General features: G+C 70.0%; 98 protein-coding genes, 1 tRNA gene and 1 pseudogene (2 of these 100 cut by a window edge). 54 read left to right on the top strand and 46 right to left on the bottom strand.

Annotated elements, in window-relative coordinates:
• The 5 genes from ACYQ1L_RS14320 to ACYQ1L_RS14300 form a co-directional block, all read right to left on the bottom strand.
• On the bottom strand, positions 1-710 hold the 5' portion of the coding sequence (locus ACYQ1L_RS14320; protein WP_460004746.1) for an S-methyl thiohydantoin desulfurase domain-containing protein. It extends 325 nt beyond the left edge of the window; only the first 710 of its 1,035 coding nucleotides appear in the window; its start codon is at positions 708-710; its stop codon lies off the left edge, out of view.
• A 98-nt stretch (positions 711-808) separates the two neighbouring features.
• Positions 809-1,903 carry an S-methyl thiohydantoin desulfurase family protein gene (locus tag ACYQ1L_RS14315; protein ID WP_460004745.1) on the bottom strand — a complete coding sequence of 365 codons (1,095 nt, stop codon included), beginning with the start codon at positions 1,901-1,903 and terminating at the stop codon, positions 809-811.
• Positions 1,900-3,000 (bottom strand): S-methyl thiohydantoin desulfurase family protein, encoded by a 1,101-nt coding sequence (locus ACYQ1L_RS14310; protein ID WP_460004744.1) that lies wholly within the window; start codon positions 2,998-3,000, stop codon positions 1,900-1,902. Before ACYQ1L_RS14310 ends, ACYQ1L_RS14315 begins: the two co-directional genes overlap by 4 nt.
• Before the next feature lies 1 nt (position 3,001).
• Entirely contained in the window at positions 3,002-4,549 is a 1,548-nt protein-coding gene (locus ACYQ1L_RS14305; protein ID WP_460004743.1) for a hydantoinase/oxoprolinase N-terminal domain-containing protein, read from the bottom strand.
• A gap of 108 nt (positions 4,550-4,657) precedes the next feature.
• Positions 4,658-5,995 carry a purine-cytosine permease family protein gene (locus ACYQ1L_RS14300; protein ID WP_460004742.1) on the bottom strand — a complete coding sequence of 446 codons (1,338 nt, stop codon included), beginning with the start codon at positions 5,993-5,995 and terminating at the stop codon, positions 4,658-4,660.
• Positions 5,996-6,306: 311 nt separating this feature from the next.
• Between ACYQ1L_RS14300 and hutH the strand changes: the two genes are divergently transcribed.
• The 3 genes from hutH (at position 6,307) to hutI (ending at position 10,887) form a co-directional block, all read left to right on the top strand.
• Complete coding sequence (gene hutH / locus ACYQ1L_RS14295; protein WP_460004741.1) at positions 6,307-7,848, top strand: histidine ammonia-lyase; 1,542 nt, start codon at positions 6,307-6,309, stop codon at positions 7,846-7,848.
• Positions 7,841-9,547, top strand: a complete 1,707-nt coding sequence (gene hutU / locus ACYQ1L_RS14290) for a urocanate hydratase (protein WP_460004740.1) — start codon at positions 7,841-7,843, stop codon at positions 9,545-9,547. Before hutH ends, hutU begins: the two co-directional genes overlap by 8 nt.
• 143 nt (positions 9,548-9,690) lie before the next feature.
• Entirely contained in the window at positions 9,691-10,887 is a 1,197-nt protein-coding gene (gene hutI / locus ACYQ1L_RS14285; RefSeq protein WP_460004739.1) for an imidazolonepropionase, read from the top strand.
• 21 nt (positions 10,888-10,908) lie between these two features.
• Here hutI and ACYQ1L_RS14280 read toward each other — a convergent pair whose 3' ends face one another.
• The 4 genes and pseudogenes from ACYQ1L_RS14280 to ACYQ1L_RS14265 all read right to left on the bottom strand — a co-directional run bounded on the left by ACYQ1L_RS14280 (position 10,909) and on the right by ACYQ1L_RS14265 (position 16,143).
• Positions 10,909-12,771 (bottom strand): glycogen debranching N-terminal domain-containing protein, encoded by a 1,863-nt coding sequence (locus tag ACYQ1L_RS14280; RefSeq protein WP_460004738.1) that lies wholly within the window; start codon positions 12,769-12,771, stop codon positions 10,909-10,911.
• 81 nt (positions 12,772-12,852) lie between these two features.
• Positions 12,853-13,730 (bottom strand): annotated as a pseudogene (locus ACYQ1L_RS14275) (carbohydrate ABC transporter permease).
• On the bottom strand, positions 13,727-14,878 hold the full coding sequence (locus ACYQ1L_RS14270) for a carbohydrate ABC transporter permease (RefSeq protein ID WP_460004737.1): 1,152 nt from the start codon (positions 14,876-14,878) through the stop codon (positions 13,727-13,729). Before ACYQ1L_RS14270 ends, ACYQ1L_RS14275 begins: the two are co-directional and overlap by 4 nt.
• Before the next feature lie 2 nt (positions 14,879-14,880).
• Positions 14,881-16,143 (bottom strand): sugar ABC transporter substrate-binding protein, encoded by a 1,263-nt coding sequence (locus ACYQ1L_RS14265; RefSeq protein ID WP_460004736.1) that lies wholly within the window; start codon positions 16,141-16,143, stop codon positions 14,881-14,883.
• 174 nt (positions 16,144-16,317) lie between these two features.
• Between ACYQ1L_RS14265 and ACYQ1L_RS14260 the strand changes: the two genes are divergently transcribed.
• Positions 16,318-17,313: a LacI family DNA-binding transcriptional regulator gene (locus tag ACYQ1L_RS14260; RefSeq protein ID WP_460004735.1), complete on the top strand. Its 996-nt coding sequence runs from the start codon at positions 16,318-16,320 to the stop codon at positions 17,311-17,313.
• 90 nt (positions 17,314-17,403) lie between these two features.
• On the top strand, positions 17,404-18,051 hold the full coding sequence (locus tag ACYQ1L_RS14255; protein WP_460004734.1) for an NAD(P)H-binding protein: 648 nt from the start codon (positions 17,404-17,406) through the stop codon (positions 18,049-18,051).
• A gap of 36 nt (positions 18,052-18,087) precedes the next feature.
• On the opposite strand, the gene ACYQ1L_RS14250 is transcribed toward ACYQ1L_RS14255, so the two are convergent.
• The 3 genes from ACYQ1L_RS14250 to ACYQ1L_RS14240 form a co-directional block, all read right to left on the bottom strand.
• The gene (locus tag ACYQ1L_RS14250; protein ID WP_460004733.1) at positions 18,088-18,282 is read right to left on the bottom strand and encodes a hypothetical protein; all 195 of its coding nucleotides are present in this window, start codon (positions 18,280-18,282) and stop codon (positions 18,088-18,090) included.
• Between the two features lie 126 nt (positions 18,283-18,408).
• Positions 18,409-19,311 (bottom strand): agmatinase family protein, encoded by a 903-nt coding sequence (locus ACYQ1L_RS14245; protein WP_460004732.1) that lies wholly within the window; start codon positions 19,309-19,311, stop codon positions 18,409-18,411.
• 147 nt (positions 19,312-19,458) lie between these two features.
• Positions 19,459-20,733 (bottom strand): DUF445 domain-containing protein, encoded by a 1,275-nt coding sequence (locus ACYQ1L_RS14240; RefSeq protein ID WP_460004731.1) that lies wholly within the window; start codon positions 20,731-20,733, stop codon positions 19,459-19,461.
• A 94-nt stretch (positions 20,734-20,827) separates the two neighbouring features.
• On the opposite strand from ACYQ1L_RS14240, the gene ACYQ1L_RS14235 reads away from it, so the two are divergent.
• The 5 genes from ACYQ1L_RS14235 to ACYQ1L_RS14215 all read left to right on the top strand — a co-directional run bounded on the left by ACYQ1L_RS14235 (position 20,828) and on the right by ACYQ1L_RS14215 (position 25,427).
• A complete protein-coding gene (locus ACYQ1L_RS14235; protein ID WP_460004730.1) occupies positions 20,828-21,100 on the top strand; it encodes a metal-sensitive transcriptional regulator in 273 nt (90 codons plus the stop codon).
• A gap of 158 nt (positions 21,101-21,258) precedes the next feature.
• Positions 21,259-22,431: an ABC transporter ATP-binding protein gene (locus tag ACYQ1L_RS14230; protein WP_460004729.1), complete on the top strand. Its 1,173-nt coding sequence runs from the start codon at positions 21,259-21,261 to the stop codon at positions 22,429-22,431.
• Positions 22,428-23,624 carry an extracellular solute-binding protein gene (locus ACYQ1L_RS14225; protein ID WP_460004728.1) on the top strand — a complete coding sequence of 399 codons (1,197 nt, stop codon included), beginning with the start codon at positions 22,428-22,430 and terminating at the stop codon, positions 23,622-23,624. Before ACYQ1L_RS14230 ends, ACYQ1L_RS14225 begins: the two co-directional genes overlap by 4 nt.
• On the top strand, positions 23,617-24,507 hold the full coding sequence (locus ACYQ1L_RS14220) for an ABC transporter permease (protein WP_460004727.1): 891 nt from the start codon (positions 23,617-23,619) through the stop codon (positions 24,505-24,507). The genes ACYQ1L_RS14225 and ACYQ1L_RS14220 overlap by 8 nt, the downstream gene beginning before the upstream one ends.
• Positions 24,504-25,427 carry an ABC transporter permease gene (locus ACYQ1L_RS14215; RefSeq protein ID WP_460004726.1) on the top strand — a complete coding sequence of 308 codons (924 nt, stop codon included), beginning with the start codon at positions 24,504-24,506 and terminating at the stop codon, positions 25,425-25,427. The genes ACYQ1L_RS14220 and ACYQ1L_RS14215 overlap by 4 nt, the downstream gene beginning before the upstream one ends.
• 75 nt (positions 25,428-25,502) lie before the next feature.
• Here ACYQ1L_RS14215 and ACYQ1L_RS14210 read toward each other — a convergent pair whose 3' ends face one another.
• Entirely contained in the window at positions 25,503-26,870 is a 1,368-nt protein-coding gene (locus ACYQ1L_RS14210; protein ID WP_460004725.1) for an aspartate aminotransferase family protein, read from the bottom strand.
• Positions 26,871-27,039: 169 nt separating this feature from the next.
• Here ACYQ1L_RS14210 and ACYQ1L_RS14205 point away from each other — a divergent pair, with 169 nt between their 5' ends.
• Together ACYQ1L_RS14205 and ACYQ1L_RS14200 are read left to right on the top strand one after the other, a co-directional pair.
• Positions 27,040-27,309 (top strand): type II toxin-antitoxin system prevent-host-death family antitoxin, encoded by a 270-nt coding sequence (locus ACYQ1L_RS14205; RefSeq protein WP_460004724.1) that lies wholly within the window; start codon positions 27,040-27,042, stop codon positions 27,307-27,309.
• Complete coding sequence (locus ACYQ1L_RS14200; RefSeq protein WP_460004723.1) at positions 27,309-27,722, top strand: type II toxin-antitoxin system VapC family toxin; 414 nt, start codon at positions 27,309-27,311, stop codon at positions 27,720-27,722. Before ACYQ1L_RS14205 ends, ACYQ1L_RS14200 begins: the two co-directional genes overlap by 1 nt.
• 4 nt (positions 27,723-27,726) lie before the next feature.
• Here the strand turns inward: ACYQ1L_RS14200 and ACYQ1L_RS14195 are convergent, their stop codons facing one another.
• Genes ACYQ1L_RS14195 through ACYQ1L_RS14180 form a run of 4 tightly spaced genes read right to left on the bottom strand, consistent with a single transcriptional unit; the run spans position 27,727 to position 34,471 of the window.
• Positions 27,727-28,122 (bottom strand): type II toxin-antitoxin system VapC family toxin, encoded by a 396-nt coding sequence (locus ACYQ1L_RS14195; protein ID WP_460004722.1) that lies wholly within the window; start codon positions 28,120-28,122, stop codon positions 27,727-27,729.
• On the bottom strand, positions 28,119-28,361 hold the full coding sequence (locus ACYQ1L_RS14190) for a hypothetical protein (protein WP_460004721.1): 243 nt from the start codon (positions 28,359-28,361) through the stop codon (positions 28,119-28,121). The genes ACYQ1L_RS14195 and ACYQ1L_RS14190 overlap by 4 nt, the downstream gene beginning before the upstream one ends.
• A 54-nt stretch (positions 28,362-28,415) precedes the next feature.
• Positions 28,416-29,525 carry an EcsC family protein gene (locus tag ACYQ1L_RS14185; RefSeq protein ID WP_460004720.1) on the bottom strand — a complete coding sequence of 370 codons (1,110 nt, stop codon included), beginning with the start codon at positions 29,523-29,525 and terminating at the stop codon, positions 28,416-28,418.
• On the bottom strand, positions 29,522-34,471 hold the full coding sequence (locus ACYQ1L_RS14180) for a type ISP restriction/modification enzyme (RefSeq protein WP_460004719.1): 4,950 nt from the start codon (positions 34,469-34,471) through the stop codon (positions 29,522-29,524). Before ACYQ1L_RS14180 ends, ACYQ1L_RS14185 begins: the two co-directional genes overlap by 4 nt.
• A gap of 126 nt (positions 34,472-34,597) precedes the next feature.
• Between ACYQ1L_RS14180 and ACYQ1L_RS14175 the strand changes: the two genes are divergently transcribed.
• On the top strand, positions 34,598-34,909 hold the full coding sequence (locus ACYQ1L_RS14175; RefSeq protein ID WP_460004718.1) for a helix-turn-helix domain-containing protein: 312 nt from the start codon (positions 34,598-34,600) through the stop codon (positions 34,907-34,909).
• A 29-nt stretch (positions 34,910-34,938) separates the two neighbouring features.
• Complete coding sequence (locus ACYQ1L_RS14170; protein ID WP_460004717.1) at positions 34,939-35,103, top strand: hypothetical protein; 165 nt, start codon at positions 34,939-34,941, stop codon at positions 35,101-35,103.
• Positions 35,104-35,110: 7 nt separating this feature from the next.
• Here ACYQ1L_RS14170 and ACYQ1L_RS14165 read toward each other — a convergent pair whose 3' ends face one another.
• Entirely contained in the window at positions 35,111-36,274 is a 1,164-nt protein-coding gene (locus ACYQ1L_RS14165) for an MFS transporter (protein WP_460005832.1), read from the bottom strand.
• Between the two features lie 470 nt (positions 36,275-36,744).
• On the opposite strand from ACYQ1L_RS14165, the gene nrdH reads away from it, so the two are divergent.
• From nrdH to nrdF, 5 genes are read left to right on the top strand one after another with little or no spacing between them, the layout of a single operon-like run.
• Positions 36,745-36,978 carry a glutaredoxin-like protein NrdH gene (nrdH, locus tag ACYQ1L_RS14160; protein WP_045251249.1) on the top strand — a complete coding sequence of 78 codons (234 nt, stop codon included), beginning with the start codon at positions 36,745-36,747 and terminating at the stop codon, positions 36,976-36,978.
• 37 nt (positions 36,979-37,015) lie between these two features.
• Positions 37,016-37,477, top strand: coding sequence for a class Ib ribonucleoside-diphosphate reductase assembly flavoprotein NrdI (gene nrdI / locus ACYQ1L_RS14155; protein ID WP_460004716.1), 462 nt, complete (start codon positions 37,016-37,018; stop codon positions 37,475-37,477).
• Complete coding sequence (nrdE, locus tag ACYQ1L_RS14150) at positions 37,474-39,618, top strand: class 1b ribonucleoside-diphosphate reductase subunit alpha (protein ID WP_460004715.1); 2,145 nt, start codon at positions 37,474-37,476, stop codon at positions 39,616-39,618. Before nrdI ends, nrdE begins: the two co-directional genes overlap by 4 nt.
• A 14-nt stretch (positions 39,619-39,632) precedes the next feature.
• Entirely contained in the window at positions 39,633-40,442 is an 810-nt protein-coding gene (locus ACYQ1L_RS14145; protein WP_460004714.1) for an NUMOD3 domain-containing DNA-binding protein, read from the top strand.
• Positions 40,439-41,416 carry a class 1b ribonucleoside-diphosphate reductase subunit beta gene (gene nrdF, locus ACYQ1L_RS14140; protein ID WP_460004713.1) on the top strand — a complete coding sequence of 326 codons (978 nt, stop codon included), beginning with the start codon at positions 40,439-40,441 and terminating at the stop codon, positions 41,414-41,416. The genes ACYQ1L_RS14145 and nrdF overlap by 4 nt, the downstream gene beginning before the upstream one ends.
• Before the next feature lie 79 nt (positions 41,417-41,495).
• On the opposite strand, the gene ACYQ1L_RS14135 is transcribed toward nrdF, so the two are convergent.
• Entirely contained in the window at positions 41,496-42,104 is a 609-nt protein-coding gene (locus ACYQ1L_RS14135) for a flavodoxin family protein (protein ID WP_460004712.1), read from the bottom strand.
• A 185-nt stretch (positions 42,105-42,289) separates the two neighbouring features.
• Between ACYQ1L_RS14135 and ACYQ1L_RS14130 the strand changes: the two genes are divergently transcribed.
• Positions 42,290-42,496 carry a DUF6458 family protein gene (locus tag ACYQ1L_RS14130; RefSeq protein WP_460004711.1) on the top strand — a complete coding sequence of 69 codons (207 nt, stop codon included), beginning with the start codon at positions 42,290-42,292 and terminating at the stop codon, positions 42,494-42,496.
• 67 nt (positions 42,497-42,563) lie between these two features.
• Here ACYQ1L_RS14130 and pgi read toward each other — a convergent pair whose 3' ends face one another.
• From pgi to ACYQ1L_RS14115, 3 genes are all read right to left on the bottom strand, one after another.
• The gene (gene pgi, locus ACYQ1L_RS14125; RefSeq protein ID WP_460004710.1) at positions 42,564-44,243 is read right to left on the bottom strand and encodes a glucose-6-phosphate isomerase; all 1,680 of its coding nucleotides are present in this window, start codon (positions 44,241-44,243) and stop codon (positions 42,564-42,566) included.
• A gap of 112 nt (positions 44,244-44,355) precedes the next feature.
• On the bottom strand, positions 44,356-44,736 hold the full coding sequence (locus ACYQ1L_RS14120) for a VOC family protein (protein ID WP_460004709.1): 381 nt from the start codon (positions 44,734-44,736) through the stop codon (positions 44,356-44,358).
• A 126-nt stretch (positions 44,737-44,862) separates the two neighbouring features.
• Positions 44,863-46,353 (bottom strand): amino acid permease, encoded by a 1,491-nt coding sequence (locus tag ACYQ1L_RS14115; protein WP_460005831.1) that lies wholly within the window; start codon positions 46,351-46,353, stop codon positions 44,863-44,865.
• A 226-nt stretch (positions 46,354-46,579) separates the two neighbouring features.
• On the opposite strand from ACYQ1L_RS14115, the gene ACYQ1L_RS14110 reads away from it, so the two are divergent.
• From ACYQ1L_RS14110 to ACYQ1L_RS14095, 4 genes are read left to right on the top strand one after another with little or no spacing between them, the layout of a single operon-like run.
• Positions 46,580-47,998, top strand: a complete 1,419-nt coding sequence (locus tag ACYQ1L_RS14110) for a DUF2252 domain-containing protein (RefSeq protein ID WP_460004708.1) — start codon at positions 46,580-46,582, stop codon at positions 47,996-47,998.
• Entirely contained in the window at positions 47,995-48,924 is a 930-nt protein-coding gene (locus ACYQ1L_RS14105) for an aldo/keto reductase (RefSeq protein WP_460004707.1), read from the top strand. The genes ACYQ1L_RS14110 and ACYQ1L_RS14105 overlap by 4 nt, the downstream gene beginning before the upstream one ends.
• A 43-nt stretch (positions 48,925-48,967) precedes the next feature.
• Positions 48,968-49,339, top strand: coding sequence for a PLD nuclease N-terminal domain-containing protein (locus ACYQ1L_RS14100; protein WP_460004706.1), 372 nt, complete (start codon positions 48,968-48,970; stop codon positions 49,337-49,339).
• On the top strand, positions 49,336-50,328 hold the full coding sequence (locus ACYQ1L_RS14095) for an epimerase (RefSeq protein ID WP_460004705.1): 993 nt from the start codon (positions 49,336-49,338) through the stop codon (positions 50,326-50,328). Before ACYQ1L_RS14100 ends, ACYQ1L_RS14095 begins: the two co-directional genes overlap by 4 nt.
• 27 nt (positions 50,329-50,355) lie before the next feature.
• On the opposite strand, the gene ACYQ1L_RS14090 is transcribed toward ACYQ1L_RS14095, so the two are convergent.
• The 7 genes from ACYQ1L_RS14090 to ACYQ1L_RS14060 form a co-directional block, all read right to left on the bottom strand.
• Complete coding sequence (locus tag ACYQ1L_RS14090) at positions 50,356-51,453, bottom strand: glycoside hydrolase family 172 protein (protein ID WP_460004704.1); 1,098 nt, start codon at positions 51,451-51,453, stop codon at positions 50,356-50,358.
• 25 nt (positions 51,454-51,478) lie between these two features.
• Positions 51,479-52,345, bottom strand: a complete 867-nt coding sequence (locus ACYQ1L_RS14085) for a carbohydrate ABC transporter permease (protein WP_460004703.1) — start codon at positions 52,343-52,345, stop codon at positions 51,479-51,481.
• On the bottom strand, positions 52,345-53,271 hold the full coding sequence (locus ACYQ1L_RS14080; protein ID WP_460004702.1) for a carbohydrate ABC transporter permease: 927 nt from the start codon (positions 53,269-53,271) through the stop codon (positions 52,345-52,347). Before ACYQ1L_RS14080 ends, ACYQ1L_RS14085 begins: the two co-directional genes overlap by 1 nt.
• Before the next feature lie 69 nt (positions 53,272-53,340).
• Positions 53,341-54,663 carry an ABC transporter substrate-binding protein gene (locus ACYQ1L_RS14075; protein ID WP_460004701.1) on the bottom strand — a complete coding sequence of 441 codons (1,323 nt, stop codon included), beginning with the start codon at positions 54,661-54,663 and terminating at the stop codon, positions 53,341-53,343.
• Positions 54,664-54,772: 109 nt separating this feature from the next.
• Positions 54,773-55,798, bottom strand: a complete 1,026-nt coding sequence (locus ACYQ1L_RS14070) for a LacI family DNA-binding transcriptional regulator (RefSeq protein ID WP_460004700.1) — start codon at positions 55,796-55,798, stop codon at positions 54,773-54,775.
• 327 nt (positions 55,799-56,125) lie between these two features.
• Positions 56,126-57,043, bottom strand: a complete 918-nt coding sequence (locus ACYQ1L_RS14065) for an NYN domain-containing protein (protein ID WP_460004699.1) — start codon at positions 57,041-57,043, stop codon at positions 56,126-56,128.
• A 19-nt stretch (positions 57,044-57,062) separates the two neighbouring features.
• Positions 57,063-58,082, bottom strand: coding sequence for a Gfo/Idh/MocA family protein (locus ACYQ1L_RS14060; RefSeq protein WP_460004698.1), 1,020 nt, complete (start codon positions 58,080-58,082; stop codon positions 57,063-57,065).
• Between the two features lie 82 nt (positions 58,083-58,164).
• On the opposite strand from ACYQ1L_RS14060, the gene ACYQ1L_RS14055 reads away from it, so the two are divergent.
• Positions 58,165-59,022 carry a sulfurtransferase gene (locus ACYQ1L_RS14055; RefSeq protein WP_460004697.1) on the top strand — a complete coding sequence of 286 codons (858 nt, stop codon included), beginning with the start codon at positions 58,165-58,167 and terminating at the stop codon, positions 59,020-59,022.
• Between the two features lie 256 nt (positions 59,023-59,278).
• Here ACYQ1L_RS14055 and ACYQ1L_RS14050 read toward each other — a convergent pair whose 3' ends face one another.
• The 9 genes from ACYQ1L_RS14050 to hrpA all read right to left on the bottom strand — a co-directional run bounded on the left by ACYQ1L_RS14050 (position 59,279) and on the right by hrpA (position 73,641).
• Entirely contained in the window at positions 59,279-61,747 is a 2,469-nt protein-coding gene (locus ACYQ1L_RS14050; RefSeq protein WP_460004696.1) for a CHAT domain-containing protein, read from the bottom strand.
• A gap of 54 nt (positions 61,748-61,801) precedes the next feature.
• Positions 61,802-63,469, bottom strand: a complete 1,668-nt coding sequence (locus ACYQ1L_RS14045; protein ID WP_460004695.1) for a S8 family peptidase — start codon at positions 63,467-63,469, stop codon at positions 61,802-61,804.
• A 45-nt stretch (positions 63,470-63,514) separates the two neighbouring features.
• The gene (locus ACYQ1L_RS14040; RefSeq protein WP_460004694.1) at positions 63,515-63,985 is read right to left on the bottom strand and encodes a hypothetical protein; all 471 of its coding nucleotides are present in this window, start codon (positions 63,983-63,985) and stop codon (positions 63,515-63,517) included.
• Complete coding sequence (locus ACYQ1L_RS14035) at positions 63,975-64,613, bottom strand: RNA polymerase sigma factor (protein ID WP_460004693.1); 639 nt, start codon at positions 64,611-64,613, stop codon at positions 63,975-63,977. Before ACYQ1L_RS14035 ends, ACYQ1L_RS14040 begins: the two co-directional genes overlap by 11 nt.
• A gap of 113 nt (positions 64,614-64,726) precedes the next feature.
• Positions 64,727-66,250, bottom strand: a complete 1,524-nt coding sequence (locus tag ACYQ1L_RS14030) for a Mur ligase family protein (protein WP_460004692.1) — start codon at positions 66,248-66,250, stop codon at positions 64,727-64,729.
• 66 nt (positions 66,251-66,316) lie between these two features.
• Positions 66,317-67,135 (bottom strand): shikimate 5-dehydrogenase, encoded by an 819-nt coding sequence (locus ACYQ1L_RS14025; RefSeq protein ID WP_460004691.1) that lies wholly within the window; start codon positions 67,133-67,135, stop codon positions 66,317-66,319.
• Positions 67,136-67,210: 75 nt separating this feature from the next.
• Positions 67,211-68,560 (bottom strand): O-acetylhomoserine aminocarboxypropyltransferase/cysteine synthase family protein, encoded by a 1,350-nt coding sequence (locus ACYQ1L_RS14020; protein WP_460004690.1) that lies wholly within the window; start codon positions 68,558-68,560, stop codon positions 67,211-67,213.
• Between the two features lie 69 nt (positions 68,561-68,629).
• Complete coding sequence (locus ACYQ1L_RS14015; protein WP_460004689.1) at positions 68,630-69,577, bottom strand: quinone oxidoreductase family protein; 948 nt, start codon at positions 69,575-69,577, stop codon at positions 68,630-68,632.
• Between the two features lie 44 nt (positions 69,578-69,621).
• A complete protein-coding gene (hrpA, locus tag ACYQ1L_RS14010; protein ID WP_460004688.1) occupies positions 69,622-73,641 on the bottom strand; it encodes an ATP-dependent RNA helicase HrpA in 4,020 nt (1,339 codons plus the stop codon).
• A gap of 75 nt (positions 73,642-73,716) precedes the next feature.
• Between hrpA and ACYQ1L_RS14005 the strand changes: the two genes are divergently transcribed.
• The 6 genes from ACYQ1L_RS14005 to ACYQ1L_RS13980 all read left to right on the top strand — a co-directional run bounded on the left by ACYQ1L_RS14005 (position 73,717) and on the right by ACYQ1L_RS13980 (position 80,625).
• On the top strand, positions 73,717-74,649 hold the full coding sequence (locus ACYQ1L_RS14005) for a nucleoside hydrolase (protein ID WP_460004687.1): 933 nt from the start codon (positions 73,717-73,719) through the stop codon (positions 74,647-74,649).
• Positions 74,650-74,732: 83 nt separating this feature from the next.
• Positions 74,733-75,572, top strand: coding sequence for an aldo/keto reductase (locus tag ACYQ1L_RS14000; protein ID WP_159575386.1), 840 nt, complete (start codon positions 74,733-74,735; stop codon positions 75,570-75,572).
• Positions 75,573-75,613: 41 nt separating this feature from the next.
• The gene (locus ACYQ1L_RS13995; RefSeq protein WP_460004686.1) at positions 75,614-77,383 is read left to right on the top strand and encodes a thioredoxin domain-containing protein; all 1,770 of its coding nucleotides are present in this window, start codon (positions 75,614-75,616) and stop codon (positions 77,381-77,383) included.
• A 208-nt stretch (positions 77,384-77,591) separates the two neighbouring features.
• Positions 77,592-78,737, top strand: coding sequence for a histidinol-phosphate transaminase (gene hisC, locus ACYQ1L_RS13990; RefSeq protein WP_460004685.1), 1,146 nt, complete (start codon positions 77,592-77,594; stop codon positions 78,735-78,737).
• Positions 78,734-80,149 (top strand): amino acid permease, encoded by a 1,416-nt coding sequence (locus ACYQ1L_RS13985; protein ID WP_460004684.1) that lies wholly within the window; start codon positions 78,734-78,736, stop codon positions 80,147-80,149. The genes hisC and ACYQ1L_RS13985 overlap by 4 nt, the downstream gene beginning before the upstream one ends.
• Before the next feature lie 2 nt (positions 80,150-80,151).
• On the top strand, positions 80,152-80,625 hold the full coding sequence (locus ACYQ1L_RS13980; RefSeq protein WP_460004683.1) for an Lrp/AsnC family transcriptional regulator: 474 nt from the start codon (positions 80,152-80,154) through the stop codon (positions 80,623-80,625).
• Between the two features lie 28 nt (positions 80,626-80,653).
• Here the strand turns inward: ACYQ1L_RS13980 and ACYQ1L_RS13975 are convergent, their stop codons facing one another.
• Together ACYQ1L_RS13975 and ACYQ1L_RS13970 are read right to left on the bottom strand one after the other, a co-directional pair.
• Positions 80,654-81,616 (bottom strand): magnesium transporter CorA family protein, encoded by a 963-nt coding sequence (locus ACYQ1L_RS13975; RefSeq protein WP_460004682.1) that lies wholly within the window; start codon positions 81,614-81,616, stop codon positions 80,654-80,656.
• A gap of 2 nt (positions 81,617-81,618) precedes the next feature.
• On the bottom strand, positions 81,619-83,190 hold the full coding sequence (locus tag ACYQ1L_RS13970; protein WP_460004681.1) for a dolichyl-phosphate-mannose--protein mannosyltransferase: 1,572 nt from the start codon (positions 83,188-83,190) through the stop codon (positions 81,619-81,621).
• A 23-nt stretch (positions 83,191-83,213) separates the two neighbouring features.
• Here ACYQ1L_RS13970 and rsmI point away from each other — a divergent pair, with 23 nt between their 5' ends.
• The 3 genes from rsmI (at position 83,214) to ACYQ1L_RS13955 (ending at position 86,323) form a co-directional block, all read left to right on the top strand.
• Positions 83,214-84,029, top strand: coding sequence for a 16S rRNA (cytidine(1402)-2'-O)-methyltransferase (rsmI, locus tag ACYQ1L_RS13965; RefSeq protein WP_460004680.1), 816 nt, complete (start codon positions 83,214-83,216; stop codon positions 84,027-84,029).
• A gap of 278 nt (positions 84,030-84,307) precedes the next feature.
• Positions 84,308-85,660: an HNH endonuclease signature motif containing protein gene (locus ACYQ1L_RS13960; RefSeq protein WP_460004679.1), complete on the top strand. Its 1,353-nt coding sequence runs from the start codon at positions 84,308-84,310 to the stop codon at positions 85,658-85,660.
• Positions 85,661-85,684: 24 nt separating this feature from the next.
• A complete protein-coding gene (locus tag ACYQ1L_RS13955; RefSeq protein WP_460004678.1) occupies positions 85,685-86,323 on the top strand; it encodes a class I SAM-dependent methyltransferase in 639 nt (212 codons plus the stop codon).
• A gap of 95 nt (positions 86,324-86,418) precedes the next feature.
• Here the strand turns inward: ACYQ1L_RS13955 and ACYQ1L_RS13950 are convergent, their stop codons facing one another.
• The gene (locus tag ACYQ1L_RS13950; RefSeq protein WP_460004677.1) at positions 86,419-87,057 is read right to left on the bottom strand and encodes a hypothetical protein; all 639 of its coding nucleotides are present in this window, start codon (positions 87,055-87,057) and stop codon (positions 86,419-86,421) included.
• A gap of 140 nt (positions 87,058-87,197) precedes the next feature.
• On the opposite strand from ACYQ1L_RS13950, the gene metG reads away from it, so the two are divergent.
• Entirely contained in the window at positions 87,198-88,775 is a 1,578-nt protein-coding gene (gene metG / locus ACYQ1L_RS13945; RefSeq protein ID WP_460004676.1) for a methionine--tRNA ligase, read from the top strand.
• 10 nt (positions 88,776-88,785) lie between these two features.
• Positions 88,786-89,673 (top strand): TatD family hydrolase, encoded by an 888-nt coding sequence (locus tag ACYQ1L_RS13940; protein ID WP_460004675.1) that lies wholly within the window; start codon positions 88,786-88,788, stop codon positions 89,671-89,673.
• Here ACYQ1L_RS13940 and ACYQ1L_RS13935 read toward each other — a convergent pair.
• Positions 89,655-90,956, bottom strand: a complete 1,302-nt coding sequence (locus ACYQ1L_RS13935; RefSeq protein ID WP_460004674.1) for an MFS transporter — start codon at positions 90,954-90,956, stop codon at positions 89,655-89,657. The genes ACYQ1L_RS13940 and ACYQ1L_RS13935 overlap by 19 nt on opposite strands.
• An 82-nt stretch (positions 90,957-91,038) precedes the next feature.
• Between ACYQ1L_RS13935 and rsmA the strand changes: the two genes are divergently transcribed.
• Positions 91,039-91,887 (top strand): 16S rRNA (adenine(1518)-N(6)/adenine(1519)-N(6))-dimethyltransferase RsmA, encoded by an 849-nt coding sequence (gene rsmA / locus ACYQ1L_RS13930; protein ID WP_460004673.1) that lies wholly within the window; start codon positions 91,039-91,041, stop codon positions 91,885-91,887.
• Between the two features lie 105 nt (positions 91,888-91,992).
• Here rsmA and ACYQ1L_RS13925 read toward each other — a convergent pair whose 3' ends face one another.
• Positions 91,993-92,502 carry a hypothetical protein gene (locus tag ACYQ1L_RS13925; RefSeq protein WP_460004672.1) on the bottom strand — a complete coding sequence of 170 codons (510 nt, stop codon included), beginning with the start codon at positions 92,500-92,502 and terminating at the stop codon, positions 91,993-91,995.
• Positions 92,503-92,945: 443 nt separating this feature from the next.
• Between ACYQ1L_RS13925 and mgrA the strand changes: the two genes are divergently transcribed.
• The 6 genes from mgrA (at position 92,946) to ACYQ1L_RS13895 (ending at position 100,355) form a co-directional block, all read left to right on the top strand.
• Positions 92,946-94,016: an L-glyceraldehyde 3-phosphate reductase gene (gene mgrA, locus ACYQ1L_RS13920; RefSeq protein WP_460005830.1), complete on the top strand. Its 1,071-nt coding sequence runs from the start codon at positions 92,946-92,948 to the stop codon at positions 94,014-94,016.
• A gap of 4 nt (positions 94,017-94,020) precedes the next feature.
• A complete protein-coding gene (locus ACYQ1L_RS13915; protein WP_460004671.1) occupies positions 94,021-94,998 on the top strand; it encodes a 4-(cytidine 5'-diphospho)-2-C-methyl-D-erythritol kinase in 978 nt (325 codons plus the stop codon).
• A 77-nt stretch (positions 94,999-95,075) separates the two neighbouring features.
• A complete protein-coding gene (locus tag ACYQ1L_RS13910; protein WP_159575401.1) occupies positions 95,076-96,089 on the top strand; it encodes a LacI family DNA-binding transcriptional regulator in 1,014 nt (337 codons plus the stop codon).
• A 166-nt stretch (positions 96,090-96,255) separates the two neighbouring features.
• A complete protein-coding gene (gene mmsA, locus ACYQ1L_RS13905) occupies positions 96,256-97,776 on the top strand; it encodes a multiple monosaccharide ABC transporter ATP-binding protein (RefSeq protein WP_460005829.1) in 1,521 nt (506 codons plus the stop codon).
• Positions 97,777-97,834: 58 nt separating this feature from the next.
• Positions 97,835-99,160: a multiple monosaccharide ABC transporter permease gene (gene mmsB / locus ACYQ1L_RS13900; protein ID WP_460004670.1), complete on the top strand. Its 1,326-nt coding sequence runs from the start codon at positions 97,835-97,837 to the stop codon at positions 99,158-99,160.
• Positions 99,161-99,236: 76 nt separating this feature from the next.
• Positions 99,237-100,355: a substrate-binding domain-containing protein gene (locus ACYQ1L_RS13895; RefSeq protein WP_460004669.1), complete on the top strand. Its 1,119-nt coding sequence runs from the start codon at positions 99,237-99,239 to the stop codon at positions 100,353-100,355.
• A 78-nt stretch (positions 100,356-100,433) separates the two neighbouring features.
• Here the strand turns inward: ACYQ1L_RS13895 and ACYQ1L_RS13890 are convergent, their stop codons facing one another.
• Positions 100,434-101,639, bottom strand: coding sequence for a hypothetical protein (locus ACYQ1L_RS13890; RefSeq protein ID WP_460004668.1), 1,206 nt, complete (start codon positions 101,637-101,639; stop codon positions 100,434-100,436).
• A gap of 159 nt (positions 101,640-101,798) precedes the next feature.
• Here ACYQ1L_RS13890 and eno point away from each other — a divergent pair, with 159 nt between their 5' ends.
• From eno to ACYQ1L_RS13855, 7 genes are all read left to right on the top strand, one after another.
• Positions 101,799-103,079, top strand: a complete 1,281-nt coding sequence (gene eno, locus ACYQ1L_RS13885; RefSeq protein WP_460004667.1) for a phosphopyruvate hydratase — start codon at positions 101,799-101,801, stop codon at positions 103,077-103,079.
• 53 nt (positions 103,080-103,132) lie between these two features.
• Positions 103,133-103,663, top strand: coding sequence for an FtsB family cell division protein (locus ACYQ1L_RS13880; protein WP_460004666.1), 531 nt, complete (start codon positions 103,133-103,135; stop codon positions 103,661-103,663).
• 34 nt (positions 103,664-103,697) lie between these two features.
• Positions 103,698-104,219 (top strand): DUF501 domain-containing protein, encoded by a 522-nt coding sequence (locus ACYQ1L_RS13875; protein ID WP_460004665.1) that lies wholly within the window; start codon positions 103,698-103,700, stop codon positions 104,217-104,219.
• Positions 104,220-104,229: 10 nt separating this feature from the next.
• Positions 104,230-105,534 (top strand): S8 family serine peptidase, encoded by a 1,305-nt coding sequence (locus ACYQ1L_RS13870; protein ID WP_460004664.1) that lies wholly within the window; start codon positions 104,230-104,232, stop codon positions 105,532-105,534.
• Positions 105,535-105,551: 17 nt separating this feature from the next.
• Positions 105,552-107,015: an NAD(P)/FAD-dependent oxidoreductase gene (locus ACYQ1L_RS13865; RefSeq protein WP_460004663.1), complete on the top strand. Its 1,464-nt coding sequence runs from the start codon at positions 105,552-105,554 to the stop codon at positions 107,013-107,015.
• Between the two features lie 131 nt (positions 107,016-107,146).
• The gene (gene gad, locus ACYQ1L_RS13860; RefSeq protein ID WP_460004662.1) at positions 107,147-108,517 is read left to right on the top strand and encodes a glutamate decarboxylase; all 1,371 of its coding nucleotides are present in this window, start codon (positions 107,147-107,149) and stop codon (positions 108,515-108,517) included.
• 61 nt (positions 108,518-108,578) lie between these two features.
• On the top strand, positions 108,579-108,872 hold the full coding sequence (locus ACYQ1L_RS13855) for a YciI family protein (protein ID WP_460004661.1): 294 nt from the start codon (positions 108,579-108,581) through the stop codon (positions 108,870-108,872).
• 151 nt (positions 108,873-109,023) lie between these two features.
• On the opposite strand, the gene ACYQ1L_RS13850 is transcribed toward ACYQ1L_RS13855, so the two are convergent.
• Positions 109,024-109,096 (bottom strand) — tRNA-Leu (locus ACYQ1L_RS13850).
• Between the two features lie 65 nt (positions 109,097-109,161).
• Here ACYQ1L_RS13850 and ACYQ1L_RS13845 point away from each other — a divergent pair.
• The 3 genes from ACYQ1L_RS13845 to ACYQ1L_RS13835 all read left to right on the top strand — a co-directional run bounded on the left by ACYQ1L_RS13845 (position 109,162) and on the right by ACYQ1L_RS13835 (position 112,382).
• Positions 109,162-110,412 carry an alanine racemase gene (locus ACYQ1L_RS13845; protein WP_460004660.1) on the top strand — a complete coding sequence of 417 codons (1,251 nt, stop codon included), beginning with the start codon at positions 109,162-109,164 and terminating at the stop codon, positions 110,410-110,412.
• On the top strand, positions 110,409-111,722 hold the full coding sequence (locus ACYQ1L_RS13840; protein ID WP_460004659.1) for a D-arabinono-1,4-lactone oxidase: 1,314 nt from the start codon (positions 110,409-110,411) through the stop codon (positions 111,720-111,722). The genes ACYQ1L_RS13845 and ACYQ1L_RS13840 overlap by 4 nt, the downstream gene beginning before the upstream one ends.
• 81 nt (positions 111,723-111,803) lie before the next feature.
• Entirely contained in the window at positions 111,804-112,382 is a 579-nt protein-coding gene (locus tag ACYQ1L_RS13835; RefSeq protein ID WP_460004658.1) for a LemA family protein, read from the top strand.
• A gap of 28 nt (positions 112,383-112,410) precedes the next feature.
• Here the strand turns inward: ACYQ1L_RS13835 and ACYQ1L_RS13830 are convergent, their stop codons facing one another.
• On the bottom strand, positions 112,411-113,727 hold the full coding sequence (locus tag ACYQ1L_RS13830; protein WP_460004657.1) for a winged helix-turn-helix domain-containing protein: 1,317 nt from the start codon (positions 113,725-113,727) through the stop codon (positions 112,411-112,413).
• A gap of 110 nt (positions 113,728-113,837) precedes the next feature.
• Between ACYQ1L_RS13830 and ACYQ1L_RS13825 the strand changes: the two genes are divergently transcribed.
• On the top strand, positions 113,838-114,050 hold the 5' end (the start) of the coding sequence (locus tag ACYQ1L_RS13825; RefSeq protein ID WP_460004656.1) for an AI-2E family transporter. The gene runs 984 nt beyond the window's last position; only the first 213 of its 1,197 coding nucleotides appear in the window; the start codon lies at positions 113,838-113,840; its stop codon lies beyond the right edge, outside the window.

Below are 114,050 nucleotides of genomic sequence, written 5' to 3'. Positions count from 1 at the left end.
CGCCCCTCGGTGAGCAGGCGGGCGCCGAGCGCGTCGGCCAGGGCCGGGATCGGCGCGCCGAGCGCGTCCAGGAAGGCGCGGCCGAGTCCGAGTGCGCGGCGCTGGTGCCCCGGCAGCGCGTGTTCGCGCAGATCGCCGACGGTGAAGCCGGCGAGCACGGCGGCCCCTGTGCCGCCCGCCTGGATGATGGCGGAGCGGATGATCCGTTCCGCGTCGACAGCCCGGTCGGTCTCCACGAGCGCGACGCCGCCGGCGCCGCTGTCGCAGGTGAAGACCAGGCCGGGAACGCCGTCCACGAACAGCGACATCTGGTCGAGCTCTGGCACGGCGCGGCCCGTGCAGTCCGCATCGACGATCGTGCGCTCGCCCGCGAACAGCAGCGGGACGAGGCTGTTCATGCCGCCGCCTTCGATCGAGCACACCGCGGGGATCCTCAGGCCCAGCCACCGCTCCGCGGCGGCCACGAGATGGGCGAACGGGGCGAGATCCGGCATGCGCTCGCCGAGCAGGATCGTCGAGCCGACGAACGCGGCCCCGAAACACGGTGTAGCCGGGTCCAGGTCCTCGACGGACTCCAGCAGACGCTCACCGCGTCCGTCGTCGGCGAGCATGAGCTCCACCATCGTTGTCGCGCCCCCGCCGCCGGAGCCGAGCAGCGCGCACCCCCGCGCGAGCGCCGTCACGTCCTCGGGTCGCAGTCGCCACGCCATCGTCCCAGACTAGTTCGAAGGTGTTCGGACCCTGAGCCTGTCGAAGGGACATCGGTGACCGAGCGCCCTTCGACAGGCTCAGGAGCCGTGGTCGGCAATCAGGATCCGAGCCGTTCGACGGGAACGAACTGCTCCTCGAGGCCGAACGCGGCCGGCCCGAACGCATCCAGCGCGGCGGGCGTGCGCATCATGTCCGGAGTGGAGATGCCGAGCACCCGCACGCGCTGGCCGTAGCGCAGGCCCTCCGTCGTGATCGGCTCGGCGGTCTCGTGGTCCACGACGCAGATCAGATCCGGCACGATCGCGACGAGCTCTCCGTCCCGATGAGCCGTGAGGTTCTCGTTCTGGAACCGGATCTCCAACATCCCGTCGCCGTCCAGCGGAGCGATGACCGCGCGACCCTTCGCGAAGCCCTCGGTCGTGCGCCGCTCCACATCGACGACCTTGCCGACGCACAGCTCGCGCAGGTGCGGGTACAGCGTCGTGGACAAGGTGTCGGCGATCGCCGCGAAGGGCGAGCGGTGCTGTTCGCGCGCCACGCGGATGGCGCGACCGAGTGCGAGGGCCATCGAGATCGTGCGGGGGACGGCGGTGCGCCGCACGTCCGCGCCGGTCATGGCGTACTCGGCGATGTGCCCGACGCCGCCGAGACGGATCGTCACGGCTCGCGCCAGCCACTCCATCTGACGGTCGTCGTCGCCGGTGTCGATGATCACGGTCTCGCCGCGCTCTCCGGCGAGGGCCAGCGGCGAACCGTGCACGCCGTAGACCGCGAAGGTCTCCATGGACAGCTCGGGGAACGCACGGCCCATGCCGTCCGCGTCCACGACGGGAAGGCCGGTCTCGGCGGCGACGACGAGCGGGATCATCGAGTTGATGCCGCCGCACTCGATCGGCATGGTCGCGTCGGCCGCGCGGCCCAGGTGCGTCTCCAGAGCGCGCAGCGCCTGGGTGGGCTCGGTGCCGGCCGGGATCTTCTCCACCATCACGGTCGGCGCGCCCATCTGCGCGGTCGGGATCACGAACAGGTCGTCGGCGAGCTCATCCGGATCCAGGATCGTGATGGCTCGGTCGCCGAGCACGCGCTCGACGAGCTTGCTGCCGATGTACGGGTCGCCGCCGCCGCCCGTGCCCAGCAGCGTGGCACCGCGGGCGAGGTCGGGGAGATCGGCCGCGGTGAGGAGCCAGCTCACTTCGCCCCCTCCCCGGCAGCGGTTCCGGACGATACCGTGCCGTCGAAGCGGTGCGCGGGCAGGTCGTACCCGAAGTAGCCGGGACCGACCATCGCGAGGGCCTCGGCCGAGTGCCAGCGCTCGTCGGCCGGTGCGGCCAGCACCCGCACGCGCTGCCCGTAGCGCAGGGCCTCCGTGGTGATGGGCTCGCCGGTCTCGCCCTCCACGACCATGATGAGGTCGGGGGTCGTGGCGAGGGTGCGGCCGTCGGCCTCGGCGACGAGGTGCTCGTTCTGGAACTGCAGGGTGAGCGCGGAGCCGCCCTCGCCCTCGATGCGGGCCCGGCCGCGCGCGAAGCCGGTCGTCGTCGTGCGCTGCACGTCGACGACCTTGCCGTCGAAGAGCTCGCGGCCCTGCAGCAGCGACACCGCGGCCGCCACCGGGTCGCTCTTGTCCGCACGTGCGTCGGCGATCGCGCGGCCCACGGTCATGCACCGCGACAGGGAGCCGCCCACCAGGCCCGCGCGCGCCTGCGCACCGGTCATCGAGAACCCCGCGATCATCGTGGAGCAGCCCATCTCGACGGTCGCCACGCGCGCGATCCGCTCGGTCCAGCTGTTGTCGACCGTCTGCAGGACCGCGACGTTGCCCTTCTCGTCGCTGAGTGCGAGCGGCGAGGCGGTCACGCCGATGAGCGTGGGCAGCACCATCTGCAGCTCGGGGAAGGCCCGGCCCATGCCGTCCGCGTCGATGAGGGGGAGGCCCAGGGCTGCGGCCGCGGCCACGGGGATCGTGGAGTTGACGCCGCCGACCTCGGCGCACGCGATGTGCGTCACCGGGCGACCCAGGTGCGACCCGAGCGCGCGCACGGGCTCGACGACCTCGTCCAGGCTGGGCAGCTTCTCGACCATGACGGTCGGCGCCCCCATCATCGCGACGAACAGCACGTGAGCGTCGTCGGGGACCTCGACGAGGTCGAGGACGTCGACCGGGCCGTCCGCGAGCGCCTGACGGGCGAGGAGCGACCCGATGTAGGGGTCGCCGCCGCCGCCCGTGCCGAACAGCGCGGCGCCGCGGGCGAGGTCCTCGACCTGCGGGATGTCGATCCGCCAGCCCATCTCAGGCCCCCATGTCCAGGTCGCCGACCGCCTTGGCGCGGATGCGCGTGGCGTTGCCGGGCAGGTACGGGATCGGCACCTCGTCGAAGTCGATGATCGACACCGTGGACGGTCTGGCGCCCGCGGCGATGGCCTTGTCGACGGCCTCGGCGCGGATCGCGGCGATGGTCTGCTCGCGCTCGCCGGGGGCGATCGCGTAGACCTTGTCGATCTCGCCGCCGACCTGGGCGATCGAGGCGCCGATCGCGTTCGCGACGGCGTAGTTCTCCGGCCGGTGCACCGTGCCGAACATGGGCAGCTCGTCCGGCAGCAGGATGGATCCGCCGCCCACGGCCACGACGGCGATGGGGTCCGGGGAGGTGCGCATCCGGTCCACAGCCTCGGACACGCGCTCCGCGATGCGGTCGAGCACGCGGGAGACGAAGGCGGGATCCAGGTGCGCGACCTTCGACGGGTCGCCGACCTCGGCGCGTCCCGCCGCGACGGCGATGTCGGTCGCGGTCAGCGTGGATCCGCCGAACACGAGCGCCTCCGTGGTGAGGCGGTAGCCGACCGACGCGGGCCCGACCTCGGCGGTCTCGGGGTCGACGATGCTGCCGCCGCCGATGCCGAGCGAGAGCACGTCGGGCATCCGGAAGTTCGTGCGGATCCCGGCGACCTTCACCTCGTTCGCGGTCTCGCGGGGGAAGCCGTTGACGAGCAGGCCGATGTCGGCGGTGGTGCCGCCGACATCGATCACGGCGCAGTCCTGCAGGCCGCTCGTCGCGGCCGCTCCGCGCATGGAGTTCGTGGGCCCGGAGGCGAACGTGGCGACCGGGTACCGGCGCACGTAATCCTCGTCCATGAGCGTGCCGTCGTTCTGGCTGAGGAAGATCGACGCCTCGATGCCGTGCGCGCGCACCGCCGCGGTCAGTCCGTCCACGATCTCCGACGCGAGCTCGCGCAGCGCCGCGTTGATGATCGTGGCGTTCTCGCGCTCCAGGATCCCGATCCGGCCGATCTCGTGGGACAGCGAGATCGCGACGTCCGGGCCCAGCACGTCGCCGACGATCTCGGCCGCACACACCTCCAGGTCGTGGTTGACGGGGCTGAACACCGAGGAGATCGCGACCGAGCGGATCCCGTGCGCCTTCATGTCCTCGGCCGCGGCGCGCAGTTCCTCGGGGTCGAGGGGGGAGATGGGGCGGCCGTCGAACTCGTAGCCGCCGTGGGCGAGGTAGCTGCGAGCCTGTGCCGCTTCGATGAGCACCTCGGGCCAGTCCACCAGCGGCGGCAGCGCCCGGGTGGCCGGCAGGCCGAGACGCAGGGCGGCCGTCGGGGCGAGCCGGCTGGCCTGCACGAGCGCGTTGATGAAGTGCGTGGTGCCGATCATCACGGCGTCGATGTCGGATCCGTCGAACGGGTGCCGGGCGCGCAGGTCCTCGATCGCCTGCACGATCCCGCTGGTCACGTCCGGCGTCGTGGAGTGCTTGACTCCGGCCAGGGTGCGCGTGCCGTCCATGAGGACGGCGTCGGTGTTGGTGCCGCCGACGTCGATGCCGATGTGCATGGTTCTCGCCTTCTGTGTGCTTCGTGAGCGGGTGTGCTGCGTCCGGATCCGATCCGGTGGTGGTCTCCCGCGGGGCGCCAGGAGGAGCCGCGCCCCGCGGGAAGCGGGTCAGGTCGCGGTCGTCTCGGCGGGGACGTCGACCTGACGGGTCGGCACGCTGCCGATCCCGCGGACCAGGCCGAGCTTGCCGGCGGCGATGTAGAGGACCATCGAGAGGAACAGGCTGATGAGCGACGGGATGCCCCAGGTGACGAAGTAGCCGACGAGGGAGGAGATCAACCAGATCACGATCGTCGCGGGCACGATCCGCGGTGCGGCGGCCGGGAGCACGCCCTGCTCGCGGCTCTCGTCGAGCTCTCCACGCCAGCGACGGACGACGAAGTACTCGGCGACCATGATGCCGGCGATCGGCGGGAACGCGACGCTCAGCACGATGAGGAACTGGGTGAACTGGCCGAGGATGCCGGCCGCGGCGAGCACGGATCCGACGACGCCGAGGACGATCGTGGTGGTGACGCGGTGCAGGTTCTTCCCGAACGTCGTGGAGATGAAGTTCACCAGCCCCAGCGTCGAGGAGTACAGGTTCCAGTCGTTGATCTTCAGCGTGCCGGTGATGACGATGATGAGACCGATGAGCCCCACCGAGCTGGTCACGATCGCGACGATGTCGCCCGACTTGGCGGCGTGCGCGAGGAGCACGCCCGCCAGGCCGATCACGAACTCGCCGAGCGTGACGCCCACCACGGTCTGCTTCACGACGTCGGCGCGCGAGCGGTTGAAGCGGGTCATGTCGCCCGTGATGATGGCGCCCACGATGAGGCCGCCGGCGACGATCCCCGTGCCCGCCCAGACGCTGATGTGCGGTCCGGGAGCAGGGCTGGACAGCAGCGCACCCAGGTCGTGGCGGCTGAGCTCGGAGACCACCGACCAGCCCACGAGCACGAGGAACAGCGGCACGGTGATGTTCGCGAGCCACTGCATGCCGAGGAAGCCGAAGGCGACGATCGCCGTGACGGCCAGGCCGAACAGCAGGCTCCACGTCCAGGTCGGCAGGACGCCGGGCATGAGCGCGTCAAGCGACTGCGCCGAGATGGCGGACTGGATCCCGAACCAGCCGATGAGGCTGATGCCGATGGCGAGGCCGACCAGCGAGGCGCCGATCTCGCCGAAGCCGGTCCAGCGGGCGAGCAGGGCGGTGTTCAGGCCCTCGCGCTGGCCGATGAAACCGACGATGCACATGATCACCTCGAGGATCAGGGATCCGAGGAGGAAGGCGAGCGCCGCCTCGCCGAAGGTCATGCCGTAGCCCAGCGTCGCGCCGAGCAGGAACTGGGAGAGCGCCGAGACCTGGCCGAAGCGCTGCACGGCGATGCCGAACCAGGGCTTTCGCGCTTCGGGGGTCACGCGGGAGAGGGCGAAGTCGTCATGCGTGGCGATGGGGGCCATGGTCGTTTCCTTCGGGCGGGGAATGGTTGCGCCCACGCTAGTTCCGCGCCTGACGGCGCGCCATGTGCGATCTGCACGGAATCGCGACCTGGTCCGACAGATCGCACATCCGAGTCTTCTCCGTCGTTGCCGTGCGCGTCTCCGATGAGGCGCGGCGCGGCGTGCACTTCACAGCCTGGCGGGGTCTGCGATGAAGCGCACCGAGCCCCGATGGAGCCCCGCCTCCATCGGTATGCCAATTGTCTGGTATCACAGACAGGCGATGCGTGATCGCCCTCGTTCCGGGCCGCGCGAGGGTGTGAAATCGTCTCATGCCCCACACATCTCCCGTCACCATCGGTGCGGCGCCGCTGCGCCCCGAGGACGTCGTCGCCGTCGCCCGCCACCACGCCCGCGTCGTCATCGACGCCGGTGCCCTGGACCGCGTCGCGGGCGCGCGTGCCGTCATCGACAGCATGGCCGCCGACCCCAAGCCGCACTACGGCGTCTCCACCGGCTTCGGTGCGCTGGCCACCACGTTCATCGCCCCCGAGCGCCGCCGCCAGCTGCAGCAGAGCCTGATCCGGTCGCACGCCGCCGGCACCGGCGCCGAGGTCGAGACCGAGGTCATCCGCGCCCTGCAGCTGCTGCGCCTGCAGACCCTCGCCTCCGGCCACACCGGCGTGCGCCCGGTCGTCGTCGAGACCTACGCCGCCATGCTCAACGCCGGCGTCATCCCGATCGTCCGCGAGTACGGCTCGCTCGGCTGCTCGGGCGACCTCGCCCCGCTCGCTCACATCGCGCTCGCCAGCATGGGCGAGGGCGACGTCCGCAACGCCGACGGCGAGAAGGTGCCCGCCGCCGATGCGCTCGCCGCAGCGGGCATCGAGCCGCTGCAGCTCGTGGAGAAGGAGGGCCTCGCCCTCATCAACGGCACCGACGGCATGCTCGGCATGCTGGTGCTCGCGCTGCACGACCTCGAGGAGCTGCTCATCACGGCCGACATCTCGGCGGCCATGTCGATCGAGTCGCAGCTCGGCACCGACGCGGTCTTCGCCGCGGATCTGATGGCGCTGCGTCCGCAGGTCGGCCAGGCCGTCTCCGCTTCGCACCTGCGCGCGTTCCTCGGATCCTCTCCGATGGTCGCCAGCCACAAGGGCCCGGAGGACGGCCGGGTGCAGGACGCCTACTCGCTGCGCTGCTCGCCGCAGGTGCACGGCGCCGCCCGCGACACCGCCGCCTATGCGACCACGATCGCCGAGCGCGAGCTCGCCAGCGTCGTGGACAACCCCGTCGTCACCAGCGACGGCCGCATCGAGTCCAACGGCAACTTCCATGGTGCGCCGGTCGCCGCGGTGCTCGACTTCCTCGCGATCTCCGTCGCGGATGTGGCGTCGGTCGCCGAGCGTCGCACGGACCGCGCTCTGGATCCGGCCCGCAACCACGGCCTGCCGCCGTTCCTCGCGGACGAGGTCGGCGTCGACTCCGGCCTGATGATCGCGCAGTACGCCGCGGCCGGCATCGTCTCCGAGCTCAAGCGGCTCGCGGTGCCCGCCTCGGTCGACTCGATCCCGTCCTCGGCGATGCAGGAGGACCACGTCTCGATGGGCTGGGCCGCGGCCCGCAAGCTCCGTCGCGCGATCGACGGCCTCGGCCGCGTGCTCGCGATCGAGATCCTCACCGGCGCCCGCGCGCTCGACCTGCGCGCGCCGCTCGAGGCCGGCCCCGCCACCGGCGCGGTCCGCGACCTCGTCCGCACCGTGGCCGGCGGCCCCGGCCCCGACCGATTCCTCTCTCCCGACATGGAGGCCGTGACCGCGCTCGTGCAGTCCGGCCAGATCGCTGCGATTGCGAAGGAGCACGCGAATGACTGACACCACCACCCCCACGACCGCGGGCCCGACCCTGTCGGACCCGGCCCGTTCCATCCGCGCCATCCGCGGCAACGAGCGCACCGCGAAGAGCTGGGGCGCCGAGGCGGCCAAGCGCATGCTGATGAACAACCTCGACCCCGAGGTCGCCGAGCACCCCGAGGACCTCGTGGTCTACGGCGGCACCGGCCGCGCCGCGCGCAGCTGGGAGGCGTACGACGCGATCGTCCGCACGCTCGACGAGCTCGAGCCCGACGAGACGCTGCTCGTGCAGTCGGGCAAGCCGGTCGGCGTGTTCCGCACGCACGAGTGGGCGCCGCGGGTGCTCATCGCCAACTCCAACCTCGTCGGCGACTGGGCCACCTGGCCCGAGTTCCGCCGCCTCGAGGCCGAGGGCCTGATGATGTACGGCCAGATGACGGCCGGATCCTGGATCTACATCGGATCCCAGGGCATCCTGCAGGGCACCTACGAGACGTTCGCCGCGGTCGCCCGCTCGCTCGGCAAGGACTCGCTCAAGGGCACGCTCTCGCTCACCGGCGGCGCCGGCGGCATGGGCGGCGCGCAGCCGCTCGCCGTCACCCTGAACGAGGGCGCCTGCCTGATCGTCGACGTCGACGAGTCGCGTCTCGCGCGCCGCGTGGACCACGGCTACCTCGACGTCTACTACACCGACCTCGACGAGGCCGTCGCCCATGCCGTGGCCGCGAAGGAGGCCGGCGAGGCCCTCTCCGTCGGCATCGTCGGGAACGCCGCCGAGGTGTTCCCCGAGCTGTTCCGCCGCCAGCAGGCCGGCGAGATCGTGATCGACGTCGTCACCGACCAGACCAGCGCGCACGACCCGCTCGCGTACCTGCCGATCGGCATCTCCGTCGAGGACTGGAAGACCGAGGTGGAGCGCGACCCGGAGGAGTTCACCCGCCGCTCCCGCGAGGCCATGGCCGCGCACGTGGCCGCCATGGTCGCGTTCCAGGACGCCGGTGCCGCGGTGTTCGACTACGGCAACTCGATCCGCGCCGAGGCCAAGCTCGGCGGCTTCGACCGCGCCTTCGAGTTCCCCGGCTTCGTGCCGGCGTACATCCGCCCGCAGTTCGAAGAGGGCCGCGGCCCGTTCCGCTGGGCGGCGCTCTCGGGCGACCCCGAGGACATCTACAAGACCGACCGCGCGATCGCGGAGCTCTTCCCGGAGGACGCCGCGCTGCACCGCTGGCTGGAGAAGGCCGGCGAGAAGGTGCACTTCGAGGGCCTGCCCGCCCGCATCTGCTGGCTCGGCTACAAGGAGCGCCACCTGGCGGGCCTGAAGTTCAACGAGATGGTCGCTTCGGGCGAGCTGTCCGCGCCGATCGTGATCGGCCGCGACCACCTCGACTCGGGTTCGGTCGCGAGCCCGTACCGGGAGACCGAGGCCATGAAGGACGGCTCCGACGCGATCGCCGACTGGCCGCTGCTCAACGCCCTGCTGAACACGGCCTCGGGCGCGAGCTGGGTGTCGCTGCACCACGGCGGCGGCGTCGGCATCGGCCGCTCCATCCACGCCGGTCAGGTGACCGTGGCGGACGGATCCGCCCTGGCCGCCGAGAAGCTCGAGCGCGTCCTCACCAACGACCCGGGCACCGGCGTCATGCGGCACGTCGACGCGGGCTACGACCACGCGAAGGACATCGCCCGCGAGCGCGGCCTCAAGGTCCCGATGGGCCTCTGAGCCGGGCGCGGACACAGCCGGCGTCCCGCTCTCTGCTTCCCGTCGGGGGATGCGGATGCAGAGAGCGGGACGCGACATTTTGCGCAAGGGCCGGTCGCTGAGTCATCGCAGCGTCCGGCCCGCCACAGCGGGAGGATGAACCCATGCGGACCCTGATCACGAACATCGGCGAGCTGACCACGAACGTCCCGGCTTCGGTCCCTGCGCCCGTCGGCGGGCTCGGAGCCGGTGCCGATCTCTGCGGCACGCGGCACGACGCCGCCGTGCTCATCGACGGCGACCGGATCGCCTGGGTCGGTGCTGCGGCCGACGCGCCCGAGGCCGATGAGATCGTGGACGCCCAGGGGCGCGCCGTGATCCCCGGGTTCGTGGACAGCCACAGCCACCTCGTGTTCGGCGGCGACCGCGCCGCGGAGTTCGAGGCCCGCATGCAGGGGCAGAAGTACGCCGCGGGCGGCATCCGCTCGACCGTGGCGGCCACCCGGGCCGCGACCGACGACGAGCTGCGCGCCCGGCTGCGCGGCTTCCTCGACGAGATGCTCGTCCAGGGCACCACGACCGTCGAGATCAAGAGCGGCTACGGACTCGACGTCGCGACCGAAGAGCGCCTGGTGCGCCTGGCCGCCGAGGTCACGCCCGAGGTCACGTTCCTCGGCGCGCATGTGGTTCCCGCCGAGTACGCCGACTGCGGCGACGACTACGTGGACCTGGTCACGGGGGAAATGCTCGACGCCTGCGCCCCGCACGCGAAGTGGATCGACGTGTTCTGCGAGACGGGCGCCTTCACGGTTCCCCAGTCACGCCGCGTGCTCGAGGCCGGCATCGCCCGCGGTCTCCAGCCCCGCGTGCACGCCAGCCAGCTCGGGCCGGGGGAGGGCGTGCAGCTGGCGGTCGAGCTCGGCGCCGCCTCCATCGACCACGGGACCTACCTCACCGACGACGACGTGACCGCGCTCGCCGGATCCGGCACCGTGCTCACCCTGCTGCCGGGCGTGGAGTTCTCCACGCGCCAGCCGTACCCCGACGCCCGCCGGCTCATCGACGCCGGTGTGACCGTGGCGCTCGCCTGCGACACGAACCCCGGCTCGAGCTTCACCTCGTCGATGCCGTTCTGCATCGCCGTCGCCGTGCGCGACATGCGGATGACCGTCGCCGAGGCGATCCACGCCGCGACCGCCGGAGGCGCGGCCGCCCTGCGGCGCGACGACATCGGCCGTATCGCTCCGGGCATGCGCGCCGACCTCGTGCTGCTGAAGGCGCCGAGCCGGGTGCACCTGGCCTACCGCCCGGGCGTGCCCCTCGTGGACGCCGTCTGGAAGGACGGCGTGCGCGCGGTCTGACGCCCCCGCACGCCGCCGCGCTCAGCCGAGGGCGTCCGCGCAGACCACGGCCGCGGCGGCGGACCACGCCTGCGGGCGGCACGACGCCGGGTAGGGCACGGGGCCGACGCCGAGCGCGCGGGCGTCCCCCGCGTGCAGCTCCGGCATCCGGTAGCCGAACCCCTCCGCGGCATCCACGAGCTGGTGCGCGATGTCGGCGGCCTCGGCGCGCAGTCCGGCGCGCAGCAGACCGTGCACCGCGATCGCGGTGTCGTGGGCCCAGACGCTGCCGCCGTGGTAGCTGAGCGGCCAGAAGCCCGCCGCACCCGCGGACATCGTGCGGATCCCGAATCCGCTCGACATCGAGTCGCCGAGCAGCAGCGCCGCGCAGATCCGCTCCTCGTCGGGATCCAGGATCCCGGTGCCGATGAGGTGGCCGATGTTGCTCGTGAGCGTGTCGACGGCGGCGCCGGACGCGTCCAGCGCGATCGCCGGGTAGCGGCCCTCGGGCGTGGTCACCCAGTACGCCGCGCGGAAGCGCGCGCGGAGGTCCGCCGCCCAGACCCGCAGCGCCTCGCCGCCGCCCTCGCCGAGCGCATCGAGCAGGTCGGCGCCGCGCACGGCTGCCTCATACGCGTAGGCCTGCACTTCGCTGAGTGCGATGGGACCCTCGGCCAGGCGCCCGTCGCGCCACTGGATCGAGTCGCCCGAGTCCTTCCAGCCCTGGTTCGCCAGGCCGTGCCCCGTCTCGTCGACGTAGTCGATGAAGCCGGATCCGCTGGCGTCGCCGTGGTCGATCATCCAGCCGAGCGCCGCGCGCAGGTTCGGCAGCAGCTCCCGCACCTCGGCCTCCGGCATGCCGGCGTGCCGGGCGTCCGCGAGCAGGCACACCCACAGCGGCGTGGCGTCGACCGTGCCGTAGTAGAGCGGGGGGAGGTGCACGCCCTCGTTCGGCAGGGAGAGCGCGCCGCTGCGCAGCTCGTGCGGGATCTTCCCGGGCGCTTCAGCGGTGGCGGGGTCGTTCTTCGTGCCCTGCAGCCGCGCGAGCACGCGCAGGGTTGACGCCGCGATCGCCGGGTCTTGGCGGAGCGCGAGCCGCGCGGCCCAGATGGAGTCCCGCCCGAAGAGGGTGAAGAACCACGGCGCACCGGCGGCGTAGAACGCGTCGTCGGGGTGTGCGGGCAGGGCGAGGCGCAGGGCGGAGAGGTCGCCCGCGGCACGGTGCAGCCAGCGGCGCAGCCGGGGATCCTGCGTCTCCGGGACGGCGGGCTGGGCATCCGTGGCCGGCGATGTCACCACAAGCGTCGGATCCTCGAGCGCCAGCTCGAACGAGAAGCCCGCCGTCGAACGCGGCGGCAGCATCGCGCTCCAGCGCACCACGAGGGCGGCCTCCTCGACGGCGACCGTGGCCTCGGGCGCCGTCAGTGCGAAGGAGGCGCTTCCTGAAGAGGCGCGCTCGCCGTCCCAGCCCCAGGCGCCGGCGTCGGCGAGACCCGCCTTGACCCGCTGCAGCGGCTCGAAGTCCGGCAGGATCCGCACGGTGACGGCGACCGGCAGCGGCGCCTCGCGGTGCGAGGAGATCCGGATCTGCTCCGCGACGCCACCGGCGCGCACCGTGCGGGCGCGCTGGAGGCGCACCTTCGGGTCGGGCTGATCGTCGTCGATCCCGCGCAGCACCCCCGTGAACACCGTTCGCTGAGGCGCGGGGGAGGAGCATGCGATCGACTCGACCGCGCTGCCCTCGACCTCGACCGTCAGCGCCCGCACGTGCCGCACGTCGCCGTGGTACACGCCGTGGATCGGCGCGGATCCCAGGTCTCCCGTCTCGTCCGACCACACCTGGGTCGGCGCCTGGAGCGCGATGACGGCGTCGTTCAGGAGGGGCTGCAGCGGGGTGTCGGTCATGGGGCTCCTTCGTGAGGGGCGGGCGGGTGTGCGGAAGTGGTGCGGATCACGCGAGGGCGGGGGCGGCGCGCACCTCGGCGGTCACTCCTTCACCGCCCCGTCGCTGGAGTTCATGATGCGCTTCTGGAAGAGGAAGAACATCACGGCCACCGGGATCGTCATGATGATCGCGGCCGCGAGCTTGATCGGATACTGCCGGCCTGGCTGAGCTGGCCGTTCGCGAGCTGCGCGACGCCGCGGGTGAGAGTGGTGAGCTCGGGGGACTGGGTCGACACGATGAAATGCGCCAGCTCGTTCCAGGATCCCTGGAACGACAGGATCACGATCGTGATGAGCGCGGGTCGCGCCATGGGCAGCACGACCGACCAGAACACCCGGAACGTGCCGGCCCCGTCGATGCGCGCCTGCTCCTCCACCGAGGCGGGGATCGACTCGAAGAAGTTCTTCATGATGAAGACGCCGGCGGCGTCGACGAGCAGGGGCAGGATCATGCCCGCGTACGAGTCGTACATGCCGAGCGTGTTGATCACGAGGAACTTCGGGATGAGCAGCACGACCGTCGGCACGCTCATGACGGCGACGAGGCATGCGAACACCACCGTGCGCCCGCGGAACCGAAGGCGGGCGAGCGCGTACCCGGCGAGCGAGTTGAAGAAGACGCGGCCCACGGTGACGACGATCGTGACGATCACGGAGTTCTTGAACCAGGTCGGGAAGTCGCTGTTCAGGAACAGCTGCGCGTACGCCTCCGTCGTGAACGTCTGCGGAACGAGCGAGAGCGGGTTCGACGCCGCGTCCGGATCCGTCTTGAAGCTCGTGGCCACCTGGATCAGGAACGGGTAGATGTATACGAGAGCGAGGGCGATAAGCAGCGCGTGCAGCACGGAGGTCGACGCGATGCGCGCCGTGGTCCACCGTCGACGGCGCGGGAGGGATGAGGCCGGGGATGCACCGCTCATCGCGGGGCTCCTTCCGTCGGCGCCGCCGAGGGGCCGGCTCCGGCCAGGCCCGCTGTGGCGCGGGCGGTCGCGCGCTCGGCGGCCTCCAGATACGGACGGTTGCGACGCCGGGAGACCTTCCGCTCGCGCAGCACCCAGCGCTGGAGGAGTGTGAACACGATGATGATGACGAACAGGATGAACGCGATGGCCGCGCCCTGGCCCCATTCCTGGTTGAGGAACGACGCCTGATACGACTGGTACGCCGGGGTGATCGTCGTCTTGGCGGGCTGGCCGCGCGTACCGGTGTAGATCTGATCGAAGACCTGCCAGCAGCCGATGAGGCCGAGCGTCAGCACGGTGAACAGCGTGGGGCGCAGCTGCGGCAGCGTGATCCGCCAGAAGCGCTGCCACCCGTTCGCGCCGTCCATCATCGCGGCCTCCTGCACCTCGCCCGAGATGTTCTGCAGTGCGGCGAGGAACAGCAGCATGAAGGTGCCGCTCGTCGTGAAGATCGCCATGATGATGTAGACGCACATGGCGACACTGGGGCCGCCGATCCAGTCCCAGTACGAGACGCCGAGGAAGCTGTTCTGCGTGAGGGCCGCGGGGCCGGAGCGCGCGCCGAAGTGCAGGATCCCGGAGGGGTCGTTGAGCCAGTTCGGACCGTTGATGCCGAGCCACCCGAGCGCGGCGTTGACGGCGCCCGTCGTGGAGAACAGGAACAGGAACAGCACGGTGATGGCGACCGAGCTGGTCACCGAGGGAAAGTAGAACGCGGTGCGGAAGATTCCGCGACCCTTGAGGATCTGCCGGTTCACCAGTATGGCGAGGAACAGGCTCAGGGCCGTCTGGCAGGGGACCACGAGGAGCACATACCAGGCGTTGTTCTTCAGGCTCATGCCGAAGTCGGCCTCGGCGAGGCCGCCGCCGAGCAGGAGGGCGGCGTAGTTCTTCAGACCGACGAACGAGACGCCGCCGGAGAAGGGGGAGCCGCGACCGCCCCAGTCGCTCACGCTCACCCAGAGGGCCATGAGCACGGGCACGACCAGGAACAGGCCGAGCAGGATCAGCATCGGGGCGGTGAACAGCCACCCCGATGCGGTCTCACCGCGCCGCAGCCCCTGGTGGGACGCGGGACGATGAGACCGCACGGTGGAGGAGGGCATGATTACTTGGTCAGGGCTTCCAGGTTCTTCTGCGCGGCGTCGAGGATCGCCTTCGGGTCTCCTGTCGCGAGAGAACCGAGCTTGCCGTTGAAGTCCGTCACGACGTCGCTGGCGCCCTTGGCGGTCGGAACGCCCTGGGCGTACTCGGCGCCGCTCAGGAACGGCACGAGGGCGGCGTTGTCCTTCTTCCACGCGTCGGCGGCGGACTTGATCGACGGCATCGGGCCGAACGCCTTGGAGAACGCGAGCTGGCTGTCGGCGCTGGTCAGGTGCTCCACGAGATCGAGAGCCGCCTTCTGGTTCTTGCTGTCGGCCGAGATGCCCCAGCAGTTGGTGAACTGCAGGGTGCCCTTCTTGCCGTCGGGGCCGGCAGGCAGCTCGACTGCCTTGTACTTCACCGTCGGGTAGTCGTGCGTCATGGCCCCGGTGATCCAGTTGCCCTCGACGACCATCGCGGCCTTCTGCGTGCCGAACGCCTCGCCGCCCCAGCCGGATCCGAGATCCGCCGCGAACTTCATCGAGCCCGCGTTGAGCAGACCCTTGAGGTAGTCGAGCGCCTTGACGTTGCCCTCGGCGTCGGCGGTCGCCTTGGTGGAATCGGCGTTCATCAGGCCGCCTCCTGCGGCGACCATGAACGCGCCCACGCGCGCGTACTCGCCGCTCATCGCCAGCCCGACGTGGCCGTCGGCGGTGAGCTTCTTGGACACCGCGGCGAGCTCGTCCCAGGTCTTCGGGACGTCGGCATCGGTGAGACCGGCCTTGCTCCACATGTCCGTGTTGATGATGAGCTGCAGCGTGGAGAAGTCCTTCGGCGCGCAGTAGAGCTTGCCGTCGTACGTGAACGACTTCAGCAGGCTCGGGTAGAAGTCGTCCTTGTTCTTGAGCAGGTCACCGTAGGCGAGGAGGGACCCGTTCGACGCATAACCGGCGAGGGCGTCCGTGGACTGGTAGAACACGTCCGCGGGGGAGCCGGACGCGAAGCCCTGGGACAGCTGCTGGTTAAGGTCGCTCGCCGCGGTGACCGTAGCCTTCACGCCGGACGTCTTGGACCAGGCGGCGACGGCGTCGTTCACCGCCTTCGTCTCGGCGTCGCCGGAGGATCCGATGAGGATGTTCAGCGGCTTGTCGGACGAGGTGAGCTTCGAGGATCCGGTGCTGCCGGCGTCGCCGCCGGAGAACCCGGAGCCGCAGCCGGTGAGGGTGATCGCGCCGGCCAGGACGAGGGCCCCGGCCCCGATCGCGGCGCGCGTGCTGTGCCGTGTCATGTCTCTTCTCCCTTGATGAGCATCCGTGATGATCGGTGCTTCGCGTGGACGACAGGAGCTCGTCCCGTAAATTTGAACGATCAAACTCTGTGTCGAATACGCTAGGCGGCACAGGTGCGAGGTGTCAAGGTGGGAAGGTGGTCCCGGGCCACGCGAGCTGCGGAGGGGAGAGACATGGTCAGGACTCCGACCGTCGAGGACGTCGCGCTGCGCGCCGGTGTCTCTCGGCAGACCGTGTCGAACGTGCTGAACACCCCGTCGATCGTGAAGCCGGCGACGCGCGAGCGCGTGCAGCAGGCGATCGTCGAGCTGGGATACCGGCGGCATGCCGCGGCACGTCAGCTGCGCACGCGCCGCAGCTCCACGATCGGGGTCCATCTGGATCCGTATGTGGGCGGTGTGTCCGGCGTGGTGCTGGACCGCTTCGTGCACGCCCTGACCGAACGGGCCAGCGAACGGGGCATGCGCATGCTGGTCTACGCCGCGCGCACCGCCGACGACGAGATCGCACGGCTCGCCGAGCTCTGGGAAGGGTCCGAGATCGACGCCGCGATCATCACCGGCACGTTCCACGGCGACCCCCGCACGCGGTGGCTGGGCGATGCGCACCTCCCGTTCGTCGCGTTCGGTCGGCCCTGGGGCGAGGACGACCTGGCTGCCCCGGAGCACCTCTGGGTCGATGTGGACGGCGCCGCGGGCACCCGGGCCGCCACCGCGCACGCCCTGGGCTTCGGCTCCCGCGTCGCGTTCCTGGGCTGGCCCACGGGGTCCGGCACGGGGGACGATCGTGAGCGCGGCTGGCGCGAGGCCATGGCCGCCGCCGGCGTGTCCGGGCCGCGGTGGAGCGCCGAGGAGGACGTCGCCGCCGCGCGCGCCGCGGTGGAGTCGACGCACGACGAGGTCGACGCCGTGGTGTGCGCGAGCGACTCGCTGGCGATCGGCGCCCTGCTCGCGCAGACGGGGGGATCCCACCGGGTGCCCGTCATCGGCTTCGACAACACCCCGACCGCGGAGGCTCTCGGGTTCTCCAGCGTGGAGCAGCGCCCGGAGGACGTCGCCGTGGCGACCCTGGAGCTGCTGATGGGCCCGACGGGTGAGGCGGTGACGCCGCGGGAGGTGCAGGCCGGTACGGCGCACGCGCTGATCGAGCCGCGCCTCGTGGTGCGCTGAGCCGCGGGCTCGGGCGCTGTGGTCGGCGCCGCTGAGCGCGGATCCGGATCCATGAGCCCTTCGCGCCGCTGTCGGGCATAGCGTGGAGGCATGTCACGGATCCTCATCTTCGGCGGCCACGGCAAGGTCGCGCTGCTCCTCGAACCCCTCCTGACCACGCGTGGCGATCAGGTCACCGCGGTGATCCGCGACGCCGCTCAGGTCGACGACGTGCGCGCCACCGGCGCGGATCCGGTGGTGTTCGACGTGGAGTCCGCCTCCGAGCAGGAGATGAAGACCGTGATCGCCGGACACGATGCGGTCGTCTGGTCGGCGGGCGCCGGCGGCGGGTCCGCGGCGCGCACCCGCGCCGTCGACTACGAGGCGGCCGTGCGCTCGATGGCGGCGGCCGCAGCCGCGGGCGTGCCGCGGTACATCATGGTGTCGTACTTCGGCTCATCCCCCGAGCACGGCATCGATCCCTCCGACCCGTTCTTCGCCTACGCCGAGGCGAAGGCCGCCGCCGACGAGGTGCTGCGGGCCTCGGATCTGGAGTGGACCGTCCTCGCGCCGAGCCGCCTGACCCTCGAGGATCCGACAGGCCGCATCGATGCGGAGGCGAAGTCCTCCGGAAGCGTCTCGCGCGCCGACGTCGCCCGCGTGATCGCGCAGACCCTCGTGGAGCCGGTGACGATCGGGCGCACGATCCGCTTCAACGCGGGCCAGGTGCCGATCGAGGAGGCGCTCAGCACGCGCTGAGCTCCCTGTTGCCCACCGCCGCGCACGGTCGCGCACTCAGGGGCGCGGCTCCTCGGCGGTACTCAAGCCATCGGTCGCGATCGAGCTGGCGACCTCGTGGAGGAACTCGGCCGCCCATTCGGCCGGCATCCGCGGATCCGAGGCGATCTCCACCCCGAACGCTTCGTGCCCGTCCGGAAGGCGTTCGGCGACGACCGTGACCTGCAGAACCTGCTTCGTGTCGGCCATCATGCTCCGTCGTCGTCGGCGTGCGCGGTCGCCCTTCCGGGGCCTTGCGTCGCCACGATAGGCGTTCCGAGGACGATCGCCGAGAGGGTTGCGGAATCGGCCGCGATGTCCCTCGCCTGAGCCGCCGGGTCAGCTCCGTCCGGCGAGCGCGGCGAGCAGCTCGAGCACGCACAGGGCAGCGAGGCGCACGGTCCGCGCATCCTCGTCGTCGGCGGTGGCGTCCACCTCGGCGATGTCGGCGCTCACCACACGGGGGTCGGCGACGATGCCGCGCACGAGAGCACGCAGCTCCCAGGCGGCGAGCCCGCCGGGCACGCTCGCGGGGCACCCCGGCGTGGCCGCACGGTCGCACGCGTCCACGTCGATGTCCAGGTGCACCCGCGACGCATCCCCGGCCCCGGCGACCTCGATCGCCTCCGCCACGACGTCGGCGATGCCGCGGCGGCGCACCTCGTCGAGGGTGATCACGCGGATCCCCCAGTCGGCGGCGCGCTGCGCGTACGCGACGGAGTTCGCGAAGTCGGCGATGCCGATCTGCACGATGCGGCGCGGGTCGATCGCCGTGCCCTCGGGCGCGTCCTCGACGAGGCGGCGCACCGGGGAGCCGTTGGAGACGCCGTCGCGCAGGTCGAAGTGCGCGTCGATCGTGATGAGCCCGGTGGCGCCGGCGCCCAGGGCGACCGGGTAGGTGAGGGAGTTGTCGCCGCCGATCGCCACCACGAGGCGCGAACCCGCCGAGAGCTCCGCCACCCGGGCGATCGCGCGGGCCACGCCCTCCTCGCCGTCGGGCTCGTGCACGTCGCCCGCGTCGGCGATGCGGAGCGCCTGGTTCAGGTCGACCGCCGGCGGCCCCATCAGCGTGGGGCTGTACCGCCGCAGCGCCTCGCGGATCGCGGCCGGGGTCGCGTGCGCGCCGGTCGGGGAGAGGGAAGTGCGCCATGTGGGCACACCCAGGAGCACGGCGTCGGCGGAGTCCTCGAACGCCGGCCAGTCGCCGCCACGGGGCCAGAGGGGATCGTGCGACAGTGCCATGATGTGGTCCTTCCCGGAGGCGCGAGTGACGTCCGCTGACCAGCGTGCCACGTGACCGGATCCGGTCCGCCGCGACCGATCGTGAACCGTCCGGGATCCCAGACTCGGGGTCAAGGTGCCGGTGACGCGCGGGCGGGACGGTCCCGGCTACACCGGGATCACGGCGTGTGCGACCGCGAAGATGGCGAGGCCGGCGAGTGCACCCACGACCGTGCCGTTGAGGCGGATGTACTGCAGGTCGCGGCCGACCATGAGCTCGATCTTCTCCGTGGTCTCGGCCGGATCCCAGCGCTCCACGGTGTCGGTGATGATCGACGCGATGTCGTGGCGGTAGCGGTCCACCAGGAACACGGCGGCGTCGGTGACCCAGCCGTCCACACGGTGCTGCAGCGGCTCCTCGGTCGCGACGCGATCGCCGAGCTCGGCGATCGCAGCGGCGGCGCGTCGGCGCAGGCCGCTGTCCGGATCCGCGAGTGCCGCCAGCAGTCCCGTCTTCGCCGCGTTCCACACCTCGGCGGCAAGCGCTCCCACGCGGGGGCTGTCGAAGACGGCCGCCTTGGCGTTCTCCAGTCGCGCGCGAGTGCTCGGATCGTGCTGCAGATTCTCGGCGAGCCGCGCCAGGTAGCCGTCCAGTGCGAGCCGGGCGGGGTGACGCGGATCCGCCTGGACGGCCCGCACGAAGCGCACGGCCTCGTTGTAGGCGGCCTCGTCCACGAACCGGTGCGCGAGCCGGGGCACCCATCCGGGCAGGCGGCGCGAGAGCAGGCCGTGGAACGCAGCGGCGTTGCCGTCGATCCACGTCGCGATGCTGTCGACGGCGAGGTCCACCGCCCCGCGATGCGCATCGGCTCGCACGATCCGCTCCAGCCAGGCGCCGGCCGGGGTGCCCCACTCGGGCTCCACGAGGTGCTCGCGGGCGAGCTCGGCGATGACGCTCTGCACGTCGTCGTCGCTGAGGGCGCGCAGCACGGCTGCGGCGATGGTGGATCCCTCGCTCGAGATCCGCTCCGCATGCGCGGGCGTGCGCAGCCAGGCCCCGAGCCGCGCGGCGATCGACGTCTCCGAGAGCTTGGTGCGCACCACATCGGCGGAGAGGAAGTTGGTCTCCACGAACTCGCCCAGGGTGCGTCCGATCTCATCCTTGCGGTTGGGGATGATCGCCGTGTGGGGGATGGGCAGTCCGAGCGGACGTCGGAACAGCGCCGTCACCGCGAACCAGTCGGCGAGGGCGCCGACCATGCCGCCCTCGGCGGCGGCGCGCACGTACTCCAGCCAGGGATAGCGGCCCTGCAGCCAGAAGGCGACCACGAAGGCCACCGCCATCACGCCGAGCGCGCCGAGCGCGACGGCCTTCATCTGCCGCAGGGCATGCAGGCGCCCGAGATCCGCGGGGGACAGCAGTGCTTCACGCGCGCGTGCCATGCGCCCATCCTTCCACCCCGCCCGGCGCGTTCAGTGCGCCGCGGCGGGATCCCGCCCGATGACGCACCATCCGGGGACCGGTAGCCTCGACCTCGTGATCGAAGACATCAAGAAGCGCGCGCTGCATCGCACCAGCATCCTCGAGGGCCAGCTCCGCGGCGTCGCGAAGATGATCGAGAACGAGGACTACTGCATGGACATCATCACGCAGTCCCGGGCGATCCAGCGCTCCCTCGAGTCCCTCAACAAGCTGCTGCTCGAGAACCACCTGCGCACGCATGTCGCGCACATGTTCGACGAGGGCGGCACGCAGCGCGAGCAGGCCATCGAGGAGCTCCTGAAGGCGTTCGACTTCCAGGCGAAGTAGCCTCCGCGAAACAGGCGCGAAACACGCATTTTCGTTGAGTGATGACATCTGGGCCACGAATATCGTCGTGAATTTGCGATAGCCCTTCGGTTTCCTCTGTACGGTCCTCGGTTCCTGTGCCAGACTCTCTGCATTCGACGACTCGATGTGGAGGTTCCATGAGCAGTCCTGTGTCCGTACCTGCTCAGAGCACGACCGGCGCGGCCCTCGGCGGCGTCGAGATCTCTGACGTCACCAAGTACTACGGCGACGCCACCGCCGTCGATCGGCTGTCGCTGTCGATCCGCCCCGGGGAGTTCCTGTCCCTGCTGGGCCCCTCGGGCTGCGGCAAGACCACGACCCTGCGCATGATCGCAGGCTTCGAGCATCCGGACGCCGGGGACATCCGGCTGAGCGGACGCAGCGTGCTCGGCCTGCCGCCGCACAAGCGCGAGGTGAACACGGTCTTCCAGGCGTATGCGCTCTTCCCGCACATGACCGTCGCCGAGAACGTCGCCTACGGGCTGCAGCAGCGCCGGGTGCCGAAGGCCGAGCAGCGCGAGCGCGTCGCCGAGGCGCTCGACATGGTGCAGCTGCGCCGTTTCGCCGACCGCAAGCCCACCCAGCTCAGCGGCGGCCAGCAGCAGCGCATCGCGCTGTCCCGCGCCCTCATCAACCGCCCGTCCGTCCTGCTGCTGGACGAGCCTCTCGCCGCGCTCGACCGCCAGCTGCGCGAGGAGATGCAGCTGGAGCTGAAGCTGCTGCAGTCCCGGCTGGGCACCACGTTCGTGTTCGTCACGCACGACCAGGCGGAGGCGCTGTCGATGAGCGACCGGATCGCGGTGATGCGTGCCGGACGCGTCGAGCAGCTGGCCGCTCCCGCCGAGGTCTACGCCGAACCGGCCTCGGCGTACGTCGCGTCGTTCATCGGACAGCAGAACTTCCTGCACGGCACCGCGCTCGGCGACGACGCCGTGGACACGTTCGCCGGCACCGTGCACGGCCGCTGGGGTGGGGAGCCGCGCCTGCCCGGAGCGACCGCCGTGGCGGCGATCCGCCCGGAGTTCGTCCGTCTCGCGCCCGCGTCGACCGGGTCGGGAGCCGTCGACGGCCCGGGCATCGACGGCACGGTCCTCGGCGTCTCGCACCTCGGGGAGACCCTGCAGGTCGCGGTCGACGTGGGCCGGGAGCAGGCGTTCCTCGTGCGGATCCCCGCGCCGAGTGCCCCTTCCGTCGCGGTCGGCGACGCCGTTCGCTGCGTCTGGAGCCCCGCGGACGTGCGCATCTTCGCCGGCGACGGGATCCCCGAGACGTCGACGCACGTGATTTCGCTCCCCAAGGAGGCGGCGTGACGGCGCGCGCAGGCGCTCCGGCAGATCCGCCGGTTCGCGTGCTCGCGAACGAGACGTCCGCGCGCAAGATCCGCTCCGAGCTGAGCCGGCGCGGGTTCCTCGCGACGGCGCTCGCGGCTTCCGGCGCGGTGCTGTTCACGGCGTGCGCCCCGCAGAAGGCGTCGGCGGCTTCCGAAGCGCACGGCGGCCCGCTCGAGGACAAGCTCTCGATCTACACCTGGAGCGACTACGACAACCCGGATCTGCTGACCGCCTTCACGAAGAAGAAGGGGCCGAAGGTCGTCGTCGACGCGTTCAACTCGAACGAGGAGCTCGTCGCGAAGCTCGTCGCCGCGCGGGGCACGTCCGGTTACGACATCGTCGTCCCGACGGGCCCGTTCATCCTGCCCATGGCGGAGAACGGCCTGCTGGACAAGCTGAACCTCGACCTGATCCCGAACTTCGCGACGATGAACCCGAACTTCATCCACCGCTCGTTCGACCCGAAGAACGAGTACTCGATCTGCAAGGCGTGGGGCACCACCGGTTTCGCGTACGACAAGACCGTGATCAAGCGCGAGCTGCGCACTTGGAACGACTTCATCGACGCCGCGCAGAACGAGGCCTCGGGCAAGACCTCGGTCGTCGACGACCCGGCACCGCTGTGCGGCATCTACTTCTGGTCGCATGGCATCGACTGGAACACCACGGATTCGAAGCATCTGGATGCGTGCGAAGCCTTCATGACGAAGCAGCTGGCGCCGCACATCACGACCTTCGACTCGGCGCCCGGTGGTCAGATCATCCCGCAGGCGTCGGCGGCGCTCGTGCAGATCTACAATGGCGACGCGCGCACGGGCATCTCGTCCTCGAAGGATCCGGAGCGCTGGCAGTGGGTGCTCGGCGCGCCCGCCACCGAGATCTGGATGGACAACTGGGCGATCGCGAAGGGCGCCCCGCACCCCGAGGCGGCGCACGCCTTCATCAACGAGATGATCTCGCCCGCGGTGCAGGTCGACCAGATCGACTACATCGGGTACGACACCGGCGTGGACGGCGCGCAGAAGATGGCCGAGGAGGCCGGATTGGAGAACCTCGACATGGTGTTCTTCACCGAGGAGCAGATCGCGACGATGCACGAGGGCAAGTTCACCAAGGCCCAGGAGCGCATCGTGGCGATCTGGAACGCGACGAAGGCGGCGGCCGGTGCGTAGGCTGCGGATCCGCGCCGGTCTGGCGCTGCCGGCCTGGGCCTGGCTCGTCGTCTTCTTCGTCGTACCGATCGGGGTCGTGGTCTGGTACAGCTTCGGTTACAAGCCGAGCATCTTCGCGACCAACGCGAACGACAGGCTGTCGTTCGACCGCTACCTCGAGGCGCTCTCGCCCACCTTCTTCGCCACCTTCCAGAACACGCTCTGGGTGGGCGTCGCCGGCACCGTGCTGTGCCTGCTGATCGGCGCACCGGTCGCGTACTGGATCGCCGTGAAATGCGTGCCGAGCCGCCGTGGGATGTTCCTCGCGCTCGTGATGGTGCCGTTCTGGACCAACTTCCTGGTGCGCACCATTGGCTGGCAGATCATCCTGGCCCCGGAGGGATGGCTTTCGCACACGCTGCAGTTCCTCGGGGTGATCCCGGGGCCGCTCGGGATCCTGAACACCCGCGGGGCGGTGCTGCTCGGCGTCGTCTACAACTACCTGCCGCTGATGATCCTGCCGCTGTTCGTCGCGTTCGACCGCGTGAGCGGGCCGCTGCGCGAGGCCAGCAAGGATCTGGGTGCGGGCAGCTGGAAGACGTTCTTCCGGGTCACCGTGCCGCTCGCGCAGCCCGGCATCATCGCCGGCGTGCTGCTCGTGTACATCCCGCTCATGGGCGACTACATCACCGCGACGGTGCTCGGCGGCGCCAAGGGCAACATGGTGGGCCAGATCGTGGCCAGCCAGTTCCAGACCGCGCAGAACTGGGCGCTGGGATCGGCGATGGCGGTGCTGCTCATCCTCACCATCGCGGTGTCGATCGGGGTCGCGGCCGCGCTCGGCTGGCTCGTCACGATCCCGGTGCGCCGCACCTACCGACTGACGCTGGAGGAGGCACGATGACCGTCGTCGCAGCACGCCCCGCCGAGCAGGCGGATCCCACCCCGTCGTCGTCGCGCACTGCATCCGCAGCGGGCGCCCGCGCCCCGCGGAACGTCAGCCGCTGGCTGCTGCCGCTGTGGGCGACGCTCGTGTTCGTCTTCCTCTTCCTGCCCATCGCCGTCGTGATCGTGTACTCGTTCAACGTCGGCCGGCTGCTCATCTCGTGGGATCACTTCGGCTTCGATTCGTTCGCGGCGATCGTGACCAAGCCCGCCGTGCGCGACGCGGTGCTCGTGTCTCTGCGCACGGGCCTGATCGCCGCCGTGCTGGCGACGGCGCTGGGCACGCTCGCCGGCATCGCGATGGCGCGCACCCCGGGCAGGTGGGTGCCGTGGTTCCTCGGGCTGCTGCTTCTCATCTCGGTCACGCCCGAGATCGTGGATGCGGTCGCGCTGCTGCCGTGGGTCGTGTTCCTCGGCCAGGATCTGGGGATGTCGATCTTCAACGACGGCACCGTGCGCCTCGTGATCGGGCAGTCGCTGTTCTCGATCGCGATCGTGTCGTACATCGTGCGCGCGCGACTGGTCGGCCTCGATGCGAAGCTCGAGGAGGCCTCGGCGGATCTCTACGCCAAGCCGCTCACGACTTTCTTCAAGGTCACCCTGCCTCTCGCGATGCCCGCCGTGCTCGCGGGATTCCTGCTCTCCTTCACGCTCGGCCTCGACAACACCGTCGTGTCGGCGTTCGTGCAGGTGTCGGGTACCACGCCGTGGCCGGTGTACGTGCTGAGCGCGCTGCGCAGCGGGCTCCGCCCGGAGATCGCCGCCGTGTCGACGATCATGCTCGTGCTCACGCTCTCCGCTCTGGCGCTCGTGGCGCTCGTGCTGAAGAAGGCCGGCGACTCCGCCGCCGACATCGCCCGCACCATGGCGGGCGGCTGAGTCGCAGGGCCGTCGCTCGGACATGAAGAAGGCCGGACCCCGCAGGGTCCGGCCTTCTTCATCGCTCCCCAGCGGCTACAGGACGTTCTCCGCCTCGGTCAGCACGCCGCGCAGGATCCCGGTGATCTCGCGGAACTCCGCCGGGCCGATCGTGAGCGGCGGAGCGAACTGGATGACGGGGTCGCCGCGGTCGTCGGCGCGGCAGTACAGGCCGGCCTCGAACAGCGCGCCCGAGAGGAAGCCGCGCAGCAGACGCTCCGACTCGTCATCGTCGAAGGTCTCGCGCGTGTCCTTGTCCTTGACCAGCTCGATGCCGAAGAAGTACCCGTCGCCGCGCACATCGCCCACGAGCGACAGATCGAGCAGGCTCTCCAGCTCGGCGCGGAACAGCGGCGAGTTCTCCCGCACGCGCTCGTTGAGCTTCTCCTCCTCGAAGATGTCGAGGTTCTCCAGCGCGACCGCAGCGGAGACCGGGTGGCCGCCGAAGGTGTAGCCGTGCGGGAAGGACAGGTCGCCGTGCGCGAACGGTTCGTAGATCCGATCGCTCACGATCGCCGCGCCGAGGGGGGAGTATCCGCTCGTGATGCCCTTGGCGCAGGTGATGATGTCGGGAACGTAGCCGTAGGCGTCGCACGCGAACATGTGCCCGATCCGGCCGAAGGCGCAGATCACCTCGTCCGAGACGAGCAGCACGTCGTAACGGTCGCAGATCTCGCGGACCCGCCGGAAATACCCGGGAGGCGGCGGGAAGCAGCCGCCCGAGTTCTGCACGGGCTCCAGGAACACGGCGGCGACCGTGTCGGGACCCTCGAACTGGATCATCTCCTCGATCCGGTCGGCGGCCCAGATCCCGAACGCTTCGGGATCCGTCGGTGCGCCCATCTCGGCGGCACGGTAGATGTTCGTGTTCGGCACGCGGAAGCCGCCCGGGGTCACCGGTTCGAACATCGCCTTCATCGCGGGGATGCCGGTGATCGCCAGGGCGCCCTGCGTGGTGCCGTGGTAGGCGATCGAGCGCGACAGGACCTTGTGCTTGGTCGGCATGCCGCGCAGCTTCCAATAGTGCTTGGCGAGCTTGAACGCGGTCTCCACGGCCTCGCCGCCGCCGGACGTGAAGAACACCCGGTTCAGGTCGCCCGGGGCGTACCCGGCGAGGCGGTCGGCGAGTTCGATCGCCGCGGGGTGCGCGTACGACCACAGCGGGAAGAAGGCGAGCTGCTCAGCCTGCTTGGCCGCGGCCTCGGCGAGACGCGCACGGCCGTGGCCGGCGTTGACCACGAACAGCCCGGACAGGCCGTCGATGTACTGCTTGCCGGCGTCGTCCCAGATGTGGTGTCCCTCACCCCGGACGATGATCGGCACCCCGCTGCGGTCCATAGTGGACTGCCGGGTGAAGTGCATCCAGAGGTGATCGTGTGCTTTTCGTTGCAGATCGGCGCTCATGCACCGATCTTGTCACTGAAACCTGAGAATGACAACAGAAATCGAAGGTCTGCATCCCCGGATCCTGCGGATTCCGAGGTCGATTCGCTCGCTGGGGTGAGTACGACCTTCGGCTGATCGATGTGTAGTACCCTCACTACATGGGGAAGCGAGGTGCACGATGTTCACCATGACCGCGCGCGAGTTCAACCAGTCCGTCGCGAAAGCGCAGCGCATCGCGGACGATGAACCCGTGCTCGTCACGCGCCGTGGTGAAGCGGCCTACGTGCTGCTGAGCGTCAGCGAGTACGAGCGGTTGGCGCCGAGCGCACCGAAGAAGTCGCTGCTCGATCTCCTGGCGACGTCCGATGGTGACATCACGCACGACGATGGCGAATTCGACCGGATCCTCGCGGATATCCGCGTGAACACGCCCGACCGGCCGCCCGTCGAGTTCTGATGCGCTACCTCGTCGACACCAACTTCCTATCCGAGCTTCGGCGCGGATCGCGCGCGGACAGGGGCGTGGTGCGCTGGCTGAACACCGTTCCCACGGACGAATGGCACGTGAGTGTCATCACCGATTACGAACTCGAGGTCGGAGTGCTCAGCATGGAGCGCCGCGACCCGAAGCAGGCGTCGGAGCTCCGTTACTGGCTGATGAGCGTCCGTGAAAGTTACGAGACGCGCCTCCTGCCGATCACACCGGAGATCGGCAGGGTCTGCGCGACGATCCAAGTTCCCGATCGACGACAGCTGAGCGACGCGCTGATCGCGGCGACCGCCATCCATCACGGTCTGGCCGTCATCACCCGCAACGAGAAGGACTTCGATGTGCCTGGGCTCTTGGTGATCAACCCGTTCTCCGGGTGAGGAATCAGGCGACCACGAAGACACGCGTCCGCCGCCCGGGAATCGCGGCCATCTTCGCGTCGGTGGTGACGACGGGTGCCCCCAGTGTCTCCGCGAGGGCGACGTAGGCGGCGTCGTAGGCGTTCGCGTTCGCGGAGAGCTCGAGGATCCGGTTCAGGAGCGGCGTCACGGAGCGTTCGTCGAACTCGAACTGCGCGAGAGCTGAGATCCATGCGCGGTGGGTCTCTGTGGACGCGCCCGTTCCGCGGGCGATCCCGCGCAGAGCGTTCGCGGCCTCGGCCACCGTGTCGCCCGGAATCACCCAATCGGTGTCATCGTCGATCGTCCGCCGGACGTCCTGCGCGAGGCCGCGCGCGTCGGTGATGAGTTCGACGATCGCAGAGGCATCGAGGACGATCATGCGATGTTCTTGCGGTCCTGATCGTCGCGCACCGTGGTGATGACATTGAGCACGTCGACTTCCTGCGGCGGTCGGATCGGCTCGTAGACGTCGAGGAATGCACGGTTGCGGGCCATCCGCGCCTCCCGTGCCAGCACGGACTGAAGGTATGTCTGCAGCGACTCGCCGCGCTCGCGGGCGGCGGCGACGAGCGCCTCGCGGACCTCGTTCGGAACATCTCGCACCTGGATCGCGACCATGCCTCCAGGCTAGCATGCAGAAGTGCATGCATAGATGCTCTTCGCGCGGAGAGCTCAGCCTTCCTCTCCCACTCCTGCCTCGTCTCGAAGCGCGTCGACCACGCTGATCGGCTCGTCGTCGGTGGCTGTCGGGGTCTCGTCGACGATGAGCTCGACGGGCCCGTCCGCTGCTAGATGCGGGTACTTGTCCAGCAGGAATCGACGGCGGTAAGCGAGATCGGCGGCGTCCACGATGCTTTCGAGAGTCGCCCAGTTGATGGAGCCGGCGATAAGGATCCCCGCAGCCGGCACGATCTTTCCGAGCCCCTGCTTTGTCAGCCGTGTGCCGAGACGCGGCCAGATCTTCGACGCGACATTCGCGACGACGTGCTTGTTGAGCACTTCCCAGCTCTTCCCGCGGACAAGCGCCTGCGTCAGCCGCGAGATATCCGCCAGCGCGGCGGACTTCGCTGAGGTCGACATCGCGGTGCCGAGGTTGACGGCGGTCAGCATGAATGCCTTCTCCGCGGGATCCTCCGGGTCGTAGCCGTATCGAAGTGCGATGTCACCGATCGCGCGAGAACCGATCGCGAGTACGAGGGCGGTGTCTCCGGCGATCGCGCCGGCAACAGCGAGACCGCTGGGCGCGGCCCCGGCACCCGCGCTCGCCACCACGACGAGTTCGCCCCCGGAGATCACGAGGCCCGCCCCGATTCCCGACAGTGCCGCGGCGGCAGGGTAGTACCAACTCAGCCCGCGCCCGCGGACGGCGTCGACCTCTTGGAGATCGAGCGTGCGCAGATCGGAGAGACGATGCACGTCGTGCCCGCGTTTGCGGTGCCTCTTCACCATCTGCGACGGGGAGAGGCCCGCGCGCGAGAGCTTTGCTGCAGTCTTCTGCGCCGACTGAAGCGCGACTCCGACCCACGCGGTCGCCTCGTCGGGGACGAGTTCGGCGACCGCAGCGGCACCTTTGCGCGCGGCTGCGCCGCCCTTCCGGGCGGTCTCGATGGCGGCTTGAGCACGCGGATGGTTGTCCACGAACCCCTTCGCCTTCTCACCGACGAAGGCGGCGCCGTCGGCGACCTTCTCACCCGCCTCCTGTCCTACACGTGTGAGGGGCCGAGCATGAAAGGCCTGAAGACGCTGCCAGGCTTCGTGTTCGTAGTCGGACAGGGCGGTCATTCGATCACCTCGAAAGCGGGGAGCTCAGCGACCAGGCGCTGGGTCTCCAGGGACAGGGTCACGAGGGATGCGATCAGATTCACGACATACCGCGGATCGTCGTGCTCCCGCAGCCACGCGTTGGGGTCGTTGATGATGCCGGACGCCTTGTCGACCTTGACGCGGTAGCGATCCAAGATCCACTCGAGGGGGCTGCGGCCACCGATCGTGTAGGCGTTGGCCTGCTCGGGAATGCCTGTCAGAGTGAGGTGCGCGTTCACCTTGATCGCGGTGTGCTCGGAGCGCTTCGTCCAGGACATCTTCTCGATGGCGTAGCGCTCGAACTCGTCCTCCGGTGGATCGATCGCCCACACTTCGGTGAGGTCGTACCTAGGGGCGTTCTCGTAGTTGACGTGCAGATCAGCGAGTTCTCGGCCGATCAGGGCGTACTCGCGAAAGCTCGCCACATGCGGGATGCGCGGGAGCATCTTCTTCAGGTCGGCCTCGTAGCGCTCCCGGTACTCGGGGTGATGCAGGAGCCCATAGACGCCGTAGAAGATGTCGTCCTTCGTGATCGTGTCATCCGCGTAGACACGACGGTAGATCTGGAGTGTGAGATCAGTGATGTTGTCAACCTGGCGGTAGCCGTCTACGGTGACTTCTTCCTCTGAGGCGTCGAGACCTGCGAAGTTGAAGCCGCCATCTGTGGCGGTTATGGACTCCCAGGTATGACGCGCGTAGAGCTGATTTCCACCATTAGGAGTCAGAGCTGGCAGGAGATCATGCATCAGTGGGGCGAAATGCGCGGTGGAGAGTCCGGCTGGTAGCACGATCGCATGGTTCGGATGGTTGGTCGTCGGGAACAACTTCGGAAGCCGGTAGATCATGTCGTTCATTGCGCGGTCGAAGTAGACCCACTCGCGCGTGAATGGGCGATATGCGGCGAGACGGATCGCCTTGTCGTCCCAGTCGTGAGTCACTCCGCGCTCGGCGTCTCGCCGGAGCGCTCGATTCCAATTCACCTGCGTCGGATCTTCCGGATCGAACGTGTTTGTCTTCATCGCCACCGCGTTCGAGTTGTCGATGAGCCGACGCATTTGCGACTCGAGCCTCGGCCGGCTGAAGCTGAAGCACCATGCGTCGCGATTCGTCTTGAGCCCGTTGGACATCGTCGCGAAGATGCCACCGTCACCAGAGATTGGCTGAAACCTCCAGAAGCGGTCGTCACGCTGATTGATCCAGTCGCCCGCCTCATTCGGAGCGAGCTCGATGTAGTCGGTCCCGCGCAGCGAGCGTTCCGTGCGAAGACGCTCGAGCTTCTCCTCGCGGGACAGGTAGTCCCCGATGTCGGCGTAGTGCACCCTGGCGGGCCCGTCATGATCTGGAGACTTCACCAGGATCACGATGGCGACGCCGGTCCGGCTGCCGGATCCGAAGACCTTGCCACCTTCCCGGCGGGACACCTCTCCCTGCGTTCGTTGATTGCCACGCAGATTGAACACGAAGATGTCGCTGAACTCGTCGCTCCACGTAAGGCGCACGCCATCGGCTGTGTTGCCGTCGACGAAACCCGAGTTGGAGACGAACGCGATGATGCCCCGTTCCTTGATCCGATCCGTCGCCCAACGCAGCGCTCGGTAGTAGGAGTCGTAGAGCCCGTTCTTGTTCGTCGCGGTGGACTTGGCGGCGTAGGTCTCGCGGATCCGCTCATCGAGCGCGTACTTCGCGTTCTGGTTGTCGTCGTTCGCGCTGCGCTGTCCCACCGAATACGGCGGATTCATCACGATCACGTCGATCGGGCTGTTGCGCTCCCGTTCCAGGCGCTCGGTGTTCTCAGGGAACACCCCGCCGGCGAGTTGATTGTCGCGTTCGTCCATCGCGAAGGTGTCGGTGAGGCTGATGCCGGGGAAGGTCGCTTCAATCGGCGAAACAGACGCCTCGTCCCGCGGCGCTCGCTCAGCGACCGAGGCGGCCGCCGTCACCTCGCGGAACACGCTCTCGATGTTGACCGCCGCGATGTAATAGCTGAGCAGCACGATCTCGTTGGCGAAGAGATCGTTGTGGTACTTGTACTCGAGATTCTCCGGCGGAATGATGCCGAGCTGCAGAAGCCGCGTCAGGAAGGTGCCGGTGCCCGTGAACGGATCCAGGATCTTCACGTCGCGGTCCCCGAGACTGCGACCGAACGCGGCACGCAGCGCGTCGTCCGCAGACCGCAGGATGTAGTCCACCACCTCGACGGGCGTGAAGACGATCCCCATGCGGTCGGCGAGTTTGGGGAACGCCTTCGTGAAGAACCGGTCGTACAGCGTGACCAGAAGCCGCTGCTTGGCGGTGAAGTCGGGCAGCTTGCGGATCCTTTCAGTGATCCGCGAGTAGAACTCCTCAAGCGGCTCGCGTTCACGGGCGAAAGCCGCGTTCTCGGCGAATGAATCGATCACGACCTGCATCGAGCTCGAGACGGGGTTCGCCTGCGAGAAGCTCTCATCGGGGAACATCGCCTCGAAGATCGGCATGGTCACGAGATGCTGGGCCAGCAGCTCGATCGCTTCGGACTCGTCGATCTCCGGGTTCACCGTTGCGCGGAGCGCAGTCAGGAATCCCTCGAATGGTCCACGGTCGTTGCCCGGTGCGCTCAGGTGCGCCCGGATCAGCGTGATGTACTTCTGGGCGATCTCCGAGATGTCATTCGCCCAGTCGTCCCAGTACATGCGGTCACCGACGTTGCGGACGAGCTTCGCGTAGACCGCGTCCTTCCAGTCATCGGCCGCGAAAAGGGGGATCGCCGCAGAGGAGGCTCCGGAGGACGCGCCGGCGGGACTCCGGCCGTCGTCGTCTCCGCCGGTGTCACCGCTTCCGATGCCGTGTCCGGTGTCGGACTTCGATGTCTTCTTCGTCAGATCGATGTGCTCGATGAGCACTGTCTCCGGCGCCTTGCCGGTGATCGCCATCTGGTTGATCTGCGCGTCGAGTCGTTCATCGTGCGAGCGCAGCGCCTGGAGAACTTGCCAGACGACCTTGTAGCGCTCGTTGTCAGTGAGGGCTGCCTCGGCAGATACCCCGTCAGGAATCGCGATGGGGAGGATGATGTAACCCACCCGCTTGTCCTCGGCGCGGCGCATGACACGCCCCACCGCCTGAACCACGTCGACCTGGGATTTGCGAGCGTTCAGGAACAGCACCGCGTCCAAGCTGGGGACGTCGACGCCTTCGCTGAGGCACCGTGCGTTCGTGAGAATGCGTGCCTCGGGAGCACCCTGGTACCCAGTGCCCGGGTCTTCCTTCAACCAGTCGAGCAGCGCTCCGCGCTCGGTGGCGTTCATCGTTCCGTCGACGTGGCGGCACTCGACGCCGAGGTCGTCGGTCGGATCGTCATTGGCGAGGTTCTGCAGATGCGACTGCACGAGCAGCGGGAAGTCCTGCTGGATCTTCTTCGACGTCTTGATGTCGCGGGCGAACGCCACGGCGCGCCGCATCGGCGCCGTGTCGTCACCGAAGCCTTCGGCGAGGTGTCCGGACTGGCGCTTGGCCATCCCGTTCCAGCAGCCGATGAGCTTGGCCACGTCGCTGAGCGGAAGCTCGTGCCCCTCGCGTGCCATGTCCTGCTGGAACGACGTCGCGACCTGATCTTCGCTGACGCCGAGGACGAGCACCTTGTAGTCGGTCAGGAGCTTCCGCTCGACGGCCTCCCCGACCCCAATCCGGTAGACGACTTCGCCGAAGCGCGAAACGTCGTCCATCGAGACGAGCTCTGCATCCCTCGCACGTGCCTTGTTCTTGACCTCGGCGTTGAAGATGCGCGGCGTCGCCGTCATGTAGAGGCGGTGCTCTGCGTCGATCACCGCGGGGTCGTGGATCTTCACGAACTCGCTCGGCTCGTCGTCCTCGGCGAGCGTCACTCCGGTGGTCCGATGCGCCTCATCGCAGATCACGAGGTCGAACGACGGCAGACCGAGACGCTGGGCGTCCGACACCGCCTGAATCGACTGATAGGTCGAGAACACGACCGTCATGCCGATGTCGAGGTCGTCATCGCCGATGAGTCGGTGCAGGGCCGCACCGTCGGTCGTTGCGGGAGCCCCGAGGTCCTCGAGCGCGACGGTGGTCATGTCTCCGTTGGCGACCCGCCCGAGCTTCGTATCGGATCCGACGGCGAACGCCCGGAACGGAAGATCCGGGTCGTGTTCGCGAGACCATTCCTCCAACGATTGCTGCAGGAGGGCGAGCGACGGCACCGCGAAGAGGATGAGCGATCGCTCGCCGGCACGCTCCCGTGTCCAGCGTTCGGCGACCTTGAGCGCCGTGAAGGTCTTGCCGGTGCCGCACGCCATGACCATGGTTCCGCGCTCAGCGTGGTCTTCGACGAATGCGCGCATCACCGCGCCGACCGCCTCGTGCTGGTGAGGACGGAGCTGCTTGCGCTCGTGCGTGGCCGGGGCCGTGCGCGGATCGAGCAGGTTGTACGTCAACCAGTCGATCTGGCTGTGGCGGAGCTCGTCGAGCGTGATGCGCTGGATCGGCTTGGTGCGGTTCTTCAGCGCCTCCTGGGCGTTCGTCGACCAGTCGCCGTCCGTGGTGTCCACGACGATGCCGCCGGCGAAGGGCTCACGCCCGACCGCTTCGAAGAAGGAGTCGAGGTCTGCCTTCTGCATTCGGTGGGCCGACGCGAAGAACTTCACCTGCACGGCGAGAAGATCGCCTGCTTTGGTCTCCGCGACGAGATCGATCCCCGTGTCGGGTCGAGCCTCTCGCCCGGGCCAGTCCTTCCAGAGCCAGACATTACTGAGCTGATCGGCCCGCAGAGGCTCGAGGCGCAAGTAGTGCCGGACGAGCTCTTCGAGGTAATTGCCTTGCATCCGCTTCGAGTCAGCGAGAGCCCGGAACTGCTCGAGCAGCGCGTCGAAGGAGGTGGTCTCGTCGGGCTCCGGGCTGAATCTGACGTGGAGGGCAAGGTCCTCAGCAGGCATGCAGCATCGCTCCCGGTTCGGCATCGCAACGAATGCGAGGTGGCAACCAAGGGGTTATAACCTCGCGTCGTTAACCTAGCGGGAACAAGCCTTCGGGTTTGCACGCGAGGGCATTAGCAAAGATGAGTGCCCGAAACTCCTGAGGATCCGCGCGTCGAGCTCGGCCGTCGGCTCGCCGAGCTCCGTGTGAACCAGTCGCTGACGATCCAGGGGCTGGCTGCGGCGTGCGAGCTCGACGTGTCGAACCTGCGCAAGATCGAGAAGGGCCTGGGCAATCCGCGCCTCGTCACGGTGCTGAAGCTCGCGGGCGTTCTCGAGGCGGATCTCCGCCAACTCTTCGGTGGGCTGGATCCTTACGGCTTGACCGGCACGGACCGCCCTCAGCCGCTCAGCGAGTTTCCCGATTCGTTCTGGCGCCCGAACGATCGCATCGCCTGAAGCCAACTGTCGGAGCGTGCGACCGAGTCATGGTGCGCAGGAAGGACGATCCGGCCGACGAGCAGGCGAAAATCACGTCTGCTGCGGTCGCGCCTCTGAGTGATGCCATTCGGGACGCGCGACAGAACGCGCGCTCATATCCGTGGTCGAGCGTGCACGAAATCCTGGAAGCGGTTCACGCGGCGCGGCGCTGACCGTGCTTCAGGGCAGCGGGACGGCCTCGGTGTCCGGCATCGGCCCGGCGTCGCGGTCGCGCAGGTCGGGGAGGGAGCGCACGAAAAGCGCGGACACCACGAGGGCGGCTGCGGCGAAGCACGTGGCGGCGAGGTAGGCGCCGGTCGGGCTGTGCATGCTGTCGATGAGGAAGCCCGCGATGGCGGATCCGGCCGCGGCACCGATCAGCTGACCGGTGCCCGCCCAGCCGAACGCCTCCGCCGTCTCGGAGAACTTCACGCTCGCGGAGGTGACCGCGAACAGCACGGCGAGGGCCGGGGCGATGCCGATGCCGGCGGCCAGCAGAGTCCCGCCGAGCCAGAACACGTTCAGCGACACCATGGTCAGGGCGAGGCCGATGGTCACGATGGTGAGGCGGCGCGCCATGGCCCACGGCCCCATCGGCACCCGGCCCGAGGCGAGACCCCCGAGGAGGCTCCCAACGGAGAACACCGCGAGCACCAGCCCGGCCTCGAGGCCCTCGTGATCGAAGGTCTTCACGACGCCGGCCTCCACGGCCGCGCAGGCGCCGATGAGGAGGAAGCCGATGACGGTCGCCAGCATCACGGGCGGCTTGAGCACGACCGCACCGAAGCCTCGGCGGCTGCGGGGGATGCGCACCCGGCCGACCTCGGGGGAGAGGATGAACCAGGCGCCTCCGCCGACGAGCACCGCGGCGACGAGCAGGAGCCCCTGCACGGTGCCGACCTGGGTGGACACGATCGTGATCACCACGGGTGCGACGATCCAGATGATCTCCTGCAGCGAGGCGTCCAGCGAGAACAGCGGCGTCAGCTGCGACGAGTTCACGAGCTTCGGATAGATGGTCCGCGCGGCCGACTGGATCGGCGGCGTCGCGAGACCGGAGATCATGCCCAGCACCACGAGCCCGGCGAGTGGGAGCGCGGATCCGAAGGCGAGGCCCAGGACCGCCAGCACGCAGATCGACAGAGTGAGGGCGAGCACCGGACGCATTCCCCACCGCCCCATCCACCGGCTGGTGACGGGGCCGGCCACGGCCTGGCCGATCGACGACGCGGCGAGCACCACACCGGCGGCGCCGTAGGAGCCCGTGGCGTGCTGCACGTGCAGAAGGATCGCGAGGCTGGCCATGCCGTTGGGGAACCGGGCCGTCAGCTGTGCGGCGATGATGCGTCCGACTCCCGGTACGCGCAGAAGCTCCTTGTATCCCGATCCGGCCACGGATCCACGTTACCGGTCCGGCTGCCGCAGGAGCGGGTGCGCGCGGGGTCTGCGCCACGCGCCGCACGTCCGAGGCGACGTGGTCCGCGCGACACGCCGACGACACGCCGAAGGGCGAATTCCACAGCCTGGGAAATGTCGCAGGCCCCTGGGAGCATCGCATCTGTGGATGGATCCGATCGGGGCGTTCGCGAGCCGCATGAAATCGCGGATCCGGAGGCCGCTCCGGGCGGCGCGGGCTGTGGAAAGAAGCGTGGAGAACCTGTGTCGAAGCGGTGGAATACGGTGGAAAACTACACAGTTGTAACTACTAGCCCTTGTGGTCGACCCGAATGTCCGCACCTATATGTAGTATTGAACTCCCGGCGGGGCCACCTGCCCGACAGCCGGGTTCTGAGGGGAAAGAAGAGGCGCAACACATGTCCATCACCGTCTACACCAAGCCCTCCTGCGTGCAGTGCAACGCGACCTACCGCGCGCTCGACGCGAAGGGCATCGAGTACGAGGTGCACGACGTCTCCGAGGACGCCGCGGCGCTCGAGCACGTGAAGTCGCTCGGCTACCTGCAGGCTCCCGTCGTCGTCACCGACGAGGACCACTGGTCGGGCTTTCGTCCCGACAAGATCGACGAGCTCGCCGCTCGCCTGGCGTAACGCTCCGGTCCCTGAGCCTGTCGAAGGGGGCGATCGCATGAACGCCGCCACCGCGACCGCCGCGCCGCTGCTGGTCTACTTCTCGAGCATCTCGGGCAACACCGCCCGGTTCATCGAGAAGCTCGGCCTTCCGGCGCGGCGGATCCCGCTGCACAGCACCGACGAGCCGCTCGTCATCGACGAGCCGTTCGTGCTGGTCACACCGACCTACGGTGGGGGGCAGGGGCGGGGCGTCGAGAAGGGCGCCGTGCCCAAGCAGGTCATCCGGTTCCTCAACGACGAGCGCAACCGGCGACACATCCGCGGAGTGATCTCCGCAGGCAACACCAACTTCGGCGACGCGTTCTGCGCCGCCGGTGACATCATCAGCCGCAAGTGCCACGTGCCCCACTTGTACCGGCTCGAGATCTACGGCACACAGGACGACGTCGATCGCGTGAGCGACGGATTGGAACGATGGTGGGTATTGCAGTCCAGCATGCAGAGCATGACGCAGTGAAGGAAGAAGCGGCCTACAAGGTCAACCAGGCGTACGAGGGGCTGGACTACCACGCCCTGAACGCGATGCTGAACCTGTACGACGCGAACGGGAAGATCCAGTTCGACGCCGACAAGCGCGCCGCGCGCGAGTACTTCCTGCAGCACGTCAACCAGAACACGGTGTTCTTCCACTCGCTCAAGGAGCGCCTGGACTACCTCGTGGAGAAGGAGTACTACGAGGGCACCGTCCTGGACAAGTACTCGTTCGAGTTCATCCAGAAGCTCAACGACCGCGCCTACGCGAAGAAGTTCCGCTTCGAGACGTTCCTCGGCGCGTTCAAGTACTACACGAGCTACACGCTGAAGACCTTCGACGGCAAGCGCTACCTCGAGCGCTTCGAGGACCGCGTCGTGATGACCGCCCTCGCGCTCGCCGACGGCGACGAGAAGCTCGCCGTGAATCTCGTCGACGAGATCATCTCGGGTCGCTTCCAGCCGGCCACCCCGACGTTCCTCAACGCGGGCAAGGCCCAGCGCGGCGAGCTCGTCAGCTGCTTCCTGCTGCGCATCGAGGACAACATGGAGTCGATCGCCCGCGGCATCAACTCGGCCCTGCAGCTCTCCAAGCGCGGTGGCGGCGTGGCGCTCCTGCTGAGCAACATCCGCGAGTCCGGCGCTCCGATCAAGCAGATCGAGAACCAGTCCTCCGGCATCATCCCCGTCATGAAGCTGCTCGAAGACAGCTTCAGCTACGCGAACCAGCTCGGCGCCCGTCAGGGTGCCGGCGCGGTGTACCTGAACGCGCACCACCCCGACATCATGCGGTTCCTCGACACCAAGCGCGAGAACGCCGACGAGAAGATCCGCATCAAGACGCTGTCGCTCGGCGTCGTCGTCCCGGACATCACGTTCGAGCTCGCCAAGAACGGCGAGGACATGTACCTGTTCTCCCCGTACGACGTGGAGCGCGTCTACGGCGTCCCGTTCGGCGACATCTCGGTGACCGAGAAGTACCGCGAGATGGTCGACGACCCGCGGATCAAGAAGACCAAGATCAACGCGCGCGAGTTCTTCCAGACGATCGCCGAGATCCAGTTCGAGTCGGGCTACCCGTACATCATGTTCGAGGACACGGTGAACAAGGCCAACCCGATCAAGGGCCGGATCAACATGTCCAACCTCTGCAGCGAGATCCTGCAGGTGAACACCCCGACCACGTACAACGAGGACCTCTCGTACGCGCAGATCGGCAAGGACATCTCCTGCAACCTCGGCTCGATGAACATCGCGCTGGCGATGGACGGCGGCGACCTCGGCGCGACCGTGGAGACCGCGATCCGGGGCCTCACCGCGGTGAGCAACCAGAGCCACATCGCCTCGGTGCGCTCGATCGAGGACGGCAACGACCGCTCGCACGCGATCGGCCTCGGCCAGATGAACCTGCACGGCTACCTCGCCCGTGAGCATGTCTTCTACGGATCCGAAGAGGGCATCGACTTCACGAACATCTACTTCTACACGGTGCTGTTCCACGCGCTGCGGGCGTCCAACAAGCTCGCGATCGAGCGCGGGACCGCCTTCGACGGCTTCGAGGACTCGACCTACGCGTCCGGCGCGTTCTTCGACAAGTACATCGAGCAGGAGTGGGCGCCCGCGACCGAGAAGGTCAAGGAGCTGTTCGCCGGTCACCACATCCCGACGCAGGCCGACTGGGTCGAGCTGAAGGAGTCCATCCAGAAGCACGGCATCTACAACCAGAACCTGCAGGCGGTTCCGCCGACCGGATCCATCTCGTACATCAACAACTCGACGAGCTCGATCCACCCGATCGCGTCGAAGATCGAGATCCGCAAGGAGGGCAAGCTCGGTCGCGTCTACTACCCGGCGGCGTTCATGACGAACGACAACCTGGAGTACTACCAGGACGCGTACGAGATCGGCTACGAGAAGGTCATCGACACCTACGCCGCGGCCACGCAGCACGTGGACCAGGGCCTGTCGCTCACGCTGTTCTTCAAGGACACCGCGACCACGCGCGACATCAACAAGGCGCAGATCTACGCCTGGCGCAAGGGGATCAAGACGATCTACTACATCCGCCTGCGTCAGATGGCGTTGGAAGGCACCGAGCTCGACACCTGCGTGTCCTGCACGTTGTGATCCAGGAGTGAGTCGTGGGCAGACGCGAAATGGACTGGTCGCCGTTCGTCGGCGTCGTCTATCTCGCGTCTGCCTTCGACTCCGAAGAGATCCGATACGTCGGCATCACCACCAAGACCGTTCGAGAACGCAGGGCACAGCACTGGAAGGCGGCACGGTCCGGTCGCAAGACTCCCTTCTACGACTGGCTTCGCCTCTGGGAATCTGATGAAGACGTGTACTTCCGTTCGGCGGAACTGGTCATGGGCGAAGAGCTTGAGAATCTCGGCACTGCAGAACAGCAATGGATCGCAGATCTCAAGAATCAAGGACATCGCCTCTTGAACCTCACCGACGGCGGTCTCGGGCCCAGGGGCTATGTCTGGACGGAGAAACAGCGGTTGGCCGCGGGAGATCGACCCCGAGGACGTAAGCGGTCTCACGTTCCGACCGGGCCGGATCATCCGAGTTGGGGCACGCACCGCAGTGAGGAGCTGAAGGCGTACTGGTCACGCACGCGAAAAGGCATGAACTCCGGTGCGGCCAATCCGAACTTCGGCAAGTTCGGCGTCGATCACCCCAGCTACGGGCACACCATGTCGGAAGAAGCGCGCGAGCAGCTCTCCCTGATGCGGCGTGGCGAGAACAACCCGAACTTCGGCAAGACGGCGAGCCCGGAAACCCGGGCGAAGATGTCTGCCGTGCGAAAGGGGCGGCCGATGCCGTCGAGCCGACGTAGCGCGCACACTCGCTATCACACGAACAAAGGCGTGTTCAAGGACACGTGTCCGCACTGCCTCGATGACGTGAACAACCTCCACAGCAGGACGAAGGAAGAGGAATGACCCCGCAACCGCTCAAGCTGGTCGACCGCGTGCAGGCGATCAACTGGAACAAGATCCAGGACGACAAGGACCTCGAGGTCTGGAACCGTCTGGTGAACAACTTCTGGCTGCCCGAGAAGGTGCCGCTGTCCAACGACATCCAGTCGTGGAACACGCTCACCCCCGAGGAGCAGACGCTCACCATGCGGGTGTTCACCGGCCTGACCCTCCTCGACACGATCCAGGGCACCGTCGGCGCGGTGTCGCTCATCCCGGATGCGATCACCCCGCACGAGGAGGCCGTCTACACGAACATCGCGTTCATGGAGTCGGTGCATGCGAAGAGCTACTCGTCGATCTTCTCGACGCTGTGCTCGACGAGGGAGATCGACGAGGCGTTCCGCTGGTCCGTGGAGAACCCGAACCTTCAGAAGAAGGCGCAGATCGTCATGGACTACTACCGCGGGGACGAGCCGCTCAAGCGCAAGGTCGCCTCGACCCTGCTGGAGAGCTTCCTGTTCTACTCGGGGTTCTACCTGCCGATGCACTGGTCGTCGCGGGCGAAGCTCACCAACACCGCCGACCTCATCCGCCTCATCATCCGCGATGAGGCCGTGCACGGGTACTACATCGGGTACAAGTACCAGCGGGGTCTGGAGACGCTCGACCAGGCCAAGAAGGACGAGCTGAAGGACTACACGTTCTCGCTGCTGTACGAGCTCTACGACAACGAGGTGCAGTACACGCAGGATCTGTACGACGAGGTCGGCCTCACCGAGGACGTCAAGCGCTTCCTGCACTACAACGCGAACAAGGCGCTGATGAACCTCGGCTACGAGGCGATGTTCCCGTCCGCGGTGACGAACGTGAACCCGGCGATCCTGTCGGCGCTCTCGCCCAACGCGGACGAGAACCACGACTTCTTCTCGGGATCCGGATCCTCCTACGTCATCGGCAAGGCCGAGGCCACGGAGGACGAGGACTGGGACTTCTGAGTCCTGTTCGATGAGAGGGGCCCGGATCCGCGATCGTGCGGATCCGGGCCCCCTTCGTCTCGCGGGCGCGAGTTCGTGCTCAGGCCGGGTAGCCCGTGCGGTGGAGCAGCGCCGCCAGATCGGCGGCGTTCTGCGCGGCTGTCGCGGTGGCTGCGGCGACCTTCGACGGCACCTGCCCGAGGTTCTTGTAGTCCGTCTTCTGCATGGCTTCGCCGTTCCAGTACACGGATCCCTGCGCGGGGACGGTGAAGCCGGCGTCGTTCAGCGCCTGGAAGAGGATCGCGGCGATGTGGTGGGCGCCGTCCTCGTTGCCGACCACGACGGCGAGAGCGACGCGATCGAAAAGGCTGGGACGGCCGAGCTCGTCGGTCTCTCCGAGTTCGGCGTCGAGGCGTTCCAGCACCCGCTGGGCGACGCTGGACGGCTGTCCGAGCCACGTGGGCGTGGCGAGCACGAGGATGTCCGCGTCGAGGATGCGCTGACGGATCCCGGGCCACGCATCCCCCTCGCCCATGTCTGCCTGCACACCCGGGCGGGTGTCGTGATCGACCGCGCGGAGCTCGTCGACAGCGACGCCGCGGCCCGCGAGCGCGTCGAGTACTTGTCTGCCCAGCACCTCGCTGCTGGAGGCCTCGGGCGCGGGCTTGAGCGTGCAGTTGATCAGCAGTGCGGTGAGTTGTGCGTCCATGAACCGAACGCTAGGCGTCAGGGCGCGGCGACCGCAGGGGATTGCCTTCGGCGGGGCGAGGGGGTACCGACCGGTGCGCCCGAAGCAGGCGCCCGCCTCTCGTGTCAAGCCCCCTGCACTGGCGCGGCCGTGCAACTAGCGTGACGGGCTACGGCACCCGGCCGCGGAATGGAGGCGTGAACGTCATGGGTATGGGAGTGGGAGTTGTCCTCTTCGTCATCGGCGCGATCCTCGAATTCGCACTCAACGTCCAGGTCTCCTGGATCGACCTGCACCTCGTCGGCTACATCCTGATGATCGCGGGCGCGGTCGTCTTCGTGATCAGCCTGATCCTGCTGCTCGTGCGCCGCGGTCGCCGTGCAGACACGGTGCGCGACGATGACCTGCTCTGAGAGCTGACGGACTCTGAGACCTGACGGGCGCCTTCTCACGGGCGCCCGTCAGCGGGCTTCCGCCCCCTCAGTCGCGCTCGTGGTGGTAATACGCGAGCAGTGCGCGGGTGGAGGCGTCCTGCGCCGCGATGGCGTCCTGATCGCCCTCGATGGCGGGAGCGATCTGCAGTGCGAGCTGCTTGCCCAGCTCGACGCCCCACTGGTCGAAGGAGTTGATCCCCCAGATCGTGCCCTGCGTGAAGGTGATGTGCTCGTACAGCGCGATCAGCTGACCCAGCACGGCGGGGGTCAGCGCGGGGGCGAAGATCGACGTGGTGGGCCGGTTGCCGGCGAAGGTGCGGGCGGCGACGAGCGCACCGGTGGTGCCCTCGGCCTCGACCTCCTCAGCGGTCTTGCCGAACGCGAGCGCCTTGGTCTGCGCCAGGAAGTTCGCCAGGAACAGCGCATGCACATCGCGGCCGTCGTCGGTGAGCGGATACGCGGGGTTGACGAACGCGATGAAGTCGGCCGGGATCAGGCGGGTTCCCTGGTGGATCAGCTGGTAGAACGCGTGCTGCCCGTTGGTGCCGGGCTCGCCCCAGAACACCTCGCCGGTGTCGGTGGTGACGGGGGAGCCGTCCCAGCGCACGGACTTGCCGTTGGACTCCATCGTGAGCTGCTGCAGGTATGCCGGGAACCGGCTGAGCTGCTGCGCGTACGGAAGCACGGCGTGCGACTGCGCACCGAAGAAGTTGACGTACCAGACGTTGAGCAGGCCCATCAGGACCGGCACGTTGCGCTCCAGAGGGGTTGTGCGCACGTGCTCGTCGACGGCGTGGAAGCCCGCCAGCAGCTCGCGGAACACGCCGGGGCCGAGGGCGATGGCGAGCGACAGGCCGATCGCGCTGTCGACGGAGTAGCGGCCGCCTACCCAGTCCCAGAAACCGAACGCGTTCGCCGGGTCGATGCCGAAGGCCGCAACCCGGTCCAGCGCCGTGGACACGGCGACGAAGTGGTGCGCGACGGCGGCGGTGCGCGCCTCGTCGGTGGACACGTCGACGCCGGCAGCCCCGAGCCGCTCCCACAGCCAGTCACGCGCCAGGCGCGCGTTGGTCAGCGTCTCGAGAGTGGTGAACGTCTTCGACGCGACGATGAAGAGGGTCGTCTCCGGATCCAGATCCGCGGTCTTCTGCGCCAGGTCCGTGGGATCGATGTTGGAGACGAACCGGGCCTGGATGCCCGCGTCCGCGTACGGCTTGAGCGCCTCGTACACCATGACCGGGCCGAGATCGGATCCGCCGATGCCGATGTTCACCACGTGCGTGACCTTCTTGCCGGTCACCCCGAGCCAGCCGCCCGAGCGCACCCGATCGGCGAAGGCGCTCATCGCGTCGAGCACCTCGTGCACGTCGTGATCGACGTCCTGCCCGTCCACGACGAGCGCGGGCGACGCGCCGGCGGGGCGGCGCAGCGCCGTGTGGAGCACCGCGCGGTCCTCCGTCGTGTTGATGTGCTCTCCGGAGAGCATGGCCGCGAAGCGCTCGGCGACCCCGGTCTGCTCGGCCAGACGTACGAGGGCCTCGCGGACCTCCGTGGTCACCAGGTTCTTCGACAGGTCGACGTGCAGATCGGCCAGCTCGAAGGTGAGATTCTCCGCGCGTGCGGGATCCGCGGCGAACCAGCCGCGCAGATCGGGGGAGAACGCCTCCCGTAGAGCAGTGAGTTCGGTCCAGGCGGAGGTCGCGGTGGGGTCGATCGGGGAGGTCATGCCCCCACGCTAGCGCGCGGAGGACGCGCTGTGCAGATGATGACCGGCGACGCGGGAACCGGCGGACGGGCGGGGCGCCCGAAGGTCCGCCCGTCCGTCCGTCCCGACCGGCTCAGGCCTGGCCGCTGCGATCCGGCAGCTGCTGCAGCGTCCAGCGGTTGCCATCGGGGTCCGCGAACGTGACGAACCGCCCCCAGGCCAGTTCCTGCACGCCGTCGGCCTCGACGCCGAGCCCGCGCAGGTGCGCCAGCGCCTCGTCGGCGTCCGGCACCACGACCTGGATCGTGTTCTGCTTGCCCGGCTCGAGGTCGATGCCGAGATTGGTGCCGAACGCGATCGAGCAGGCGGATCCGGGAGGCGTCATCTGGACGAAGCGCAGCCCTTCGTACGGCGTCTGGTCGTGATCGGGGTTGAAGCCGATCTTCTCGTAGAACTCCTTCGCGCGGTCGACGTCCGTGACCGGCACGAAGATGAGCTCGATCTTCCAGTCCAAGCTGCACGCTCCTTCGAGTGGGGAACCCGTGGCGGCGGATCCGCCGTCCTCTCGACGCTGCGCCGGGCCACCGACATCGCGACGGTCCGGCGCGGTCGGGGACGGCACGAGGCGATGGCGCGGCTGTCAGTCCTCGTCGCGCAGCGCCTCGGTCGCCTGGCGGTGCGGCAGGACCGGGTGCATCCCGGTATAGCCCTCACGCTGCCGGGCGGCTGCGAGGATCCCCTTGCGGGCCGCGAACCAGCCGACGATCAGCGCGGGCACGATCACCACGAGCGAGAGCAGCACCCAGCGGCCGGTCTCGGTGAAGCCCATGCTCACGAGCACGAACAGCAGGAACGCGAGCGTCAGGTAGCCGGTGTACGGCGCGCCGAACATGCGGAACGACGGGCGCTCGAGGACACCCCGCTTCGCGAGGGCGTGAAGGCGGAGCTGGCACAGCGTGATGGTCGCCCAGCCCCCGATGATCCCCAGTGCGGAGACCTCGAGCACGATCTCGAACGCCTGCGACGGCACGACGGCGTTGAGCACCACGCCCGCGAGGGTGATGACCGAGGTGAGCAGGATGCCTCCGTAGGGGACGCCGTTGTGGCTCATCCGGGCGGTGAAGCGGGGAGCGGATCCGTTCACCGACATCGAGCGCAGGATCCGGCCGGTCGAGTAAAGCCCGGCATTGAGGCTGGAGAGTGCGGCGGTGAGCACCACGAAGTTCATCACCGACCCGGCCACCGCCCCGGTCTGCGCACCGCCGAGGTGCGAGAAGAAGGTGACGAACGGGGACTCGCCGGCCTTGTAGGTGCTGAACGGCAGCAGCAGCGACAGCAGCAGGATGGAGCCGACGTAGAAGATCGCGATGCGGATGACCACGGTGTTGATGGCGCGCGGCATCACCTTGGCGGGCTCCGCGGTCTCTCCGGCGGCCGTGCCGACGAGCTCGATCGACGCGTAGGCGAACACGACGCCCGAGATCGCGATCAGCGGGGCGAACAGCCCCATCGGGAGGAGCCCGCCGTGCTCCGCGATGATCGAGAAACCCGTCGGGCCGACATCGGTGGACCCCTGCATGATGAGGATGACGGTGCCGATGATCAGGAACGCGACGAGCGCCACGACCTTGATCATGGCGAACCAGAACTCCATCTCGCCGAAGACCTTGACGCTGACGAGGTTGAGGGAGAGGACGACGACGAGGGCGATGAGCGCGATGGCCCATTGCGGGATCGTGCGCAGCGGCTCCCAGTATTGGGCCCAGAACTTGACGTAGAGGGCGGCGGCGGTGACGTCGACGATGGAGGTCATGGCCCAGTTGAGGAAGTAGAGCCAGCCGCTGACGAAGGCCATCTTCTCGCCGTAGAACTCGCGGGCGTAGGAGACGAAGGATCCGGAGGAGGGGCGGTGCAGGACGAGTTCGCCGAGGGCGCGGAGGATGAGGAAGGCGAAGAAGCCGCAGACGGCGTAGACGAGGATGAGGGCGGGGCCGCTGGAGGCGAGGCGTCCGCCGGCGCCCATGAACAGTCCGGTGCCGATGGCGCCGCCGATCGCGATCATCTGGATCTGGCGGGGTTTGAGGGCCTTGTGGTAGCCGGCGTCCTCGCTGGAGAAGTCCTCCACCGCCATGAGGCGGTCGCCGGTGAGCTCCCGTTCGTTCTCGAGAGCATCCTCAGGATCGAGAGCCCGGCCGGGGTTGTGATCGCTCATTGCGATGCCTTTCGTCGTGGCCGCCCCGGGACGACAGCCGTTCACCGATGCATCGGAGATCATCCCGCTGATCCGCCGCGCAGGGCAACGAACGAATCGGCGCGGCGTCGTTTCCGCCGCGCCGACGCTCGGGCGACAATGGGCCATGACTGAAACCAGCCTCGTCGGCGAGCCCATGCTCACGAGGGCGCAGGGGCTCGCCGCGGGACGTGCCGTACGACAGCGTGTGCCTCGCGCGGAACTCGCCTCGCTGACCACGACCGGGCGGGATCCGCTCGCGATCCTGGAGCGCCAGAACAGCGCACGCCTGCAGGATCTCGTCCCGCTGCGCACCGAGCGCATGGCGGTGGACCCGTTCGCGTTCTTCCGCGGCTCGGCCGCGATCATGGCGGCGGATCTCGCTCGCGCGCCGCACACGGGGATCCTCGTTCCCTCGTGCGGCGACGCGCACATCGGCAACTTCGGCTTCTTCGCCTCTCCCCAGCGCACCCTGCTGTTCGACCTGAACGACTTCGACGAGGCGGCATGGGCGCCGTGGGAGTGGGATCTGAAGCGGCTCGTCGCGAGCGTCGTGATCGGGGCGCGCGAGGCGCGCGGGCACGAGCTCGCCGACGATGCCGCGCGGCAGAGCGTCCTCGCCTACGTGCGGGCGCTGAACGCCGCCGTGGCGGCGGACCCGCTGCAGCGCTACTTCGCGCACTTCGATGCGGAAGCGGGCCGCGACGGGCTCGACGTCGACTCGCAGCGCGGTCTGCAGAAGGCGATCGCCGCCGCCGAGAAGCGCACCGGCGAGCGCGCGGCGCGCAAGCTCACGGCGCGCGGCGACGACGGGCATCTCCGGTTCGTCGAGCAGCCTCCGATCATGACGCACGCTGCTCCCGAGATCCGCGAGGTGAGCGACGCGGCCTTCGAGAGATACGCGGCGACGGCGAACGTCGACATCCGGCTGCTGCTGCGGCAGTACCGGGTGCGCGATGTGGCGCGGAGGGTGGTGGGCGTGGGCAGCGTGGGCACGCGCTGCTACCTGGCGGTGCTCGGCACGGCAGACGCCGAGCCGCTGCTGCTGCAGGTGAAGCAGGCAGGGCGGAGCGTGCTCGTGGAGTACGGCGGCGTGGACCAGCCGGATGAGCTGGAGCAGCGGATCGGCGAGGGTGGCGAGGGCGCCAGGGTCGTCGCGATGCAGCGGGTGCTGCAGGCGTTCTCCGATCCGTTCCTCGGACACATCAAGGGTCCCCGTGACGACTACTACGTGCGCCAGTTCCACGACATGAAGGGCTCGATCGACACCGACACGATCGAGGACGACGGATACCGCGAGTACGCGGTCGCCTGCGCCATCACCCTGGCTCGTGCGCACGCACAGGCCCCCGCGGCTGCGCAGATCTCCGGATACGCGGGCAAGGGCGGGCAGCTCGCGGATACGCTGGTGAGCTGGGCCAACGCATACGCTGACCTGGCCACGGCCGACTACCGCGCGTTCGCGACGAGAGCGACCGAGCAGACCGCGGCGGACACCGCACCGAGCACCGCGCAGGGGACTGCGCAGAAGGAGAGCAGATCATGAAGCAGGTGCGATTCGGATCCGGATCCGCCCCCGCCGTCGTCGCCGGGATGATGCGGATCGACGGCCGCTCGGACGCGGAGATCCGCGAGCTGTACGACGCCGCGCGCGCGAGCGGCATCGACTTCTTCGACCATGCCGACATCTACGGCGGCGCGATGCACGTCTGCGAGGACCGGTTCGGCGCCGCCCTCGGGCTCTCGGCGGCGGAGCGCGACGAGATCACCCTGCAGACCAAGTGCGGGATCGTCCCGGCGCAGGGCATGTTCGACTTCTCCTATGAGCACATCATGCGTCAGGTCGAGGGGTCGCTGAAGGCGCTGCGCACCGACCGGATCGACGTGCTGCTGCTGCACCGCCCGGACGCGCTGGTCGAACCCGAGGAGGTCGCGCGGGCGTTCGACGAGCTGCACGCCTCGGGCAAGGTGCGCTCCTTCGGGGTGTCAAACCACACGCCCGGTCAGATCGATCTGCTCAAGACCGCGGTGACGCAGCCGATCGTCGCGAACCAGCTGCAGCTGTCGATCACGCACGCCCCGATCATCGCGCAGCCGATCGCCGCGAACATGGCGGGTCTCGACCAGAGCGTCGTGCGCGACGGCGGCGGGATCGTCGAGTACTGCAGGATCGAGGACATCACGATCCAGGCGTGGTCGCCGTACCAGGCGGGCTTCTTCACCGGCGTCTTCCTGGACAACCCGGCCTACCCCGAGCTCAACGAGGCGATCCAGCGGATCGCGGCGACGCACGGCGTCACCCCCATCGGCATCGCGACCGCGTGGATCACCCGCCATCCGGCGGGGATGCAGGTCGTGCTCGGCACGACCACCCCGTCGCGCGTGCAGGAGGCCGCTGCGGGGGCCGACGTCGAGCTCAGCCGCGCCGAGTGGTACGAGCTGTTCCGGGCAGCCGGGCACACCCTGCCGTAGCGCGGCGGGCCCGGGATCCGTTCCGGTCTGGCAGGCTGTCGTCATGGGCGTGGTGTTCTCGATCCTCCTGCTGGCACTGATGATCGGCGCGCTCATCGACATCATCACGCGCCGGGACGACCAGGTGAAGCATCTGCCGAAGGTGTTCTGGATCATCCTCGTGATCCTCCTGCCGCTCGCCGGATCCCTGATCTGGTTCCTCGTCGGCCGGGAGTACGACGGCGAGGGGATCCGGCTGCCGCAGCGGCGCGAGCGCCGTCCGGGGCCCCCACCCCCGTCGGAGCCGTCCCGACCCGTGGATACGCGCAGCACCGAGCAGCAGATCGCCGACCTCGACCGCGAGATCGAGGAGTGGAGGCTGCGCGCGGAGATCGAGAAGCGCAAGAAGCAGCAGGGCGAGAAGGACGCCGGATGAGCGCCGGCGTCCACCCGCGCCGCGCGGTGATCGGCGGCGGCAGCGGCTACCTCGGCACCGCCCTGCGCGACGCGCTCCGCGTCGACGGCTACGACGTGCGCACCATCGGGCGGGGGCCGGACGCCGACGCGCGCTGGGGCGACGACGCCGGCATCCTGCGGCTCGTCGACGGCGCGGAGCTGGTGATCGGGCTCGCCGGGCGGCGCATCGACTGCCGCTACACCGACCGCAACCGCGAGGAGATCCTGCGCTCGCGGGTGCGCACGACGGCCGCGCTGCACCGGGCGATCACCGCGGCAGCGAGCCCGCCGGCCGTGTGGATGAACGGCAGCTCCGCGACCGCCTACCGCTACTCGCTGGACACGCCGCGCACGGAGGCGGATCCCCTCGAGGAGAAAGGATTCTCGCCCGACGTCACGCGCGAGTGGGAAGCCGCCCTTTTCGCCGGGGAGACGCCCGGTACGCGGAGGATCGCCCTGCGCACCTCCCTCGTGTTCGGCCGCAGCGCCCCGGTGATGAGCATGCTGCTGCGCCTCGCGCGGCTCGGGCTGGGCGGCCCGCAGTACGACGGCTGGTGGTTCCCGCACCGCCGCTACCGGGGGATCGGCGCCCACCCCACCGAACCCGATCGGCCCGACTACGAGCACTCCCGGGGCCGCCAGCGGCTGAGCTGGATGCACGAGCAGGACTTCGTGCAGGCGGTGCGGTTCCTCCGCGACCACGACGAGATCGCGGGCCCGGTGAACATGGCGTCGCCGCACGCCGTGACGAACATCGCGCTCATGCGCACCCTGCGCCGTGCCGTGCACGCCCCGTTCGGCCTGCCTGCACCGCGGTTCCTGCTGGAACCCGGGATGGCGGTGCTGCGCACGGAGTCGGAGCTCGTGCTGAAGAGCCGGTGGGTGCTTCCGCAGGTGCTCGAGGACGCCGGGTACGTGTTCCGGTTCCCGGAGCTGGACGGCGCGGTGCGGGCGATCGTGGGGCGCTGAGGTCCGGCCTCGCCCGCACCGACGGCGTCAGCGCGGTGTGCGCGCCGCTGCGGACGGCAGGGCCGCGAAGCGTTCGGCGACGGTCGACTGGTACCAGTACGCGGTGGTGGAGATGTCGTCGCACCGCTCGAACAGCCCGTGCTGCCAGGTGCCGATCTGCTGGAGCGTGACGCGGAGGTCGGACTGGAAGAAGACCGGGTCCGGCAGATGCCAGCGGTACATCGCGTGCATGGGCAGCATCGGCGTCCAGAAGTCCGACGCCCGTGTCTCGTCCTTCGCGCTCGCGAACGGGTAGCCGCAGTACGGTGCGGAGAACGTGATCGGGTAGGGCTCCGGTACCGGGTGGAGGCCGTTCTGGAAGCCCCACGCGCCGCCGGCGTAGTCCTCGAGACCGGTGCTGCAGAGCGTCGGCAGCTCGGTGTCGCCGTCGATGAAGAACTTGACCTCGCCCTCACCCCACCAGAAGCGCTGCAGCGAGGCGAGGGCGACGTAGGTGCCGACGTATGTGCCGGTGCCGCGGATGCCGTCCACGATCACGTGGTCCTCGCCGAGGGAGGTCGTGCCGTTGCTCCGCCGCCATTGCGCATGGAAGTATCCGGGCCACGAGTCGAAGTCGTCGCCGAGGGTGTAGTCGATCTGGAAGAAGACTCCGCCGATGTCGCCCGCGTGCTCGCTCACGACCTCGATCCGCGCCCCGGTGCGGAACGGCATCGGGAAGTAGGAGTTCATGCCTCCGGTCGGTGCCACGACGATCGGCTCGGAGGTGACCAGGGCGCGCTGGCCGAAGCCGTTGCAGAAGAAGTCTCCGAGGGGAACGTCGACCTGCGGGTGCTCGGCGCCGTCCCAGTACATGCGCAGGATCACGTCCCGGAGCACGAAAGGCCCGGCCTCCGTGCGGTCCGTGATGGTGATCCAGATGTGCCGGATGACGCCGCTCCCCTCGATGTCGGCGAGCGTGAGGGTGCCCCCGGGGGGAAGGTCGTACCAGGCGCTGCCCTTGCGTCCGGGGCCGAGGTCGGAGCTCGCGGCTGCTGCCGCCCCGACGGCGCCGGTCGGGTTCTCGGCGTTGATGGCACGGGTCCGGATCCGGCCGCGGTTGCGCAGGCTGCTCCAGTGCGTGGACATGGGTTCTCTCATTTCTCTTGACGGGTTACTTGACGGCGCCGGCGGTGACGCCGCGGCTGATCGTGCGCTGGAACAGCAGGAAGAAGACCAGCGTCGGGATCAGCGACAGCAGCGAGCCGGCGTTGACGACGGTGATGTCGATCGAGTGCTGTCCGCGCAGCGTGGACAGCGCGATCGGCACGGTCTGCGAGGAGGGATCCGCGAGCAGAATGAGCGGGATGTAGAACTCGTTCCAGGACCAGATGAAGATGAAGACGACGAGCACTGACAGTGTCGGGCGGACGATAGGGAAGACGACCCGCCACAGGATCCGCCAATGCCCGGCGCCATCGATCGCCGCCGCCTCCAGGACCTCGCGCGGGAACGTGGACATGACGCTGGACAGGATGTAGGTGCCGAACGCGGCGTAGAGCACGGTGAAGACGATGATGATCGACCACACGGTGTTCAGGGTCTTCGTCGCCTGCGCGCCGTAGAAGAGCGGGTAGATCAGGGCTTCGTGCGGCACCATCGTCGCGATGAGGAGGATCGCGGTGACGGCGGTGTGCGCTCTGATCCTCCCGATCCCGATCGCGTACGACGCGAGCAGGGCCAGAGCGGTGCCGCCGAAGGCGATGACGGCCGAACTGAGCACCGAGTTCCACAGCGCCAGTGGGAAGTCCACGCGACGGAGGTACGCGTCGAAGGAGTCGAACGTGAAGGTCGTCGGCCAGGCGAGCGGCCCGTGCGCGGAGTAGTCGGCGCTCGTCTTGAAGGCGTTCAGGACCAGCAGCAGGAACGGCGACGCCATCGCGATCGCGGCCAGGATCGCGACGCCGAGCATGATCCCGTTCATCGGCGAGCGCCGGGGCTTGGCGGACGCCGTCCGGGAGATGAGCGAGGTGGTGGGCATCAGCGGTGCTCCTTCCGGCTTTCCCGCGACTGCCACGTGAGCATGACGGCGGCGACGATGAAGATCACGACGGACATGACGGTCGCGATCGCAGATCCGTATCCCACGCGCGACAGCTCGAAGAAGTTGCGGTAGGCGTAGTAGGACGGGACGATCGTGGACTCCTCGGGGCCGCCGCCGGTGAGGATGAGGATCGGGGCGAAGACCTTGAGGGCGGCGATCGTGGCGGTGAGCACGACGACGAAGATCTCGGGGCGGATCTGCGGGATCGTGATCGCCTGGAACCGGCGCCACCAGCCCGCGCCGTCGAGCTCAGCGGCCTCGTAGAGCTCCGGGTCGACGCGCTGCAGCGCCGACATGAAGACCACGACGGGGTAGCCGATCTGCAGCCAGATGAGCATCATCATGACCGCGTAGATCGCGATGCTCGGATCGCCCAGCCAGTCCGGCGGGGCGGCGATCCCGAGGCCCTTGAGCGCGAGGTTGATGGATCCCTTCTGCGTGTCCAGGATCCACGACCAGATGAATCCGGCGACGGCGATCGGCAGGATCTGCGGGACGTAATAGGTCGCACGGAGCACGGCGATGGCCCTGTCGCCGAATCGCCGGCCGAGATAGTCGAAGAGCAGGGCGGCCAGCAGCACGCCGATGGCGGTCGGGATCACCGTGATGGCGACGATCATGGCGAGCGTGTTCTGGAACGAATGCCAGAACGAGGCGTCCGAGAACAGATCGAGGTAGTTCTGCATGCCGACCCAGCGCATCCGCGCCTGACCGCCCTTCCAGGCGAACAGACTCGTGTAGATGTTCATGGCGAACGGCGCCGCGACGACGGCGAGGAAGCCGGCGCCGAGCGGAAGCAGGTAGAGCCAGTAGGCCCCTCGCCGTTCGAGCGGACGGCGTCGTGCGGTGAGTGTGGTTGTCATGGGTTCCCCTTCAGGGACCGCCCGGCGGGGGCCGGCGGGTCATGGATGCACCCGTCGACCCCCGGGCGGTCAGCCGGCGAGCGCGGCCTTGCGCCCGTCGTCGTAGAACTTCTGCAGCTTCGCGGTGAACTCGTCGGCGGTCAGGTTGCCGTTCGACATCGCCTGCATGTTCGACTGGATGAAGTCGAGGAAGCCGGGCACGGGGTAGTCCGGGTAGTAGGACAGCGAGTCGTTCTCGACGAGCTCGTCGAACCTCTCGGTGTAGGCCTTCGTGATCGGATCCTTGATGGTCGATGCATCACCGGCGAGGGGGAGTCCGCCGAGCTCGCCGATCTTGTTCTGCACTTCGGGGCTCAGGGTCGTGTCGATCCAGTCGTACGCCAGCTCCTTGTTCTTCGCGTTCGCCGGGACGCCCCAGAGGTGCCCGCTCGAGCCCATCTGCATGTGGGCCCCGGGCAGCGTGAAGTAGCCCCAGTCGAACGTGGCGTCCTTGCGGATCCGTTCGAAGGTCCCCTGGTTCCAGATCAACATGGCCTTCTCGCCGCTCAGGAAGTTCACCGTCGCCTGCTCGAAGTTCAGGCCGCCCAACTGGGTGCCGACGTAGCCCTTGTCGATCCACGACTGGAACTTCTCCGCACCGTCCTTCCAGGGGGCCTTGGCGAAGTCGACCGGCTTGCGGAGGAACATGTAGTCGTCGATGGACTTCCGGTCCGCCTGAGCGGAGACGAGCGAATACCAGACCCACATCTGGTTGAAGCCCTGGCTGGTCGACGCGGAGCTGGAGATGGGGGTGATCCCCGCGGCGAGGAGCTTGTCCATGTCCGCTTCGAACTCGTCGAGCGTCTTCGGCTCCGACGTGATGCCCGCCTTCGCGAACAGGGCCTTGTTGTAGTAGAACATCACGTACTCGCCGATGTTCGGGATGCCGTACCAGTCGCCGGAACCGGCGAGCCCCTTGTCGTCGTACTTCGCGAACGACTGCATCCCGCCGGTCACCTTCTTGTCCCAGCCGCGCTTGTGGACCTGATCGGTGAGGGGCTCGAGCAGGCCCTGGCCGGCGAGCTGGCCTCCGTCGGCGTTCCCCTTGTTGAACTCGATCACGTCGGGGACCTTGTTCCCGGTCAGGGTGATCTTGGCGTTCTGGCGCATCGCGTCGAAGCTCGTGGTCTGGAAGTCGACCTTGACCTTCGGATGCTTCTTCTTGAAGATCTGCAGGGCGAGCTGCCAGCCCTGCCCCTGAGCCGTGTTGGGGTCCTCGTACTGCAGGATGGTGAAGGTCCCGCTCTCGGTCGAGCCGCCGCTGCCGCTGCAGGCGGCGAGTGAGGTTGCGGCGATCGCCGCGGCGGCGATGCCGGCGGCGGCGCGCAGGATCGTGCGCGTGAGGGTTGCCATGGGTGTTTCTCCTTCAGGTGTGCGGAAGGGTTTCTGGGTGGGGCTCGGCGCGCGAGCGCGCGCCGAGTACCGGTGTCGATGGCGGCACCGGACGATCAGGAGGGACTGTTCAGAGCTTCGGCGGGCCCACCGAGGCGCGGGTGATCAGCGGGCACGGCAGGGCGACGGCGGTCGTGCCGGTTCCGGCGTCGCCATGGATCCGGTCGATGGCGCGCTGAGCGGCCCACCGTCCCATGTCGAAGTGCGGTAGCCGCACCGTCGTGAGACCGGGGCGGAGGGCGTCTGCGATGAACCTCTGATCGTCGAACCCCACCACCGAGAGGTCGTCCGGGATCCGCAGACCGAGCTCGGTGCATGCCTGATAGGCGGCGAGGGCGATCTGGTCCGAGAAGCAGAACACGGCGGAGGGGTGATCGTCGCGCGACAGCAGCACCCGGAGGAGGTCGAAGGCGTGGGCTGTGCTCGGATCGTCCAGTGTCAGGACCAGATCCGGATCGAACTCCAGGCCGTGATCCCGGAGAGCGTTGGCGTAGCCGTCCTGGCGCAGCTTGGAGGCGATGAACACGTCGCCCCCGACGTTGCAGAACGCGATGCGCGAGTGTCCGGCCTCGATGAGGTGCGCGACGGCGGCGTAGGCGCCGCCGACCTCGTCCGGGACGACGCTGTCGGCCTTGTCGGGATCGTCCGGCAGTCCGTCCATCACGATCAGCGGGATGGTCGGCGGCACGGGAGGCAGCTCGACGAGACGGGGATATTCGACGGCCAGGATCATGGCTTCGATGTCGCGCTGCAGAAGGGACTTGGCCGACTGCGCGACGAGCTCGCTGCGGTGGGTGGTGTCGATGATCATGGCGAGGTAGCCGGCATCCCATGCCGCGGTCTGCACCCCCTCGAGCATCCGTCCGGCGAACGGGACCGAGGCGACGCCGTCGGACAGCACGCCGATCGTCTGCGTCCGCTTCGTTCGCAGGCTCCGGGCGAGCACGTTCGGGACGTAGCCCATCCGGTCCGCGGCCTCTCTGATGCGCAGCGCCGTCTGCTCGTTCACGCGGCCGAGATGCCGGTCGTTGAGGACGAGCGACACTGCCGACGGCGAGACGCCGGCGGCGGCGGCGAGATCCTTCAGCGTGACCATGGCGGCATCCTCAGCAATGAAGTGGGCGGACATCAATCGTTTGATCCACGACGTCAATCGATTGATGTTGACGGTAGGAACGTCAAACGCCTTGACGCAAAGCGCGTTATGAAACCGTGATCTTTTGAGATGTGCGCGGCTCAGCGCCTGCCGACGGCGGCAACTTCGAGGGGCGACATGCCGAAATGGCCCAGGTCGCGAAATCTGCGCTTCCGGACAGGGCGGAAGAGCAGATTTCGCGACCTGAACGCGAGAGCAGCTCGCAGGGGAGCGTGGGCCGGATCCGGATGGTCCGGCGCGGATCGGTCGATCCGCCGCGCACCGGTCTCAGCTCTCGATGAGGCGCACCAGGCGCTCGTGCCCGGACTCCTCGAGCTCGGCGATGTCGGCGCGAGACTTGAGGAAGGCGTTGAAAGACCGATAGCCGAGGGCCTTCTCGCTGAACGACGGATCCATCCGCCGCATCTGGGTCTTCACGGCCGAGCTGTGCAGCCACTCGTCGCCGTCGCTCTTGTCGTGACCGAGGCGCAGCGCACGTACGAGGGTCGCCGTGGCCTGGTCCTGGGCGGTGGTGCTCGTGGGCTCGTCCTTCTCCGCAGCCGCGCGGGACTGCTTGCGCGCGCCTTGAGACTGTTTGGTCGCAGGCTTCTTCTGAGCAGGCTCCGCCTCGGTCGTCGCACGCTCGACGCCCGGGAGCGAGTCGTACGCCTCGAACTCGTCGCACGCCGCCGCCAGCGACTTCGCCGTCGAGCCGGCGACGCCCACGCCGATCACATAGCGGCCGAGGCGCTTGCAGCGCTGGGCGAGCGGCACGTAGTCGCTGTCGCCGGCGACGATCACCACGTGCGTCAGATCGGGGAGGCGGAACATGTCCTCCACCGCGTCGACCGCGAGCCGGATGTCGGCGCCGTTCTTCGCGTACGCCGCCGCGGGGAACAGCTGCACCAGGTCCACGGCCCTCGCCACGAGCTGGGAGCGGTACTCGGCGTTCACCGGGGACGACCAGTCGGCGTAGGCGCGCGTCAGCACGAGGGTGCCGAACGACGAGGCGTAGTCGATGATCGCGCCGACGTCGATCGTCGCAGAGCGCAGCCGCTCCGCCACCTCGGCGTCGCCCGGGTTCTCCTGGATCCGCTGCCGGTCCTTGCTGTACGCGTTGCGTCCGTGCACGCGGTCGTACCAGGAGATGACGATGTTGTCGAAGTCGAGGTAGACGGCGACGCGGGTGTCCTGCGGTTCGGCCATGGGTTCTCCTCCCGGTCGGTCAGACGGTCTCGTCCGGGTACCGGACGCCGATCTGCGCGCGGATGTCGTCGAGCAGGCCCATGATCGCGACGGACTCCGCCACCGGGAGGAGGTCGCTGTCGAGCGTCCCGTCCGCGACGTAGCGTTCGGCGGCGAGGGCCTGGTACTGCATGCCGCGGCCGCCGCCGCGCTCATGGGACGTGGTGCGTCCGTCGAACTCCTCCAGGATCGTGCCGTCGGCTGCCACGACGCGGAACGTGGTGGGGGAGTACCAGACCCGGTCGATCTCGATGCGCGCGAGCGTGCCGAGCACGACGGCCGTGTTGGGACCCGCCGCACGCGACGACGACAGCGTGGTGGAGATCGCGCCGCCTGAGTGCGTCATGATCGTGGCGACCTCGGCGTCGGCACCGGTCTCGACGAGGCGGCCCGTGGCCTGCACGGTGAGGGGCGCGCCGAGCAGGTCGTGCACGAAGGAGATCGGGTAGATCCCGAGGTCGAGAAGCGCGCCGCCGCCGAGCTCGAGCGCGTTCAGGCGGTGGGCCGGGTCGATCGGCAGCGCCTGGGTGTGGTCGGCGGACACGGCGCGGATCTCGCCCAGCGTGCCGGCCGCGATGATCTCCCGGATGCGGGCCATGTGCGGCAGGTAGCGCGTCCACATCGCCTCCATGACCAGCAGGCCCTTCTCACGACCCAGATCCGCGAGATCCTGTGCCTCGGCGCGGTTCAGCGTGAATGCCTTCTCGACGAGCACGTGCTTGCCGTGCTCGAGTGCGAGACGGGCCGCGGCGTGATGCATCGGATGCGGAGTCGCGACGTAGACGATGTCGACGTCGGGATCCGTGGCCAGAGCCTCATAGGAGCCGTGAGCGTGAGGGATGCCGAAGCGGGTGGCGAAGGCGTCGGCGGACCCCTGCGAACGGGAGCCGACGGCGACGAGGTCGCGCCCCGCGGTGCGCAGGTCGGCGGCGAAGGCGGCGGCGATGCCGCCGGTGGCGAGAATGCCCCAGCCCAGCGCTGGTGGAGTGTGGCCGGTCATGCCTCCAGCGTAGGGGCATCCGATCCGCGCCGTGGATCCGCGCGCGATCCCGGCGGCGCGCGGGATTGGCATGATGGGGGCCATGGCCGATCTCATCACCGTCGCGGAACTGGTCGCCCTCCTCGCCGAGGGGACGGAGCCGCGGATCCTCGACGTGCGCTACCGGCTCGGACACAGCGACGGGCACGAGAACTACCTCGCCGGACACCTGCCGGGCGCCGTGTTCGCCGACCTGGAGGCCGAGCTCGCGGCCCACGGAGCGCCCTCGGACGGTCGCCACCCGCTCCCGTCCGACGAGGAGCTCGAGCAGGCGGCGCGGCGTTGGGGGATCCGCCAAGGGCAGACCGTCGTCGTGTACGACGACACGCGCTCGCTGCCGGCCTCGCGCGCCTGGTGGGCCCTGCGTCGCGCGGGGGTCGTCGATGTGCGGGTGCTGGACGGCGGTCTCAGCGCCTGGCGCGCCGCCGGGGGAGCGGTCGAGGAGGGCGAGGTCGTGCCGCCGCCGGGCGACGTCGTGCTCGGCCGCCCGGGCGCGGCGGACGTCCTGGACACGGACGAGGTCGCGGCGTGGACGGGGGTGCTTCTGGACGCCCGTGCCCCCGAGAGGTTCCGCGGGGAGACCGAGCCGATCGATCCGGTCGCCGGCCACATCCCCGGCGCCCGCAACCTGCCGATCACGGAGGTGCTCACGGACGACGGCCGCTTCCGCAGCCCGTCCGAGATCGAGGCGGCGTTCGAGGCCGTGGGCGTCGGGGAGGAGGTGCCGATCGCGGCGTACTGCGGATCCGGCGTCACCGCGGCGCAGCTCGCGCTCGCCGGAGCCCTCATCGGGCGCGAGGTGACGGTGTATCCCGGATCCTGGAGCGCGTGGTCGAACACTCCGCGGCGTCCCGTCGAGGTCGGGCCGGTGCCCGCCGAGGAGGATCCGCTGGAGAGCTGACCCGCGTCGCGGGCGAGGGATCCGCACGAGCGGACGAGGGACCCGGACAGGCGCGCGGAGGGATCGGTGCGGGCGCGCGGAAAGAGGTGGGGGTGCCGCCGGTCCCCTCGGCGGCACCCCCGGAAACGGATCGCTGTGCGTCAACCCGACTGCGCACATCCCCACACCCACGGTGCCCCAGCGGCCGGCCTCCGCCGACCGCACCATGTCGATCCGCGGAACAAGAGCAGGCGGCGTCCGTCCTGATACATCGGATTCAGAATCCGCGGCCGTGCGTCTGGAACGACGAGACCACGCCGGTCCGCTCGGAGGCCAGGGCGAGCGCGTGCGCCGGCGGCAGCCCCGCCGCGAGACCGGAATGGAGCGCGCCGAGCAGCTCGCAGGCATCGTCGTCGGCGACGATCACGGGCGTGGCGATCACCGTGCCGGTGCCGGCGTGCAGCCACACCCGCGTCATCCCGATCGCCTCCCACCCCCACCGCACCGACGAGCGGCCGACCTCGCACGCCGACAGCACCACGGTGTCCGGCACCGGGGTCACGCGATCCACGTCGTAGCCGAACAGCGCGCCGTCGGCGAGCTCCAGACCGGAGAACATGGGGTTGCCGTCGGCGTGCCGGCCGTGCGCCGCGATGTGCAGCACGCTCACCTGCCCGGTCAGCGCCGTCACGGCATCGACGGTGGCGTCGTCGTCCTGGAGGACCCGTGCTCGCGGCCACGCGGACGCCCCCCGCGCGGCCTCCTCCGGTCCGCGGGGCACGCGCGGACCGACGGCGAATCCGGCGCCTCGGAACGGTGCGGCATCGTGCGGCTCCCGCCACTGCGTCGCGGAGTCGGCGAGGGTGAACACGCGTCCGCGCATCGCGGGGAGCATGCCCCAGGGCACGCCGTTGAGGATCGCGGCCGTGGCGAGCGCCAGGCGGCGGTCCCCGACGATCGGCAGGACGGGCGCGAGCAGCGCGTCGGAGAGGGCCGCGAGACGCTCGTCGAGGGCGCGCCGCACGACGTCGCCCATGGGGCCGCGGCGCACGGTCGCCGAGACGTCCAGGTCGGCGCGCAGGCCCGCCATCGCGCGACGCGCCGCGGGCCAGCGCGGGATGTCGACCACCCGCGCCTCGTCGGCGGTGACGGCGACCGCGACGAGGCCCTCCCGCTGGTACGCGTAGGCGACGAACGCGGTATCCGGATCCAGCCCGGCCTGCAGTTCGGCGAGCGTGATGCGCCGTCTGCCCCCGGCGCGCCCGATCGACGACCACTCGCGCTGACGCACCTGGGCGCTCAGCGCAGCCGCGCGGGGCCCGGCGAGCCAGTCGCCGGAGACCGCCTCGGAGCGCAGCATCCGCAGCTCGGCGAGATCGGCGGCGAGCCCGGGATCCGGGGGCGGGCGCAGCGGCACGGTCTGCTGGCTGAGGTGGCGGGCGCGCTCCGACCAGTCGAACACGACCTCGGGGCGGCCCGACCGCACCGCGGCGCCGAGCCCCGCGTAGAGCAGGCCCGCGCCGTGCATCACGAGGGCCGTGGCGAGGTCGAGGCTGCCGAACGAGGCCTGCCAGCCCGCGAGCTCGTCGAGTCCCGCCGCCGCGATCCGCCGCGCGCGTGCGTCGTCACCGGCGGCGGCGGCGCGCGCCGCGCGCACCTCCTGCGCGAGGAGCCGCACCTGCAGCGGCGCGTCGCGCGGCACCCGGATCGCGGACCGCCCTGGAGGAACGTCCACGCCGGTCTGCGCGTGGTGGCGCTGCCATGTCAGCTGCAGGGACGCCGCCTCGGCGCGCATCCGGTGCGCGCGCAGCTGCGCCTCGACGCGCTCCACCGCGTCGTCGGCCGGCGCTCGCACGGAGGTCGCGCGGCCGTCGGCCTCCACGGTCAGCAGCGCGCGCAGCCGCACCGCCTCGGCGCGCACGGCCCAGGACTCGCTGCCGACCGCGCGGAACCGCCGAGCCGCGGCCGCGGCGATCGGCGCTGCGCGTTCGGGGGTGTGGCTCAGCAGCGATCGCGCGAGCTGGAACTCGGCCTCGGCGCGCGCCTGCCGCATGCGATGCGCGCCGAACACCCGGATCACCCGCTCCAGGGTGTGCTCCGCGTCGCGGGTGAGGCCGGCGTCCCGCAGCACCTCGGCGCGATCCCGGTCGCAGATCGCGGCGTTCACCGCCGAGGCCGTGCTGAGCACCGCCCGGGCCTCGCCCATCCCCTCCAGGGCGGGGACGAGGTCACCGGCGAGCAGCGCCGCGTAACCGCGGTTGTGCACCGCCATGGCACGGGAGACCTCGTCGCCGGTCGCCGCGTAGTCCGGCACCGCTCGATCGAGATCGGCGATCGCGGCGGTGAGCCGGCCGGCCTGCATGTGTGCGACGCTGCGGTTGAGCAGCATCGGGCCCCGGTGCTCCACCTCCTCGCCGATGCCGGCGATCCCGCGGTCCAGCAGCGCCAGCGCCTTCGCGAGGTCTCCCCGCTCGAGCGCCACGAGGCCGAGCTGTCCATAGAGCATCGCGGCGGTCGCCGTCGACAGCCCCGCCAGGGCGAGGGCCTCCACGCAGATCGCCTCCGCGGAGGCGCGATCGCCCTGGCGGATGGTGATCGCCGCGAGGGACCCGGCGATCCGGGCGCGGAGGTTCGGATCCTCGGTGCGGGCCCGCGCACGCAGCAGTTCGCGCCGGGCCGCGGCGTTGCGCCCGGCGTTCAGCTGCGCGCGGCCGCGCCGGTACAGCTCCTCGGCCGTCAGCGTCACCCTCACAGCATGGCGCTTCGAGGCCCGTGGCGGGAGTGCCTTCCCGCACGGGATCTAGCGGTGTGACAGGTCCTCCTGGGCGCAGCGATCGAGCACGGTGTGCACGGCGTCGGCGATCGTCTCCGCGGGACGGGCGGTCGGGGCTCCTGCGCCGAGCTCGTGCGCGATCCGCCCGGCGACGATCGGGGCGGCGAACGACGTGCCGCTCCAGACGGCGAACCCTCCTGCGAAGTCGTCGAGGTCGAGCGTCTCGCGCCGCCGATGCTCGAGGTCGTGCCGCATGCCGGCCTGCGTGCCGCCGTCGAACGCGGTGGGGAGCGTCGACAGCACCGAGACCCCGACGGCGTACGTGCGCACCCACGGGCCGATGTTCGAGAAGAGCGCCACGGAGCGACCGGAGGGGTTCAGTGCACCGACGGAGACGTGCGGAGCCAGATCCTGCTCGTCTGCGGGGTCGATGCCCGATTCCCGTCCCCACGCGAACAGCGCGGCGGGCGAGGACGGCCGGTCCGTCGCGTCGTTGCCGGCCGAGCACACCACGACGCACCCGGCCTTGCGCACCCGCCGCAGCAGCGCGTACAACTCGCTCAGCGTCTCCTCGGCGCCGGGGGACTCGTGGAAGAACCCGAAGGAGAGGCTCATCACGTCGAGGTGCAGCGCGTCGTGCTCGAGCAGCTCCACGATGCGCCCGAGCGCACCGAGCAGGTCGTTCTCGACGATGGTCCCGGTGCCGTCGGAGACGCGGACCGGCAGGATCTGCGCCTCCGGACACGCCTGCAGGATGAGCCCCGCGATGAAGGTGCCGTGCCCCGCGACCGGATCCAGGTGCCCGTCCAGCGGCTCGCTCAGCGACAGGTGCGATTCGGGGTCGGTCGTCGGATCGATGAGCCCGAGCGGCTCGCCGCCGAGGCTGGTCCGCTCGATCAGCACCGGGTCGGCGGGGTGCTCTCCGGGACGGTTGCCGAACCAGGGGTGCACGCCGCAGCCGGTGTCGAGTACGGCGACCACCGGCCGGCGCGTCCCCGGCGCGAGCGGGGTGCGCAGCGGTGCCGGACCGGTCCAGGCGGCGGGCGTCCGCCCGCCCAGGCCGGGGAACGCGTAGCTCGCGAGACCTGCGGGGTTTCCGGTGAAGGGATTGCCGGTGAACGGGTTTCCGGTGAACGGGTTTCCCGTGAACGGGTTTCCGGTGAACGGGTTTCCGGTGAAGGGATTCCCGGTGAACGGGTGGATCCCGAGCACGTGGTTCAGCGCAACACCCTGGATGCCGTCGTCGCGGGCCGCCACGAGCAGGCGCCAGGCGTCCGGCGCGTGCAGCGGGCGTCCGTCGCGCGCCGCACCCGCCGACACCGAGATGCGCAGTCGCGTCGAGTCCGCGACTCCGGAGCGTCCCCGGCCAGAGGATCCACCGGGCGCGGACTCACGGCCCGCGTCCTCCAGTCGCTCCGGCGCGACATCCCAGCCGAGCATCCGGGCGAGCTCGGCGAGGCGCTCATCGCCGCGTCTGCCGGTGTTGTCCACCTCGAAGAACTCGGGGCGCACCAGCAGCACGTCAGGCTCGTAGACAGTCGTGTGCGCACGCGGCCCCCGGGCCGGCTGCAGGGTCATGTCCAGCACCGCCGCTCGCACCCGCGCGGCGCGCTCCCGCTCGCGCCAGCCCGGTCGAGGGCGGTGCTCCGGCCCGCTTCCGCCGCCGCCGCGTCCGCCATCGCCGTCCTGTGCCATCTGCGCCTCCTGCTCGATCCGTCGTCCGGCATCCCGTGTCCTGCGTCACACCTCGAACTGCGGGGTGCGGAACTCGCTCGGCGCGCCGTCTGCGCCCCGGATGATCAGCCGCAGCGCCGACAGCCCCGCCGGCACCCCGTCGAACGCGAACCGTCCCGGCCCGGCGACCTCCGCGTTCCAGATCCGGTCGCCCTGCGCGAGACGGATCGCCAGCGCGTCTCCGTCGACCCAGCCGTCCACGCGACGCAGGTCCGCATCGGTCGCCGTGACGTGCAGCACCACCCCGGTGCGCCCGTCGCTGAACTGCAGGGTCGCGGTATCGGCCTCACCGCGCACCGCCGCCAGCCCCTCATGCTCCACGAGCGTCAGCAGGGCGTACTCTCGGCCCAGGTCCTCCACCGCGAGGGCGGCGACCATGCGGTCCGCCAGCCCCGCGGGCATCCCGTCCTCCGCCTCCCACATCACACGCAGCCGAGCGAACAGCGCCGCGTCGGCCGCGGTCTCGTCAACGGTCATGGTCCTCCTCCTCCCATCCGTCCTTCTGCAGCAGCGCCCGGAGCTTGCCCAGGCACCGCTGCCGGGTCGGCCCGATCGAGCCGACCGGCATCGCCAGATCCTGTGCGATCCGCGCGTAGTCCGGCCGCTCGTCGAACGCGACCACACGCAGCAGCCTCTGACAGCGCGAGTTCAGCGCCCCGACCGCCAGCCACAGCGCACCGGCCTGCGAACCGCGCTGCGCCTGGTGCTCGGCCGACTCCCCGCGCGGCAGGAGCGGCTCGAGGTCGTCCGTCTCGGTGGGATCCGACCTGCGCTGGAGGCGCCCCACGCGCCAGGCCTCGCGCCGGGCGCACAGCGTCAGCCAGCCGGACACCGCGAGGGGCTCCTCGATCGCCGCGTTCCGCCGCACGAGGGCCAGCCACGTCGACTGCACCACGTCCTCGGCGAGCGCACGATCGAGCCCGTACGCCCGCGCGACGTGCCACAGCACCGGTGTCATCAGGCGCACCAGCTCGTCCATCGCGCGCGGCTCGCCGTCGCGCCAGCGCACGAAAAGCTCGGCCGCGCGCTCCCAGCGCGGCCGTTCCGCTCCGGGGGCGTCGTCGCGCTCCTCGGGCGGCTGCGTGCGGTCATCCGTGGCCGTCATGGCGCCCATTGTCTCCACACGGGGCAGGAGAGCGATAGTGGCTCCCTGATACATGTTCCGTCCACGGATCCGGGATCCGGTGCCGATCCGGATCCGGAACCGCTGACGGCCCGTCAGAGAGCTTCGATGACCTCGCGCAGAACGTCGGGGTCGTACCACGGGATCTCGCCGTCGGCGAGGGCGTGATAGCGCTCGTGGCCCTTGCCGAGGACGACGACGGTGTCCTCCGGACGCGCCATGCGCACCGCCGCCGCCATCGCCTCGCGACGGTCGGCGATCTCGACGATCTCGACGACGCTGGAGCGCGCGCCGTCGATGAGCGAGGCGCGGATCTCGGCGGGATCGTCGTCGTAGGGGTTGTCGTCGGTGATCACGAGCACGTCGGCGAACATGGCCGCGAAACGGCCCATCATCCGGCGCTTGGCGGCGTCGCGGTGCCCGTTCGCGCCGAGGACGGCGATGAGGCGGCCCTCGGGCGTGGTCGTGCGGATGGCGCGCAGGGCGGCGTTGATCGCCTCGGGCTTGTGCGCGGAGTCGACGATCGCGGTGAACGGCTGGCCGAAGTCGAACCGCTGCAGGCGCCCCTCGACGCTGGGCAGCGCGGCGATCCCCGGTGCGAGATCGGCGAGGTCGCGGCCCGTCTCCACGAGGGCGGCGACGGCGGCGAGGATGTTGTTCACGTTGAAGGCGCCGGTCAGCTGCGTCGAGAAGTGCACGCGCTCCCCGCGGGGCGAGCGGACGGTGAACGAGGATCCGTGCGCGCGCAGCTCGACGTCCTCGGCGCGCCAGTCGGCGGACTCGGATCCGCTCGCCGACGTGGTGAGCACCGGCACGGTGGCCTGCGCGGCGAGCACGCGCCCCCAGTGCGAGTCGATGTCGACGATGCCGACCTTCGCGTGCTCCGGGGTCAGCAGCAGCGCCTTGGCGGCGAAGTAGTCCGCCTGCGTGGGGTGGTAGTCGCGGTGGTCGTGTCCGAGGTTCAGGAAGATGCCCGCGTCGAACGCGAACCCGTCCACACGCCCCAGCGTGAGCGCGTGGCTGGACGCCTCGACCGCGACCGTGCTGAGCTTCTGCTCCCGCATCACCGCGAACAGCGCCTGCAGCTCGGGGGCTTCGGGTGTGGTCAGCACCGGCGGGAAGAAGTCGTCGCCGACCGTCGTGCCGATGGATCCGATCGTGCCGGACTGCGACATGCCCGCGGCCGCCGCGACGTAGAACGCGGTGGTCGTCTTGCCCTGCGTGCCCGTGATGCCGATCGACGTCATCGACGCCACGGGATCCCGGTAGAGGAACGCCGACGCCGGACCTGCTGCGCGGCGGGGGTCCGCGACCACGAGCGCGGGAACGCCGTCGGGCACGAGCGCTGCCCCCGCGGCGTCGGTGAGCACCGCGGACGCCCCGGCCTCGACCGCCTTCGCGGCGAACCGGGCGCCGTGGGCGTTCGCGCCCGGGATCCCGAGGAACAGGTCGCCCGCGCGCACGTGGTCGGTGGACAGCGCCACCCCGGTGAACGCCGCGTCCGCGCGCTCCGGGGCCGGGGCACCGAGGTGCGCGGCGAGGTCGCCGAGCGTGGCGCGGAACGTCTCGACGGGGCGGGAATCCAGGCGCGGAGCGGGGTAGTTCGACACGGAGGGCATGACCGTCCGAGTCTACCGGGCCCTTCGTCTCGCCTTCGGCTCACTCAGGGACCGAGCGAGCTCCGGTCACTGCGCCCGCATGAACTCCTCGGCGGCCCTGACCTGCTCGTCGCTGGGGCGGATGCCGGTGTAGAGCACGAACTGCTCGAGCGCCTGCAGGGTCGCGACCTCGGCACCCGAGATCACGGTCTTGCCGGCTGCTCGGGCGGCGCGCACGAGCGGGGTCGCGGCGGGGAGCGCCACGACGTCGAACACGACGGAGGCGGCCTCGATCGCGGCTCCCGGGAACGACAGCGCGTCGGCCTCGGCGCCGCCCGCCATGCCGATCGGGGTGACGTTGACGAGGATGTCCGCGGTGCGGTCGCCCAGGTCGGCGGCCCAATCGAAGCCGGAGAGGCCGGCGAGGGCGCGCCCCGCCTCCTCGTTGCGCGCCACGATCGTGACGTGCGTGAAGCCCGCGTCGCGGAAGGCGGCCGCGGTGGCCTTCGCCATCCCGCCGGATCCGCGCAGCAGCACGGACGACGCCGGATCCAAGGCGTTGCGCGCGATGAGCTGCGCGATCGCCGAGTAGTCGGTGTTGTAGGCCGTGAGCACGCCGTCGTCGTTCACGATCGTGTTGACGGAGTCGATCGCGGTGGCGGACGGATCCATCCGGTCCACGAGGGCGATCACGTCCTCCTTGTACGGCATGGAGACGGCGCAGCCGCGGATGCCGAGGCCGCGCACGCCCGCGATCGCCTGGGCGAGGTCGGTGGGGGCGAAGGCCTTGTAGATCCAGTTCAGACCCAGTGCCTCGTAGAGGTGGTTGTGGAACCGCGTGCCGTTGTTGCTCGGGCGCGCGGACAGCGAGATGCACAGGGTCATGTCTTTGTTCAGGATCGGCACGGGATCAGCGTACTCGCGGGGATCCTGGTCGTCGGGCGCGCACGCTCCGACCGGACACGCACCGACCTGAAGCGCTCAGGCCGTGGCGAGCTCCGGCTCGACCACGGCGAGGGCGAGCGCCTGCTCGAGGTCGGCGAGGATGTCGGCCGGATCCTCGATGCCGATCGACAGGCGCACGGTGGTCGCGCTGATGCCGGCGGCGGCGCGCTGCGCCGCGTTCAGGTGCGAGTGCGTCATCGACGCGGGGTGCGCGACGAGCGAGCGGGCGTCACCGATGTTCGCCACGAGCCGCACGACGCGGAGGCCGTCGACGAAGCGCTCCACGCGCTCCTGGTCGCGGTCCTCGTCGCCTGTGGACGCGAGGTCGATCGAGAACACCGCGGGTGCGCCGTGCGGAAGGTAGTGCGCGACCCGCCCGTGCCACGGGTTGCCCGCGAGGCCGGGGTGGTGGACCGCGGCGATCGCCGGGTTCGCGGCGAGGGCCTCGGCGATCGCGAGGGCGGACGAGCTCTGCCGGGCGACGCGCAGGTCGAGGGTCTCGATGCCCTGCAGGATCTGGTGCGCGTTGAACGGCGACAGCGACGGTCCCAGGTCATGCACGTACTTCGCCTTCACGAGCACCGCGAAGGCGAAGCCCTGGCCGAACCGCTCCCACAGCGACACCGGTCCGAACCGGTCGTGCTGCGCGGTGAACTGCGGCCAGCGGGCCGGATCCGCACCGAAGTCGAAGGAGCCCAGGTCGACCGTCACCCCGCCCAGGGAGCCGCCGTGGCCGCTCAGGTACTTGGTCGCCGAGTGCACGACGAAGTCGGCACCGTGCTCGCCGGGGCGCTGCAGGTACGGCGTGGTCACGGTGCTGTCGATCACGAGCGGCACGCCCGCGGCATGCGCGATGTCGGCGACCGTGCGCACGTCGAGCACCTGTGCCAGCGGGTTCGCCACGGACTCCGCGAAGAACAGCCGCGTGCGGTCGGTGACGGCGGAGCGCCAGGCCTCGGGGTCGTCCTGATCGACGAACGTCACCCCGATGCCGAAGTCGTCGAGCGTGTCCTGGAGCAGGTCGACCGTGCCGCCGTACAGGCGGTCGGCGGCGACGACATGGCCGCCGCGGCCGGCGAGCGCGAGGACCGTCACCGCGACCGCGGCCTGACCGCTCGCGACGGCGACGGCGGAGACGCCGCCCTCGAGCGCGGCCACGCGCTCCTCGAGCACCTGCTGGGTGGGGCTGGCGTTGCGGCTGTAGATGTTGCCCGCGCGGCGCAGCGCGAACAGATCGCGCGCCTCCGCGAGGTTCGCGAACTGGTAGGCGGCCGACTGGTACAGCGGCGGCACCGCGGTGTTCTGCGGTGTGCCCGGGACGTACGCCGCCTGCACCTGCTTCGTCGCGAAACGGGTGTCGGGGGCGGAGGCGGCGGCATCGGTCACCCACCTATCCTCCGGCGCGAAGGCGCGGATCTGTCGGGATGTTTCCGTCTGTTGCGCGCCGTGCGGCGGTCAGGGGCGCAGCACGATCTTGCCGTGCGCGGCGTGCGCCTCGATGAGGCGGTGCGCCTCGGCGGCTTCCGCGAGCGGCAGCTCGGGGCCGAACTCGATCGAGAAGCGCCCCTCCGCGATCAGCCCGACCGCGACGGGCACGGCCTCGGCGCGCCAGGCGAGCTCCTGATCCGTGAGCGGGACGGGACTGCCGCCGCTGAACGCGCGGATGCCCAGCTCTGCCGCGTCCGGGCCGCGCACGATCGTCGCGATCCGGTCGCGGTCGGCGACGAGGGCGAGGGAAGCGGCGACGGCCTCGTCGGTGCCGGCGCCGTCGAGCGCCACGGTGATCTCGTGGCCGTCGGCGGCCTCCCGGATGCGCTGCTCGAGGCCCTCGCCGTACACGACGGGGATCGCGCCGAGCTCGCGCATCCGCTCCTGCGACGCCTCACCGCCGGTCGCGATGACGGTGGCGCCCCACGCCACGGCGAACTGGATCGCGGCCTGCCCGACCGCCCCGGATCCCGCGTGCAGGAGCAGCAGATCACCGGCGCCGACGCCCAGAGACCGCAGCGACTGATAGGCGGTGCCGGCGGGGATCCCCAGCGCGGCGCCCTCCGCGGCGGTGACCGCATCGGGAAGGGCCGTCAGGTGAGCGGCCGGCACGGCGAGGGCCGTGGCATACGTGCCGCGGGTGTCCCTTATCGCCACCCGGGTGCCGGCGGCGACGTCTGCGACGTCCGCACCGACCGCGGTCACGACGCCCGCGCCGTCGAAGCCGAGGTGCCGGGGCTCGGTGATCGGCGGCAGCGGCCGGAAGCCGCTGCGCTGCTTCACGTCGATGGGGTTCACCCCGGCGGCCTCGATGCGCACCACGACCTCGCCGGGCGCGGGCACCGGATCCGGCACCTCCACGAGCGTGAGGACCTCCGGTCCGCCGAGTTCGGTCTGCACGATCGCCTGAGCCATGGATCCAGGCTACGTGTCCGGACGCGGGCGGCGGGCCGCTCGCGTCACTTCTCGGCGAGGGCCTTCACGATGCGCTGCGGCGACACCGGCTGCGCGGTGCCCAGGCGCTGCGCGAACAGGCTCACGCGGTACTCCTCGAGGAGCCAGCGCACCTCCACGAGCCGCGGCGCAGCATCGGCGGGCAGGGGGATGGTGCCGCCGGCGTCGGCGAACTGCTGGGCCATCCGCTCGTACTCGGTGAGCCGGGTGCGGTCCTTGCCCGGCGCGTCGGCCAGGGTGCGCAGGCGCTCGAGGATGCCGTCCAGATAGCGCGGGTAGTGCGCGAGGCGCTCGGCGCCGGCGATGGAGATGAAGCCGTTCGGGAGCAGGCCCGCCAGCTGGCCGCGGATGTCGTTCAGCGTGCCGAGCAGGGCGAGGGAGTTCTGTCCCTTCATCGCGCGCTCGACCTCGCGCGCCCTCGTCAGGATCTTCGCCACGAGCGAGACCAGCGCGAACAGCTCGTCGACGACGATCGCGGAGACCCCGTCTCGGACGCGGGCGAAGTCGGCCTCGGTGCGCACGATCCCGGATCCGTCCGTCAGCCTGTCGATCGTGGCGCGCGCCACTGCGGCGCGCGCATCCTCGATGAGCGCCGCGACGTTCGGGTACGGCGAAGCGGCGAGCGCGAGCCTCTCGGGGCTCGTCAGGTGGTCCTGCACGTAGGACGCGGGGGAGGGGATGCCCAGCAGCACCAGGCGCAGCAAGCCGTCGCGGGTCGCGGCACGGGCGGCATCGGCGGTCGCCTCGACGCGCAGGGACACCGTCCTGCCCTGGTCCACCAGTGCCGGGTATCCGCGCACCACGCCGCCGGCGACGCGTGTGTCGAGCACCTCCGGCAGCTCGCCGATGTCCCAGGTCGTGAGGCCGTCGCGCGCCGCGGGCGCGGGCGTCCCCTGGGCGGCCGGCCCCGGTCCCTGAGCCTGTCGAAGGGACCCCGCGACCCTGGCGCTGCCCGTGCGAGCGGGGGTGTCCCTGCTCAGCGATCGCGACACACTGTCCCGGGACCGATCGGCGAGATCGCGCTGCAGCGCGGCCAGATCCCGCCCTGACCCCGCCACGCGGCCGCGTTCGTCCACGGCGCGGAAGTTCATCCGCAGGTGCGCCGGGACCCGCTCCATGTCGAAGTCCGCGGCGGACATCGGCTGGTTCGCCAGGGGCTGGATGAGCCGGGCGAGCGCCTCGCGCAGGCTCCGCGGGGGCAGGCCGGCGTGCGCTTCGGGCCCGTCGGCGGCCAGATCGGCGCCGAATTTCTCCGCCCAGTCCGCGGCGGGGACGACGTGGCGGCGGATCGCCTTCGGCAGCGCCCGCAGCAGCGCAGTCACGAGCTCGGCGCGCAGCCCCGGCACCTGCCAGTCGAAGCCCGCATCCTGCACCTGCTGCAGCAGCGCGAGCGGGATCACCACGCTCACGCCGTCGTCCGCGGCGCCCGGCTCGAACCGGTAGGCGAGGCCCAGCACCTGGTCGGCCTGCGTCCAGCGCGTGGGGAAGTCGCGCTGGTCGGCGCGCTCGTCGTCCTCGATCAGGTCGCTCTCGCGCATCACGAGCAGCTTCGGCGTCCTGGCGAGCTCCTCGCGCCACCACGCCTCGAAGGAGCGCACGTCGAAGACCTCGGCGGGGATCCGCTCGTCGTAGAACCGGAACACCGCCTCGTCGCCGACGAGGATGTCGCGGCGCCGCTCGCGCTCCTCGAGCTTCTCCAGGCGCCTGCGCAGCTCGGCGTTGCTGCGCCAGAACGCCGAGACCCGCTTGTCGATCCTGCCCGGATCCCACTCGCCCTCCACGAGCGCGTGCCTCAGGAAGAGCTCGCGGGCGGCGGGCCGGTCGATGCGGGCGAACTGCACGCGGCGGCGGGCCACGATCTCCACCCCGAAGAGGGTCACCTTCTCGAAGGCGACGGCCGCGCCCGCCTCCTTCGACCAGTGCGGCTCCGAGATCTGCCGTTTCGCGAGATCGCCGGCGAGGGCCTCCGCCCAGGCCGGGTCGATCGCGGCGGCCGTGCGGGCGAAGGTGCGCGAGGTCTCCACGATCTCGGCCGCCATGACGGCCCGCGGCGCCTTCTTGCGCAGCGCCGAGCCGGGGAACAGCGAGAACCGGATCCCGCGCGCGCCGCGGTACTCGGCGATGCGGCGCTTCGGGTCCTTCTGCCCGCCCTTCCCCGGCGGGCCCTTGGTGAGGTTGCGCTCGTCCAGGATGCCGATGTGGCTGAGCAGTCCCGCGAGCAGCGCGCGGTGCACGGCGTCGGCGTCGACCGTCCGGGTGTCGCCGTCGCGGCCGGTCTTCACGAGCGTGCGCAGCTGGCGGTGCACGTCGAACCACTCCCTCACCCGCACGTAGTTCAGGTGCTCGGCGCGGCAGAGCCGGCGGAAGGCGCTGGATCCGAGCTCACGCTGCTGCTCGCGCAGGTGGTTCCACAGGTTCAGGATCGAGAGGAAGTCGCTCGTCGGATCCGCGAAGCGCGCGTGCATCCGCTCCGCCTCGTCGCGCACGCCCTGAGGTGCGTCGGCGGAGGGACGCTCGCGCACGTCCTGGATCGACAGGCCGGCGACGATCGCGAGCACGGGGACGACCACCTCGGTGCGCACGGCCTCGACGAGCATGCGGGCGAAGCGCGGGTCGATCGGCATGCGGGCGATGTCGCGCCCGATCCGGGTGAGCCGCGGGGCCTCGGACCCGGAGCCCGTCGAGGCGGCGCGTCCCGCCTGCACCGCGCCGAGCTCGACGAGCAGGTCGAATGCGGAGCGCACGTCGCGGGATTCCGGCGGAGTGAGGAACGGGAACTCGGCGATGTCGCCGAAGCCCAGGCTCAGCATCTGCAGCACGACCGCGGCGAGCGAGGTGCGCAGGATCTCCGGCTCGGTGAACTCCGGGCGCTTGTCGAAGTCGTCCTCGCCGTACAGCCGGATCGCGATGCCGGGGCTGGTGCGGCCGGCGCGGCCGGAACGCTGGTTCGCAGACGCCTGCGAGACGGCCTCGATCGGCAGCTGCTGCACCTTGGAGCGGCTGCTGTAGCGCGAGATGCGAGCCGTGCCGGTGTCGATCACGTACTTGATGCCGGGCACCGTGAGGCTCGTCTCGGCCACGTTCGTCGCGAGGATCACCCGCCGGCGCAGCCCCGCGACGGTCGACGGCTCGAACACCCGGTGCTGCTCGGCCGCCGATAGCCGGCCGTACAACGGCAGCACCTCGACCGGCGCCGTCTGCGAACGGTAGGCGCCGCGGATCGCGTCGGCGGCGTCGCGGATCTCGGCCTCACCGGGCAGGAACACGAGCACGTCGCCGCGCTCCTCGCGATCCAGCTCCTGCAGCGCCCGCACGATCGCGGTGACCTCGTCCTCGGGCTCCGAGTCGCGCCCCTTCGGTCCCTGAGCCTGTCGAAGGGACTTCGCGGACCCGCGCCCTTCGACCGGCTCAGGGACCGGGTCCACGAGCGGGCGATACCGGATCTCGACGGGATACGTGCGCCCCGACACCTCGATGACCGGCGCGGGCTCGCCGTCGGCATCCGCGAAGTGCTTCGCGAAGCTGTGCGGGTCGATGGTCGCGGAGGTGATGATCACCTTCAGATCCGGGCGCTCGGGCAGGATCCGGTGCAGGTAGCCGAGCAGGAAGTCGACGTTGAGGGAGCGCTCGTGCGCCTCGTCGATGATGATCGTGTCGTAGCGGCGCAGCAGCCGGTCCCGGTGGATCTCGTTGAGCAGGATCCCGTCGGTCATCAGCGCGATCCGGGTCTCGTCCGAGACCTGGTCCGTGAAGCGCACCTTGTAGCCGACCAGGCCGCCCAGCGGCACCCGCAGCTCCTCCGCCACCCGCTCGGCGATCGTGCGGGCCGCGAGGCGGCGCGGCTGGGTGTGCGCGATGCGCTCCCGGCCCAGCTCGAGCAGGATCTTCGGCAGCTGCGTGGTCTTGCCGGATCCGGTCGCGCCCGCGACGACGACGACCTGGTGGTCGCGGACGGCCGCGGCGATCTGGTCGCGCGCGGCACTGACCGGGAGTTCCGGCGGATAGGAGATCACGGGCGCAGACATAGCCCTCCAGCCTATCGCGGGAAGGGCGGCGCGTCCCGCCTCGCGCCGAGCCCGCCGCGCGAATACTGGGGCACCATGAGCATCCCCGTCATCCTCGACTGCGACCCCGGCCACGACGACGTCTTCGCCATCTGGCTCGCGGCGGCGAACCCGGCGATCGACCTGCGTGCGATCACCACGGTCGGCGGCAACGGGCTGCTCGAGTTCACGACGGCGAACGCCCGTGTCGCCTGCACGGTCGCCGGGATCCACGGCGTCCCCATCGCGGCCGGCGCCGCGGGCCCGCTGCACGGCAGGCTGCACCCCGCGGAGCAGATCCACGGGGCCAACGCGCTGGGCGGCCCGGCCCTGCCGGAGCCGACAGTGCCCCTGGACGAGCGCGACGCGATGACGCTGATCCGGGACGTGGTCGAGGCGGCCCAGGAACCGGTGACGATCGTCGCCACGGGCCCGCTGACCAACATCGGCATGCTCGTGCGCGACCATGCCGACCTGGTTCCGCGCATCGCGCGCGTCGTCTGGATGGGCGGATCCACCGGCCGCGGCAACGCGACGCCGTACGCGGAGTTCAACGCCTGGACGGATCCGGAGGCCGCCGCGCTGGTGCTCGCCAGCGGCGTCGAGTTCACGATGGTGGGCCTGAACATCTCGCACCAGGCGCTGATCACCCGCGACGTGCGGGACCGGATCGGGCGGATCGGCACGCGCACCGCGGTCTTCGGCGTCGAACTGCTCGAGTTCTTCTGCCGGAGCTACGAGATCGCCGAGCACATGCCGGACGGGCCGCTGCACGATCCGATCACCGTCGCGATGCTCATCGATCCGGCGGTCGCGACGACGGTGCGCGCGCACCTAGACATCGAGACGGAGGGGGCCTACACGCGCGGAGCCACGAGCGTGGACCTCCTCGGCGTGCTCGATGCCGCGGCCAATGCGACGGTCGCGATCGATCTGGATGTCGAGCGCTTCTGGGGCCTCATCGAGCAGGCCGTCGCGGCGCTCGACTGAGCCCGCTCCCACTGCCCGCGCGGTGCGGGACACTCGGTGCGCCTGCGGCCCGGGCCGCCGCGGACGGAACCTAGGCTGGAGCCATGACCACGATCCCCCTCATCACCCTGAACGACGGCCACCGGATCCCGCAGCTCGGCTACGGAGTCTTCAAGGTGGATCCTGCCGACACCGAGCGCGCCGTGAGCGAGGCCCTCGAGATCGGGTACCGCCACATCGACACGGCGGCGATCTACGGCAACGAGGAGGGCGTCGGCGCGGCGATCGCGAAGAGCGGCATCCCGCGAGACGAGCTGTTCATCACGACCAAGCTCTGGAACGACCGTCACGACGGCGACGAGCCGGACGCGGCGATCCAGGAGAGCCTGGACAGGCTCGGCCTCGACCACGTCGACCTGTACCTGGTGCACTGGCCGACCCCGGCCAAGGACAACTACGTGCACGCCTGGGAGAAGGTCGTCGCCATCCGCGACCGGGGCCTTGCGCGTTCCGCGGGCGTGTCCAACTTCCTCGTGCCGCACCTCGAGCGCATCGTCGCCGAGACCGGCGTCGTCCCCGCGGTCGACCAGATCGAGCTGCACCCTGCCTACCAGCAGCGCGACGTCGCGTCCTGGGCGCGCGACAACGACGTGAAGATCGAGGCGTGGGGCCCGCTCGGCCAGGGCAAGTACGACCTGTTCGGCATCCCGGCCGTCGCCGACGCCGCTGCCGCGCACGGCAAGACCCCCGCGCAGGTCGTGCTGCGCTGGCACCTGCAGAAGGGCAACATCGTGTTCCCGAAGTCGGTGCGCGCCGAGCGCCTGCGCGAGAACCTCGACGTGTTCGACTTCGCCCTCACCGATGTGGAGTTCGCGGCGATCTCCGCCCTCGACCCGGGCGACGGATCCGGGCGCGTCGCATCGCACCCCGACGAGGTGAACTGACAGCGGGCCATCGGACCGCCGGTGCGGCGTAGCGTGACCCTATGAGCAATCGCCTCGCCGGCACCGGCAGTCCGTATCTGCGTGCGCACGCCGACAACCCGGTGGACTGGTTCCCGTGGGGAGCGGAGGCGTTCGCCGAGGCGCAGCGCCGCGACGTGCCGGTGCTCATCTCGATCGGGTACTCGACGTGCCACTGGTGCCACGTGATGGCACGGGAGTCGTTCCAGGATCCCGCGACCGCCGCCGACCTGAACCGCGGCTTCGTGGCGGTCAAGGTCGATCGCGAGGAGCACCCGGAGGTGGACGCCGCGTACCTCGCCGCGGCCTCCGCGTTCACGCGCGACCTGGGCTGGCCGCTCACGGTGTTCGCCACGCCGACCGGTCGCGCCTTCCACGCCGGCACCTACTTCCCGCCGGTCCCGCGGGGTCCGCTGCCCGCGTTCCGCACCATGCTCGCGGCCGTCCGTGAGGCGTGGACCGAACGCCGCACCGAGGTCGAGGAGCTGGCCGGCGCGGTCGCCGAGGCCCTCGCCGCGCCCGCGGCGGACGCGTCGACCGCGCTGCCCGCCGAGACCGCGCTCGCCGCGGCGGCGCAGGAGATCGCCGCGCGGGAGGACCGCCGGTACGGCGGCTTCGGCACCGCGCCGAAGTTCCCTGTCGCGACGACCCTGCGCTTCCTGCAGACGATGGGCCGCGGCGACGTGGTGGGACGGGCGCTCGACGCCATGGCCGGCTCCGAGCTGCGCGACGAGGATGGCGGCTTCTTCCGGTACGCGACCCAGCAGGACTGGTCGGTGCCGCACTACGAGCGCATGCTCATCGACAACGCGCAGCTGCTCGACGCCGCACTCGACGCCGGACGGGAGGACGTCGTCCACGGTGCCGCACAGTTCCTGCTCGCCGTGCTGCAGCGCCCCGAAGGCGGCTTCGGCGCCGCGCAGGACTCGGAGTCGTGGATCGACGGGGCGCGCAGCGAGGGCGGCTACTACCGGCGCCCGCGGTCGGCACGGGAAGGGCTGCAGCCGCCGGCGGTCGACGGCAAGGTCATCACCGGCTGGAACGGACTCGCGATCGGCGCTCTCGCGCGCGCCGGGGATGCCCTCGGCGAACCGCTGTGGATCGCCGCCGCCGTGCGGGCCGCCGACACCGTCCTGACCGTCAACCGCGACTCGGACGGGCGGCTGGTGCGCAGCTCGCTCGACGGGGCGGCGTCGGCGGCCGTCGCCACGGACGCCGACCACGGGCTCCTCGCGGAAGGGCTGTTCGCCCTCGCGCTGGCGACCGGCGACGTCGGCTGGGCGACGCGCGCGCTGGACGTGCTCGGGACCCCGGCAGAGGCCGATCCGGTGCTCGCGGGGTTCGCCATCCCCGGCGCGGTCGACGACGGCGACGGCGACCTTCCGTCCGGCGCCGCCGCGCTCGCCGCATCCGAGCTCACCGCCTGGCGCCTCGGCGCCGGGGAGCACCACCGGGAGCGAGCCGTCGCGCTCGTCGGCGCCCGGGCGGCGCGCGCCCTGCAGCACCCGTTCGGGTACGGCGCCCTGCTGCGCGTGGCGGCGGGCCTGATCCGGCCCCCGCGTCAGATCGTCGCCGTGACGGCCGACGCCCGCGGCCCGCTCGCGGAGGCGGCTCGGCGCGCCGATGCCGACGTCGTGGCCGTGTTCGCGCCGGCGCAGGTGCGGGCCTTCGCCGCCGCCGGCTTCACGCTGTTCGAGGAGCGCGACGCCACCGCCGACGTGGTGCACGACTGCCGCGGCTTCGTGTGCCGGCTGCCGGTGTCGGATCCCGCACTCGTCCCCCAAGCGCGCTGACGCGGAAATCATCCGTCGCTGTACAGTGTGATCAGGCTCGACCCGCAAATGGTCGACACACTGTGCGCCTTGCGCAGTCAATGCTGAGCCGTTTGTCCAACAGACCCGACGGTGGATACAGTGGCCGCACCCCGGCGACGTCGCCGTTGCGGCCCCGCCGTCCGACGTCGATCCGGCCCGAACCCACCGCAGCAAGGACGCCCCGACGATGACCCTCCCCGTCACTCCGGCCACGGCCACGCCCCCGACGAACCCGCTGCTGGACGCGGTGCCCGCCTACAAGCAGGGGCGCTCCGCGCCGGCGGGCGCGTCGAAGCTCTCCTCGAACGAGTCGCCGCACCCGCCGCTGCCGTCCGTGGTCTCGGCGATCTCCGACCGGCTCGGATCCATCCACCGCTACCCGCAGATGGCCGCGCCCGAGATCATCGGCCGCCTCGCCGAGCGCTACGGCGTCGATCCGTCGCTCGTCACCGTCGGCGCCGGATCCGTCGAGCTGGCGTCGCAGCTCATCCACGCCGTGGCGGGCGAGGGCGACGAGGTCATGTTCGCCTGGCGCTCCTTCGAGGCCTACCCGTCGCTCGTGCGGATCGCGGGCGCGACCCCGGTCATGGTGCCGCTGGACGACGAGCACCGTCACGACCTCGACGCGATGCTCGCCGCGATCACCGAGCGCACCCGGCTCGTCTTCGTGTGCAACCCGAACAATCCCACCGGCACCGTCGTGGGAGCCGCGGAGCTCGAGCGCTTCGTGGCGGCCGTGCCCCGCGACGTGCTCGTGGTGATCGACGAGGCCTACGTGCACTTCGACGGATCGCCGTACTTCGCCGACGCGCCCTCCGCGACCGATCCCGAGCGCGGCGCGGGCCTGGAGCTGTTGCGCCGCTACCCGCATGTGGCCGTGCTGCACACGTTCTCCAAGGCGTACGGCCTCGCGGGACTGCGGATCGGCTACGCGATCGCCCCGGCGGCGGTCGCCGACGCTCAGCGCAAGGTCGCCGTGCCGTTCGGCGTCACCGACTTGGCCCAGGCCGCCGCCGTCGCCTCGCTCGATGCCCAGGACGAGCTGGCCGACCGCATCGCCGAGGTGACCGCGCAGCGCGACCGCCTGCGCGACGTGCTCCTGGAGTCCGGCTGGCCCGCCGTGCCCTCGCAGGCGAACTTCGTGTGGGTGCCCGCCGGCGAGCGCGCCGGCGAGCTGGACCGGATCCTGCACGCGGGCGGCGTCGTCGCCCGCACCTTCCCGGGCGAGGGCGTGCGGATCTCCGCGGGCTCCGCCGGGGACATCGACCGCGTGGCCGCCGCCCTGGCCGCCGTGCACCCGACCCCTGCCGTTCGCGAGGAGGCGACCGCATGACCATCGAAGTGCCCCTGACCACGACCACCACGAAGGGCCTGCACCCGGGACTCACCCGCAGGCAGATCTCGATGATGGGGCTCGGCGGCGCGATCGGCGCCGGCCTGTTCGTCGGCTCGGGACAGGCGATCGGCATCGCCGGACCCGCCGTGATCGTGTCCTACCTCGTCGCCGGCACCATCGTGGTGCTCGTCATGGCGATGCTGGCGGAGATGGTCGCCGCCAACCCGTCCTCGGGGGCGTTCAGCTCCTACGCGCAGAAGGCGATGGGACGCAGCGTCGGCAGTGCGGTCGGGTGGCTGTACTGGATCCAGCTCGTCGTCGTGATCGCCGCCGAGGCGACGGGAGCTGCGGGCATCGTCGCGCACCGCTTCCCGGGCCTGCCGGAATGGGCCTGGGTGCTGCTCTTCGTGCTCGCGCTCACGGTGGTGAACCTGCTCGGCGTGCGCAACTACGGGCGGTTCGAGTTCTGGTTCGCCGCGATCAAGGTGGCCGCGATCATCGCGTTCCTCGTCGTGGGCGTTCTCGCGATCGTCGGCCTCATCCCGGGCACGCCGGCCACGGGCGTCGGCAACCTGGTCGGCCACGGCGGCTTCGCGCCCACGGGGATCGCCGGGATCGCGGGCGCCCTGCTCATCGTCGTGTTCGCGTTCGGCGGCACCGAGGTGGTCGCGATCGCGGCGGCGGAGTCGGACGACCCGTCGCGCAACATCAGCCGGATCGTGCGCCAGGTCATGGTGCGGATCCTGGTGTTCTACGTCGGATCCATCTTCGTCATCGTCGCCGTGCTGCCGTGGAACGCGAAGGAGGTGCTGGCAGGGCCCTTCTCGGCGGTCCTGGACACCCTGAAGGTCCCCGGCGTGGGACTGGTCATGGACCTCATCGTCATCGTCGCGCTGCTGTCCGCCATGAACGCCAACATCTACGGCGCTTCGCGCATGGCCTTCTCGCTGGGCGAGCGCGGCCTCGCGCCGCTCGCGCTCACCCGCACCAGCGCGGCCGGTGTGCCGCAGGTCGCCGTGCTGAGCTCGGTCGCCTTCGGCTTCGTAACGGTGATCCTGAACTGGATCTGGCCCGAGCAGGTGCTCCCGGCGCTGCTGAACGTGGTCGGATCCACGCTGCTGATCATGTGGAGCGCGACCGCGCTCGCGCAGTTCATCCTGCGTCGCCGCGCCGACGCGGCCGGCACGCCCCTGCCGATGCGCATGTGGGGCTTCCCCTGGCTGTCGATCGTCACGCTCGTGCTGCTCGGCGCGATCATCGTGCTCACGATGTTCGATGCCGGGGCGCGCACCCAGCTGCTGCTCACGATCGGGCTCACCGCGGTGCTGCTGATCGTGGCCCGCCTCACCCGGGGGATCTCCCGGCCGGGCGTGCTCAAGGATCCCCAGGACGAGCTGTTCCGGGGCTGACGATGCGCATCGACGCCCTCGACGCGGCGCTCATCCGGCTGCTCACCGACTCGCCGCAGCTGCCCGTGCTGGAATGCGCGCGGCGGCTCGGCGTGGCGCGCGGCACCGTCACCAGTCGCCTCGCGCGGCTGCACGAGAACGGCGTGATCGAGGGCATCGTGCCGCGCATCGATCCGCGCGGCTTCGGGTTCGCGCTCACCGCCTTCTGCCAGGTCGAGATCGACCAGAAGGTCGGGCACGACGACGTGGCTGACGCGCTGGCGTCGGCGATCCCCGAGATCGTGGACATGTACACGGTCACCGGGGCCAGCGACATGCAGCTGCGCCTCGTCGCGCACAGCGCGGAGGAGCTGCAGGAGGTGCTGGACCGCATCGCGCTGGTTCCGGGCGTCGCGCGCACCGCCAGCTCGATCGCGATGCGCACCCACCTGAGCGGCCGCATGCTGCCGCTCGTCGAGCACGCCGCGCGCGGCTGAGGCCCGCAGCGGCTGCGCCGACGCGCGTCTACTCGTCGTTCCCGGTCCAGCCCTTGTGGCGGAACCACCACCACATGATCGCGCTCGAGACCACCATGGATCCGATCCCGAGCAGGAAGAACGACCACGGACCGGAGAGGACGTGGGCGATCGACCAGTCGAAGTTCATGCCGAAGAACCCGGTGAGGAAGCTCAGCGGCAGGAAGATCGATGCGATGATGGCGAGCTGCTTCGAGGTCTCGCCCTGGCGGTTGGCGACCGTCGACAGGTAGAGGTCGGTGCAGCCCGACACCATCTCGTGGTACCCGTCGAGCTCGTCGGTGATCCGGATCAGGTGGTCGTAGATGTCGCGGAAGTAGTCGTGGCTGTCGGCCTCCAGCCCCGCCAGATCCGTGATGACCTCCGCCTGCCGCGCGAACAGATCCCGCATCGGCACGACGGCGCGGCGCAGCTTCAGCAGCAGCCGCTTCAGCCCGAAGGTCTGCTGCAGCTCCTTGCGGCCGCCGCCTGCGACGATCGCGTCCTCCAGGTCGTTGATCTCCTCGTCGAGATCGGCGAGCACGGGGAAGTAGCTGTCCACGATCACGTCGATGATCTTGTAGACGTAGTAGCGCTCGGTCTTGGGTGCCGTCGAGCGCTCCAGCAGGGCGCGCACCTGACGCAGATCCTGGAAGCGCTCCCCGTGCACCGTCACGATGAACTCGCCGCTGAGGTGGCAGTGCACCTCCTCGAGGGGATGGTCGTTCTCATCCTCGGGGTGCATCTCGACCGCGGCCTGCAGGACGAGCAGCGCCTCGTCGCCGTAGACGTCGAGTTTGGGTCGCTGACCCATCCGCTGGGTGTCCTCGATCGAGAGCGGATGCCAGCCGAGCAGTGTGCCGAGGCGTTGCACGTCGCCGGGGGAGGGCGCGACCAGATCGAGCCAGAAGAACTCCTCCTGAGCGCGCAGCTGCGCGATGAGCGGCTCGTCGATGCTGTCGAGGATGCGCATGTTCAGATCCAGGTGATCATCCAGTTGTGGGCCTGCCAGAACCACCACGGCACGGGAAGGCCGATCCAGAGCGGGTAGAAGAACGCGCTCACGAGCAGGATCAGCACCACGATCACCATGACGGTGCGCTGACCGGCCTGACGCCGGTGCCGTGGCGCGCTCCGGGGCCCGGCGATGTCCCGCAGCGCGAGCACCAGGGCGAGGATCAGGAACGGCGCCATCACCACCGTGTAGAACTGGAAGATCGTGCGCTCGGGGAACGCCAGCCACGGCAGGTACGTCGCGGCGAGACCCACGAGCGGGATCGCGTAGCTCCACGGCATGGGGGAGCGGAGGACGAGCCCGCGCACGAAGCGCACGAGGAGGTAGACCGACGCCGCGACGCCCAGGTACCAGATCAGCGGGTTGGGGATCGACGTGATCGTGCCGATGCAGTGGTCGGTGCCGAAGCACGGCGCGTCCTGACCGCCGACCCAGAACGCCGTCGGGCGGATCAGCAGCGGCCACTGCCAGGCCGGGCTCGCGTACGGATGCGACGAGGTCAGGCCGACGTGGAACGCCAGGATGTCGGAGTGGTACTTGAACCAGGAGGTGAGCACGTTGCCGGTCGCGTGCCGGTCGTAGCCGCCGGCGGTGAGGAACCAGCCGCTCCACGAGGCCAGGTAGACGGCAGCGGCGGCCGGCACGAGCAGCAGGAAGCTCGCCGGCCCCTGGCGCAGCACGGCGTCGGTCGGCCACAGCGCGACGCCTGCGCGGCGGCGGGCGAGGGCGTCGGTGACCACGAGGTAGATGCCGGCGGCGGCCAGCACGTAGGCGCCCGACCACTTCACGCTCGTCGCGGCGCCGAGCGCGAGCCCGGCGAGCACGACCCAGGGACGGCCCCAGAACACCCGGCCCCAGAGCGTCGGCGCGTCACCGCGCTCGTGCGAGGTGCGGTCTTCGAGGCGCGGCATCACCCGCTGCCGGTCGTAGACGAGGAACAGGACCCCCAGCACGACGAAGAACGTCAGGATCCCGTCCAGCAGGCCGATCCGGCTGAGCACGATGCCGAGTCCGTCCACGGCCAGGAGCAGGCCGGCCAGCGTGGCAGCGGCGACCGAGCGGGTCAGCGCCTTGGCGAGCAGGTACACGAGGAGCACGGTGAGCGTGCCGATGAGCGCCGTGGCGATGCGCCAGCCGAAGGTGGATCCGGGGCCGAAGGCGGCGATGCCCAGGGCGATCAGCCACTTGCCGAGCGGCGGGTGCACCACGAACGCCCCGGCCGTCTGCAGGGCGCTGGTGTCGCCCTTCGGGAACAGGTCGTTGGCCCTCTGGCCCCAGGTGGCCTCGTAGCCGTGCACCCACAGCGACCAGGCGTCCTTGACGTAGTAGGTCTCGTCGAACACGATCGTGTGCGGGTGCGCGAGACCGGCGATGCGCAGCACGGCGGCGAGCAGCGTGACCAGCGCCGGCGCGAGCCAGGAGATCAGCCGCAGACGTGCGGGGTCGGCATGCCAGGCGTCGCGCAGCCGCTCCCAGGCCGTGGGGCGGTCGTCGTGCCGGCCGTCGAGGGCCGGCAGCAGAGGCGCGGTCACCCGCTCAGCCTATGCTGGGGCGGGTGATCATCCTCGCGGCCACTCCGATCGGCAACCTGGGCGACGCGTCGCGCCGCCTCGTGGAGGTGCTGGAGAACGCCACCGTCATCGCCGCGGAGGACACCCGCACCACGCAGCGGCTGCTGCAGGCCCTCGGCATCGAGAACCGCCCCCGGCTGATCGCCCTGCACGACCACAACGAGAAGGCCAAGGCCGCGGAGCTCGCCGAGCTCGCGGCGGACGAGGACATCGTGGTGCTCAGCGACGCCGGCATGCCGACGGTCAGCGACCCCGGGTACGGGCTCGTCGCCGCGGCCGCCGAACGCGGCGTGACCGTGACGGCGATCCCGGGACCCAGCGCCGTCGTCACGGCACTCGCCGTGTCGGGCCTGCCCACCGACCGCTTCACGTTCGAGGGCTTCCTGCCGCGCAAGCCCGGGGAGCGCCGCTCGGCGCTGGCCGCGCTCGCGGTCGAGCCGCGCACGATGGTGTTCTTCGAGTCGCCGTCCCGCCTCGCGGCGACCCTGGGCGACATGGCGGCGGCGTTCGGCGACGACCGGCGCGTGGCGGTGTGCCGCGAACTGACGAAGCTCTACGAGGAGGTGCGCCGCGGCGGCGCCGCCGAACTCGCCGCCTGGGCGGCGGACGGCGTGAAGGGCGAGATCGTGGTGGTCGTCTCCGGCGCCGCGCCGCGCGCCGTCTCACCGGAGGACGCCCTGGCCCAGGTGCAGGCCCTCGTCGCCTCGGGCGTGCGCCTCAAGGACGCCTGCGCCGAGGTCGCCGCGGCGACGGGCCTGGGATCCCGCGACCTGTACCAGGCCGCGCTCGCCGCTCGCTGATCCGGCGCGGGCCCCGCTGTCGTCCGGTCGCCGAGTGCCAGATCTCGCCGAATGTCGTCGGATCGTCCACCGATCTCGCGATCACTGCGTCGTCGTTGTTCACATCCTGTATTCCTTGGCGGGGCCGATCGTGTTCACGATGGCACAGAATGCGAAGGTCTCGCCTGGGCGGAACCGGACGGAAGCGTTGATCCTCGAGGATCGAAAGTTCGTAGAGAGTTCCGAGAAATAGGCGCTCCAATTCTTTCGGAGTTCGTCTATATGAGCTAGAATGAACTATGGCCGTCATCACTGATCCGTACCTCACTCGCAGTGGGGAGATCGTCGACCGGTGTGCGCGGATCGATCAGGAGATCGCGGCGTTGGAGGCGGAGAAGGCGGATCTGCTCGGCGAGCGGGTGCAGCTTCTGCTGGATGAGGTTCCGCCGGGTGCTCCGGCGTTCGAGGCTGCGGAGCGGTCGATGTTCGCGGAGATCTCGGCAGGGCTGAGGATCAGTCGCGCCGCGGCTTCCAGAGCGCTCGGCGTCGGTTGGGCGCTGCGCGATCGCTTCCCGCAGACGCGATCCGCCCTCGGGTCCGGTGACATCTCGCTGCGGCATGCGACGGTGATCGTCACCGCGGCGACGCCGATCGGGATCCACGACGGCGCTGCGCTGGCGGCGTATGAGGAGCGGGTGGTGCCGTTCGCCCGGGCGGAGGCGGCGACGCGCACCGAGGCGTTTGCGAAGAGCGTCGTCGCGGTGGTCGCGCCAGAGACCGTCGGGGAACGGCATCGGCGTGCGCGCGAGGACCGCACCGTGACCGTGCAGGATCGTGAGGACGGGATGAGCCTCTTCCAGTTGCTGATTCCGAGCGTGCTGGCGCATGCCGCATTCGACAGGGCGACGGCGCTCGCAAAGCAGGCGCGGATCATCAGTGCGGCGACGGCCTGCAACGGATTCGACGGGCCCTTCGCGCCGCAGGAGGGCGTCGAGCTGACTGACGATGACCTGAGCCGTCTCGCCGGCTTCGAGACCATGGCCGCGGGCGCGGGGGAGCAGCTGCCCGACGAGCGGACGTTGGACCAGGCGCGTGCGGACATCGTGACGGATCTGCTGCTCGCGGCAGCGACGGACAGTCTGATCGAGAACGGGCTGGACGCGGTGCGGGGCACTGTGCAGGTCACGATCGCCGCGACCACGCTCGCCGGGATCGACGACCGGCTCGCCGAACTCGATGGACACGGGCCGATCGACCCCGACATCGTCCGGGCCCTCGCCGGCGGTGCGGAGCATTGGGAGCGGTTGTTCCTGGATCCCGTGGGGATGATCGTCTACACCGACAGTTACACGCCGACGGAGCGGATGAAGAAGCATCTGCGCGCCCGGGACCAGCACTGCCGGTTCCCGGGGTGCCGGCTTACGGCGCGACGATGCCAGCTCGATCACACCCTCGACTACGCCAAAGGTGGCCCGACTCATCTCAGCAATCTGAGCTGTCTCTGCGAAGGGCACCATGTGCTGAAGCACCCGGACAACGATGACCGCTGGCGGTGGAACGTGGTACAGAAAGCTGGCGGTGTCATGGAATGGACCAGCCCGACCGGCCGCGTCTACATCGACACCCCGATGCCGCGCGTCCAGTTCGTCTGAACTGCCCCGTGGAAGGATCGCTGCGTGGACGATGCAGGAATCGGTGCTGCATACGATGCCCGCGCGGCGGAGTACATCGCGCTGATCGGGAGCCTCGACCAGATGGAGCGGGCCGACGTCGCGCTCATCGAGAGCTGGCGGGACGGAACTCCCGGCGCGCTGCTCGACGCCGGATGCGGGCCGGGGCTATGGACGGCCTTCCTCGCACAGGCCGGACGCGACGTGGTGGGCGTCGACGTCTCCGTGGAGTTCCTGAGCGCCGCCCGGGATCGCCATCCGGGTCTGCGGTTCGAGGCCGCGTCGATCCGCGATCTGCCCTTCCCCGATGCGTCCTTCGGCGGAGTCCTCGCCTGGTACTCGCTCATCCACCTGCCGCCGGCCGAGCTCCCCGTCGCCCTCGCCGAGCTCGCGCGAGTGCTCGCTTCCGGCGGCCGGATCCTCATCGGCTTCTTCGACGGCGAGCCGGGGGAGCAGTTCGCGCACGTGGTCGCCCCGGCCTACTACTGGTCGGTCGAGGCACTGGCGCCGATGCTCGAAGCAGCGGGACTCCGCGTCGTTGGATCAGAGCGCCGCGAGCGCGAGCGCGGCGCCGCCGGCAGCGTGCGTCCCCATGGCGCGCTCACCGCCTTGCGAGAGAGGCGCGCCTCGGTCCGAGAGGCCTAAGAAACGGGGCAGGTGATAGCCGGTTCGAGCCGGGCGTGGCATTCGCGCTGAGCCGCGCGCCGTGGACTCCATTCGACAGGCGTGCCGCGCGCACCTTACGGCGAGGACGGCTTCGGCGGGAGTCGCCAGCGATCGGTGTCTCGGAAAGTGAGCACCAACCCGTCGCCATCCAGTTGAAGACCCAGCCACGAGGAGACCGTCACCTCCTCGTCGGAGTAAGTTCCGTCGAACGTGAGGAGAATCCTGGCTGTCTTCGGATCAAGCGGGACCACCTCATCTGAGAAACTCCAAGTCCCCGTGTGCTCGAGAGCGTCGTCTCGGAAGGTCAGGAGCGCTGGCGATCCGTTGTCGATCGTGAAGGTGCCGTCGTCGCGGAGGTGCAGCGCTCCCTCGGTCTCCGAGCGCCAGTCGCCGACGACATCGCGGCGGAGAATGACGCGCGGGACCGGCGTGGACGCGCGCTCCGAGAGAGCGAAGTGCAGATGGCTGTCGGTCTCGACGTCGCCGTAATAGAGATCGATCCCGCCTGAGCGCGGGTAGATCGACAGTGTGCGCGGGTGCTCCGGATCGTCCGCGCCGTCGATCTCAACCGACATGAAGACCTCGGCGAACGGAAGCGAATCCGCTTCGGTGAAGGACCAGCTCCCGGTGCCATCCTGGCAGTCGTTCCAATTGAGCGTGTCTGGGGTCTTGCGTTCGATGAGCGCACAGTGCAGCGACGCGAGCAACGGCATGTCTGACCGATCGTACTTTCGTCGACATAGTCGGGAGTATGGCACCTGGCCGTACGCGTGTGATGCAGAGTCGCGGGGCTCCGCGCCGGCCCGTCGTCATCGTCCGAACCGGCCCCCGCATCCCGCTTAGAATCGAACGCATGCCCGCAGGCGAGTCCTTCTACATCACCACGCCGATCTACTACCCGTCGGACGTGCCCCACATCGGTCACGGCTACACCAGCGTCGCGGTGGACACCCTCGCACGGTGGCACCGCCAGGCGGGCGATGACACCTGGATGCTGACCGGCACGGACGAGCACGGCCAGAAGATGCTGCGCGCGGCCGCAGCTAACGGCGTCACCCCGCAGGAGTGGGTGGACAAGCTCGTCAGCGAGAGCTGGTTCCCGCTGCTGACCACGCTCGACGTCGCGAACGACGACTTCATCCGCACCACGCAGGAGCGGCACGAGACCAACGTGCAGGTGTTCTTCCAGAAGCTCTACGACGCGGGGTACATCTATGCCGGCGAGTACGAGGCGCTGTACTGCGTGGGCTGCGAGGAGTTCAAGCCCGAGTCCGAGATCGTCGACGGCACCGGTCCGTTCGAGGGTCTCAAGGTGTGCGCGATCCACTCCAAGCCCCTCGAGCTGCTGCAGGAGAAGAACTACTTCTTCAAGCTCAGCGAGTTCCAGGACCGCCTGCTCGAGCTGTACAAGACCCAGCCCGACTTCGTGCGCCCCGACTCCGCGCGCAACGAGGTCATCTCGTTCGTCTCGCAGGGTCTGAAGGACCTGTCGATCTCGCGCTCCACGTTCGACTGGGGAATCCCGCTGCCGTGGGACACCTCGCACGTCATCTACGTGTGGGTCGACGCGCTGCTCAACTACGTCACCGCGGTCGGCTACGGATCCGATGAGGCGACCTTCGAGCGTCGCTGGCCCGCCTACCACGTGGTGGGCAAGGACATCCTGCGCTTCCACGCGGTGATCTGGCCGGCCATGCTCATGGCCGCGGGGCTCGACGTGCCCAAGGGCGTGTTCGCGCACGGCTGGCTGCTCGTCGGCGGCGAGAAGATGTCGAAGTCGAAGCTCACCGGCATCGCGCCGACCGAGATCACCGACGTGTTCGGATCCGACGCGTACCGGTTCTACTTCCTCTCCGCGATCGCGTTCGGGCAGGACGGATCCTTCTCCTGGGAGGACCTGTCCGCCCGCTACCAGGCCGAGCTCGCGAACGGCTTCGGCAACCTCGCCTCCCGGACGATCGCGATGATCGAGCGCTACTTCGGTGGCGTGGTCCCGGCAGCGGGGGAGTACGCCGAGCAGGATCTCGCCGTGCAGCAGGTCGTCGCGAAGGCCGCTGCCCGCGCCGACGCGGCGGTCGAGCGGTTCCGCATCGACGAGGCCATCGCCGACGTCTGGACCATCGTCGACGCGCTCAACGGCTACATCACCGAGAACGAGCCGTGGTCGCTGGCGAAGGACGAGGCGCAGACGGAGCGCCTCGGCACGGTGCTGTACACCTGCGCCGAGGGGCTGCGCGCCCTCGCCGTGCTGCTGTCGCCGGTGATGCCGCAGGCCACCGCGAAGCTCTGGGACGCGCTCGGCGCGGAGGGCGCGCTGGGCGCGCTCGCGGCGCAGCCGATCCGCGACGCCGGTCGCTGGGGTCAGCTGCCCGCCGGCACCGCCGTGCAGACGCTCACGCCGCTGTTCCCGCGCATCGAGGCGACGGCCTGATCCGATCCGCATGAGCGACGCCATACCGGAGACCTACGTGCGCGAGCGCGCCACGGACGGCCGCAAGGACCTGCGCTACCCGCCGCTGCCGGATCCGCTCGCGGTGCCGGTGTACGACAACCACTGCCACCTCGAGATCGCGGACGGTGACGAGGGGCTCACGCTCACCGAGCAGCTCGATCGCGCGGAGGCGGTCGGGATCCTCGGCGTCGTGCAGGCGTCGGGAGACATCGAGTCCTCGCGATGGGCGGTGGCCGCGGCCGAGGCGGATCCGCGCGTGCTGGCGGCTGTCGCGATCCATCCCAACGATGCGCCGACGTACGCGGCCGCGGGGCGGCTCGACGAGGCGATCGCCGTGGTCGACGAGCTCGCCGCGCACCCGCGGACGCGTGCGATCGGCGAGACGGGCCTCGACTACTTCCGCACCGAGGAGCCGGGGCGCGCCGCGCAGCACGCCTCCTTCGAGGCGCACATCGCGCTCGCGAAGAAGCACGCCATCGCGATGCAGATCCACGACCGCGATGCGCACGACGACGTCCTGGCGACCCTGCAGCGGGTCGGCGCGCCGGAGCGCACCGTCTTCCACTGCTTCTCCGGGGACGCCGAGATGGCGCGGGTCTGCGCCGAGGCGGGGTACTACCTGTCGTTCGCCGGCAACGTCACGTTCAAGAACGCGCAGAATCTGCGCGATGCGCTCGCGGTGACGCCGCGGGAGCGGATCCTGGTCGAGACGGACGCCCCGTTCCTCACGCCCGTGCCGCTGCGCGGACGCCCGAATGCGCCGTACCTGATCCCGCTCACCCTGCGCTTCATGGCTGCCGAGCTGGGCGTCGACGCCGATGAGCTCGGGGCGCAGATCGCCGCGAACACGCTCGAGGTCTACGGCTCGTTCGCCTGAACCTCGTCGCGGGCGTCCCCTTCGAGAGTGTCGTCCAGGACGCTCGGCGCCGCCGTGATGTGCGAGATCGAGCGCCACACCAGCAGCAGCGTGATGCCGGCGCCGACGAAGGCGAACCACCAGGGAGCGGTGAGCCCCCAGACCTGCGCGATCAGCCCGCCGAGCACCTGCCCGATCACCATGCCGCCGAACACGCCGACCATGTTCACGGACGCGATCCTGCCCTGGAGCTCCATCGGCACGAGCCGCTGCCGCACGGTCGTCGAGATCGTTCCCCACACGAAGGCGTACGCGCCGAACACGACGAGGACCGCGAGCGCGGCCCAGCCGGCCGTGATCAGCGCCATCGTGAGGTGCATGAGCACCTCGAGCGACAGGCAGATCCGCATCAGCAGCGCGAACGAGACGTGCCGCTCCAGCCAGCCGAACGAGAGCGTCGCGAGGATCCCGCCCACCGCGGACGCCGTCGTCAGCGCCGCGTAGCCGACCGGCCCCATGTGCAGGTGCTCGGTCGCGTACAGCACGAGCACGCTCCACGGCGCGGCCCAGGTCACGTTGAACACGAGGATGACCACCACGAGCGTGCGCACCGGCGGGTTGCGCCACAGCCAGCGCATCCCGACCGCGATGTCGGTGTGCACCGCCGTGCGCGGGGCCGCCGCGATCTCCGCCGCGGCGCGCGCCGGAGCGGGTGTGCGGGTGATCCGGGAGATCAGCACCACGGCGAGCAGCACGCAGAGGACCTGCAGGAGGAACGGCCAGAACGATCCGAGCGCGAACAGGAACGCGCCCAGCGGCGGCCCGCCGAGCTGGTTCGCGACGAGATAGCCGAACTGCAGGCGGGCGTTGCCGAGGCCGAGGTCCTCCGAGCGCACCATCATCGGCAGCAGGGTGCTGCTCGCGGAGTTCACGAACACCTCCGCCGTGCCGTACAGGAACGTCGCGACGAGCACGAGCGCGATGGTCGCGTGCCCCGTGAGCAGGAAGACGCACAGCGCGAGCACTACGAGGCCGCGCAGCGCGTTCCCCAGCATCACCAGGCGGCGGCGGTCGAAGCGGTCGGCGATCGCGCCGGCGTGCAGGCCGAACAGCAGCCACGGCAGGAACTGCATCATCGCGCCCATGGCGACCAGCACGGGGGAGCTCGTCATCGAGGCGATCAGCAGGGGCGCGGCGGCGAGCGCGACGCCGTCGCCGATGTTGCTCGTCCAGAACGATGCGACGAGCCACCGGAAGTCGCGGCCCATGCGGGAGGGCGCGATCAGCTCACCGAGTCTGGACACTCGATCGATCCTAGGGGCGGCCTCCGAAACGGCCCGTGCGCGGCCGATCGGGCGCGTCGTCGCGGTGCGGGAGAATGGTCAGATGACCGTCTCCCTGCTCGGCGCCGCCGACATCCGCCGGCTCGCCGCCGAACTCGACGTGACGCCCACGAAGAAGCTCGGCCAGAACTTCGTCGTCGACGCCAACACGGTCCGCAAGATCGTTCAGGCCGCCGAGGTGCGGGCGGGGGAGCGCGTCGTCGAGGTCGGGCCGGGACTGGGCTCGCTCACCCTCGCGATCCTGGAGACCGGCGCGAGCGTCACGGCCGTGGAGATCGACCACCGCCTGGCCGCGCGTCTGCCGCAGACGGCCCTCGAGCGCGGCGTTCCGGAGGGGGCGCTGACGGTCGTCGACGCCGACGCCCTCCGCGTCACGGCGCTGCCCGGGGAGCCGGCGGTCCTCGTCGCGAACCTGCCGTACAACGTGTCGGTGCCCGTGCTGCTGCATTTCCTCGAGACGTTCCCGTATCTGTCCCGCGGCGTGGTGATGGTGCAGGCCGAGGTCGCCGAGCGCCTTGCCGCGAAACCCGGATCCAAGATCTACGGAGCGCCCAGCGTGAAGGCCGCGTGGTACGGACCGTGGCGCCTCTGCGGCACCGTCTCGCGACAGGTGTTCTGGCCCGTGCCCAACGTAGACAGCCTGCTGGTCGGCTTCCATCGGGATCCCGAGCCCCGCGGCACGGAGGAGGAGCGGATCCGCACCTTCGAGATCGTGGATGCCGCGTTCAACCAGCGCCGGAAGATGCTGCGCCAGGCGCTGTCCGGTGTCTTCGGCAGCTCCGCGGAGGCATCCGCCGTGCTCGAGGCGGCCGGCGTCGCGCCGACGGCGCGGGGCGAGGACCTCACGGTGGACGACTACCACCGCATCGCGCGGAGCGCGGCGCGAGACTGAGCCGGCGAGACCGAGCCGGGCCGGGACGACCCGGCCGTGGACGAAGTTGTGCCCTCTCGGGTTCGGGTTCCCGAGAGGGCACATTCACTTCGACTGGAGGTACCTTCACGTCGACCGAGTCCCCAGAGCCCGGTCGACTTCCTCAGCTGAGATCTTGACAATAACACCGGACACCCTTGTCCCCCAAATGGGGGACAATGACAAATGCTGAGAGTTTGCTGAGAATGATGCCGGCGCGGTGCTCCGGAGCCTCTTCACGCGCATCTCGAGCGTGTGCAGCCAGGCGATCACGGATCCGAAGGCGAGGCCCTCGAAGACGGTCAGCGTGATGATCCCCGCCAGCAGCGCCATCATGCCCGCGGCCAGGACGACGATCGCCCCGAGTGACAGGCGATCCAGCGTCCGGGAGAGGCCGCGCAGGTGCAGGCGGTGCACGAGCAGCAGCCCGGCGGACGACGCGAGTGCCCCGTTGGCGGCGCGCTCGTGCGCGAACACGTTGAAGGAGAGCGGGAGCACACCGACGAGGGCGAGGCTGAGTCCGAGGCCGACGATGAGCAGCGGCACGACCACCGACACGGCCCGGCTCGCCGGGAATCCCGCGGCAGAACCGGCCATGAGCCTCGCCGCACGGGCAGGGCGGTGAGGGCGATCACGGCGCCCGCGAGGATCATCCCGCCGTTGAAGAGAGCGCTCGAGCCGTCCTGCATCGCGCCGAGCCGGCTGAAGCAGGAGAGCCACCATGCCGGGTCGGCGGTCGTCAACGCCGCGGCCGGAATGCTCGCGCACAGCACGCCCGCCGCGAGGAGGACGAGAGGTGTACGCCGGGGCCAGTGCATGACAGATCCTGTCGCCGCACGCTCGGGCGAATGCGCTGTTCGGGTGGAGATCCGCACTGGGGGCGAGCGTGATCGGACGCGGATCGGGCTCGGTCCGCGGTTGGCCGATCATCCTAGCGAGTCTGCGGCATATCGGCGAGTGGTCGGCGGCTCGACGGCTCGCCCATTCTCGTCGCGCGCCGCGCACGCGGCGGCGATGAGGCGGTCCGCCGCTACCCTGGGATCGTGACCGAGCCGCGCTTCCGCCCAGACGTCCTCGACATCCACCGCCCGTACGCGGCTGCGGCTGATCGCTACGAAGGGGCGCATTTCCGGCAGGTCGGATCCTCCGGCCTGTACCTGCCTGCGATCTCTCTCGGGCTGTGGTGGAACTTCGGCGACAACATCCCGCTGGACAGTCAGCGCGCACTGCTTCGGCACGCCTTCGACCGCGGCATCACGCATTTCGATCTGGCCAACAACTACGGCCCGCCGTACGGCTCCGCCGAGAAGAACTTCGGGCGCATCTTCGCGGAGGATCTCCGGCCGTACCGTGACGAGCTCATCATCTCGTCCAAGGCCGGCTGGGACATGTGGCCGGGGCCGTACGGCGACCTCGGCAGCCGGAAGTACATCCTCGCCAGCGCGGACCAGTCGCTGACGCGGATGGGCCTGGACTACGTCGACATCTTCTACTCGCATCGCGTGGACCCGGAGACGCCCATCGAGGAGACGATCGGGGCGCTCGACACGCTGGTCCGCCAGGGGAAGGCGCTCTACGTCGGCATCTCCTCCTACAGCGCGGAGCGCACCGAGGCCGCGGCCGACATCGCGCGCGAGCTCGGCACCCCGCTGGTCATCCACCAGCCGTCGTACTCGATCCTGAACCGCTGGGTGGAGGACGGGCTCACCGAGACGCTCCGCGAGGAGGGCATGGGCGCCATCGCCTTCACGCCGCTGGCACAGGGCCTGCTCACCGACAAGTACCTCGGCGACGGCACCGCGGAGCGCGCGCAGAAACGCGGTTCGCTGCCGGACAAGCCGCTCAGCGACGAGGGTCTCACCATCCTGCGCGCCCTCAACGACCTCGCCCGGGCGCGCGGCCAGAGCCTCGCCCAGCTCGCCCTGCAGTGGGTGCTCCGCGACGGCGTCGTGGCGTCTGCGCTCATCGGCGCCTCGCGGCCGGCCCAGCTCGACGAGAACCTCGCGGCGCTGGACGCCCCCGCCCTCACCGCCGAGGAGCTCGCGCGCATCGACCGCATCACGGGCGCCGGACTCGACGTGAACCTGTGGTCGGTCTCGTCGGAGCTGTGAGCCGATGAGCATCGCGGAGGAGCAGTCGGACGACGAGCCCGTGCAGCGCGTGCACGTGCGCGCTCCCGGCAAGATCAACCTGTTCCTCGGCGTCGGCGACCTCGACGAGGACGGCTACCACGCGCTTTCCACGGTGTTCCAGGCCGTCTCCCTGTACGAGGACGTCGTGGCCACCCCGGCGGACGATTTCACGATCGCCGTCTCCGGTGCGGCGGCTCCGGACGCCGTGCCGCTCGACGACCGCAACCTCGCCATGCGTGCGGCGAAGGCGCTCGCCGCGGCCACCGGGTACGAGGGGGGAGTGCACCTCGACGTGCGCAAGAGCGTGCCGGTCGCCGGCGGCATGGGCGGCGGGTCCGCCGACGCGGCGGCCGCGCTCCTCGCGTGCAACGAGCTGTGGCGGACCGGCCTCGACCACGTCCGGCTGCACGAGCTCGCCGCGCGACTGGGCGCCGACGTGCCGTTCGCACTGATGGGCGGCACCGCCGTCGGTTCGGGGCGCGGCGACGTGCTCACCCCCGCGCTCTCCCGGGGGCGCTACGAGTGGGTGCTCGTGCTCGATGACGAGGGTCTGTCCACGCCGGCCGTGTACCGCGCCTTCGACCTGGTGAACGCCGAGGACCGTGAGAGCGACCCGGCCGGGCATGCGCATCGGCGCCAGGATCCCGTGCAGGTCCCGCCGTCGTTCTTCGAGTCGCTGCTGTCCGGCGAGGCGGTCGCGCTGGGGAAGAGCCTGCACAACCAGCTGCAGGCGGGCTCGTTCCGGCTGCGACCGCAGCTGGAGGAGTTGATCCAGCACGTGCGCCGCGCCGAGGACGTCGTGGGCGGGACCGTGTCGGGATCCGGTCCGACGGTCGCGTTCCTCTGCGGCACCGCGGCGGGCGCGGACGCCCTGGCCGAGCGCCTGCGCGATCAGGGACGCACGGCGCTGCGCGCGCACGGTCCGGTGCGCGGCGCGCACGTCGTGTCCACCGGATCCTGAGATCGCGAGCGCGCGTCGCCGACTCGGACGCATAATGGGTAGCATTCATGTGACCGTGCACATCGAGGAGGCTCTGCATGTCGACCTCCGCCGAGCGTGCCCGGATGCCGAGCATCCGCGACGTGGCCCGTCTGGCCGGCGTCTCGCACCAGACCGTCTCCCGGGTGCTCAACGATCACCCCAGCATCCGGCCGGAGACCAAGGAGCGCGTCCTCGATGCGATCCGCGTGCTGGACTACCGGCCGAACGTGGCCGCGCGCGCGCTCGCCACGAGCAGGTCCAACACCCTCGGCATCCTCTCCGCCACGACGGGGGAGTTCGGTCCGACGTCCTCCATCGCCGCGATCGAGGACGCAGCGCGGGCCGAGGGCTACTCCGTGAGCACCCTCAACCTCCCAGACACGACGCCCGAGGCGATCGGCGCGGCCGTGCGGCAGCTGGTGCGCGAGTCGGTCGACGGCATCGTCGTGCTCGCCCCGCAGGTGCGCGTGTTCAACGTGCTGCGCGGGATGGCGGTGTCCGTGCCGTTCGTCAGTCTGCAGACCGCCTCGGGCTCCGACGGCTTCAGCCACTCCGCGGATCAGCTGGCGGGCGCGCGCATGATCACCGAGTACCTCATCCGGCTCGGGCACAGTGACATCCTGCACCTTGCCGGCCCGCAGGACTGGATCGAGGCCGAATCGCGGATGCGCGGCTACCTCGACGCGATGCGCGACGCCGACCTGCCCACCATCCCGCCGATCCGCGGTGACTGGACCGCCGACTTCGGCTGGTTCGCCGGCCAGGAGCTGGCCCGGCGGCGCGACTTCACCGCCGTGTTCGCGGCGAACGACCTCATGGCGATCGGCCTGATGCACGGCTTCCGGGACGCGGGCCTGCGGGTCCCGATCGACGTGAGCGTGGTCGGCTTCGACGACATCCCGGTCGCCGCGCACGTGGCTCCTCCGTTGACCACCGTGCACCAGGACTTCGCGGAACTCGGCCGCCGCGCGGTGCGGATCCTGCTGGCTCAGCTGCGCGGCGAGCCCGTGCCCGAGTTCGGACCGGTCGTGCCCGTGCTCTGCGGACGCGAATCCGCCGCGTCACGGTAAGGACACGAAATCGGCTCCGGCACTTGACACGGCCGGAGCGCGCGGGCACGATGTAACCCGATGTGAACGGTAACATTGAAACCGTCACATCAACCGGACCTGGTATCGAAGGAGATCCGTGAGCGAGACGACGACGCTGCCCACTGTGGCCGGACCGATCCTCGAGATGCGCAGCATCACGAAGGAGTTCCCGGGCGTGAAGGCCCTCTCCGACGTGTCGATCACCGTTCGCAGCGGCGAAGTGCACGCCATCTGCGGCGAGAACGGCGCCGGCAAGTCGACCCTGATGAAGGTGCTGTCCGGGGTGTACCCGTACGGCAGCTACGACGGCGAGATCCTGCTCTACGGGCAGGAGCAGCGCTTCAAGGACATCGCGGCCAGCGAGCACGCCGGCATCGTGATCATCCATCAGGAGCTCGCGCTGATCCCCGAGCTCTCCATCACCGAGAACATCTTCCTCGGCAACGAGATCCGCAACGGCGTCGCGATCGACTGGGCCGCGCAGAAGGCGCGGACGATCGAGCTGCTGGCCCGCGTCGGCCTCCGGGAGGACCCGGACGTCGCGATCAAGCACCTCGGCGTCGGCAAGCAGCAGCTCATCGAGATCGCCAAGGCGCTCAACAAGGACGTCAAGCTCCTCATCCTCGACGAGCCGACGGCAGCCCTCAACGAGAACGACTCGCAGCACCTGCTCGATCTGATCCTGGGTCTGAAGGCCAAGGGGATCACGTCGATCATCATCAGCCACAAGCTCAACGAGATCGAGCAGATCGCCGACGAGATCACGATCATCCGCGACGGCCGCACGGTCGAGACGCTCGACGTCAGCCGCGGCGAGATCAACGAGGACCGCATCATCCGCGGCATGGTCGGCCGTTCGCTGGAGAGCCGCTACCCGGACCGGACCCCGGAGATCGGCGACGTGTTCTTCGAGGTCAAGGACTGGTGGGTGCGCCACCCGAGCGTGTCCGAGCGCATGGTCGTCAAGGGGTCGAGCATCGAGGTGCGCCGCGGCGAGGTCGTCGGCATCGCGGGCCTCATGGGTGCGGGCCGCACCGAGTTCGCGATGAGCATCTTCGGGCGCTCCTACGGGCAGTTCCTCTCCGGCACCATCATCAAGGACGGCCAGGAGATCACCCTCCCCGACGTGAAGAGCGCGATCAAGCACGGCCTCGCCTACGTCAGCGAGGATCGCAAGGTGCTCGGCCTCAACCTGCTCGACTCGATCAAGCGCTCGATCGTGTCGGCGAAGCTGTCCAAGATCGCCCGGCGCGGCGTCGTCAACAGCATCGAGGAGACGCAGATCTCGGAGCGCTACCGCAAGTCGCTGCGCATCAAGACGCCCACCGTCGACCAGGTCGTCGGCACCCTCTCCGGCGGCAACCAGCAGAAGGTCGTCCTGGCGAAGTGGATGTTCACGGATCCGGATCTGCTCATCCTGGACGAGCCGACCCGCGGCATCGACGTGGGAGCGAAGTACGAGATCTACGGCATCATCAACGAGCTCGCGGCCCAGGGCAAGGGCGTGATCGTGATCTCCAGCGAGCTGCCCGAGCTGCTCGGCATGTCCGACCGCATCTACACCGTCTTCGAGGGACGCGTCACCGACTGCCTCCCCGCATCAGAAGCCACCCCGGAGGCGCTCATGCGCAGCATGACCTCCCTGACACAGAAAGCATCCGCATGAAGATGACCCAGCGCCTCCTGACCTCAATGCAGATTTCACGGACCCAGAAAGCATCCGCATGAGCACCACGACGACGACGTCGACCGACGACACCGGCTTCCACTTCCGCGACATCACCAAGATGATGGGCGGCGGTCAGTCCACCCTGCGCCAGTTCGGCATCCTCGGATCCCTGGTCGTGATCATCATCATCTTCCAGATCTGGACGGGCGGGCTGACCCTGTCGCCCGGCAACCTCATCAACGTCGTCAACCAGTACTCGTACATCCTGATCCTGGCGATCGGCATGGTGATGGTCATCATCATGGGGCACATCGACCTCTCGGTCGGATCCGTCGCCGCGTTCGTCGGCATCGTGGTCGCCAAATCCATGGCGGACTGGCACTTCCCCTGGTGGGCGGCGGTCCTGCTCGGCCTCGGACTCGGCGTGCTGGTGGGCGCATGGCAGGGCTTCTGGGTCGCGTTCGTCGGAGTTCCCGCGTTCATCGTGACCCTGGCGGGCATGCTCTTCTTCCGCGGTGCGAACCAGTGGGTGGGACAGTCCACGTCCGTCGCCGTGCCGGCCGACTTCCAGTACATCGGCGCCGGCTACCTTCCCGAGCTGCCGATCGCGCTGCCCTTCAACTTCCTGACCATGCTGCTGGCCGTGCTCGCCGCGCTGTGGGTCGTCGGTTTCGAGGTCTACCTGCGCCGCTCGCAGCGCAAGGCGGGCACCGAGCCGGCCCCGGCGTGGGTGAGCGCTGTCAAGGTCGTGATCCTCGCGGCTCTGATCCTCGTCGCCGGTTACCAGTTCGCGACCGGCCGCGTCGGCACGAGCTTCCCGATCTCCGGCATCGTGCTGCTGATCCTCGTGATCGTGTACACGTTCGTCACCCGCAACACCGTGTTCGGCCGTCACCTCTACGCGGTCGGCGGCAACCGGCAGGCCGCGCGCCTGAGCGGCGTGAAGGACCGCTGGACCGACTTCTTCGTGATGATGAACATGTCGGTGCTGGCCTCGGTCGCCGCGATGATCTACGTCGCCCGCGCCACCGCCTCCGGCCCTCAGGACGGCAACGGCTGGGAGCTCGACGCGATCGCATCGGTGTTCATCGGCGGCGCGGCCGTCTCCGGCGGCATCGGCACCGTGATCGGATCCATCATCGGTGGTCTGGTCATGGCCTTCCTCAACAACGGCATGGCGCTGCTCGGCGCCGGCGCCGACGTCGTGGCGATGGTCAAGGGACTCGTGCTCCTGCTCGCCGTGGCGGTCGACGTCTGGAACAAGCAGCAGGGGCGGCCGTCGCTGACCGGCTTCATCACCCGCCGGTTCTCCCGCAAGGAGGAGCAGTTCCCCACGTCCGCGCCGGCCAGCACCACAGCTGTCCGCGACGCGGTCAAGTAAGAGAGGTCCGGGTCGCTCGCGCGGCACGATCCTGCATTCACCTGAGATGCACACACCAACACAGAAAGAGATCCCAATGAAGAAGATCCTCCTTTCGGCGACTGCGCTCGTCGTCGCTGGTGCCTTCGCGCTCACCGGCTGCTCGTCCGGCGACCGTGGCGGCAGCCCGGCGGCCAGCGGCGGCTCTGCGAAGGGCTTCGCGGCCGACGCCAAGATCGGCGTGGCGCTGCCCGACAAGACCAGCGAGAACTGGGTGCTGGCGGGCAAGCTGTTCACCGACGGCCTGACCAAGGCGGGCTTCAAGCCCGACGTGCAGTACGCACCGGCCAGCAACACCGTCGCCGAGCAGCAGAACCAGATCCAGGCGATGGTCACGGGTGGTGCGAAGGTCATCATCATCGGCGCGAAGGACGGCAAGCAGCTGTCCACCCAGGTGAAGGCCGCCCATGACGCCGGCGCGACCGTCATCGCCTACGACCGCCTGATCGAGAACACCGACGCCGTCGACTACTACGTCGCGTTCGACAACTTCAAGGTCGGCCAGCTGCAGGGCCAGGCCCTGCTCGACGGTCTCGCCAAGCGCGCCGGCCACCCGGCCCCGTACAACATCGAGCTGTTCTCCGGCTCGGCGGACGACGCGAACTCGGCGGTCTTCTTCAAGGGCGCGATGGACGTGCTCGAGCCGAAGATCAAGGACGGCACGCTGAAGGTGCTCTCGGGCCAGACCGAGATCACCCAGACCGCGACCGACGGCTGGAAGGCGGAGAACGCGCAGCGCCGCATGGACGCGATCCTGACGGCGAACTACAGCAACGCGACGCTCGACGGCGTGCTCTCGCCGAACGACACGCTGGCCCGCGCCATCATCACGTCGGCGCAGCAGGCCGGCAAGCCGGTCCCGGTCGTCACCGGCCAGGACTCCGAGGTCGAGTCGGTCAAGTCGATCATGGAGGGTGTGCAGTACTCCACGATCAACAAGGACACCACGCTGCTCGTCGCTCAGGCGATCAAGATGGTGCAGGAGCTGCAGAAGGGTGACAAGGCCGACGTCAACGACACCAAGTCGTACAACAACGGCGTCAAGGTCGTCCCCGCGTACCTGCTCGCGCCGGTCATCGTGACGAAGGAGAACGCCGCCGAGGCCTACGCCAACGTCCCGAACCTGCTCGACATCGTGAAGTCCTACAACAAGTAAGACGCGCATCAGAGGGGCCGCGCGCAGAGCGCGCGGCCCCTTCGCGTGCCCTGCGTCGCCCGGCGAGCGCGCGCCCGCTCAGGACGAACGCGTCCGGCGTCCGCGAAGACGACGCCGCGCCGCACCGGCGGCCGCCCTGCCCGCGCGCAGGGCGCGCAGCGCCGCGGCACGCGGGCGGGCCGAGGCGCCCCAGCGCCATCCCATCGCGTCGCCGAAGCCGACGAGCTCGATGTCGTTGGGCTCCTCCGAGGCCAGGAGCTCGACGTAGTAGTCCGAGCGGCGCTCGAGATAGGGCTCCCACCGGAACACGGCGGGCACGAAGGCGTCCAGCTCGCCGGCGATGTCGAGCGTGAGCATTGTGCGCATGCACTTCCAGCAGCGCGAGCAGTTCGTCGGCCGCCGCGGATCCGCATCGACGCAGACATCGAGGTACTGCGCGTACGGCATGCCGACCAGAGCCAGCGTGCGCTCTATGCGGGACCGACCCGAGCCCGTCGACTCGAGGACGAGTGCGGGGGTCGACAGCAGCGGGAAGGTCATCGCGCCGGCGAGCCCGATGTCACCGGCCGGGGGAGGCATGCGCACGTTCCGGTACGTCCCCTCCGACGCGTGATAGGAGCGACCCATCCCGCCGCCCAGAAGGTGCGCGGCTGCTGCATTGCGCAGCGTGACCGTCTCCATGAAGCCCATCTGCGGATAGTGCGCGTCGAGGTTGCTGTCGACGCGGATGAAGGGAAGTCCCAGTTCGGCGGGCACGGGTGCGAGGGCCCGCCATCGGGCCTCCCACAATGCGTCACCGCCGTCCCCGTGCGCTCCGACATTGTTGTTCACCAGGTGGGTGACCCGGAGTCCCTCCGGGATGTCGGTGGCGAGGAAGTACTCCATGAGCGTCGCGAAGCTGTCCACGCCTCCGGAGAACCCGGTCATCACCCCGTGCGGCGGCGGCCCGGCGGGCACTGCGTCATCGGCGGTCACCGCGATGGCCCGATAGTCCGGATGGACCGCCCGCACGAGCGACTGCAGGTCGTGATTGAGCCGATGCAGCAGCGAGTCGGTGACGGTTCCGCCGACATGCAGATCGCGGCCGTACCGCATCGCGGGCAGAAGCAGCGCCACAGCCACGTGGTCGGCGCGTGCGCTGAGCAGATCCTCGTGCTCCGCCCCCACGGAGAACCACAGCGGCGCCGCCCCGTCGACCTCCGAGACAGAGCGCACCCGTCCGCTCTGATCGCGCTCGCGGCGCGGCGGTGCGGCGATCAGCGGGGCAGCGGCGCCCGGGCTCATGCGGAAAGGATATCGGGCACGTGCACCGAAGCCATCAGTCCTCGCTCGTGCTGGAGGCTGCGCTTCATCCTCTGCGGCCGGAGTCGCGCACTGGCTAGACTGGGCGGCGGATCGACGTCGCTCCACCATCCCACTTCCCTCTTCAACAAGGAGCACCCTGTGGCACTGATCGAGGCTGTAGGCGCACGCGAGATTCTCGACTCGCGCGGCAACCCGACCGTCGAGGTGGAGGTGCTCCTCGATGACGGCATCGTTCAGCGCGCCGCCGTCCCCTCCGGTGCGTCCACCGGCGCCTTCGAGGCGTACGAGCTGCGCGACGGCGACAAGAGCCGCTACGGCGGCAAGGGCGTGCTCAAGGCCGTCGAGGCGGTCATCGACGAGCTGGGCCCGGCCGTCGAGGGCGTGGAGGCCAGCGAGCAGCGCATCATCGACGAGATCCTCATCGACGTCGACGGCACCGACAACAAGAGCCGCGTCGGCGCGAACGCGATCCTCGGCGTCAGCCTCGCTGTCGCGAAGGCCGCCGCGGACTCCGCCGATCTGCCGCTGTTCCGCTACTTGGGCGGCCCGAACGCGCATCTGCTGCCGGTTCCGCTGTTCAACGTGATCAACGGCGGATCGCACGCCGACAACGGCATCGACATGCAGGAGTTCTTCCTCGCGCCGATCGGCGCCGACACGTTCTCGGACGCGCTGCGCTGGGGCACCGAGGTGTACCACGTGCTCAAGGGCGAGCTGAAGGCCGCGGGCTTCGCGACCGGCCTCGGCGACGAGGGCGGCTTCGCCCCCGACCTGCCCAGCAACCGCGAGGGACTCGACTTCCTCGTCAAGGCGATCGAGAAGGCCGGCTTCACCCCGGGCAGCGACATCGCCCTGGGCCTCGACGTCGCCGCCACGGAGTTCTTCAACGAGGGCGTGTACCGCCTGGAGAACAAGGACTGGACCGCAGCCGAGCTCACCGACTACTACATCGGCCTCGTGAACGACTACCCGATCGTCACGATCGAGGATGCGCTCGCCGAGGACGACTGGGACAACTGGAAGGCACTCACCGAGGCGCTCGGCACCAAGGTGCAGCTCGTCGGCGACGACCTGTTCGTGACCAACCCGGAGCGTCTGCAGAAGGGCATCGACCTCGGCGTCGCCAACTCGCTGCTCGTCAAGGTGAACCAGATCGGCACCCTCTCCGAGACCCTCGACGCGATCAGCCTGGCGCACCGCTCGGGCTACACCACGATGCTCTCGCACCGCTCCGGCGAGACCGAGGACACCACGATCGCCGACCTCGTCGTCGCCGTGAACTCGGGCCAGATCAAGAGCGGCGCGCCCGCCCGGTCCGAGCGCGTGGCCAAGTACAATCAGCTTCTGCGCATCGAGGAGGAGCTGGGCGACGCCGCGGTCTTCGCCGGTCGCAGCGCCTTCCCGCGTTTCAAGGGCTGATCAGCGTATCCGCTGACGAGCCCGATCGACGGGCTTCGGACGGAGGAGGAGTCATGACCGAACGGCGGACTCCTCCTTCGTCGTCTGCGCGGGCGAACGCGGGATTCTCGTCGGCCGGGCGCGGCGGGCGCGCGGCGCCGGCCCGTGCGGTGGACGTGCGGGGCTGGGTCGGCGGGATCCGATTGAGCGGCTTCATGGTCATCATGCTGTCTCTCGTCGTGCTCGGAGCCTGGGTGCTCGTGCCGACGCTGGGCACCTACCTCGACCAGAGGCAGCGGATCACCGCGCTCGAGCATTCCGTGACCGTGACCCAGAAGCAGATCGACGATCTCACGGCGGAACGGGAACGGTGGAAGGACCCCGCGTACATCACGGCGCAGGCCCGGCAGCGGCTGTTCTACGTCAAGCCGGGCGAAGTGGTCTACCTCATCGACAACGACATCGATCCTGCTGCCCGGCCCGTCGAGCAGGCGAAGATCAGCGACACCGTGCAGGAGAAGTCCTCGGACTGGGCCGGCCAGCTGCTGCGCAGCGTGACCGAGGCCGGGCTCGCCAAGACCGCAGCCGGCTCGGCCGCGCGCTGAGGCTGCGCCGGGTTCGACCCCGTACTCTGGAAGGGTGACCACGCCCCCCTTCGCCCCGCCCACCGACGCCGAGCTCGCGGTCGTCTCCGCGCAGCTCGGCCGCGAGGCCCGCGGAGTCGTCGGCATCGCCGCGCGCTGTGTCTGCGGCAACCCGACGGTCGTGGCGACCCTGCCGCGTCTGTCGGACGGGTCGCCGTTCCCCACCTTCTACTACCTCACGCACCCCGCCGCGGCGGCGGCGATGTCGACCCTCGAGGCCGAGCATGTGATGCCGGAGCTCGCCCTGCTGCTCGACGACGAGAGCATCGCCTCCGCGTACCGGGCGGCGCATCAGGCCTACCTCGCCGACCGCGCCCAGTACGGCGACGTGCCGGAGATCGCCGGGGTCTCGGCGGGAGGCATGCCCACCCGCGTGAAGTGCCTGCACGCGCTGGCCGGACACGCCCTGGCTGCGGGGGAGGGCGTCAACCCCATCGGCGATGAGGCGCTGCGCCGCGCGCGCTGGTCACCCGAGCGCTGCGAGTGCGCCGAGCCCGGAGCCGCCCTGGGACGGTGATCCGAGTCCGATGACCGCGCCTCTCGTCCGCACGCCCCGCGCCCGGCGACTCCGCACCGCCGTCGCGCTGCTCGCGCTCGCCCTCGTCGCGCCCCTGGCGCTCGGGGCGACGCCGACGCCGACTCCGGATCCGGTGCGTGCAGCCGAGTACTGGATCGAGGGCGCCCACATCGACGCCGCGTGGAAGACGACGCGCGGCGCCGGGGTGACGATCGCCGTCATCGACACGGGCATCGCGAACGGTCCCAGCCAGTTCCAGGGCGCGGTCGTGGGCGGCACCGACGTCTCGGGGATCGGATCCGACGACGGCCGCACTCCGCTCGGACCGCTCGACAGCGATCACGGATCCCGGGTCGCCTCCCTCGCGGCCGGGCGGCCGAACCCCGACGGCACGGGCATGATCGGGGTAGCCCCCGAGGCGAAGCTGCTCTCGATCTCCCTGGGGTTCGGCACCACCGCCCCCGTCCCGTTCGCGAAGCAGGTGGCGGACGCGATGCGCTGGGCGGTCGACCACGGCGCGAAGGTGATCAACCTCTCCTTCACCACGAACACGCTGGACTGGGACCGCAGCTGGGACGACGCGTTCCTGTACGCCTTCCAGCACGACGTCGTGGTCGTGGTGGCCGCGGGCAACCGCGGCAGCGGCACGGCGATGGTCGGGGCGCCCGCGACGATCCCCGGCGTCCTCGCCGTCGGAGGCGTGGACCAGCGCGGCGTCGCGAGCCGCGCCGCCTCGACGCAGGGCATCTCGATCGCCGTCTCCGCGCCCAGCGAGTCCCTGCTCGGCATCGACGCAAACGGCACGGTCGAGACCTGGAACGGGACCAGCGGCGCGGCCCCGATCGTGGCGGGCGTGGTCGCTCTCGTGCGCGCGGCGCATCCGGACATGGACGCCGACAACGTGATCAACCAGATCATCCAGACCGCTCGGCGCGCGCCGCAGGCGACCGCTCATCCGGATCCGCTGTACGGCTACGGCCTGATCGACGCCGCCGCGGCGGTGAGCACCGCGCTGCCCGCGGTCGACCAGAACCCGCTCGGGGATCTGTCGGACTGGATCCGCCTGCACCGCCGTGCCGAGGCTCCCGCTCCCGCGCCCGCGACGTCGACACCGGTCGCGATCCCGCCGCTGCCGAAGGCCGACGCCCCGGCCAAGCCCGCTTCGCCGCTGATCCCCAGCGCCGAATCACTGCTGTACGGTACCCTCCCGCTCGTCGCGCTCACGGTGCCTGGTATCCTGATAGCGCTTGGCGTCACCGCTGCTGCCCGGCGCATCCGTTCGGCGCGCACCCAACGCACGCCCAAATCCCGATGACTGAGGAGTAAGCCTCCGTGACTGAGAGCACCGTGGCAAAGAGCGCCGTCGCGCCCAGGATCCTGATCGTGGGCGGCGGCTACGCCGGTTTCTACACCGCGTGGAAGCTCGAGAAGCACCTCCGCAAGGGCGAGGCCGAGGTCACCATGGTCGACCCGCTGCCCTACATGACCTACCAGCCGTTCCTGCCCGAGGTCGCCGCCGGCTCGATCGAGCCGCGGCACGCGGTCGTCGCGCACCGCCGTCACCTCAAGCGCACGAACGTCGTGACCGCGAAGGTGACCGGCATCAACCACGCGGAGAAGGTCGCCACGATCACCCCGGCCGTCGGCGAGCCGTACGAGTTCGCGTACGACCAGATCGTCGTGACCGCGGGCGCCGTCTCGCGCACCTTCCCGATCCCCGGCATCGCGGACAACGCGATCGGGCTCAAGACCATCGAAGAGGCCGTCGCCGTGCGCGACAAGCTGCTGTCGAACTTCGACAAGGCCGCGTCGATCCCCGCCGGCCCGGAGCGGGACCGCCTGCTCACGGTGGTCGTGGTGGGTGGCGGCTTCGCCGGCATCGAGGCCTTCGCCGAGCTGCGCTCGTTCGCCTCGGCGCTCATCGCGAAGTACCCGCAGCTGACGTTCGACGACACGCACTTCCACCTGATCGAGGCGATGGGCCGGATCATGCCCGAGGTCTCGCTGCCGACCAGCGAGTGGGTTCTGAAGGATCTGGCCAAGCGCGGAGCCAACGTCCACCTGGACACGCAGGTGAAGTCGGCGGTCGACGGCAACGTCGAGCTCTCCACCGGCGAGGTCATCCCGTCCGACCTCATCGTCTGGACTGCGGGCGTCATGGCCAACCCGACCGTCGTGCGCGGCGGCGACCTCCCGGTCGAGGAGCGCGGCCGGATCCAGACCCGCGCCGATCTGCGCGTGGGCACCGCCGACGAGATCGTCGAGGGCGCCTGGGCCGCCGGCGACGTCTCGGCCGTCCCCGACCTTTCCGGCGGTGGCGTGGGCGGCATGTGCGTGCCGAACGCGCAGCACGCCGTGCGACAGGCGAAGCGTCTCGCCAAGAACCTCGTCGCAGTGCTGCGCGGCGAGGAGCCGAAGGACTACTTCCACAAGAACCTGGGCGCCGTGGCCGGCCTCGGCCTCTACAACGGCGTGTTCCAGTCGGGCAAGCTCGCGCTCAAGGGCTTCCTGGCGTGGGTCGCCCACCGCGGCTACCACGGCCTCGCGATGCCGTCCTGGGAGCGCAAGTGGCGCGTCCTGTGGGGCTGGTGGAACAACCTGTGGCTCGGCCGCGACATCGTCGGCCTTGAGGCGCTGCAGACGCCGCGCGCGGTGTTCGAGGAGTTCGCCGCCCGCCCGCGTCCGGCCGCGGATGCCGCACCCGCGGCTCCCGCTCCGGCCGCCAAGCCGGCGGAGGCCAAGCCCGCCGCGAAGCGCCCGGCCGCGAAGAAGCCCGCGGAGGCCGCGGCCAAGTAAGGCTCGCTGAGACGCCCCCGGATCCCACTCGTCGGAGTGCGGATCCGGGGGCGTCTCGCGTTCATGGCACGGATCGGTCGTGGTGCTAGGGTGACGCGCACACCTCGAGATCGCACCCCGCCGGAGCCGACATGTCGCAGGAACGCCTCCACGTCAACCCACTGCACCGCCGGCCCGGCTCGGGTCCCTTCGTGGACAAGCATCGGATCCCGGACCGCGGCATGGATCCGCTCACCGCCTATCACGTGGTCAGCGACGAGACCATGCTCGACGGCAATGCGCGTCTCAACCTCGCCACCTTCGTCACCACGTGGATGGACGACGAGGCGCAGCGGCTCTACGCCGAAGCGGTCGACAAGAACATGATCGACAAGGACGAATATCCGCAGACCGCGGCGATCGAGACCTACTGCCAGCGCATGATCGCCGACCTCTGGCACGCGCCTGATCCGGCGGCGGCGCCGGCCACGTCCACGATCGGCTCGAGCGAGGCGTGCATGCTCGCGGGCATCGCGCTCAAGCGGCGTTGGCAGGAGAAGAGGCACGCCGTGGGCGGCGACGCATCGCGGCCCAATCTGGTGATGTCCAGCGCCGTCCAGGTGTGCTGGGAGAAGTTCTGCAACTACTTCGAGGTGGAGCCGCGGTTCGTGCCGGTGAGCGCCGAGCATCCGGCGCTGGACGGCGCACTGCTCGACGGGTACGTGGACGAGAACACGATCGGCGTGGTCGCGATCCTCGGCGTCACCTACACGGGCGCCTACGAACCGGTGGCCGAGATCGCCGAGGCGCTCGACCGCATCGCGGCCGACCGCGGACATGATGTGCCGATCCACGTGGATGCGGCGTCAGGCGGAATGGTGGCGCCGTTCCTGGATCCGGATCTCGCATGGGACTTCCGCGTCGGAAGGGTCGCGTCGATCAACACCTCGGGTCACAAGTACGGGCTGGTATACCCCGGCCTGGGCTGGGTCGTCTGGCGCGACGCCCCTGCTCTGCCAGAGTCGATGGTGTTCCGGGTCAGCTATCTGGGCGGCGACATGCCGACCCTCGCCTTGAACTTCTCGCGCCCGGGAGCCCAGGTCCTTCTGCAGTTCTATCTGTTCCTGCGACTCGGGCGGGAGGGGTACGCCGAGGTCCAGGGCACCTCGCGCGCGGTCGCGCGCTTCCTGGCCGACGGCATCGGCGGTCTCGAGCCGTTCGAGCTCATCAGCGATGGATCCACGATCCCCGTGTTCGCCTGGCGCCTCGTCGACGGGCACACCGCGAACTGGACTCTCTACGACCTGTCCGATCGTCTCCGCATGCGCGGGTGGCTGGTGCCCGCCTACCCGCTGCCGGCAGATCTGGAGCAGATCACGGTGCAGCGCATCGTGATCCGCAACGGCGTCACGATGGATCTGGCGGAATCCCTGCTGGCCACGATCCGTGAGGAGGTCGCGTATCTCGACGCTCTGACGTCACCGCTGCCCGATCGCGTGCTCGGCTCGTGGTTCCGGCACTGATCCGGCTGCGGTCGTGGCGGGGCGGAGCGCGCACCGGCTCGGGCGGCGCTACCATCCGTCTGTGGACTGTGTCGTGCTGTACCGACTGCGAGACGGCGTGGACCGCGCGCAGGTGCTCGAGGTGTTCCCCCGCCATCAGGCGTACTACCGGGCCTTCCACGAGGCGGGCGGCGGACTCGTCGCGCTCGGGCCGTTCGCGACGCCGGATCCGGAGGTGGGGTCCATCGGCGTGTTCTCGACGCGGGGCGAGGCCGAGCGATTCGTCGCCGCGGACCCGTTCGTGACGGAGGGTCTCGCGGATCCGCGGATCCTGGACTGGAACGCGGTGTGGCTCGACAGCCGCCCCGGCGCGTGACCGGGTGCCCCCGCTGGGATTCGAACCGCACCATCCGGCTCTCCACCCGCCGCTGCGCGGCGCGCAGAGCCTCGGCCGGATGGGCCCGGCCCGGGTCCTCGCCCGGCACGGCCACCTTCGGCCGCACCGCCTCCGGCGGCACAGCCGAAGGTGCCCCCGCTGGGATTCGAACCCAGACTGAAGCGATTTTAAGTCGCCTGCCTCTGCCGTTGGGCTACGGGGGCCTGCTCCGAGCCTAGCGAGCGCGGCGCCCTGCGCGATGTTGACTCCGAGCCAATAGGGTGGACTCGTGCTCGAGCTCATCGCCGATCAGGGCAGCGTCGCCGCCCCCACCCGTCGTCGCGCCCAGCCCTGGCATGACCCGGCGCGGTGGTGGACCCGGCTCACCGAGGCCACTGCGCATCTGCCCGCGCCGGTCGCGGTGATCGATCTCGAGGCACTGCGCTTCAACGCGATGGACATGGTGGTCCGCACCGGCGGACTGCCGATCCGCATCGCGACGAAGTCCGTGCGCGTGCGCGAGGTCATCGACGCCGCCCTGCGGGTGCCCGGCTACCGCGGACTGCTCGCCTTTACCCTCGCGGAGGCCCTCTGGCTCGCGGAGGACCACGATGACATCGTCCTGGCCTACCCGACGGCCGACCGGCCGGGTCTGCAGCGCCTGCTCGCGGACGAGCGCGCCTGTGCACGGATCACGCTCGTGGTCGACGACGAGTCGCAGCTCGACCTCATCGACGCGGTCGCCGCTCCCGCCCGCCGCCCGCGGGTGCGCATCGCGGTCGACGCCGACGCGTCCTGGCGCGCCCCGGGCATCGGCCACATCGGCGTCTTCCGCTCACCGCTGCACACCCCCGAGGAGGTGGCGCGCTTCGCGCGGCGCGCCGCCGAGCGGGACGGCTTCCAGCTCGTCGGCCTGCAGATGTACGAGGCGCAGATCGCTGGTCAGGGCGACGACACCGGCAGCGGCGACACCGTGATCCGCACGGTGCAGGCGCAGTCCCGTCAGGAGCTGCGGGAGCGGCGCGCCCGCATCGTCGAGGCCGTGCAGGCGATCGCGCCGCTCGAGTTCGTCACCGGCGGCGGCACAGGATCGCTCGAGTACACCGGATCCGATCCGGCCCTCACCGAGATCACGGCGGGCAGCGGCCTGCTCGCGGGGCACCTGTTCGACGGCTACCGCTCGTTCCACCCCGCCCCGGCCAGCGCCTTCGCGTTCGACGTGGTGCGCCGACCGGCGCCCGACATCGCGACGATCCTGGGCGGCGGCTGGATCGCGTCCGGGCCCGCCGTCGCGTCGCGGCAGCCGCGTCCGGTGTGGCCGCAGGGCCTGCAGACCGCGCCGCGCGAGGCCGCGGGCGAGGTGCAGACCCCGCTGCGCGGCGATGCCGCTCGCTCGCTCCGCGTCGGGGACCGCGTCTGGCTGCGGCACGCGAAGAGCGGCGAGCCGGCTGAGCGGATCCTCGGCTACCACCTCGTCGACGGTGACCGCGTCGTCGCCGAACTGCCCACGTATCGCGGCGAAGGGAAGGCATTCCTGTGACACGACCGGGGGAGACCTGGCACAACTGGGGCCGCTCGGCCTCCATTCGGCCGCTCCGCGTAGAGCGTCCGCGCTCTCCGGAGGGTGTGCAGCGCGCGGTGCTGGCCGCTGCCGCGCACGGGCTCCGGGTCAAGGCGGTCGGCGCCGGCCACAGCTTCACCGGCGTGGCGGTGGCACCCGACGTGCTGCTCGAGCTCGACGATCTGCAGGGCTTGGTGTCGGTCGACGAGGCGCGGGGCCGGGTCACTCTGCTCGCAGGCACGCGCCTGCACCGCATCCCCGCGCTGCTCGCCCCGTTCGGACTCGCGATGGAGAACCTCGGCGACATCGACCGCCAGTCCATCTCCGGCGCGATCTCCACAGGCACGCACGGCACCGGTGCCGCCTTCCGCGGCCTCGCCGCGCAGGTCGTCGGGGCGACGCTGATCACCGCCGCCGGCGAGTTCCTGCGGGTCGACGAGGCGGAGAACGCGGAGCTGCTGCCGGCGATCGCGCTGGGACTCGGCGCACTGGGGATCCTGGTCGAGGTCACACTGCAGTGCGTGCCCGCGTTCGTCATGCACGCCGTGGACGCGCCCGCGCCGCTGGACGAGGTGCTCGAGACGGTGCACGAGCGCGTCGCGGAGGCCGACCACTTCGAGTTCTACTGGTTCCCGCACACGGACGTCGCCCTCACCAAGACGACGGAGCGGCTGCCGGAGTCGGCGGTGCGACGGCCGCTGCCGAAGGTGGGGAAGTGGATCGACGAGACCCTGCTCTCGAATGGCGTCTACCGCGTGGTGTGCGCTGCGGGCGTCGCCGTGCCGGCGATCACCCCGCCGTTCAGCCGGCTGGCGGTGAAGCTCACGGGCGACCGGGAATACACGGATCTGTCGCACCGCGTGCTCACGCAGAGCCGCACCGTGCGCTTCCGCGAGATGGAGTACGCCCTGCCGCAGGATCAGATCGTGCCGGTGTTCCGCGCCGTGCAGGCGCTCATCGCGAAGCGCGGATGGCGCATCGAGTTCCCGATCGAGGTGCGCTTCGCCGCCGCCGACGACCGCTGGCTCTCCACGGCGCACGAGCGCGCATCCGCGTACATCGCGCTGCACCGGTACTGGCGGCACGACCCCCGCGAGTACTTCGATGCGGTCGAGGCGATCTGCCTCGCGCACGGCGGGCGTCCGCACTGGGGCAAGCTGCACTCGCTCGACGCGGAGCGTCTCCGCGAGCGCTATCCGCGGTTCGAGGAGTTCGTCGCACTGCGGGATCGGATGGACCCGGAACGCCGTTTCGGCAACCGGTATCTCGAGCGCGTCCTCGGCGCCTGACCGTTCGCTGGCAGCCCGGCGCGCACGGAGGATGCCGGGATAGGATGGGCCGAAACCGCGTCTGCTAGGGGGTCGTCGTCCGTGGATGTTCTTGTTCCAGTCCTCGTCGTCGTCGGAGTGATCGTCGTTCTGATCGTCGCCGTCGGCATCTATCTGTGGGCTACGTACAACTCGCTCGTGCAGTTGGGGGTCCGCGTCGACGAGGCGTGGAGCGACATCACCGTGCAGCTCAAGCGACGAGCGGATCTGATCCCGAACCTCATCGACACGGTGAAGGGCTATGCGGCCCACGAGAAGGCCGTGTTCGAGAACGTCACACGTGCCCGCGCGGAGACGCTGTCCGCCTCCACACCGGGCGAGGCGGGCGCGGCGGAAGGGCACCTGCAGCAGGCACTGAAGAGCCTGTTCGCCGTGGCGGAGGCCTACCCGCAGCTGCAGGCGAGCCAGAACTTCCTGCAGCTGCAGTCGGCCCTGGTCGACACCGAGGACAAGATCCAGGCCTCCCGCCGGTTCTACAACGGCGGCGTGCGCGAGTTGAACACCAAGATCAAGGTGTTCCCGAACAACCTGTTCGCCCGCAACCTCGGCTTCACCGAGCGGGAGTTCTTCGAAGCGGCGGACGGCGCGGCGATCGCTGAGCCTCCCCGCGTCCAGTTCTGACACGTCCTTCGTCTCGCCTTCGGCTCGCTCAGGAACCGACCCCGAGCGGCACCAGATCCGTGCGTCCCACGTCGTGCCGCTGCACGCGCTCCGGGTGTGCGTCCAGCGCCGCGGCGAGCACGCCGGACGCGTCGCCCCAGGCGGACACGGAGACCTGCTCCAGGCCCTGCCACGCGGCCGCGATGCGGAGCTCGGCGGCGATGCGCTCCACATCGGCCGCGGGCCGCGCCTGCGGCTCCCACCACGCCGACTGCACGCGCAGCGTCCCGCTCGCACGGTCGGCCTTCAGATCCACGCGTGCGGAGATGCGGTCGCCGACGAGCACCGGCAGGGAGTAGTAGCCGTAGCGCCGCTTCTCGGCCGGCGTGTAGATCTCGATGCGGTAGTCGAGCGCGAACGCGCGCAGCGCCCGATCGCGGAACCACACCACCGGGTCGAAGGGCGTGAGGATCGCGGTCGCGTCGATGCGGCGGGGGAGGGCCGCCTCGGCATGGCGCCAGGCCGGCACGGGTCGGCCGCCGCGCTCCCAGCCGCGCACCCGCACCGGCTCCAGCTCGCCGCGCTCGACCAGATCCTCGATCGCCGAGAGGACCAGCGCCCGGTCCTTGATGCGGTAGTAGTCCGCGATGTCGGCGGCCGTCGCGACGCCGTGAGCCCGCGCGGCGCGGCGCACGAGCTCGCCGACCGCCGTGGCGCGGTCCAGGTCGCGTCCGAGCACGTCGACCGGCACCACGTCCTCGGCGAGGGCGTAGCGGCGCTCGAAGCCGTCGCGCCCCGCGATCGCCACATCGCCGATCCGCCACAGGTACTCCAGGGCGTGCTTGACCTCGTCCCACTCCCACCAGCCGCCACGGCCGCCGGGCGCGTCGCCGCGGATCTCCGCGGGGCGGGACGGGCCCCGATCGCGCAGCTCTGCGCGCACCCAGTCCAGCGTGCGCGCCGACGAGCTCTGTCCCCAGAACGCGCCCCGCTTGGCGCGGAACGCGTCGCGGCGGAAGCCCCACAGCGGCCAGTCCTCGACCGGCAGGAACGTGGCCTCATGAGCGAGGTACTCGGTGTAGCGCCCGGAACGCGACGCGCTCGGACGGGACAGGAAGGCGCGCTCCAGCATCGCCGGGTCGTACGCACCCAGGCGGGAGAACAGCGGCAGGTAGTGCGACCGGGCGAACACGTTCACGGAGTCGATCTGCAGCACGCCCATGCGGGCCATCGCGCTGTGCAGATGCCGCACTCCCGGTGATGCCGGGCGCCGGCGGGAGAAGCCCTGCGCCGCGAGCGCGATCCGCCGCGCCTCGCCGGCGCTCAACGTGTCGACGGGGGAGGGCGCGGCCGGAGAACGTGTCACGTCGGCCAGCGTAACGACCGCCGCCGACATCGCCTCCCTCGGGCGCCGGGCGACCGGCGCAGGCCGACACCCGCGTCAGGGCGCCCGTGCGGCGCCCGTAGACTGGGCCGATGAGTGAGAACAGCACACCCCGGCTGCGCGATCTCGTCCGGCAGCGCACCGTAACGGGGCGCGTCGATGTGCGCGACGACGTGCAGCGCGCCCTGCCATCCGGTCTGAAGATCGCCGCCGCGTACTCCTGGCGCTTCCTCGCGATCGCGGCCGCCCTCGGCGTCGTCATCTGGCTCGTGATGCTCTTCAAGATCCTGGTCATCCCGCTGATG

It is taken from the genome of Microbacterium xylanilyticum (assembly GCF_054654695.1).
Note: the sequence above shows the minus strand (reverse complement) of the source record. Positions and strands in the feature narration are given on the sequence as shown.

What these genes read in the sequence shown, in the direction of transcription:
- ACYQ1L_RS14310 (WP_460004744.1), bottom strand. Translation starts at nt 3,000, where the DNA reads ATGGGCTGGCGGATCGACATCCCGCAGGTCGAGGACCTCGCCCGCGGC.
- ACYQ1L_RS14305 (WP_460004743.1), bottom strand. Translation starts at nt 4,549, where the DNA reads ATGCACATCGGCATCGACGTCGGCGGCACCAACACCGACGCCGTCCTC.
- ACYQ1L_RS14300 (WP_460004742.1), bottom strand. Translation starts at nt 5,995, where the DNA reads ATGGCCCCCATCGCCACGCATGACGACTTCGCCCTCTCCCGCGTGACC.
- hutH (WP_460004741.1), top strand. Translation starts at nt 6,307, where the DNA reads ATGCCCCACACATCTCCCGTCACCATCGGTGCGGCGCCGCTGCGCCCC.
- hutU (WP_460004740.1), top strand. Translation starts at nt 7,841, where the DNA reads ATGACTGACACCACCACCCCCACGACCGCGGGCCCGACCCTGTCGGAC.
- hutI (WP_460004739.1), top strand. Translation starts at nt 9,691, where the DNA reads ATGCGGACCCTGATCACGAACATCGGCGAGCTGACCACGAACGTCCCG.
- ACYQ1L_RS14280 (WP_460004738.1), bottom strand. Translation starts at nt 12,771, where the DNA reads ATGACCGACACCCCGCTGCAGCCCCTCCTGAACGACGCCGTCATCGCG.
- ACYQ1L_RS14270 (WP_460004737.1), bottom strand. Translation starts at nt 14,878, where the DNA reads ATGCCCTCCTCCACCGTGCGGTCTCATCGTCCCGCGTCCCACCAGGGG.
- ACYQ1L_RS14265 (WP_460004736.1), bottom strand. Translation starts at nt 16,143, where the DNA reads ATGACACGGCACAGCACGCGCGCCGCGATCGGGGCCGGGGCCCTCGTC.
- ACYQ1L_RS14260 (WP_460004735.1), top strand. Translation starts at nt 16,318, where the DNA reads ATGGTCAGGACTCCGACCGTCGAGGACGTCGCGCTGCGCGCCGGTGTC.
- ACYQ1L_RS14255 (WP_460004734.1), top strand. Translation starts at nt 17,404, where the DNA reads ATGTCACGGATCCTCATCTTCGGCGGCCACGGCAAGGTCGCGCTGCTC.
- ACYQ1L_RS14250 (WP_460004733.1), bottom strand. Translation starts at nt 18,282, where the DNA reads ATGATGGCCGACACGAAGCAGGTTCTGCAGGTCACGGTCGTCGCCGAA.
- ACYQ1L_RS14245 (WP_460004732.1), bottom strand. Translation starts at nt 19,311, where the DNA reads ATGGCACTGTCGCACGATCCCCTCTGGCCCCGTGGCGGCGACTGGCCG.
- ACYQ1L_RS14240 (WP_460004731.1), bottom strand. Translation starts at nt 20,733, where the DNA reads ATGGCACGCGCGCGTGAAGCACTGCTGTCCCCCGCGGATCTCGGGCGC.
- ACYQ1L_RS14230 (WP_460004729.1), top strand. Translation starts at nt 21,259, where the DNA reads ATGAGCAGTCCTGTGTCCGTACCTGCTCAGAGCACGACCGGCGCGGCC.
- ACYQ1L_RS14215 (WP_460004726.1), top strand. Translation starts at nt 24,504, where the DNA reads ATGACCGTCGTCGCAGCACGCCCCGCCGAGCAGGCGGATCCCACCCCG.
- ACYQ1L_RS14210 (WP_460004725.1), bottom strand. Translation starts at nt 26,870, where the DNA reads ATGAGCGCCGATCTGCAACGAAAAGCACACGATCACCTCTGGATGCAC.
- ACYQ1L_RS14205 (WP_460004724.1), top strand. Translation starts at nt 27,040, where the DNA reads ATGACCGCGCGCGAGTTCAACCAGTCCGTCGCGAAAGCGCAGCGCATC.
- ACYQ1L_RS14200 (WP_460004723.1), top strand. Translation starts at nt 27,309, where the DNA reads ATGCGCTACCTCGTCGACACCAACTTCCTATCCGAGCTTCGGCGCGGA.
- ACYQ1L_RS14195 (WP_460004722.1), bottom strand. Translation starts at nt 28,122, where the DNA reads ATGATCGTCCTCGATGCCTCTGCGATCGTCGAACTCATCACCGACGCG.
- ACYQ1L_RS14190 (WP_460004721.1), bottom strand. Translation starts at nt 28,361, where the DNA reads ATGGTCGCGATCCAGGTGCGAGATGTTCCGAACGAGGTCCGCGAGGCG.
- ACYQ1L_RS14185 (WP_460004720.1), bottom strand. Translation starts at nt 29,525, where the DNA reads ATGACCGCCCTGTCCGACTACGAACACGAAGCCTGGCAGCGTCTTCAG.
- ACYQ1L_RS14180 (WP_460004719.1), bottom strand. Translation starts at nt 34,471, where the DNA reads ATGCCTGCTGAGGACCTTGCCCTCCACGTCAGATTCAGCCCGGAGCCC.
- ACYQ1L_RS14170 (WP_460004717.1), top strand. Translation starts at nt 34,939, where the DNA reads ATGGTGCGCAGGAAGGACGATCCGGCCGACGAGCAGGCGAAAATCACG.
- nrdH (WP_045251249.1), top strand. Translation starts at nt 36,745, where the DNA reads ATGTCCATCACCGTCTACACCAAGCCCTCCTGCGTGCAGTGCAACGCG.
- nrdI (WP_460004716.1), top strand. Translation starts at nt 37,016, where the DNA reads ATGAACGCCGCCACCGCGACCGCCGCGCCGCTGCTGGTCTACTTCTCG.
- nrdF (WP_460004713.1), top strand. Translation starts at nt 40,439, where the DNA reads ATGACCCCGCAACCGCTCAAGCTGGTCGACCGCGTGCAGGCGATCAAC.
- ACYQ1L_RS14135 (WP_460004712.1), bottom strand. Translation starts at nt 42,104, where the DNA reads ATGGACGCACAACTCACCGCACTGCTGATCAACTGCACGCTCAAGCCC.
- ACYQ1L_RS14130 (WP_460004711.1), top strand. Translation starts at nt 42,290, where the DNA reads ATGGGTATGGGAGTGGGAGTTGTCCTCTTCGTCATCGGCGCGATCCTC.
- pgi (WP_460004710.1), bottom strand. Translation starts at nt 44,243, where the DNA reads ATGACCTCCCCGATCGACCCCACCGCGACCTCCGCCTGGACCGAACTC.
- ACYQ1L_RS14115 (WP_460005831.1), bottom strand. Translation starts at nt 46,353, where the DNA reads ATGGCGGTGGAGGACTTCTCCAGCGAGGACGCCGGCTACCACAAGGCC.
- ACYQ1L_RS14110 (WP_460004708.1), top strand. Translation starts at nt 46,580, where the DNA reads ATGACTGAAACCAGCCTCGTCGGCGAGCCCATGCTCACGAGGGCGCAG.
- ACYQ1L_RS14105 (WP_460004707.1), top strand. Translation starts at nt 47,995, where the DNA reads ATGAAGCAGGTGCGATTCGGATCCGGATCCGCCCCCGCCGTCGTCGCC.
- ACYQ1L_RS14100 (WP_460004706.1), top strand. Translation starts at nt 48,968, where the DNA reads ATGGGCGTGGTGTTCTCGATCCTCCTGCTGGCACTGATGATCGGCGCG.
- ACYQ1L_RS14095 (WP_460004705.1), top strand. Translation starts at nt 49,336, where the DNA reads ATGAGCGCCGGCGTCCACCCGCGCCGCGCGGTGATCGGCGGCGGCAGC.
- ACYQ1L_RS14090 (WP_460004704.1), bottom strand. Translation starts at nt 51,453, where the DNA reads ATGTCCACGCACTGGAGCAGCCTGCGCAACCGCGGCCGGATCCGGACC.
- ACYQ1L_RS14085 (WP_460004703.1), bottom strand. Translation starts at nt 52,345, where the DNA reads ATGCCCACCACCTCGCTCATCTCCCGGACGGCGTCCGCCAAGCCCCGG.
- ACYQ1L_RS14080 (WP_460004702.1), bottom strand. Translation starts at nt 53,271, where the DNA reads ATGACAACCACACTCACCGCACGACGCCGTCCGCTCGAACGGCGAGGG.
- ACYQ1L_RS14075 (WP_460004701.1), bottom strand. Translation starts at nt 54,663, where the DNA reads ATGGCAACCCTCACGCGCACGATCCTGCGCGCCGCCGCCGGCATCGCC.
- ACYQ1L_RS14070 (WP_460004700.1), bottom strand. Translation starts at nt 55,798, where the DNA reads ATGGTCACGCTGAAGGATCTCGCCGCCGCCGCCGGCGTCTCGCCGTCG.
- ACYQ1L_RS14065 (WP_460004699.1), bottom strand. Translation starts at nt 57,043, where the DNA reads ATGGCCGAACCGCAGGACACCCGCGTCGCCGTCTACCTCGACTTCGAC.
- ACYQ1L_RS14060 (WP_460004698.1), bottom strand. Translation starts at nt 58,082, where the DNA reads ATGACCGGCCACACTCCACCAGCGCTGGGCTGGGGCATTCTCGCCACC.
- ACYQ1L_RS14055 (WP_460004697.1), top strand. Translation starts at nt 58,165, where the DNA reads ATGGCCGATCTCATCACCGTCGCGGAACTGGTCGCCCTCCTCGCCGAG.
- ACYQ1L_RS14045 (WP_460004695.1), bottom strand. Translation starts at nt 63,469, where the DNA reads ATGGCACAGGACGGCGATGGCGGACGCGGCGGCGGCGGAAGCGGGCCG.
- ACYQ1L_RS14040 (WP_460004694.1), bottom strand. Translation starts at nt 63,985, where the DNA reads ATGACCGTTGACGAGACCGCGGCCGACGCGGCGCTGTTCGCTCGGCTG.
- ACYQ1L_RS14035 (WP_460004693.1), bottom strand. Translation starts at nt 64,613, where the DNA reads ATGACGGCCACGGATGACCGCACGCAGCCGCCCGAGGAGCGCGACGAC.
- ACYQ1L_RS14030 (WP_460004692.1), bottom strand. Translation starts at nt 66,250, where the DNA reads ATGCCCTCCGTGTCGAACTACCCCGCTCCGCGCCTGGATTCCCGCCCC.
- ACYQ1L_RS14015 (WP_460004689.1), bottom strand. Translation starts at nt 69,577, where the DNA reads ATGGCTCAGGCGATCGTGCAGACCGAACTCGGCGGACCGGAGGTCCTC.
- hrpA (WP_460004688.1), bottom strand. Translation starts at nt 73,641, where the DNA reads ATGTCTGCGCCCGTGATCTCCTATCCGCCGGAACTCCCGGTCAGTGCC.
- ACYQ1L_RS14005 (WP_460004687.1), top strand. Translation starts at nt 73,717, where the DNA reads ATGAGCATCCCCGTCATCCTCGACTGCGACCCCGGCCACGACGACGTC.
- ACYQ1L_RS14000 (WP_159575386.1), top strand. Translation starts at nt 74,733, where the DNA reads ATGACCACGATCCCCCTCATCACCCTGAACGACGGCCACCGGATCCCG.
- ACYQ1L_RS13995 (WP_460004686.1), top strand. Translation starts at nt 75,614, where the DNA reads ATGAGCAATCGCCTCGCCGGCACCGGCAGTCCGTATCTGCGTGCGCAC.
- hisC (WP_460004685.1), top strand. Translation starts at nt 77,592, where the DNA reads ATGACCCTCCCCGTCACTCCGGCCACGGCCACGCCCCCGACGAACCCG.
- ACYQ1L_RS13985 (WP_460004684.1), top strand. Translation starts at nt 78,734, where the DNA reads ATGACCATCGAAGTGCCCCTGACCACGACCACCACGAAGGGCCTGCAC.
- ACYQ1L_RS13980 (WP_460004683.1), top strand. Translation starts at nt 80,152, where the DNA reads ATGCGCATCGACGCCCTCGACGCGGCGCTCATCCGGCTGCTCACCGAC.
- ACYQ1L_RS13975 (WP_460004682.1), bottom strand. Translation starts at nt 81,616, where the DNA reads ATGCGCATCCTCGACAGCATCGACGAGCCGCTCATCGCGCAGCTGCGC.
- ACYQ1L_RS13960 (WP_460004679.1), top strand. Translation starts at nt 84,308, where the DNA reads ATGGCCGTCATCACTGATCCGTACCTCACTCGCAGTGGGGAGATCGTC.
- ACYQ1L_RS13950 (WP_460004677.1), bottom strand. Translation starts at nt 87,057, where the DNA reads ATGCCGTTGCTCGCGTCGCTGCACTGTGCGCTCATCGAACGCAAGACC.
- metG (WP_460004676.1), top strand. Translation starts at nt 87,198, where the DNA reads ATGCCCGCAGGCGAGTCCTTCTACATCACCACGCCGATCTACTACCCG.
- ACYQ1L_RS13940 (WP_460004675.1), top strand. Translation starts at nt 88,786, where the DNA reads ATGAGCGACGCCATACCGGAGACCTACGTGCGCGAGCGCGCCACGGAC.
- rsmA (WP_460004673.1), top strand. Translation starts at nt 91,039, where the DNA reads ATGACCGTCTCCCTGCTCGGCGCCGCCGACATCCGCCGGCTCGCCGCC.
- ACYQ1L_RS13925 (WP_460004672.1), bottom strand. Translation starts at nt 92,502, where the DNA reads ATGGCCGGTTCTGCCGCGGGATTCCCGGCGAGCCGGGCCGTGTCGGTG.
- ACYQ1L_RS13915 (WP_460004671.1), top strand. Translation starts at nt 94,021, where the DNA reads ATGAGCATCGCGGAGGAGCAGTCGGACGACGAGCCCGTGCAGCGCGTG.
- ACYQ1L_RS13910 (WP_159575401.1), top strand. Translation starts at nt 95,076, where the DNA reads ATGTCGACCTCCGCCGAGCGTGCCCGGATGCCGAGCATCCGCGACGTG.
- mmsA (WP_460005829.1), top strand. Translation starts at nt 96,256, where the DNA reads ATGCGCAGCATCACGAAGGAGTTCCCGGGCGTGAAGGCCCTCTCCGAC.
- mmsB (WP_460004670.1), top strand. Translation starts at nt 97,835, where the DNA reads ATGAGCACCACGACGACGACGTCGACCGACGACACCGGCTTCCACTTC.
- ACYQ1L_RS13895 (WP_460004669.1), top strand. Translation starts at nt 99,237, where the DNA reads ATGAAGAAGATCCTCCTTTCGGCGACTGCGCTCGTCGTCGCTGGTGCC.
- ACYQ1L_RS13890 (WP_460004668.1), bottom strand. Translation starts at nt 101,639, where the DNA reads ATGAGCCCGGGCGCCGCTGCCCCGCTGATCGCCGCACCGCCGCGCCGC.
- ACYQ1L_RS13880 (WP_460004666.1), top strand. Translation starts at nt 103,133, where the DNA reads ATGACCGAACGGCGGACTCCTCCTTCGTCGTCTGCGCGGGCGAACGCG.
- ACYQ1L_RS13870 (WP_460004664.1), top strand. Translation starts at nt 104,230, where the DNA reads ATGACCGCGCCTCTCGTCCGCACGCCCCGCGCCCGGCGACTCCGCACC.
- gad (WP_460004662.1), top strand. Translation starts at nt 107,147, where the DNA reads ATGTCGCAGGAACGCCTCCACGTCAACCCACTGCACCGCCGGCCCGGC.